78 protein-coding genes (1 of these 78 running past the window's edge) are annotated in these 115,343 nt (G+C 39.2%); 28 read left to right on the top strand and 50 right to left on the bottom strand.

The genetic code is table 11. The annotated features are described in order from the left end of the window. From BM179_RS20000 to BM179_RS19950, 11 genes are all read right to left on the bottom strand, one after another. Positions 1 to 1,778: the 5' portion of a TonB-dependent receptor gene (locus BM179_RS20000; protein ID WP_092018950.1), read on the bottom strand. It extends 1,495 nt beyond the left edge of the window; the window shows 1,778 of its 3,273 coding nt (coding positions 1–1,778); it begins with the start codon at positions 1,776 to 1,778; the stop codon falls past the left edge of the window. 154 nt (positions 1,779 to 1,932) lie between these two features. Further along, a complete protein-coding gene (locus BM179_RS19995; protein WP_092018949.1) occupies positions 1,933 to 4,227 on the bottom strand; it encodes a family 20 glycosylhydrolase in 2,295 nt (764 codons plus the stop codon). 85 nt (positions 4,228 to 4,312) lie between these two features. Beyond that, positions 4,313 to 5,383, bottom strand: coding sequence for a dipeptidase (locus BM179_RS19990; protein ID WP_092018948.1), 1,071 nt, complete (start codon positions 5,381 to 5,383; stop codon positions 4,313 to 4,315). A 69-nt stretch (positions 5,384 to 5,452) separates the two neighbouring features. Next, positions 5,453 to 6,568, bottom strand: coding sequence for a D-TA family PLP-dependent enzyme (locus BM179_RS19985; protein WP_092018947.1), 1,116 nt, complete (start codon positions 6,566 to 6,568; stop codon positions 5,453 to 5,455). Between the two features lie 138 nt (positions 6,569 to 6,706). Then, positions 6,707 to 7,369 (bottom strand): beta/alpha barrel domain-containing protein, encoded by a 663-nt coding sequence (locus BM179_RS19980; RefSeq protein ID WP_092018946.1) that lies wholly within the window; start codon positions 7,367 to 7,369, stop codon positions 6,707 to 6,709. A gap of 80 nt (positions 7,370 to 7,449) precedes the next feature. After that, positions 7,450 to 8,487 (bottom strand): sugar kinase, encoded by a 1,038-nt coding sequence (locus tag BM179_RS19975; RefSeq protein WP_092018945.1) that lies wholly within the window; start codon positions 8,485 to 8,487, stop codon positions 7,450 to 7,452. A gap of 100 nt (positions 8,488 to 8,587) precedes the next feature. After that, positions 8,588 to 9,058 (bottom strand): RidA family protein, encoded by a 471-nt coding sequence (locus BM179_RS19970; protein WP_092018944.1) that lies wholly within the window; start codon positions 9,056 to 9,058, stop codon positions 8,588 to 8,590. 215 nt (positions 9,059 to 9,273) lie between these two features. Next, positions 9,274 to 10,635 carry an alpha-L-fucosidase gene (locus BM179_RS19965; RefSeq protein ID WP_092018943.1) on the bottom strand — a complete coding sequence of 454 codons (1,362 nt, stop codon included), beginning with the start codon at positions 10,633 to 10,635 and terminating at the stop codon, positions 9,274 to 9,276. Positions 10,636 to 10,688: 53 nt separating this feature from the next. Continuing rightward, a complete protein-coding gene (locus BM179_RS19960) occupies positions 10,689 to 12,002 on the bottom strand; it encodes a gluconate:H+ symporter (protein WP_092018942.1) in 1,314 nt (437 codons plus the stop codon). 135 nt (positions 12,003 to 12,137) lie between these two features. Continuing rightward, positions 12,138 to 13,667 (bottom strand): SusD/RagB family nutrient-binding outer membrane lipoprotein, encoded by a 1,530-nt coding sequence (locus BM179_RS19955; protein ID WP_092018941.1) that lies wholly within the window; start codon positions 13,665 to 13,667, stop codon positions 12,138 to 12,140. A gap of 72 nt (positions 13,668 to 13,739) precedes the next feature. Continuing rightward, positions 13,740 to 16,928, bottom strand: coding sequence for a SusC/RagA family TonB-linked outer membrane protein (locus BM179_RS19950; protein WP_092018940.1), 3,189 nt, complete (start codon positions 16,926 to 16,928; stop codon positions 13,740 to 13,742). 253 nt (positions 16,929 to 17,181) lie between these two features. On the opposite strand from BM179_RS19950, the gene BM179_RS19945 reads away from it, so the two are divergent. Beyond that, positions 17,182 to 17,940 (top strand): DeoR/GlpR family DNA-binding transcription regulator, encoded by a 759-nt coding sequence (locus BM179_RS19945; RefSeq protein ID WP_092018988.1) that lies wholly within the window; start codon positions 17,182 to 17,184, stop codon positions 17,938 to 17,940. Between the two features lie 85 nt (positions 17,941 to 18,025). Here the strand turns inward: BM179_RS19945 and BM179_RS19940 are convergent, their stop codons facing one another. From BM179_RS19940 to BM179_RS19875, 14 genes are all read right to left on the bottom strand, one after another. After that, positions 18,026 to 18,703, bottom strand: a complete 678-nt coding sequence (locus BM179_RS19940) for an HAD family hydrolase (RefSeq protein WP_218159261.1) — start codon at positions 18,701 to 18,703, stop codon at positions 18,026 to 18,028. 158 nt (positions 18,704 to 18,861) lie between these two features. Continuing rightward, entirely contained in the window at positions 18,862 to 19,560 is a 699-nt protein-coding gene (locus BM179_RS19935) for an L-ribulose-5-phosphate 4-epimerase (RefSeq protein WP_092018939.1), read from the bottom strand. A 32-nt stretch (positions 19,561 to 19,592) separates the two neighbouring features. Next, complete coding sequence (locus BM179_RS19930; RefSeq protein WP_092018938.1) at positions 19,593 to 21,137, bottom strand: alpha-N-arabinofuranosidase; 1,545 nt, start codon at positions 21,135 to 21,137, stop codon at positions 19,593 to 19,595. A gap of 12 nt (positions 21,138 to 21,149) precedes the next feature. Continuing rightward, positions 21,150 to 22,640 carry an L-arabinose isomerase gene (gene araA, locus BM179_RS19925; RefSeq protein WP_092018937.1) on the bottom strand — a complete coding sequence of 497 codons (1,491 nt, stop codon included), beginning with the start codon at positions 22,638 to 22,640 and terminating at the stop codon, positions 21,150 to 21,152. Between the two features lie 1,073 nt (positions 22,641 to 23,713). Beyond that, the gene (locus tag BM179_RS19920; protein ID WP_092018936.1) at positions 23,714 to 24,127 is read right to left on the bottom strand and encodes a GxxExxY protein; all 414 of its coding nucleotides are present in this window, start codon (positions 24,125 to 24,127) and stop codon (positions 23,714 to 23,716) included. A 49-nt stretch (positions 24,128 to 24,176) separates the two neighbouring features. Continuing rightward, a complete protein-coding gene (locus tag BM179_RS19915) occupies positions 24,177 to 25,814 on the bottom strand; it encodes a ribulokinase (RefSeq protein ID WP_092018935.1) in 1,638 nt (545 codons plus the stop codon). Between the two features lie 105 nt (positions 25,815 to 25,919). Next, the gene (locus BM179_RS19910; RefSeq protein ID WP_092018934.1) at positions 25,920 to 26,624 is read right to left on the bottom strand and encodes an NUDIX hydrolase; all 705 of its coding nucleotides are present in this window, start codon (positions 26,622 to 26,624) and stop codon (positions 25,920 to 25,922) included. Positions 26,625 to 27,053: 429 nt separating this feature from the next. Further along, entirely contained in the window at positions 27,054 to 27,815 is a 762-nt protein-coding gene (gene tpiA / locus BM179_RS19905) for a triose-phosphate isomerase (RefSeq protein ID WP_092018933.1), read from the bottom strand. 166 nt (positions 27,816 to 27,981) lie between these two features. Then, the gene (locus tag BM179_RS19900) at positions 27,982 to 28,908 is read right to left on the bottom strand and encodes a glycosyltransferase family 2 protein (RefSeq protein ID WP_092018932.1); all 927 of its coding nucleotides are present in this window, start codon (positions 28,906 to 28,908) and stop codon (positions 27,982 to 27,984) included. Then, a complete protein-coding gene (locus BM179_RS19895; RefSeq protein ID WP_092018931.1) occupies positions 28,901 to 30,007 on the bottom strand; it encodes a DegT/DnrJ/EryC1/StrS family aminotransferase in 1,107 nt (368 codons plus the stop codon). The genes BM179_RS19900 and BM179_RS19895 overlap by 8 nt, the downstream gene beginning before the upstream one ends. Before the next feature lie 5 nt (positions 30,008 to 30,012). Next, positions 30,013 to 30,915: a GNAT family protein gene (locus tag BM179_RS19890; protein ID WP_092018930.1), complete on the bottom strand. Its 903-nt coding sequence runs from the start codon at positions 30,913 to 30,915 to the stop codon at positions 30,013 to 30,015. An 85-nt stretch (positions 30,916 to 31,000) separates the two neighbouring features. Continuing rightward, positions 31,001 to 31,936 carry a GNAT family protein gene (locus BM179_RS19885; protein WP_092018929.1) on the bottom strand — a complete coding sequence of 312 codons (936 nt, stop codon included), beginning with the start codon at positions 31,934 to 31,936 and terminating at the stop codon, positions 31,001 to 31,003. A gap of 11 nt (positions 31,937 to 31,947) precedes the next feature. Beyond that, positions 31,948 to 32,361: a sugar 3,4-ketoisomerase gene (locus BM179_RS19880; protein WP_092018928.1), complete on the bottom strand. Its 414-nt coding sequence runs from the start codon at positions 32,359 to 32,361 to the stop codon at positions 31,948 to 31,950. Positions 32,362 to 32,715: 354 nt separating this feature from the next. After that, the gene (locus BM179_RS19875) at positions 32,716 to 34,071 is read right to left on the bottom strand and encodes an aspartyl protease family protein (protein WP_092018927.1); all 1,356 of its coding nucleotides are present in this window, start codon (positions 34,069 to 34,071) and stop codon (positions 32,716 to 32,718) included. An 877-nt stretch (positions 34,072 to 34,948) separates the two neighbouring features. Here BM179_RS19875 and BM179_RS19870 point away from each other — a divergent pair. Both BM179_RS19870 and BM179_RS19865 read left to right on the top strand, forming a co-directional pair. Next, a complete protein-coding gene (locus BM179_RS19870) occupies positions 34,949 to 35,305 on the top strand; it encodes a DoxX family protein (protein ID WP_092018926.1) in 357 nt (118 codons plus the stop codon). A gap of 75 nt (positions 35,306 to 35,380) precedes the next feature. Continuing rightward, entirely contained in the window at positions 35,381 to 36,721 is a 1,341-nt protein-coding gene (locus tag BM179_RS19865) for an APC family permease (RefSeq protein ID WP_092018925.1), read from the top strand. Positions 36,722 to 36,750: 29 nt separating this feature from the next. Here the strand turns inward: BM179_RS19865 and BM179_RS19860 are convergent, their stop codons facing one another. Then, a complete protein-coding gene (locus BM179_RS19860) occupies positions 36,751 to 37,980 on the bottom strand; it encodes an MFS transporter (RefSeq protein ID WP_092018924.1) in 1,230 nt (409 codons plus the stop codon). Positions 37,981 to 38,214: 234 nt separating this feature from the next. Here BM179_RS19860 and BM179_RS19855 point away from each other — a divergent pair, with 234 nt between their 5' ends. After that, entirely contained in the window at positions 38,215 to 41,616 is a 3,402-nt protein-coding gene (locus BM179_RS19855; protein WP_092018923.1) for a VCBS repeat-containing protein, read from the top strand. Between the two features lie 25 nt (positions 41,617 to 41,641). On the opposite strand, the gene BM179_RS19850 is transcribed toward BM179_RS19855, so the two are convergent. Next, positions 41,642 to 42,883 (bottom strand): MDR family MFS transporter, encoded by a 1,242-nt coding sequence (locus BM179_RS19850; protein WP_229632991.1) that lies wholly within the window; start codon positions 42,881 to 42,883, stop codon positions 41,642 to 41,644. Between the two features lie 110 nt (positions 42,884 to 42,993). Here BM179_RS19850 and BM179_RS19845 point away from each other — a divergent pair, with 110 nt between their 5' ends. Beyond that, the gene (locus tag BM179_RS19845) at positions 42,994 to 43,230 is read left to right on the top strand and encodes a hypothetical protein (RefSeq protein WP_092018921.1); all 237 of its coding nucleotides are present in this window, start codon (positions 42,994 to 42,996) and stop codon (positions 43,228 to 43,230) included. A gap of 59 nt (positions 43,231 to 43,289) precedes the next feature. Here the strand turns inward: BM179_RS19845 and uvrA are convergent, their stop codons facing one another. Beyond that, entirely contained in the window at positions 43,290 to 46,190 is a 2,901-nt protein-coding gene (uvrA, locus tag BM179_RS19840) for an excinuclease ABC subunit UvrA (RefSeq protein ID WP_092018920.1), read from the bottom strand. A gap of 473 nt (positions 46,191 to 46,663) precedes the next feature. Here uvrA and BM179_RS19835 point away from each other — a divergent pair, with 473 nt between their 5' ends. Both BM179_RS19835 and BM179_RS19830 read left to right on the top strand, forming a co-directional pair. Next, positions 46,664 to 47,263 (top strand): hypothetical protein, encoded by a 600-nt coding sequence (locus tag BM179_RS19835; protein WP_092018919.1) that lies wholly within the window; start codon positions 46,664 to 46,666, stop codon positions 47,261 to 47,263. Between the two features lie 117 nt (positions 47,264 to 47,380). Continuing rightward, the gene (locus BM179_RS19830; RefSeq protein WP_092018918.1) at positions 47,381 to 47,614 is read left to right on the top strand and encodes a hypothetical protein; all 234 of its coding nucleotides are present in this window, start codon (positions 47,381 to 47,383) and stop codon (positions 47,612 to 47,614) included. A gap of 7 nt (positions 47,615 to 47,621) precedes the next feature. Here BM179_RS19830 and BM179_RS19825 read toward each other — a convergent pair whose 3' ends face one another. Beyond that, on the bottom strand, positions 47,622 to 48,383 hold the full coding sequence (locus BM179_RS19825) for a glucose 1-dehydrogenase (RefSeq protein WP_092018917.1): 762 nt from the start codon (positions 48,381 to 48,383) through the stop codon (positions 47,622 to 47,624). A gap of 397 nt (positions 48,384 to 48,780) precedes the next feature. Here BM179_RS19825 and BM179_RS19820 point away from each other — a divergent pair, with 397 nt between their 5' ends. The 13 genes from BM179_RS19820 (at position 48,781) to BM179_RS19755 (ending at position 66,495) form a co-directional block, all read left to right on the top strand. Next, positions 48,781 to 49,761 carry a ribonucleoside-diphosphate reductase small subunit gene (locus BM179_RS19820; RefSeq protein WP_092018916.1) on the top strand — a complete coding sequence of 327 codons (981 nt, stop codon included), beginning with the start codon at positions 48,781 to 48,783 and terminating at the stop codon, positions 49,759 to 49,761. A gap of 179 nt (positions 49,762 to 49,940) precedes the next feature. Next, positions 49,941 to 50,354 carry a nuclear transport factor 2 family protein gene (locus BM179_RS19815; RefSeq protein ID WP_092018915.1) on the top strand — a complete coding sequence of 138 codons (414 nt, stop codon included), beginning with the start codon at positions 49,941 to 49,943 and terminating at the stop codon, positions 50,352 to 50,354. Positions 50,355 to 50,465: 111 nt separating this feature from the next. After that, positions 50,466 to 51,344 carry a helix-turn-helix domain-containing protein gene (locus BM179_RS19810; protein WP_092018914.1) on the top strand — a complete coding sequence of 293 codons (879 nt, stop codon included), beginning with the start codon at positions 50,466 to 50,468 and terminating at the stop codon, positions 51,342 to 51,344. Positions 51,345 to 51,398: 54 nt separating this feature from the next. After that, positions 51,399 to 52,013, top strand: coding sequence for a pyridoxamine 5'-phosphate oxidase family protein (locus BM179_RS19805; RefSeq protein ID WP_092018913.1), 615 nt, complete (start codon positions 51,399 to 51,401; stop codon positions 52,011 to 52,013). A 726-nt stretch (positions 52,014 to 52,739) separates the two neighbouring features. Beyond that, a complete protein-coding gene (locus BM179_RS19795; protein ID WP_177219462.1) occupies positions 52,740 to 53,423 on the top strand; it encodes a TolC family protein in 684 nt (227 codons plus the stop codon). Further along, positions 53,420 to 56,089, top strand: coding sequence for an SPOR domain-containing protein (locus tag BM179_RS19790; RefSeq protein WP_092018910.1), 2,670 nt, complete (start codon positions 53,420 to 53,422; stop codon positions 56,087 to 56,089). Before BM179_RS19795 ends, BM179_RS19790 begins: the two co-directional genes overlap by 4 nt. A 91-nt stretch (positions 56,090 to 56,180) precedes the next feature. Then, positions 56,181 to 57,503, top strand: coding sequence for a lipopolysaccharide biosynthesis protein (locus BM179_RS19785; protein ID WP_092018909.1), 1,323 nt, complete (start codon positions 56,181 to 56,183; stop codon positions 57,501 to 57,503). A 15-nt stretch (positions 57,504 to 57,518) separates the two neighbouring features. After that, a complete protein-coding gene (locus tag BM179_RS19780; RefSeq protein ID WP_092018908.1) occupies positions 57,519 to 58,967 on the top strand; it encodes an O-antigen ligase family protein in 1,449 nt (482 codons plus the stop codon). After that, positions 58,964 to 59,902 carry a glycosyltransferase family 2 protein gene (locus BM179_RS19775; RefSeq protein ID WP_092018907.1) on the top strand — a complete coding sequence of 313 codons (939 nt, stop codon included), beginning with the start codon at positions 58,964 to 58,966 and terminating at the stop codon, positions 59,900 to 59,902. The genes BM179_RS19780 and BM179_RS19775 overlap by 4 nt, the downstream gene beginning before the upstream one ends. A gap of 12 nt (positions 59,903 to 59,914) precedes the next feature. Further along, the gene (locus tag BM179_RS19770; protein ID WP_092018906.1) at positions 59,915 to 61,090 is read left to right on the top strand and encodes a glycosyltransferase family 2 protein; all 1,176 of its coding nucleotides are present in this window, start codon (positions 59,915 to 59,917) and stop codon (positions 61,088 to 61,090) included. Between the two features lie 89 nt (positions 61,091 to 61,179). After that, positions 61,180 to 62,385 carry a glycosyltransferase gene (locus BM179_RS19765; RefSeq protein ID WP_092018905.1) on the top strand — a complete coding sequence of 402 codons (1,206 nt, stop codon included), beginning with the start codon at positions 61,180 to 61,182 and terminating at the stop codon, positions 62,383 to 62,385. Positions 62,386 to 62,398: 13 nt separating this feature from the next. Further along, positions 62,399 to 63,385 (top strand): acyltransferase family protein, encoded by a 987-nt coding sequence (locus BM179_RS19760; protein WP_092018904.1) that lies wholly within the window; start codon positions 62,399 to 62,401, stop codon positions 63,383 to 63,385. Between the two features lie 506 nt (positions 63,386 to 63,891). Further along, positions 63,892 to 66,495 (top strand): T9SS type A sorting domain-containing protein, encoded by a 2,604-nt coding sequence (locus BM179_RS19755; RefSeq protein ID WP_143095275.1) that lies wholly within the window; start codon positions 63,892 to 63,894, stop codon positions 66,493 to 66,495. A gap of 131 nt (positions 66,496 to 66,626) precedes the next feature. On the opposite strand, the gene BM179_RS19750 is transcribed toward BM179_RS19755, so the two are convergent. From BM179_RS19750 to BM179_RS19690, 13 genes are all read right to left on the bottom strand, one after another. Then, positions 66,627 to 67,292, bottom strand: a complete 666-nt coding sequence (locus tag BM179_RS19750; protein WP_092018902.1) for an ABC transporter ATP-binding protein — start codon at positions 67,290 to 67,292, stop codon at positions 66,627 to 66,629. 84 nt (positions 67,293 to 67,376) lie between these two features. Further along, complete coding sequence (locus BM179_RS19745; protein ID WP_092018901.1) at positions 67,377 to 69,758, bottom strand: ABC transporter permease; 2,382 nt, start codon at positions 69,756 to 69,758, stop codon at positions 67,377 to 67,379. A 7-nt stretch (positions 69,759 to 69,765) separates the two neighbouring features. Continuing rightward, entirely contained in the window at positions 69,766 to 70,359 is a 594-nt protein-coding gene (locus BM179_RS19740) for a hypothetical protein (RefSeq protein WP_092018900.1), read from the bottom strand. Between the two features lie 56 nt (positions 70,360 to 70,415). Beyond that, the gene (locus BM179_RS19735; protein ID WP_092018899.1) at positions 70,416 to 72,800 is read right to left on the bottom strand and encodes an ABC transporter permease; all 2,385 of its coding nucleotides are present in this window, start codon (positions 72,798 to 72,800) and stop codon (positions 70,416 to 70,418) included. Positions 72,801 to 73,033: 233 nt separating this feature from the next. Continuing rightward, complete coding sequence (locus BM179_RS19730; RefSeq protein ID WP_092018898.1) at positions 73,034 to 75,418, bottom strand: ABC transporter permease; 2,385 nt, start codon at positions 75,416 to 75,418, stop codon at positions 73,034 to 73,036. A gap of 43 nt (positions 75,419 to 75,461) precedes the next feature. Further along, a complete protein-coding gene (locus BM179_RS19725) occupies positions 75,462 to 77,885 on the bottom strand; it encodes an ABC transporter permease (RefSeq protein ID WP_092018897.1) in 2,424 nt (807 codons plus the stop codon). Between the two features lie 14 nt (positions 77,886 to 77,899). Next, positions 77,900 to 80,272 (bottom strand): ABC transporter permease, encoded by a 2,373-nt coding sequence (locus BM179_RS19720; RefSeq protein ID WP_092018896.1) that lies wholly within the window; start codon positions 80,270 to 80,272, stop codon positions 77,900 to 77,902. A 12-nt stretch (positions 80,273 to 80,284) separates the two neighbouring features. Further along, positions 80,285 to 82,705, bottom strand: a complete 2,421-nt coding sequence (locus BM179_RS19715) for an ABC transporter permease (protein ID WP_092018895.1) — start codon at positions 82,703 to 82,705, stop codon at positions 80,285 to 80,287. Between the two features lie 86 nt (positions 82,706 to 82,791). Then, positions 82,792 to 85,266, bottom strand: coding sequence for an ABC transporter permease (locus tag BM179_RS19710; RefSeq protein ID WP_092018894.1), 2,475 nt, complete (start codon positions 85,264 to 85,266; stop codon positions 82,792 to 82,794). 33 nt (positions 85,267 to 85,299) lie between these two features. After that, positions 85,300 to 87,711: an ABC transporter permease gene (locus tag BM179_RS19705; protein WP_092018893.1), complete on the bottom strand. Its 2,412-nt coding sequence runs from the start codon at positions 87,709 to 87,711 to the stop codon at positions 85,300 to 85,302. 128 nt (positions 87,712 to 87,839) lie between these two features. Further along, a complete protein-coding gene (locus BM179_RS19700) occupies positions 87,840 to 88,517 on the bottom strand; it encodes an ABC transporter ATP-binding protein (RefSeq protein ID WP_092018892.1) in 678 nt (225 codons plus the stop codon). A 183-nt stretch (positions 88,518 to 88,700) separates the two neighbouring features. Next, positions 88,701 to 89,954: an efflux RND transporter periplasmic adaptor subunit gene (locus BM179_RS19695; protein WP_092018891.1), complete on the bottom strand. Its 1,254-nt coding sequence runs from the start codon at positions 89,952 to 89,954 to the stop codon at positions 88,701 to 88,703. A gap of 214 nt (positions 89,955 to 90,168) precedes the next feature. Then, on the bottom strand, positions 90,169 to 90,786 hold the full coding sequence (locus BM179_RS19690) for a HupE/UreJ family protein (RefSeq protein WP_092018890.1): 618 nt from the start codon (positions 90,784 to 90,786) through the stop codon (positions 90,169 to 90,171). A 329-nt stretch (positions 90,787 to 91,115) separates the two neighbouring features. On the opposite strand from BM179_RS19690, the gene BM179_RS19680 reads away from it, so the two are divergent. Then, positions 91,116 to 92,294 carry an acetyl-CoA C-acyltransferase gene (locus tag BM179_RS19680; RefSeq protein WP_092018888.1) on the top strand — a complete coding sequence of 393 codons (1,179 nt, stop codon included), beginning with the start codon at positions 91,116 to 91,118 and terminating at the stop codon, positions 92,292 to 92,294. A 114-nt stretch (positions 92,295 to 92,408) separates the two neighbouring features. Here BM179_RS19680 and BM179_RS19675 read toward each other — a convergent pair whose 3' ends face one another. Together BM179_RS19675 and BM179_RS19670 are read right to left on the bottom strand one after the other, a co-directional pair. Continuing rightward, on the bottom strand, positions 92,409 to 93,110 hold the full coding sequence (locus BM179_RS19675) for a deiodinase-like protein (protein WP_092018887.1): 702 nt from the start codon (positions 93,108 to 93,110) through the stop codon (positions 92,409 to 92,411). 169 nt (positions 93,111 to 93,279) lie between these two features. Continuing rightward, positions 93,280 to 93,468 (bottom strand): C1orf53 family protein, encoded by a 189-nt coding sequence (locus tag BM179_RS19670; protein WP_092018886.1) that lies wholly within the window; start codon positions 93,466 to 93,468, stop codon positions 93,280 to 93,282. 409 nt (positions 93,469 to 93,877) lie between these two features. Between BM179_RS19670 and rocD the strand changes: the two genes are divergently transcribed. Then, positions 93,878 to 95,122 (top strand): ornithine--oxo-acid transaminase, encoded by a 1,245-nt coding sequence (gene rocD, locus BM179_RS19665; protein ID WP_092018885.1) that lies wholly within the window; start codon positions 93,878 to 93,880, stop codon positions 95,120 to 95,122. A gap of 86 nt (positions 95,123 to 95,208) precedes the next feature. On the opposite strand, the gene BM179_RS19660 is transcribed toward rocD, so the two are convergent. Beyond that, positions 95,209 to 95,802 carry a Crp/Fnr family transcriptional regulator gene (locus tag BM179_RS19660; RefSeq protein ID WP_177219461.1) on the bottom strand — a complete coding sequence of 198 codons (594 nt, stop codon included), beginning with the start codon at positions 95,800 to 95,802 and terminating at the stop codon, positions 95,209 to 95,211. 306 nt (positions 95,803 to 96,108) lie between these two features. Here BM179_RS19660 and BM179_RS19655 point away from each other — a divergent pair, with 306 nt between their 5' ends. Continuing rightward, complete coding sequence (locus BM179_RS19655) at positions 96,109 to 96,399, top strand: YciI family protein (protein ID WP_092018883.1); 291 nt, start codon at positions 96,109 to 96,111, stop codon at positions 96,397 to 96,399. A gap of 114 nt (positions 96,400 to 96,513) precedes the next feature. Here the strand turns inward: BM179_RS19655 and rho are convergent, their stop codons facing one another. Then, positions 96,514 to 98,259, bottom strand: a complete 1,746-nt coding sequence (gene rho / locus BM179_RS19650) for a transcription termination factor Rho (protein WP_092018882.1) — start codon at positions 98,257 to 98,259, stop codon at positions 96,514 to 96,516. A 440-nt stretch (positions 98,260 to 98,699) separates the two neighbouring features. On the opposite strand from rho, the gene BM179_RS19645 reads away from it, so the two are divergent. The 4 genes from BM179_RS19645 to bioA all read left to right on the top strand — a co-directional run bounded on the left by BM179_RS19645 (position 98,700) and on the right by bioA (position 102,430). Beyond that, on the top strand, positions 98,700 to 99,194 hold the full coding sequence (locus tag BM179_RS19645; protein WP_092018881.1) for a hypothetical protein: 495 nt from the start codon (positions 98,700 to 98,702) through the stop codon (positions 99,192 to 99,194). A gap of 86 nt (positions 99,195 to 99,280) precedes the next feature. Further along, a complete protein-coding gene (locus tag BM179_RS19640; protein WP_092018880.1) occupies positions 99,281 to 100,429 on the top strand; it encodes an aminotransferase class I/II-fold pyridoxal phosphate-dependent enzyme in 1,149 nt (382 codons plus the stop codon). 20 nt (positions 100,430 to 100,449) lie between these two features. After that, positions 100,450 to 101,067 (top strand): dethiobiotin synthase, encoded by a 618-nt coding sequence (bioD, locus tag BM179_RS19635; protein WP_092018879.1) that lies wholly within the window; start codon positions 100,450 to 100,452, stop codon positions 101,065 to 101,067. Beyond that, positions 101,039 to 102,430, top strand: coding sequence for an adenosylmethionine--8-amino-7-oxononanoate transaminase (gene bioA / locus BM179_RS19630; RefSeq protein ID WP_092018878.1), 1,392 nt, complete (start codon positions 101,039 to 101,041; stop codon positions 102,428 to 102,430). Before bioD ends, bioA begins: the two co-directional genes overlap by 29 nt. A gap of 1 nt (position 102,431) precedes the next feature. Here bioA and BM179_RS19625 read toward each other — a convergent pair whose 3' ends face one another. The 4 genes from BM179_RS19625 to BM179_RS19610 all read right to left on the bottom strand — a co-directional run bounded on the left by BM179_RS19625 (position 102,432) and on the right by BM179_RS19610 (position 108,127). Then, positions 102,432 to 103,643: a DUF2252 domain-containing protein gene (locus BM179_RS19625; protein WP_092018877.1), complete on the bottom strand. Its 1,212-nt coding sequence runs from the start codon at positions 103,641 to 103,643 to the stop codon at positions 102,432 to 102,434. 222 nt (positions 103,644 to 103,865) lie between these two features. After that, positions 103,866 to 106,268 (bottom strand): 3-hydroxyacyl-CoA dehydrogenase/enoyl-CoA hydratase family protein, encoded by a 2,403-nt coding sequence (locus BM179_RS19620; RefSeq protein WP_092018876.1) that lies wholly within the window; start codon positions 106,266 to 106,268, stop codon positions 103,866 to 103,868. A gap of 114 nt (positions 106,269 to 106,382) precedes the next feature. Then, positions 106,383 to 107,447, bottom strand: a complete 1,065-nt coding sequence (locus BM179_RS19615; RefSeq protein ID WP_092018875.1) for a phosphotransferase family protein — start codon at positions 107,445 to 107,447, stop codon at positions 106,383 to 106,385. Between the two features lie 62 nt (positions 107,448 to 107,509). After that, positions 107,510 to 108,127 carry an SGNH/GDSL hydrolase family protein gene (locus BM179_RS19610; protein ID WP_229632990.1) on the bottom strand — a complete coding sequence of 206 codons (618 nt, stop codon included), beginning with the start codon at positions 108,125 to 108,127 and terminating at the stop codon, positions 107,510 to 107,512. 1,048 nt (positions 108,128 to 109,175) lie between these two features. Between BM179_RS19610 and BM179_RS19605 the strand changes: the two genes are divergently transcribed. Continuing rightward, a partial coding sequence (locus tag BM179_RS19605) for an Ig-like domain-containing protein (RefSeq protein WP_143095274.1) occupies positions 109,176 to 115,343 on the top strand: 6,168 nt, incomplete at its 3' end.

The following is a 115,343-nucleotide window of genomic DNA, read 5'->3' as shown; positions in this document are numbered from 1 at the left end:
GGTTTTGAATTGAAAATGGTAGCATCCCAGCGTAATCCGGCCTGTAGATTCATTTTAGGATTAATACTGTATTCCATTTGTGCATAAGCTGAAACGTCGAACGCTGTCTGATCCAGATAAGGAGAATAACCGCTTTCCGGTTTCAAAGGTACCAGACGGGTATAAGAAACAGGTTTCAGATTATCCAGATCATCTAAGCTGGCAAATTGGAATAAACCACCTTGTTCATTTGAATTAAGTGTATGGGTAAAAGTAATAAGGTTATCCGTTCCAAAAGTGAAATTGAATTTTCCGGTTTGCAGGTATAAGTTTTCAACCAATTGTAATTGCTGTTCACCTTGTTTTTCAGGGGCAATACGGTTTCCGCCAAATTGAAAGGTTTTTGTCACATTTGTACCATCCGAAAGCGTGGAAGCGATGTTTACAAAACCTCTTGGTAAATTGCTGTAAGGAATGAAATCCCTCTGAGCTTTCAGGTACTGTAATTTTAACTCGTTATTCACTTTACTGCTCAACTGACTTCTTAAACTTAAAGTTGTTGAAAAAAGAGAGATTTCATGACTTCCGTAAGATTCTTTAACCGCTGCATTATCCGGAGAAGCATACGCAGAAAAATCGCTGTTCTGACTTGAATAATTAGTTCTTAATGTCAACTTATGAAATTTGTTGATTTGCCAGTCGAGACGGCCGAAATAAGTACGGCTTGCTGGTTTTACAGAGAAAAGACCTGTTTGAGAATCCTTATCTTTCAAGCCGTATTTTGCTGTAAGAATGTTTAAAAAGCGATCTAAATTAGCTCTTGAAATCCCTTCAGCTTTTTCAGTAGTCAGATCAGTAACACTTAAAACAGAGATTGGCTGGCTGCGGTCTTCAGAGTCAAATGCAACAAAATAATGAAGTTTATCCTTAATGATTGGCCCTCCTAATGAGAAACCGTACTGGTTGATGTTAAAATCTTTGATTTGACGACCCAGATAATCCTGACTTGAAGTAAGGCTTTGGCTCCTGTTGTAAAGGAAAGCCGAACCTGTTAAAGTGTTTGTTCCGTTTTTGGTGATAACGTTGATAGAACCACCACCCTGACGGCCCTGCAATACATCGTAGTTGTTTGTTGAAACTTCGTATTCTTTTACAGCTTCAATAGAAACGGTAAAGATCGGAAGCAAACCACCGTTCATCATAAAACGCTGATTCATTCCGTCAAGTGTTACACCCGTTGAGCTTTCTCTCGTTCCGCCCAGGCCAATATTGGGGTTATTGGAAGGAGAAACACCTGATTGTGGAGAAAGGTTAGCTAAATCCTGGAAACTACGGTTGTTTACAGGTAATACTTTTAATTCCTGTACTCCCAGTTTTTTAGCAGTTCCAAGTGGTGAAACTTTTGCAAAAATATCATCCTGAGGTCTGATGACAACTTCATTAAGCTCTGTGTTTTTATCAGATAATTTGAAGTCAACTTTCAGCGCTTCACCAATACTGATGGTATAACCTGAGCGCTTTTCTGTTCCAAAACCTACACTGCTTACTGTAATGGTGTAAGGGCCACCCAGAGCAACGTTTTTAAATTGATAATATCCTAAGTCATTTGCTACTGCACCATCAGTGAAACCTGTCGATTCATTCTTCAGAATAACAGAAGTTCCAGGAAGTGTTTCTCCGGTAGAGGCAGACTTGATAAATCCGCTGACAGAGGCATTCGTTTGCCCGAAAAGGTGAACCTGAAAGACCAGGAAAGAAAATAAAAAGAGAAGGAGTTTTAAAGAGTATATCTTTTTCATGTCTGGCGTTGTTGGTTAAATTGAGTTAAACGCTGACAAATGTAGATGAGTAAGAAAAAATGGAGATTAAGGCGGGATTACTTAACTGTTAAATGTTTTGGGAGTATTCTAAGATAAATTTGAAGAGACGCCTTTTGGGCGTCTCCTGCTTGTATTAATTAACATAAATTTCGTCGATCATTAACCAGGCTTTGTTCCCTGCACCGTATTCTCCTTTAGGAATGATGCCTTTGTTTTCAGCTTCAATTTTGATAAACCGGGCTTTGGTCAGAGGAACAGAAGCGCGTACTTTGTTAACCGCATTTTCCGGAAATGTCTTCTGGCGATACACTTCTTTATAATCCTTACCATTTTCAGAAAGATAAAATACCAGTACATTCGGTTCCCACATTCTTTGCCAATGGTATTTGAGAATGTTTAACCCAAGTTTCTGAATATTCTGAACAATTCCTAAATCAATTACCGCTTCGAAGTTCTCTCCGCTGAAACCGGACCATTGCCCGTCATTATAACGTAGACTTCCGGTAATGCCGTTTACTAAAGCCAAAGGGTCTTTGGGATTGAAATTGCCTTTTGGTTTATTTTTCAAAGTAAGACTCTTCCCGATTGCCTTGTGAAAATCGAAAGATTGCTCAAATACTTTTCCATAAGGCTTTGTACCACCAAACAGCTGTGCCTTAAAAATCGTAGATTTTTCTACAAAAAAATCATTTTTGAATACCTTATCATTCATTCCCGGATTTTTCCCGTTTGTTGTGTAACGGATGTTTGCCTGAGGAAGCGTTGAAGATAAATGAACAGAAACTTTTCCGTCATTATGAGTGGTGAAAGAAAAATTCAGTTCTTCAAAACGATCAAAGAAATTCACTTTTTTGTCACGAAGGATTATTTTATGAAGACGAAGTCTTTTTAGGAAATCTTCATAATTTTTATGCGTTTTAGCCGACCAGCCTGTTTCTGAAACAGCTATGGCTCTTGGGAAAACCATGTATTCAACCTGTGCCTGGTTGTACAGATACTCGCTCCATATATTAGCCTGAATGCCCTTTATATACTGATATTCTTCAGGTTTCAGTTCTCCGGGTACCGGGTCATAATCATAGACTTTTTTCAAAGGAGTAAAACCTCCGGCAGCTATGGGTTCATTTGGATTAAGTGATTGATAGTAGTCGAGATATAAGTGGCTTTCAGGAGACATAATCACGTCATGCTTTTGCTGTGCTGCGGCAATACCTCCTTCTTCTCCCCGCCAGCTCATTACTGTAGCTTTCGGACTCAGTCCTCCTTCCAGAATTTCATCCCAGCCGATTATCTCACGCTGTTTACTGTTCAGGTACTTTTCCATCCGGCGGATAAAATAGCTCTGCAATTCATGTTCATCCTTCAGGTGCTCATCTTTCATGCGCTTCTGGCATTTCGGACAGATTTTCCATTGTGTTTTAGGACATTCATCTCCACCTATATGGATATATTTTGAAGGGAAAAGTGCCAGAACTTCTGATAAAACATCTTCCAGAAAATGAAATGTACTGTCATTTCCGGCGCAGAAAACATCGTCAAAAACACCCCAGAATGTAGCCGTTTTATAAGGACCTCCCGTACAACCCAGATTCGGATAAGCAGCCAGTGCCGCCATTGCATGCCCCGGCATCTCGATTTCCGGAATAATTGTCACGTATTTACTGCGGGCATATTCTACTACTTCTTTAACTTCCTGCTGTGTATAAAAGCCTCCGTACTTTTTACCGTCAAAACGGTGCGGAGAATCTTTTTTATGCCCGATAATTGTTTCGTCCCTGAAAGCGGAAACGCTTTGAAGTTCAGGATATTTTTTAATTTCTATTCTCCAGCCCTGATCTTCTGTCAGATGCCAGTGGAAAGTATTAAACTTGTAAAATGAAAGCAGATCAATGTATTTTCTGATAAATGAAACCGGAAAGAAGTTTCTTCCGACGTCCAGATGCAGGCCTCTGTAGCTGAATCTTGGTGAATCTTTTACGGCACAACCTGGTAATTGCAGGCCTGCAGAAGAACTTTGATTAAGATACAAAAGCTGAATCAGTGACTGAATGCCATAAAAAACGCCGGCTTCATCATGTCCGGTTATCTCCACTTTGTTTTGGGAAATTCTGAGAAAATAACCTTCTTTTTCAGGTACTTCAGTGGCATCAGTTTCCAGAGAAATGACATTTTCCTTTTTATTTTCAGAAGAAAGAACAGCAAAATGCCCGAGGTGGCTGATGGCTTGTTTTAACAGATCAGCAGAAGGCTGAAGAGATTGCCGCGAAACAAAAATGGCAGTAGATTTATTAAGCTGAAAATGTTCATCCGATGGTACGAGAGAAGCTGGCCTGGGAATAATCGGAAAAACAGTGTTTTGGGAATGCTGGGCAAATGTTCCGTAAGCCAGCATAACAAAACATATTATTAAAAAGCGCTTTTTGTACATATTTTAATAAAATTGATGGTAAAAAACAGGCTTCCTGTTGAGAAGCCTGTAACATTGAAATACCCTTAAACTGTGGAAAACAAGATTATTTCCAGGCTTTTCTTAAGAATCGTAACCAGTTCCCGTGCATTACATTTTCAATATCTGTTTGGGAATATCCTCTTTTGCTGAGCATATCCGGAATTTTACCTAAATCAGCAATGGTTTCAAGGTCATAAGGGCTTTGCTCTTTTCCAAAAGCACCATCCAGGTCAGAACCGATCCCGATATGCAGGGCATTTCCGGCAAGCTGACAGATATGGTCGAGGTGATCAATCATCACTTCCAGGTTGCAATTCATAGATTCGGGAGTTGACTTTCCTCTTACCCAGCCAGGCACCATCATCCAGGCATCCAGTGCTCCGCCTATCACCGCACCACGACTGATCAGCTCTTTAATTTGTTCGTCGCTGAATTGTCTGTTATGATTTACCAGACTACGGCATAAATTATGACTTGCCCATACATTTCCATGAAAATGATCCATTGCTTCCCAGAAACTGTCATCACATAAATGCGTAGCATCCAGAATAATGTTCAGGCGTTCCATCTCTTTTAACAGGGCTTTGCCCGGGTCACCCATAAATCCGGTTGCATCTGTACCCTGGGCATAACGGCCGGGGCCATAATGTGCGGGCCCGATCGCTCTTAAACCATAAGAATATGCTCTTTCTACATGGTCGATTGTTACGATCGAATCGGCACCTTCCAGACTTAAAATATAACCGATTGGCTTATTTTCATTAGGTGTGCCGTCATTCCAAAGTTTCAGGTGATTTTCAAGAGAGTTCAGGTCATTGATTTGAACCATTTCCCCGCATTCTTCCATGGTTTTGTACCAGGAAACCTGTGCCTGGGTTTGCGACCATGCCTGTTCCGGTGAAGCCCAGCCGGGTAATAAACTATCTGGTTTTACATATCTGGCAATTTGCGTGGCAACTACCAATCCTATATTTCCTTTTCTCAATTCAGGAAAAGCGACGGTTCCTTTCTCACGATCAGGCTTATCTGTCAATCCTTTTTCTCTGTCTCTGATTTCCTGAACGGTCAATCGCAAATCGCGATTCCACTCCATAGCATTCATGCTAAGATCGAGGTGGGCGTCAATAGTGAACATATCTGATTATGAATTTTGATGGTATAAAAGAGAAGCACGATTTTTCGTGACTAACTTCTCTTTCTTTTGTTAGTAATTTATTTTTCTGTCTCTGGAAATGACTTTCCATTCGACGCCGTTCAGTTTTCCCTTTTCAACGATGTATCCTCTTTCGTGAAGCGCGCAGGTAGGGCAGATATGAATCGGCAAACCATAAAAAACATCACCGATTTTAAAAGTATGATTCTCCGGTGTTTCAAGTACAAGATGTTCTTCACTCTGACCGATAAACTTTAAGTCGGGTGCATTCAGAAAGAAAACTCTTCTGGAAAGATCATTTTCTGCCGCAATTGATTTATGTCCCAGGTCAAGACAAATCTTGTTTGAATCAGGAATAGAGATCACTCTTGAAATCACCAGTGCAGCGGTTAAAAATGCCTGTTCCGGAAAAGAGCTTTCATAACCTTTGTCCCAATACACAAATGTTCCCGGACTACATTCTACCTTTTCTCTTTGTGCATGAACCGGGAAAGTAGGAGTCCCTCCGGCCACAATTTTAGGTGCCGGAAATCCTTCCTGCTGAATTTTTTGAACCAACAATTCTACTGGTTCAAAAGCTTTATCACAGTTTTCCCTGCGTACTTCTAATTCAAAATCTCTGATATTTCCATCATAAATATGAAGCCCGGCGATTGTGACATTCGGTAGTTTTTGCAGGGCAAGAAATAAAGGAAATGCTTTCTCCGGAATAATACCTGTTCTGTTCATTCCAGTGTTCAGGTCAATGAATAAAGGAATGGTCAGCTGATGTTCTCCGGCAGTTTCTGAAATATTTTGCCCGATTTCAAGGTCATCTACCAGACAGGAAAATTGTGTTTGGGGAAAATGTTGAATTAAAGTTAAAAACCTGAGAAATTTTGCGCCGACCGGCTGATATGCCAGCAGAACATCTTTCGCACCGGAAAGGGCTAACATTTCTGCTTCTGCAATCGTGGCGCATTTAAACTTCTGAATACCAGCTTCCAGTAATAGTTTTGTTACTTCAACCGTTTTATGGGTTTTTACATGAGGACGAAGTCTTGTCCTGTCATCAATCATTCCGGTAAGTAATCGGATATTTTCTTTTACTCTTTCCGGAAAAATGACCAATGCCGGTGTATCCAGTTCCTCTATATTTTCAATGTTGTACCAGTTAATTTCGCTCATTTGAATATTAGTCTGAAAATAAAACGGAAATCAGTTTAACAGGAATGCTAAAATTTTAACCCATAGTCATAAAGAGAATGGGTTATAGGTCATATTGTTGATTGTGTATTGTTTGGGTCGTATTATTTACTTGAGGAATTACGCATTTCTGACCTTTTTAATAGTTTCCAACAACGTGACTACTCTTTCTTTTGTTTTTTCAGGGGATGCTAAAATGTCTTTTGAGAAAAGATTAGAGCCAATTCCCACGCAGCTGATACCAGTGGCAAACCAGCCTTTAAGATTTTCTTCTGCGGTAGTAACTCCTCCTGTCGGCATGACGTTGATCCAGGGGCAAGGGGCTTTTATTGCTTTTATGAAAGCAGGTCCTCCCAAAGTTTCTGCCGGGAATATTTTTACTAAATCTGCACCTAAATCATGTGCACGAACAATCTCTGAAAGGGTAGAGGCTCCCGGACACCAGAAAATGTCATTTTCCCGGCAAAATTTACCAACCTCTTCACTCAGCATTGGGGCAACAATAAATTCTGCTCCGAGAGCGAGGTATTTTTGAGCATCTTTAACGGTAATAATTGTACCTACCCCGATAATTAATTCAGGTAAATATTCATCGGCATATTTGCGGAGCGCCGTGAAAACCTCCGGAGCATTGTCTGTTCTGCTGGCAAATTCAAAGACTCTGATGCCTGCTTCATAGGAAACTTTCGCTACAAACTTGCAAAGTTCTGCATCGGGATTTGTGAATAAAGGCATAATGCCCTGTTCTTTCAATAAAGTGGATATTTGTATGCGCTTATTCATTTTTCTGTAAATTGATAGGAGGAAAACGAGGTGATTTTTTGTCAATTATCCCGGCTATTCAGGGTTTATCATATCGTCTCTTACCTGAGAATCCTTCCTGAAATTCCGCTTTTAACAAGGGATTCTACTTCTTCTTTTCTGATAAGAGCAAAATCACCTTTGATACTTTGCTTAATTACTCCGCAGGCCGTTGCAAAATTGATTGCTTCAGAAGGTTCATAATTGTTAATCCTTGAAAACAGCAGACCCGCTGTAAAAGCATCGCCGCTGCCAATCTGATCTGTAATGGCAGGAAGGGTATGGATTTTAGAAAAATGTAATCCTCCTTCGTGCATAATTGCGCCGGAGTATTGATGCAGGAAGTTCTCCCCGGATTTTCTGAAACTCATCCCGAGGGTTTTTAATGAGGGGATATGCTGTTTCAGGGCATTGGCACATTGCTCAAATCTTACCTCTGTTTCGGCATTTTTATCGGTTTCTACTCCTAAATAAACATTGGCTGAATCAAGGTCTGCGACTACCATATCGCTGTATTGAAGCAGTTCAGGCATAATCTCTGAAGGATGTTTGCCATAATCCCATAAAGTAGAGCGGTAATTAAAATCGGCAGAAATGATCAGTCCCATTTCTTTGGCAGCCTGAATACCTTCTTTACAAACTTCCATGGCACTTTCGGAAACAGCAGCTGCAATACCTGACCAATGAAAATATTTAGCGCCGTTCAATGCCTTTTTCCAATCAATCTCTCCCTTTTTTAAGGTAGTAAAAGCTGTATTCTTACGGTCATAAATTACCCGTGTGGTACGGATGGAGTTTCCGTTTTCAGTAAAATAAAGTCCCAGTTTCTGACCATTCCAAAGTATTGATGAGGTATCAATGCTGTTTCTTTGAAGGTGGTCTGCGGCAGTATAACCCAGATCATTTTCCGGTAAACGGGTTATGTAGCGTGTACTTACTCCCAATCTCGACAATAAGACGCAGACATTTGCTTCGGCTCCTGCGTAATAGGTGTCAAAGGAATCCGCTTGCGCAAATCTCAATCCGTTGGGGCAACTCAATCTCATCATCAATTCGCCAAAAGCTGCGACTTGCGGATTAGGATTGTGAATAAAAGACATAGCTTTTTAATTTTGGAAATTTGTTTTGAATAAAAATGAACAACAGGAAGGAGTTTATCCACATTAGAGAGATATCTCCTTCCGGGTTCCTTATTGCAATTTAATGTAATTCGAATAATGCTTCAATTTCCACGGGAATATTATCAGGTAATGTCCCCATACCAACTGCACTTCTTACACCGATTCCGTTTTCTTCTCCCCAGATCTGCGCAAAAAGTTCACTACAGCCATTAATAACATAAGGGTGTCTTTCAAATTCAGAGACACCGTTAACCATTCCTAAAATCTTGATAACTCTTTTTACTTTATCAAGGCTTCCCACATGGGTTTTAATAGTTGAAAGAATGGTAAGGCCTACCTGACGAGCGGCTAATTTCCCCGCCTCAATGTCCATGTCTCTTCCTATTCTTCCGATGATCAGGCTCTTATCATCCTGAACCGGACCATGCCCGGAAACATATAAATATTTACCGTCAATCAAAAACGGTTTGTAAACGCCAAGAGGTAGAGGTGCCGGAGGTAAGGATAATCCGAGTTTTGCAAAAGACTGCTCGGGTGTTAGTTGTTCCATTTTGTAATTAATTGGTTTTGTTTTAAAAATTAAAGTTGAGATTGGTTTTTAATATGCCGGTTAATTTGTTTTTTGTTCAAAAAGAGGATAATTACCTGTAGTTTCAAGTCAGAATCGACTGCTATTTAAAGAGGTTTCGTGAAACTATAAATGACAGATAACCGATAATTTATAGTTGCTCTGTGTTTCCTTTATTACTGTTGCAATGTGCTGACTTATTTTGCTCCGTCAATACTGCTTTGTATTGCATTGGGAGAATTTAATTTTCTAAACTTCGCATTTTCAATTTTCAGTACTACCGCATTGCCCCATTGATTATTTGTATAAAATCTCTGGCCATTTACGGCACTTATTACCAGCCCGATAGGAGTAGGAGAAAGGTACGTTTTGGCATCAAAACCCTTTTTATATTCAACGAGCTCACTTTTATAACCCAAAATACTAACTTTTGTATTCGTATTTCCTTCGATATGTGTTAAGACAAAATTCTTGCGGCTGCCATACTTCCAGTCTTCATAACCGTTTCTTGTCACAAAGGCATAAATGTACTTTTCGTCATTCGACTGTGCATACCAGATATTTTCTTCACGCACAACAGGCAAAGGTTTTATGGCATAAATGGCTTCAGAATTGGCGAAATTCCAAAGGGCTATTTCCTGTAGAAGCGCCTGCTGTTCAATCTGAATTTCCCCGTCTTGTTTAGGGCCGATATTCAGAAGAAAATTACCACCTTTTGCTCTCATTTCAATCAGCATGTTGATAATCTGAGTGCCTGATTTATGAGGATCATTGGTGGGCTTATACTGCCAGTCTGTTCCCATGGTATAGCAAGCTTCCCACGGTCTTGGCATGGGCTCATCCGGGGTGTTTTGTTCCGGAGTAGTCATCGCATCCCGGGTAATTACCAGGTCAGGATTGATGCTCCATGCATATTCACGAAGTCCGTCGCCGGGACCATCAATAAACAAAATGTCAATTTTGCCATAATTGGTAAGTAATTCCTGTAATTGTTTTTTATCATAATCCATCAAACCGGGGTTTTTTGCCGGAAAATGCTCGGGAAGCTGTAAGCGTCCGATCTGGATTCTGTTTTTGTGAAAATAATAAAAATCTTCCGGGGAAAAGTAAATACCAATGGCGATTCCCTGTTTTCTGAAAGCTTCAATGACTTCTTTGGTAATATCCCTTTTAAAAGGAGTATTCATGACATTGAAATCGGTGGTTTTTGTGTTAAAAAGACAAAAACCTGAATGATGTTTGGTGGTAAGAACTACATATTTCATCCCGGCAAGTTTTGCCATTTTGGCCCATTCATCCGGATTAAATTTTTCCGGATTGAAGAATTTCGGAAGCTCCGAAATATATTTTTCAACATATTCATCAGAGGCTCCTGCCAGAGAATGGCTGATTACCGCACCAAGAGAAACATCCACGTTCCAGTGAATGAACATACCAAATCCCAGGTCCTGAAACCAGTTTACTCTTTCGGGTTTGTTAATAACCTGCACTTTCTGGGCTTTGATACCAAGCCCGGTGAGCAGGAGAAATAAGGAGAATATGATTCGTTTAAATTGCATTTCGGTTGGTCAGATAAATAATACACTTTTACAGGAAAACCCCTGAAAACTGTCTAAATGAATGTATTTAAAATCATGACACCAATTAATCCGGTTACGGAAACAATGGTTTCCATCATAGACCAGGAACGGATGGTATCTTTAATACTGATATTGAAATATTCTTTGAAAAGCCAGAATCCCGGATCATTTACGTGAGAGAACATCAGGCTGCCCACTCCGACAGACAATACCATGAGGTTAGGATCGACATGTAAATCATTTAACATTGGTGCAATAATTCCGGCTGTTGTTAAACCGGCAACGGTAGCAGAACCCAGACAGACTCTGATAAAAGCAGAAATAAGCCAGCCTAGAACCAAAGGATGTATATTCCAGTTCTGAAGACTTCCGGCAATTTCCTTGCTTACTCCGGAATCAACCAAAACCTGTTTTAATGCTCCGGAACCACCGATAATGAGTAAACACATTGCAATATCTTTGATAGATTCGCCATAAGTCTCCATCACTGATTTAATGCTCTTTCCTAAGCCTGAACCCAAAGTGAAAGTAGCAACTGTAACTGCAATAAGCATTACAATGGCCGGATCTCCAATGAAATGACAAATGCCTTTAACGGTTTCATTCTGTGGAAAAAGAGAGGAAACAATGGTTGTAAAGGCCAGAAGAAACACAGGAAGCAGGGAAGTAAAAAAACTGTTTAGTCCACCCGGTAACTGATCTTCCGGTAAATTATCACTGAGGAATGCTTCCGGAGGATTTGCCTTGATTTTTTTCAGGGTTTGTGAAAAAAGAGGTCCGGCAATAATTATTGAGGGAATTGCGATAGAGATACCATAAAGTAAAGTTTTACCCATATCTGCATGAAATTGCCCAACCAAAGCAGCCGGAGAAGGATGCGGAGGCAGAAAGCCATGTGCCACAGACAGAGAGGCAAGCATCGGTAAGCCGATATAAATAGCAGGAAGTTTATATTGATAAACCACTGAGAAAATCAGTGGGATCATTAAAACAAAACCAACATTGTAAAATAAGGGAATACCTATGATAAAACCTGTACAGACTAATCCCCACTGAATATACTTTACACCGAAAATCTTCATCATTACGGATGCAATCTTTTGTGCCGCGCCGCTTTCTGCTACCAGCTTCCCAAGCATTGCTCCCAGTGAAATAATAATAATCAGAGACCCGAGCATATCTCCGATACCTTTCTGAACAGATTTTGTAATGTCAGACAAAGGAATTCCGAGGGATAAACCTGCAACGATGGAAACAACCAGAAATGCTAAAAAAGGATTGAGTTTTCCCAGTGTGATAAGTAACACAAGGAGTCCGATACTGGCTAGTACAATAAAGAGTGTCATTCGTTAGAGATAGGTTAATACGATTTTCAGGGGTTTTGTTATCTGCCTTGTGAAAATACAATTTTTTACTGAATGTTGTATATTTTCAATCTTATTGAGGTATCCGGATACCCCAATAAGATTGAAAATATGATCTTACTGTTTATCCCACCAAATACGCGTCGTAAGTGTATTTGCACCCTGACGGGCTACTGCCGCCTTGAAGTTCGGACCGTTTAGGTTTTCCTCTGCCAAAGGGTACAGCAATCTTCTTGGGATGGTTCCGTTGGTAAGGTTACCGGTGATATTAACAGGCGTTAATTTCGGATATCCGGTTCTGCGCCAATTAGAATATGCCTCTACTTCATCAGGGAAAAGAGAAACCCACATTTGTGTATGAATTTGCTCCAGTTGTGCATCAAATCCTGTGGTAAAAGCATGTTTGCTGAGGTAACCGTTAATTTTCGCACTGTTAATCGCCGAAGCATCCCCGTACAAAGCCATGCTTTTCATAGATGCGGTAATGCCGTTATTGAAAAAGGCAGAAGCATCTCCGCTGGCCCAGCCTCTGATAATAGCTTCAGCCATTAAAAGATTCATTTCGGCATTACTGAGGATAATCATCGGTGCATCTAATTTGAGAACTGTATTTATATTGGGTTCTGAATATGTTCCGAAATCTGATGGCTTTTGTAATAAACCATTTTGCATTCCTTTCTGAATTGTACTGGTGGTATCCTGTACTTTATTCACCCACACTACGGCAAGAGAACTTAGTCTCGGATCGTTGTTTGTTTTAAGATATGAAATAAATGTCGAAGCAAATTTCCCTCCTTCAGTGTTGTCATTTCCATTAGCGACTGCATAATTATTTGATCTTAAAGCCAATGATACGGGATTTTTATTGATATCCTGTCCGCCTGCCACAAAGGCAACTTTTGCAAGGTCTGCATCATTCAGGATAATTCCTCCGGCAATAGCTTTTTGTGCCCATGTTTTAGCAGTAGAAGGATCAACTTTTGTTATTCGCATCGACAGACGGAACATTAGTGAATAAGCAAACTTTTTCCACTTGTTCACATCACCGCCATAAACTAAATCTGCACTGGCATAAGATGTTTTTGAAGCATCCAGAGAGCTGGCTGCCTGATCAAGTTCATTGAGTAAATCAAGGTAAATACTTTGCTGGGTATCATATTTCGGAGTGAAATTAGAACTTGCATAACCCTCTCCGGCCTGAGAATACGGAATGTCTCCGTATAAATCTGTAATCCGGTGAAATGTATAAGCTTTCCAGATTCTTGCGATAGCATATAAATTAGACTGGCCCGCATCTGTTTTTACTGTTCTGATAACCGTTGAGATTTCGTTTACTGAAAGCGGATAAGCGTTTGTAAAAAAATCATACGGATAGGTTCCCTGAGAAAAAAAGTATTTATCACCAATTCCCGGAACATCCTTGTAAGTAGCAAAGTGCTGCACAGATCCTCCGCAGGCAAATTCGTATGTGCTTGCACAGCTGTTATTCAAAGCATCATACTGAGCCTTGGTAAACATGTAAGAAGGAACAATAATCGGAGAAGTATCCGGGTTTACATTTAATTCTTCAAATCCGCTGTCGCAGGCGCTTAACATAGCGATGCCTGAGATGAGGAGGAGATTTTTTATGTTAAAAATATTTTTCATGTTTTTAAAGGAATATTGTTGAAAGAATCATCCCTGACCAGTAATCCGGCCATCCTGAGTCTTTAAAGTCTATTAGAATTTGACAGATAGATTGAGACCAAAACTTCTCGTTCTTGGTAGTCCGAATGCTTCAAAACCTTGTGCATTGCTATTGGTATAACTTGATTCAGGATCGAAGTTTTCTGTCTTTTTGTAAAGCGTAAAAAGGTTTCTGGCGACAAATGAGATTGAAGCCGATTGAATTTTAGCAAACTTCAGGAAATTTGAAGGAATGCGATAGCTGAAAATAATCTGACGGAGTTTGATGAAACTGCCATCGTAAATGAACAAGTTCGAATAGTTCTTAAGGTTGTCGTAATACAAGCGGAGGTTAGCAACCGGGATATTATTTGAGTAAGAATCTCCGCTTGCAGTAACTCCTGAAAGTGCCAGACCAGTTTCTCTTCCTGCCAGTGTACTTTGCTGCAATCCGAAACGGGTTGCATAAACATTCATGACAGAGAATACCTCATTTCCGAATTTCCCGTCCAATAAGATATCAAGAGAGAAGTTTTTGTAATTGAATTTATTCGAAAGCCCCATCGTGTATGGCGCTACTCCCTGACCAATCTGAGTAAGTCCGCTTTTCATCGGATAACCGGTAGAAGTATCGTAAACGATGTTTCCTTTGGCATCTTTTACCATTGTATAACCTTTGATAATGCCATAAGGCTGTCCGATGTCTGTGTTTACATAAGCCCAGGAACCGACGCTGGTTGCCAATTGAATTGTATTAACACCGTCTGCCAGTTTTACCACCTTGTTTTGGTTGTATGCAAAGTTGTAACTGGCATCCCAGCTGAAATTTTTGGTTTTGAGTAAAGAACCGGTTAAAAGTAATTCAATTCCCTGATTATCAACTTGTCCGACGTTTACATAAGAATACTGATAACCGCTCGTTCCGGAGATGGCCGTTTTTACGATGTCGTCCGTTGTTCTTCTCAGATAATAAGTCAGATCGACGCCTAATTTGTTATTGAAGAGTTTTGCGTCAAGTCCGGCTTCATAGGTAGTAGAAGTAAAAGGTTTCAGATTCGGATTATTTAAAAGATATTCTCCATTGGTTGTTGTAATCTGTTGCAATGGCTGTCCACTGCTGGTTACCATGCTATAAGTCTGATTGAGAGTATATGGATCCGGAACACCACCGCCTACCTGTGCCCACGAAGCTCTTAGTTTAGCATAATTGATAACAGAAGGAAGTTCAACAGCCTGAGAAAGAATGAAACTGCTTCCTAATGCCGGATAAAGGATCGTATTATTTTTGATTCCCAGGGTCGAGAACCAGTCTTGCCTTGCAGAAGCATTCAGGAATAAAATGCCTTTATAGTCAAGGTCAAGGGAGCCAAACAAAGAGTTTGTAGCCAGACGCTGTGTGGCAGGTCTTGTTGTTGCAGTTGCCAGGTTAGTGAAACTATAGAAGAACGGGATGATGTACTGTGTTCCGTTTGTATAGATTTCTTCTCTGGTAAAATTTCGTTGGTTCCCGCCAAACATGGCGTTAACCTGAAGAGATCTGAGTTTGGTATTATAGTTCAATGTAAGGAGAGAGTTCGTCTCGCTTACAGCAGACTTTATACCCTGATATTCTCCGGCAGCATTGGTAGTATAAACCGTTCCTGTTGGGATAATACCTACATAATTGTAATTTGAGAAATCCCTGCTGACATTTCCTTTGATGAATAAATTCTGAAGAATGTCATATCTGATGCCAAACTGACCGATAAAACGGTTTTTGGTATCGTCGTTTGTGTAGCGGTTTACCACAAAGTAAGAGTTGGAAGCATAAGGTGTTTCATTCCATTGAATTTCCCGGCCATTTGCGTCATAACCCGGAGAGAGAGAACGAACGTCAACGGTATTGGCAATCATGTAGTTAGACCAGTTCGGGTTTCCGGGGGCATCACCTGCACTCGGGCGGTTATGGGCTTTTTCAAGATTGTATTGTGCCAAAGCGTCTATTGTAATTCTTTGCCCGATTTTTGAGCTCAGACTCAGGTTTGCAACCTTTCTGTTGAAAGTAGAATTTGGCAGAATACTTTTATTGTCGATATCAGCCAATGAAGCCCTGAAACTTGTAGTTTCATTTCCGCCGCTGAAAGCAACGGTATTTGAGAACGTTGTTCCTGTATTATAGAAATTGCTGATATTATTTTTTTGCGGAGAATAAGGATGTTGTAAACCATCAAAAGAAATGTATGGCTGGCCATCCATTTTTGCACCCCAGGAACGGCGTCCCCAGCTGATAGCCTGAGCCTGAGAAGTTGGTTTTACCCCACCATCTCCTTGTCCGTACTGATATTGCCAGTTGGTATAATCAACTACCTGATCTATCGTTGCTGTTGAATTATATTCGATGCCAATCCCTTTTTTTACAGCACCTTTCTTGGTAGTAATCAAAATAACACCGTTGGCAGCTCTTGAACCATAAAGTGCAGCTGCTGTACCTCCTTTCAGAACACTGATACTTTCAATGTCGTCAGGGTTAATTCCTCCGATACCATCTCCGCGGTCAACATTTTGACCGCCACCACCAGTGGTAGGGCTTCCACCCGGAGTACTGTTATCAATAGGCATCCCGTTGATAACATATAAAGGTTGGTTATCCCCGGAAAGTGACCCGTTACCACGGATTACTACGCGGCTTGAACCTCCTGCACCTGTGGCAAGGCTTGTTGCATTTACCCCTGCGATCTTACCGGATAAGGAGTTGGCCAGGTTGGTCTCACGTGCCTGTGTGAATTCCCCTCCGCTGATTTCAGTCACAGAATAAGCAAGGGCCTTTTTATCTCTTTTTACGCCTAAAGCTGTTACGACTACTTCGCTGAGTACCTGGAGACTTTCTTTTAAGGTTACATCAACCTGCGTTTGACCTGAAGAAAGTGCAATTTCCTGTTTCTCAAAACCGACGGTACTAATCACTAAGGTAAGTTTTCCCTTTTCAAGATTTTCAGGAACATTAAGTTTAAAATTTCCATCAACATCGGTGCTTGTTCCGATTCTTGGATTTTCTTTCAGAAAAACAGAAGCTCCTACTACAGGAGTTGCATCTTTTGCAGAAGTTACCTTTCCCTTTAACTCGGTTAAAAGTGTTTCAGCGGTAGTAGAAAAAGCCGAATTTGTGCTCTTTTCTACGTTAGAATAGCCATTCAGAGAGATACTACCCACCAGAGAGAGCAATAGCAATTGTCTGGAAGTTTTTAAGAGTCTAATTTTTTTCATATGGTAAAGTTTTTATGGTAAGGTTGATATATTGCAAAATATGCAATACAATACTGCATATTTTGCACAAACATATACACTTTTTCGAATAACCTTGCAATTTTTGTTAAATAATTATAATATTTGGAGATAAAATTGAGTATTTTAACTCATTTTTTGCAAATAGTGCGTGATGTCTTTCGTTTTTATTGCATTTTTTATTGCAGTTTTTTCATATATTTGTCAGCATAAACCTGAAATACGCGAAATAAGAATGTCGGTAAGCTTATTGAAAAAAGAGAGAAAGGATTTGATTCTGAAAGAAATCAATGTTCACACAAGAATTTCATTGACGGATTTAACTACTACATTGAATGTTTCTGAAGACACAATTCGGAGAGATTTAAATGAATTGGCTGATGACGGGGAAATAATCAAGATCAGAGGGGGGGCTATGTCTAAGGCTTATCATCATTCTTCGCATTTGAAAGAGACTTATGCACATAATGATAAGTTAGTTATTGCCCAGAAAGCTCTGTCTTTGCTGAAAGATGACATGCTTGTATTAGTAGGAGGAGGAACGACCATCAGGGAGCTGGTTAAATTAATTCCGGAAGAATTGCGGGCTACTTTCATGACAGTGAATCCATTGACTGCGGTTGAATTGCTGGACAAACCTAATATTGAGATTATTCTGATTGGCGGGCAGGTTTCCCGATACAGCCAGATGGCGATAGGAGGAGAGGTTCATCAGCGCTTATCAGAAATGAAAGCTGATTTATGTATTTTAGGAACAAATGCCATTGACGCCAAAGGAGGTTTGACAGACTCGGACTGGGAAACCGTTCAGGTAAAAAAAGCAATGATTAAAGCCTCTGAAAAAGTGGCAATTTTATCGATTACTGAAAAATTAAATTCCGTGATGAAAATGAAAGTGGCGGATTTAGATGAGATTAATTATCTGGTAACAGAATTATCGCCGGATGCTCCGGAGCTGGTTGCTTACCATAACAACACTTTGGAAGTTTTGTAGAAAACAGGTTTCCAAAATCAGGATGTATTTACCCAAAATGATAAACAGGCTTGTCAGATTTATCTGACAGGCCTTTACTGTTTTTCTAACTATTTACAACAAGCAATTGCTCAAGCTCTTCAGTCAGACTGATTTCTGTATAATTATCAATACATTTCAATACACTTTCAAACGAAGAAAACTCTTCTGCTTTATGAGTAGTGGTGAGAATAATAGCTTTCATACCAGCATTTAAGGCCGTTTTTGCTCCGGTCGGAGAATCTTCAAAAACCAGACAATTACTGTGAGAAATTTCTAATTGCTGTGCAACTTTGAAGAAAACTTCCGGATCAGGTTTCCCTTTTTGCACATCCACATCGCTGACAATAGCTTTGAAGTAATGACGGATATTTAGATTATCCAGTAAATAATCTACATTTTCTGAACGGGCTGCCGTACCGATTCCCATAGGAATACCAAGTTTAGCGGCTTCTTCGAGCATTGCCGGTAAACCTTCTATTAATTTTAAATCCGGTAAAAATACTGCTCTGTAAATAGCTTCTTTCTCAGCTGAAATTCTGTCTCTTTCTTCAAAAGTATATTTATCACCAAATAGTCTGACCAGAATATCGTCATTCAGTCCATGACATTTAGCGATTACCTCTTCGAGGCTTAACTCCAATCCAATCTCGCTGAGTTTCTTTTGCCAGGCTCGGTGATGTATCATCATGTTATCAATCATGGTGCCATCCATATCGAAAATCAATCCGAATTTTTCTGTCATAATATTATTTGTTTTAAAACTGCAATTGCAGAATATATAAAAAGGAAAAATGATTTAATGAGAAATTTACTCATTAAATCATTTTTCAATGTGTTATAAATCAGGACATTATTAAAGAGCATAAGGTTGTCTGTATGACGACTTGTATCTTCTTAAATTTAGCATCCCTGACCATAATAAGCATTTTTTCCATGTTTTCGTTCAAAATGCTTCATTCTGAGTGTGTCTTTAATCTTCGGTGTTGCCGGATTTATTTGCAAAGTCAGATAAGCCATTCTTGCAATTTCTTCCAGAACTGCCGCATTATAGACTGATTTTTCTGCATTTTTTCCCCAGGTAAAAGGTCCGTGATTTTGCAATAAAACCATTTCTACTTCTTTATGAGAAAGTCCCTTTTCCCTGAAACAGTCAAAAATCTGATTACCGGTTTCAAACTCATAATCTCCCTGAATCATTTCATCCGAAAGTACTGTTGCACAAGGAATATCCTGATGTGTATGATCGGCATGGGTGGTTCCAAAAATAGGAATATCAAGTCCGGCCTGGGCCCAGGATACGGCATATGTACTATGCGTATGTGTAATTCCTCCGATATCATTCCAGGTTTTGTAGAGTAAAGCATGAGTTTTGGTATCGGAAGAGGGTCTCATTTTCCCTTCTACTACTTTGGCATCAAAGTCCATTATGACGATATCTTCAGCTTTCAGAAATTCATAGGGGACACCGCTTGGTTTTATGGCAAATACTCCTTTTTCACGGTCAACCGCACTGACATTTCCAAAGGTGAAAATGACCAAACCCAACTTAGGAAGTTGCATATTGGCTTCGAAACATTCTTCTTTGAGTGATTTGTACATCTTTCAATTTGAATAAGTGATACCGGAATTATTTATTTCAGTTCTAATACTACTACAGAAGTAGCGGGTAAACTTACTTTTAGCACGTCTCCGTTAACTGTTGCTCCTTTGAAAGCAGCAGGAGTTACTTTTGCCGGATTTTCAAAAGTATTATGCGAACGAACATTATCCGAAGCAAGAATTTTTCCTGAAATTGAAGAAGATTTCAAACCTTTCAGATTCAAGGTAATATCCTGTTTGTTCTTCAGGTCAATATTTACCAGCGAAACATGTACTATCCCGTTTTTATCCTTTGATGCCGAGACAGAAACCGCAGGAAGTTTTTGTCCGTTGAGTTCGAAATCATTGGTTTTAAACTCAACCGGAAGCATAGTTGCATCCTGATGGACATTGAACATTTCCAATACATGATATGTCGGGGTAAGCAGCATTTTATCTCCCTTGGTCAGGATTACCGCCTGCAAAACATTGACAGATTGTGCCAGATTTGCCATTCTTACCCTTTCGCAATATTTGTGGAAAATGTTGAGGGTTGAACCTGCCAGTACGGCATCACGCATAGTATTTTGCTGATACAGAAATCCAGGATTTGTTCCAGGCTCAACATTGTACCAGCCTCCCCATTCATCAACGATCAATGCTACTTTTTTCTCAGGATCATATTTATCCATAATTGCCGAATGTTTCTGAATAAGTTCATCCATAAACAAAGCAGATTTCATGGTTTTGAAATATTCCTCATCAGTAAATTCTGTTGCTGAACTTTTCTTTCCCTCGCCCCAGTTTAACACAGCATAGTGATGTAAAGCTACTCCTCCCATCATGTGGTGAGGGATATCTCTCATCAATACTTCCGTCCAGTTATAGTCAGAAGAATTGGCTCCGGATGCGATTCTGAATAATTTTGAATCGTTAGTCCAGTCGGTCATGAAAGTGGCATATTGTCTGTAAATATTGGCATAATATTCAGGTCTCATATTACCACCGCAGCCCCAGGCTTCATTGCCTACACCCCAGATTTTTACATTCCATGGCTTTTGTCTTCCGTTTTCCGTTCTCAGTTTTGACATAGGACTAGTTCCGTCAAAATTGACATACTGTACCCAGTCAGATAATTCTTTTACTGTACCACTTCCGACATTTCCGGCAAGATAAGGTTCGGTTCCGATGAGTTCACACATATTCAGGAAGTCGTGTGTTCCGAAGCTGTTGTTTTCGGTAACGCCTCCCCACCAGGTATTAACCATTGTAGGGCGATTCACCTTCGGACCAATACCGTCTTTCCAGTGGTAGGTATCAGCGAAACAACCTCCCGGCCAGCGGAGGTTAGGGATTTTAAGTTTTTTCAGGGCATCTACCACATCCATTCTCACCCCATCTTTGTTAGGAATTTTTGTATTGTCTTCACCGACATAAAATCCTCCATAAATACAGGTTCCGAGGTGTTCTGCAAAGTGTCCGTAAATATGTTTACTGATAGTGAATTTTCCCTGATCGGCATTAAGTGTTCCCTGATTCTGAGCAAAAACTCCAAAACCGGAAACAGCAAGGAGTAGGGAAATAACAGTTTTTTTCATAGAAATATTAGATTATTTAAAGGCTATTTCATTAAATCTCAATTCATTTTTCAACTGGCGAATGCTGGTATTTTTATCAATCACAACCAGTTCAATACCAAACATATCAGCAAAATCCTCTATATATTCAGTTGTAAGATTCTGGCTGTAAACGGTATGGTGGGCACCACCTGCAAGAATCCATGCAGCACATCCTGTCAGCATATCAGGCTGTGGTTTCCATAATACCCGGGCTACCGGTAATTTCGGTAAACTCTCCGTTATTTCTACAGCTTCTACTTCATTAACCAATAATCTGAAACGATTCCCCATATCAATCAGAGACACATTTAGTGCTGGTCCTCCGGAGGCATTAAATACTAATCTGACCGGATCTTCTTTTCCGCCAATTCCCAATGGGTGTACTTCGCAGGAAGGTTTGGCTGAGGTTATTGACGGGCATATCTCAAGCATATGAGAACCTAAAACCATCTGATTACTTGGGTCAAAATGGTAAGTATAATCTTCCATAAAAGAGTTTCCACCCTGTAATCCGCTAGCCATAACTTTCAGGGCTCTTACCATAGCAGACGTTTTCCAGTCGCCTTCTCCTCCATAACCATAACCTGCGGCCATTAAACGTTGAGAGGCAATACCTGGCAATTGCCTCATTCCATGCAAATCTTCAAAGGTATTTGTGTAAGCACTAAAATTGCCATCCTCGAGGAATGCTTTAAGGCCTAATTCAATTCTTGCCGCTTCGATCAGAGATCCCCGGAATTGACCATCAGCTTTTAAAGAAGATGAGAGTTGATAAGAGTCTTCATATTCTTTGACCAGCGCTGTAATTTCGGCATCTGAAATCTGATTAATTACCTGCACCAGATCACCAACACCATGTGTATTGACTGAAAAACCAAATTTCATTTCAGCAGCAACTTTATCACCATCGGTTACTGCAACCTGGCGCATGTTATCTCCGAAACGAACTAGTTTCATCGTTTTCATTTCATGTTTGGCAGTAGAAACCCTTGCCCAGATACCGATTTTTTCCAATACATCAGTTTGTTGCCAGTGTCCAACCACCACTTTACGGTTTAACCGCATTCTTGACATGATGAATCCGAATTCACGGTCTCCATGAGCTGATTGATTCAGGTTCATGAAATCCATATCGATATTACTCCATGGAATATCACGATTGAATTGAGTATGTAAATGGAGAAGTGGCTTTTGAAGAATATTGAGACCGCTTATCCACATTTTAGCAGGTGAAAATGTGTGCATCCAGGTAATGACCCCAACGCAATCAGAAGCAAAGTTTGCTTCCTGACAAATTTTATAGATTTCATCTGTCGTTTTAACAACAGGCTTAAAAATTACTTTTACCGGAATTTGAGAAGCATTGTTGAAAGATTCAGCAATGATTTTTGAATGTTCATCAACCTGACGAAGCGTTTCTTCTCCATATAAATGTTGACTACCTGTGATAAACCAAATTTCGTAGTTTTTTAGATTAAGCATTTTTATTCTTTATTAACAGTTATGATTTTTTTCCTTTGTAACCCTGCAACCACATAGACATATAGTTCGCATAGTTTTTCGTTTTAATCTATGTTTTCTATGTTGCTATGTGGTCACCTCTTTGCTACCACATAGACATATAGTTCACATAGTTTTTCGTTTTAATCTATGTTCTCTATGCTTCTATGTGGTCACCTCTTTGCGACCACATAGGCACGGAGTTCACATAGCTTTTTACTTTTAATCTATGTTCTCTATGCTTCTATGTGGTTACCTCTTTGCAACCACACAGGCATATAGTTCACATAGTTTTTTGTTATAACCTATGTTTTCTATGTTACAATGTGGTTCCCTCTTTGCCACCATATAGGTATATAGTTCACATAGCTTTTTACTTTTAACCTATGTTCTCTATGCTTCTATGTGGTCACCTCTTTGCAACCACATAGTCATATAGTTCACATAGTTTTTCGTTTTAATCTATGTTCTCTATACTTCTATGTGGTTACCTCTTTGCAACCACACAGGCATATAGTTCACATAGTTTTTTCATTTTAACCTATGTTTTCTATGCTTCTATGTGGTTCCCTCTTTGCCACCACATAGGTATATAGTTCACATAGCTTTTTACTTTTAACCTATGTTCTCTATGCTTCTATGTGGTTACCTCTTTGCAACCACACAGGCATATAGTTCACATAGTTTTTTGGTTTTAATCTATGTTCTCTATGCTTCTATGTGGTTACCTCTTTGCGACCACATAGGCATATAGTTCACATAGTTTTTCGTTTTAATCTATGTTTTCTATGTTACAATGTGGTCACCTCTTTGCCACCACATAGGTATATAGTTCACATAGCTTTTTGGTTTTAATCTATGTTCTCTATGCTTCTATGTGGTCACCTCTTTGCGACCACACAGGCATATAGTTCACATAGTTTTTCGTTTTAACCTATGTTCTCTATGCTTCTATGTGGTCACCTCTTTGCAACCACACAGGCATATAGTTCATCATAGTGAAGTTTTCCCTTATTGAAAATCTATGTTTTCTATGTTCCTATGTGGTTGCAAGGTTATTCCCTTTTCAAAGCCGCAAAATGCTCATTTACAAAAGTTCTTTGTCCTTCTTTAAAAATATTGCTGACATTGAAATTTATTAGAATTCCCTTAGGCATTTTTAGTAGCTTCATATAGGTCATCAATTGGGCATCGAATAACGGAAGCATTTTTTCCACGGATTTTAGTTCAATGACAATCGAATTTTCAACCAGCAGATCATATCTCAAATCACAGTCTACGATTTCATTTTTATAAATAACCGGAACGGATTGCTGGTATTCAAATCTCAGCTTTTTAACATAAAGTTCTTGAATGAGACATTTCTCATAAACTTTTTCAAGCAAACCAGGACCCAACTCTCTGTGAACCTCAATGGCACAGCCAAGTATATTATAAGTTAATTCGTCTAAATATTTTTGAGTAATCATTTTTAAATTTTAATAATAGTGTAGAAATAAAAGTTGATATAAGACTGAACTAGAAGGTATTCTCAATAAAGCCTCCTAGTTTCAGATACTTTTCGTATAGTTTCTGATAAACCGCTGATTGCTCTGCTCTTGGTTGATATGTGGCGTCAAAGCCTGAAGACATTGCTGACTGTGCTACGCTTATATTTTCATGCGCTCCTGAAGCTACAGCGGCAAACATGGCTGCTCCTAAAGCACAGGCCTGGTCAGAACTTGCAACTTTAATAGGCATGTTTAGTACATCGGCCAGCGTCTGCATGACAAATGGTGATTTTTTGGCAACTCCGCCAATAGCAATAACCTGTTTAATCGGAACCCCTTCTTCAACAAACCTGTCAGCAATACTTTTTGAACCAAAAGCAGTAGCTTCTACAAGGGCTTTGAAAATTCTGACCGAATCACTTCCCAGGTTTAGTCCGGAAACAGCTCCTTTTAAAGTATGATTGGCATCAGGTGTACGACGGCCATTCAGCCAATCCAATGCAATAATATCATTTTCGGTAACTGGTAATGCTGAGGCTTTTTCTGCCAGAAAAGGAATCAGTTTCTCACTTAAGGCATTGGCGTCTTCCTCACCAAGCAGTTCTCTTATAGGACCAGTAATCAACTTTTGAAACCATGCATAAACATCTCCGAAAGCTGATTGTCCTGCTTCCATACCCAACATACCCGGTAAAATGGAACCATCCACCTGTCCGCAGATACCCTTGATTAGCAAATGTCCGATTTCTTCGATAGGAGCAACCAGCATATCACAGGTGGAAGTGCCGATTACTTTACAAAGTGAATACGTTTCAATTTCAGCACCCACAGCTCCCATATGGCAGTCAAAAGCTCCGACACCGATGACAGCCTCTTTAGAAATACCAAGTTTTTGTGCCCATTCTTCCGAAATAATCCCCATTTTTTCATCAGAAGTATATGTTTCTCTGAAAAGCCTTCGGCGAAGCCCTGAAAGTAAAGGGTCAAGTCTGGTCAGGAATTCTTCAGTTGGTAAACCTTCGAATTCTTCATGCCAAAGCGCTTTATGGCCTGCTGCGCATCTGCTTCGTTTAAGAGTAAGCGGATTGGTATTTCCTGTCAAAACTGCTGAAATCCAATCGCAATGTTCAACCCATGAAAATGCTTTTTCCCTGATTTTTTCATCGACACGAAGCGTTCTGAGAATTTTAGCCCAGAACCATTCTGAAGAATAAATACCGCCAACATATTTGGTGAAATCAGTATCCCAGTGATGAGCCAGATCATTAATTTCTTTTGCTTCAGCATTAGAAGTGTGATCTTTCCAAAGAATAAACATTCCGTTAGGATTCTCTGAAAACTCCGGGAGAAGAGCCAATGGTGTTCCGTTTTCATCCACTGCAACAGGAGTTGACCCTGTGGTATCAACAGAAATACCGGTAATATTTTGTCGTACATCTTCTGATACATTGGCTAAAGCTCCTTTGATCGCATTTTCAAGCCCTTCCAGATAATCAAGAGGGTGCTGTCTGAACTGCGAGGTTGTAGGGTTACAGTATTTCCCTTCTTTCCACCTTTGATAGTAATGAACATCATTGCCGAGGATATCACCATTATCTGTATTTACCAGTAGAGCTCTCACCGAGTCAGTACCATAATCGACTCCGATGACGTACTTGTTTTTCATAGTTTTTGATAATCGATTGTTATAAAAAAAACATTTGCGTTAATATGACACATTTTATTTTAAAAAGAAATACTTATACTAAATCTTTACTTAAAAATCATAATTTTAGCTTAAAGAAACGTCAGGCATGAAGTTGAGGAAAGCGTTAAAATGCTTTTGGTACTTTTCCTGATCAAGTCGATACAGAATAGCCTTTTTGGTAATAGAGTTTTCGTTTTTCTCTCCGGTATCAATTAATAATCCTGTTGAAAGAATTTTACGACTGAAATTCCTTCTGTCGAGAGGCATATCATAAATGGCCTCGTAAAGTTTTTGAAGTTGAGGTATGGTGAATTTTTCAGGCAATAATTCGAATCCGATAGGGTGTAAGGCTGCTTTATATCTTAATCTTTCTATTGCCAGATTAACCATTTCATTATGGTCAAAAATTAAATTCGGTCTGTTTTTCAGATTAATCCAATATGCATTTTGTGCTTTGGCAGCATCCGGATTATGTGCATGAATATTGATAAGTGAGAATAAACATACTGAAACGGTACGCTCCACCGGATCACGGTTTACTTTGCCAAAGGTCTGAAGTTCTTCAAAGTAGATCTCTTTCAGTCCGGTTCTTTCGTATAAAATCCTTTCGGCCGCCACTTCAAGGTCTTCTCCTTCATTTAAAAAACCACCCATCAGTGACCATTTACCTATTTCCGGTTCAATGTTCCTTTTTACGAGGAGTAACTTAAGTTCTTCTCCATCAAATCCAAAAATAATACAGTCAAGAGCCAGAAGTATTCGCGTCGGGTGATCGTACTTTATGAGCATCAATATTCTACGTTTTTTGCATGTGTTGATACAAAAGTAAGAATTTATTTAAATATACTCGTATAAAATCAAGGTATTGGGGAATCACTGATTCCCCATACAATCAATTATTTCCTATGAAAAACAACTACGTTTATTAAATATAAGCTAGTATCTTAACCTAAAAACGTGTTATTTTCACACAATTTTAATAATATTATTTTATCTTTCCAATACTTTTCGGTTAAAAAAGTATTATATTATTCTTTGTTCATCTGAAATAGTGAAATGTATTTCATCAGGAATCTTATAAATTCCCGGTCAAAAATATTTCATTTTTTTGAAAACAATTCCTGATTTCAATACTTTTTGATAATTCTTGATATATGTCAAATAAAAAAGCTCATAGTTCAAATACTATGAGCTTTGTATTAAAATAGCCGGATACGACTAGAATGATTTTGCGATGTTAACGAATTCTCTTGATTTAAGAGAAGCGCCACCAATTAACCCGCCGTCTACATCAGGACAAGCGAATAATTCAGGAGCATTCTTTTCATTACAGCTTCCGCCATAGAGAATAGAAGTATTATCAGCGGCCTCCTGTCCATATTTAGCAGCAAGATGCTTGCGTAAATGTGCGTGCATTTCCTGAGCCTGCTCAGACGATGCTGTCAGACCGGTACCGATTGCCCAGATTGGCTCGTATGCAATTACAACCTTTGCGAAATCTTCCGGGCTAAGGTGGAAAAGGCTTTCTGTAAGTTGAGAAGATACAAATTCAAGGAAATTGCCGCCGTTACGTTGTTCCAATGACTCTCCGCAACAGAAAATAGGAGTTAAACCGTTTTCTAAAGCGATGTTTACTTTTTCAGCCAATTGCTCATTGGTTTCTCCAAAATACTGACGACGCTCACTGTGTCCTAAAATTACGTACTCAACAGCAATTGATTTTAACATTGCAGCAGATACTTCTCCGGTATATGCACCAGATGCCTTTTGGTGGCAGTTTTGTGCAGATACGCCCAGATTCGGAACAGCTTCAGTATATTTTTGCAAAGTACTTAAATATAATGCCGGAGGAGCGACAACTACCTGAACGTCAGTTGATACTTCATCCTTAACCATGTTTGCAACTTCAGAAACCAATGCTAAAGCTTCTTCAATTGTTTTGTTCATTTTCCAGTTTCCGGCAACGATTTTTTTTCTCATTTTATATGTCAAAATTATATTGATTAGTTAATGTCTCTGGCCAATGCTTTATGAGTTGAATCAGGAAGTATTTCCTTGCAAAACAGTACAGAAACAAATGTTTGCAAAATTTTGCTACAGATGATCTTCTTAAAGACAAACTACTGAAAATGCAGAACAAAGGTAATTAAAAAACTTTTTCTACCACGTAATTAGGCCTTTTCCTTGAAGCATCCAGTGTTCTCCATACATATTCTCCGATAATTCCCAGGGCTATCATCTGGAATGAGGAAACAAAAAGGAATACTACCATAAGTGATGTCCAACCCTCAATCGGTACTGCTCCCGTCATTTTTGCCAGAATGACGAACAAACCGTATAGGAAGGCAATAGCTCCCAGAATCACTCCTGTAATAGAAATGGCTCTGATTGGTGCAAATGAAAAAGCTACAAATGAATCTACAAACAGTTTGATTTTTTTACTCAATGTCCACCTTGAAACCCCTATTTCCCGTTTTTTACGAACATAAGGAATACTGATGAAGTCGTAATTGAGCCAGGCCAGTAAATAAATAGTATTGGTATTTTTCTCATCAATTTTAACCACCTCATCTCTCAGTTGTCTGTCAAACAAAACGTAGTCAAAACCTCCGGGAGGAATAGTCTTAAGGGCAAATTTGCGGATGAGATTGTGATAAGTATTGGAAAATAATTTCTGAGACCATGATTCCTGGCGATCCTGGCGATTGGCCACTACGAATTTGATACCTTTCTGCCAATAATCATACATTGTAACCATCAGCTCCGGAGGGTCCTGCAGATCTGCTGAAATAATTACAGTACAATCTCCGGTAGCATATTTCATTCCGGCTAATATGGCATTATAGGAGCCGACATTTCCGGCTAATTTTATAATCTTGACTTTGTCAGGGTTATGCTCTCTGAATTTGACCAGTTCTTCCCAGGTATTGTCCTTAGAGCCGTCATCAACCATTACATATTCGAAACTAACATCCTTTGGAAATAGCTTTTCGTTTTCCAGAAGCTCCGCTGAGGTAACAGGGATGTTTTCTTCATTATAATAACAAGGAATGATTATGGATAATTTAGGCATTGAAATATGATTTAATTTCCTGACAAACTACTTCAACCTGTGACTGGGTCATTCCGATGAATAAAGGAAGACTCAATGTGGTCTGAGCGATTTTTTCGGCCAGAGGGAAATCGCCTTCCTCATAACCGAGGTTTTTGTAGGCTTCCTGCAAATGAGGAGGAACAGGATAATGAATTAGTGTTCCGATTCCTTTTTGATTCAGATATTGTTGTAAAAGATCTCTTTTCTCTGTTCGGATGGTGTAAAGATGATACACATGGCTTGCTTTCGGAGCCGTTGCAGGAAGGACAATCTCAGCCAGACCTTGCAATCCTTCATTATACCATGCAGCAATCTGTATCCTTTCGTTGGTCCATTCTGCCATGAAAGGAAGTTTTACTTTTAACACCGCTGCCTGCAATTCGTCCAGTCGTGAATTATAGCCGATAACCTCATTATAGTATTTTTTATGAGAACCGTAGTTACGAAGACTCAGGCATTTTGTGTAAAGCTGCTCATTATCAGTGGTAATTCCTCCTGCATCTCCTAAAGCACCAAGATTCTTACCAGGATAAAAGCTTGTTCCGTTAATATTTCCAAAACTTCCTGTAATCTTTCCATCAAATTCAGCACCATGAGCCTGGGCATTATCCTCAATGACAAATAAATTATGTTTTTGAGCAATATCCATGATTTTGCCCATTTCGCAAGCCTGACCGTACAGGTGAACAGGTAAAATAGCTTTGGTTTTTGCCGTTATTTTTTCCTCAATTTTATCGGGATCAATATTATAGGTATTGATATCCGGTTCTACAAAAACCGGTGTGGCACCTGTATAACTTACAGCTAAAACGGAAGCGATATAAGTATTGGAAGGAACAATTACTTCGTCACCTTCTTTTATTTCCAGGGCCAGCAGGGATAAATGTAAAGCATCCAATCCATTTGCAACCCCAATGGTAAACTTAACCTTGTTATAAGTTGAATACAGACTTTCAAACTCTTTTACTTCATTTCCAAGCACATACCATTTACTGTCTATGCATCTTTCAATAGCTTCCAGTGTCAGGGTTTTGATCTGATCGTTTGTTTTATCGAACGAAAGAAAAGGAATGTTCATAAATTTTAAGATAGATTTTTAGAAAGAACATGGACACAATTTCCGTATTTATAGCCTAGTGATTCCCATGTTTTTATCACTGCTTTATTGGTTGACTGGGTATTCATGAAAATACAGGATACTCCTTGCTCCCTGAGGTGGAATGTCATTTCTGAAACGAGTTTTACATACCATCCTTTGCAGGTTGTGTTAACAGCTGATAATACCATTTTAGAAACAGGAAAACCCAGATATTCCCAATCGTTTTTAAGATAATTCGCTGTCAGGAATGCTTCCGCAGGAACATTATTTTCATTTGGTACAAAAATAACATCTGTAAAGCCATTTACCGAATTTTCTATATAAGTTGCCAGATATTCGTCTGCCAGCCGTTGGTCAAAAAGCTGATCGGAATGAAATCTGTCGAAATCATTTCTCATGGTTCTGGCAACTTCTTTCAGTACAGGAATATCCTGTTTCTCAGCTTTTCTTACATTAAATCTGCGATAATCATGTTTGCTCAGATTATCATTAAAATAGGTTAATCTTGATTCTATTAATTTGAACCCGCTTGTACCTAAAGCCTGAATTAAAGAAATGTCTTCTGCAGGAATTTCAATTGAAATCACTGCATCCTGACCAAAATCAATTGATTTCAGGAATTTTTCAACAGATTTGCACAGTAAATCAAAATCGTTGTGCTCGAACAGCACATTGAATAATTTGTAAATCGGCCGGTCGAAATAAGCAGAATCCCAATCCAGTTTCTTGTAATAATATATAAATTCTTCTCCTTCCAGACTTATTTTTTCCTGAAAAGCGTTATTTAGTGATTTTAAAGCCAGCTCTATATGTTTTTCGTCTTTAATATTCCTGTAAAAAGAATACGGGGAATAGGATCTAAGGACGCTTTTTCTAAATTCCGACATTAAGTTTATAAAAAGAAGATAAATGTGAAAATACGTTTACGAGATTTATATTTGACGTATTTTCTGACAAGAAATATACTGTTTGTTAATCCGGAGAAGAACAGCTTAAAATATGGGTTGTTCCTCCGACCATGCCATTAACCTTATTCCAGCCTTTGAATACTGCCCGGTTTGTAGACTGGGTGGTAGTGAAGAAATAATCGGCTCCGATTTCTTTTACATGATACAGCATTTCCGACATTAATTTAAAATACCATCCTTTACAGGTTTCAGAAGAAACGGCTGTCAAAACCATCTTGGGAATTTTCAGCCCTAAAATCTCACTATCGGCATTGTTATAGGATAAAGTCATAAATGCATCCACTGGTATGCCAGGTTCATCGGGTACCAGAACGAGGTCCGCCATTGTTCCTTTGATAGATTCCTCTGTATATTTTGCCAGAAAATCATCTGCAATTTCCTGTGTGAAAAGAGGGTCTGCATGAAAGCGGTCGAAGTTATTCCGCATTTTCGATGCGGTATTTCTCAGAGGAATAATATCTTCATCAAAAGCTTTTCTGACGAGAAAACGCTCATTCTCAAAAGTATGAAGGTCATTTTTGAAGAAAGTCAAACGTGTTTCTGTCAGATGGAAGCCATTTGCAGAAAGTGCCTGAATTACCTGAATATCTTCTGAAGGAATTTCTATGAAACAATTGTCAGCTTTTAATTCTGCAAACAAAAATTTTCTGAAAGCGGAAACGGCTTTGCTTAAAGTTTTAAAGTCTGATTCCTCAAAAAGGACAAATTCCAGTTTAAATATATTTTTATGGAAGAAATGGGTGTCCCAGCTCAGATGTTTCAACAGAAAAACTACCGCATTACTTTCAAACTGAAAATAAGAATCTTTTTTTTCGAAATAAGGAACAAGCCTTTTAGAAACAATTTTCAATTGTTTTGAGGACTCGACCTCCCGGATGAAATTATAGGGAGAGTAGAAAAATAAACTTTTCTCTCTCGGGGCTATCAAATTATTAAACACCTGCTGTTTTTTTAGGAGATTGATTTAAATTCCTGATAATCACGAATATAGTCGCTTTCATCGTAATGCGCTGAGGCTAAAACGAGTTGTACCGCAATATGTGAGTATTGCATGGTATGCCAATAGTGTGCAGGAATATAAACACCAACATTAGGGCGGTCAAGTACAAAAGTTATGATTTCGGAACTATCCGGACCTTCCAGATTTACAATAATTCTACCCATTACAGAAACCAGGACCTGCTCGGTTCTGTGGTGAGCATGCCTTCCGCGGACAATACTTTCGGGGGTATAATAAGTCCAATATACCCGCTCAATATCAAATGGAATATTCTTTTGAGCTTCTGACACCGAAATATAGCCTATTTCTGAAGCACCGATTGATGGGAATTCAATTAAATATGGTTTGTTGGTCTGGGTTTGCATTCAGTATTATTTTTCAGGGTTTTAACAAAGATGATATTCAAAATGCCGAAAATCAGGAGTGATTTCCTAAATACCGACTTCAATCTGCCTTCGTTGTCACAATAAGCGTTGGTTTTGAAATTCCTAAACTCAAAGTTAGGATTCTTCGATATAATAAACCAGATTTTAAATGTATTTCGATTGAAAGGCGTACATCAGGTCTTAACGGAGAAATGAAATGAATTCATATAACTAAAGATCATGGAATCTTTTAAATACAGAAATACCTGCATAAGCTGACGGAAAAACGGCCAGTATTATACAGGTATCTGATGAGAAACGTTAAAAACAAGTAGAGATTTTACAAGTCATGAATTAAATTAAACGTCTTAATTTAAGGCTGGTAATGAGATATTCGTTGCCTCGTTTTATTACGAAATCAACAACCTTTCCTTCTTTTTTCTGAAACATCTTATAGATTTCACTGATCGACACATCTCTCGAAGGCCTACCATTAATCATAATAATATTGTCGCCTACTTTGAAACCGGCTTCCTCGGCCGGAGAGCTATTCAGAATTCTTTCAATAAAATATTCTCTGAAACTTTGACCTTTTGCGGTTAATTCCATTCCGGTCATATTGTGTTCAAATGGCTCCCGTAATCTTCTTGGAATCGGTTTTAAGACAATGTACTGATCTCTGTAGTTAAAAGTTACGGTAAAACGTCTCAGCAGTTCACAGCCGATATTTCCCTGTCGGGAAGAATTAGGGGAAACTTTTGCTTTTACAGAGGTACTGTCCGGAAATGAGGCAATAATGTTAGGAATTTCCAAAGAACCAAGACGTGTTTTCCGTATTCTGCCAAGACTTCCGTTGATTATGCCGCTGAGTCCACGACCTAACTGGGCTTTTACTACTTTGTCCGGCGTATGTAGCGTGGTACTTTTAGCCAGATCAATAGACAAAGCATGGCCTGCTCCCGTGTCTAAAACCACTTTTAGCGGAGTAACTTTGTCACTGTCAACGAGTTCAAGGGAACTGAAATAGGGTTTGTTTTCCTCAATGGATATAGGAAATTTCATGCCTTTTTTAGGCTTGTAAACATAATCTTCCGGATTTTGAAGGACAATTTCCCGGCTTACGAAATCAATGGTTACCACAAATCTGTTAAAAATATCATATCCGATTATTCCGTGAATCTGAGAGCCTACGAACTGGGAAAGTTGTAAAACATCATCATCCAGTACCACAAGATTCTGGCGGAAACCAATCATATCACCCATTTGCAGGGTATTGTTAAGCACTACGCTGGCCTGTATATCCTTTCCTTCACCTGCTCCGGCAATCCGTACCTTTCTCAGTGCTTTCATATGCTGCATGGTAGCTACTTTCGGGTCAGTAATAATAATAGAACTGACACCGGTATCCAAAATGAAATGAAGGGTATCAGAATTATTAATCTTAACTGGTACTACAATCAGATTGGATTGAAGTTCGAAGGGAATTCTTGTCTGTTTCTGCCTTTTATTAATGAGCTGAAAACCATATTTCTCTTCCGAGAGCAAAGACATTCTGAGCTTGTCCTTGTTCTTGGAAACACGTGCGGGAGAAGTAAGTGAATTGGCTAATAATTGAACAGTATCAGCTTCACCTTTTTGAGAATACCCGATGACAGGCAAGGCTGCAATGAGTATTATTTTTATCAATATTATTCTCAGATAGCGCTTCATGATAAAGAGGTTCTAATAACCTAATTTACGTAAAAAAAAACTTTATCTTAACCGTTTGATAATAAAAAGTTTAAAATACTTTTCGTAAAGATTTTTAAGAGGAAATACCTAGATTTATTTTTCGCATTTCAAGGAGATTTTAGGTCATTTCATTGATGAAATTCCTCATTTGGGCCTATTAATATTTTTTATCCGGAAATAATTATCAGGAGCCATAAAAGTTGTAACAGCCGGCAAAAACAAACCTGGAAATATCCTGCTTCCGACTCACGGTTGTCTGTGAATGATGATCCGTTTGTGAATAATTCTTTAACAAAAAGGATAGTTTTACTGGTTATTATTGATAATTCCTTAATTATTAAGAGACATATTCTTGCTATGAATGTAAAATTCATTACTTTAGATGTGCAAATCGGAAAAGAAGTGCTTCAATCATTGAAAATTTCGAAAAAGGACTCCGTATTGCTACTCATTTTATAAGGTTTGTGGATAGAAATAGAATTTATTTCAGCCCTCTTCTGTGATTTTAACCTGAAAATGAATCCCCGGAACGTACATTAAAATAAGTACAGTACCGTTTTTGAATGGTATTGAAAATATAAGTGATTGATTTAGAATATTTCCCGAAAACCTGTGAGGCATCCTTACAGGTTTTTGTTTTTTTATCTGTATATTTAATTTTAAAGGCTCATCAAATCTGACTTTAATTCGGAAGAAAGAAAAAATGGGCTTAAGAACATTGTACAATTAATGATATTTTCTCCTGAATTTTTAATATAAACCGGATTCAGCAATAGTCAGGTTGAAAATGTAAAGTAAAAATTACCACTTTAAGCGTTTTTGCTTACAGAAAAAACCTTCATACAAACTTTTAGCTATGCTTAAATACGGCCTTTATCTGATGGCATTATTATACATTCTTGCCGGACTATATCACTTCAGAAATCCCCGCGTATATAAAGCCATTATGCCTCCTTATCTGCCTTTTCATGACGCGCTTGTTTTCTGGAGCGGCGTTGCTGAAGTAGTACTCGGCCTTGCTTTATTTTTTCCGCAAACCCGAATCTGGGCTGCCTGGGGTGTGATTGCCTTATTGATTGCCGTTTTTCCGGCGAATGTCTATATGCTGACCAGTGGAAAATTTACCAAAATCCCGGAATGGCTGCTTTATCTCCGGTTACCCTTGCAAGGCCTGTTAATATGGTGGGCTTATCAATATACTTTTAAACATTAGAATGACCGGGAGATTTTCCATCAGAAATCTTCTTATTTAGTTTCTCAGATTTCATTTTCAAGAAAAGATTCAGGAATGACAAACACTTCGACTTCAACAAACAATAAGCTTTTTAAAATATTAGGAGTAGGTTTTGGGATTGCAGTAACAATTGGAGGAACCATCGGAACAGGGATTTTAAGGAAACCAGGACCAATCGCTGCGCAGTTAGGAGATCCTTATCTGATTATGATGACCTGGCTTCTTGTTAGTTTGTATGCCTTTTTAGGTGTTTTGTGTACCCTTGAATTAGGCATTTCCGTTCCGAAGGCCGGAGCCTGGTATGTATATGCCCAAAGAGCTTTTGGAGATTATATAGGATTTATCGTAGGAAGTACAAGCTGGCTCGGAACCGTTGCTGCCCTGGGTTTCGGAGCTTATACGATGAGTGAATACATTGCCTTGCTGTTACCTGATGCAGAGTCATTTATGAGATGGATGGCGATCGGGATTTTGATTTTACTGACGCTTTTTCATTGGATGGGAGTAGCCATTGCCGGAAAATCCCAGGAAGTTATGTCATTTCTGAAGGCCGTGGGTTTGTTTGCATTTGTGATCATATGTTTTGTTTACGGAAAAGATGTTCAGGGACAGCAGGTGGTTGAAACGACCCGGAAAATAGGTTCAGCAGGCCTTCTGGCCGGATTTATTACAGCTTTACAATCTATCTTCTACGCCTTTGACGGCTGGCATACTGCGGCTTATTTTGCGGAAGAAAATACTGATCCTGCCAAAAACTTACCTAAATCAATGATCAGCGGATTATTCCTTATCGTGGTAATATACTTGCTGGTTAACCTGGCAATACTCTACATCATGCCAATAGAAACACTTGCACAGTCAAAACTGGCGGCGGCAGATGCTATTAAACTGATTTTTGGAGAGAAATCCGGTAAAATCATTACTTTCTTCCTGATGCTTTCGATTTTAGGAATTGTAAATACCCAGATTATGTTTGCCCCGCGCGTAATTTTTTCGATGAGCAGAGATGGTCTTTTTATCAAATCAGGAACCAAGGTAAATAAGGGAGGAACACCTTCTGTAGCGATGCCACTGACAGCTTTTTGCTCTGTTTTATTGATTATCAGTGGAAAAGATACCTGTGAAAAGCTTTCAGATATTGCCACTTTCTTTTTCGTATTAAGCTATGCTTCGGGTTTTGCTTCCGTTCTGATGCTCAGAAAAAAAGAGCCGGATTTACCAAGACCATATAAAGTCTGGGCTTATCCTTTTGTCCCGATTCTGATGCTGGCAGTTTCTTTTCTGTTTCTGATCGGAGCCGTTTATCAGGATATTCAAAGCAGTAAATTCGCATTAATATTCCTTCTGTTAAGCTATCCGATTTACAGAGGGGTAAAGAAGTTAAACGGGATATGACCTAAATGCTTTCGGTTTCCGGGAAGTATTTAGGTGAGTTTTTTCTCTGCATCAATCCAAAACCATAAAATACTTCCGAAAAGGAGCATTCCTCCAATCAGCCAGACAGGTGTGTTATAGTTGAACGATGTTGCCAGATAACCGAAACTGACTGTTGTTATATAAGCGCCTGTAAGTCCGGCTGTATTCATGGCACCTGAAATGGTACCGCTGCTTTTTCCGCCAATATCCATGGCTACGGCCCAGGAAACAGGAGCAGTAAAATCCATAAAAGCTCCTCCTACAGAGAGAAAAATTAAGGCAATTTCTTTGTTGTCGGTTAATGCACAGGCAATCAGTAGAATACCTGATACGGATAATCCTACAACAGGAATAATTCTTCTCCCTGTTGTTCTTCCAAAACGATTTACACATTTATCACTGAGAAAACCTCCGGTAAGGCAGCCTGCCGCTGCAAACAGAAACGGGAGGGAAGTGACCATTTTCAGCTCTTCTTCCGAAAAGCCTTTTCCTCTTTGAAGGTATTTAGGCAGCCAACCCTGGAAGAAATAAGCCCCGGAAGCATAACAGAAATACATGATTAATAATAACCATAGATTCTTATGTTTGAGAAAACTAAAGAACGACCGGGAAGTATGATCATCCAGCTGGCGTTTGGAAAGGATTTCCTGTAATTCATTCTCAGAAATATCTTTTGCCTGAGCAGGCTCCTCATTATACCAGAATGCCCAGAAAATAACCCATAATGCTCCGGCCAGACCGAGTACATAGAATGAGACTTCCCACCCGAAATTCCGCTGAATGGGAATGACCAGTAACGGTGTCAGTGCTGCACCCAGGCGACTTGCTGCCCAGATTATGGCCTGAGCACGCCCTCGCTCTGTAGAAGGGAACCATTTTGCTAAAGCAATGGAGATGTTGGGATAAGCTCCGGCTTCTCCGATACCAAAGAGAAAACGTATAAGGAATAATGACCAGAAACCCGTGGCAAAACCTGTTAAAACAGTAAAAGCAGACCACCATAACACCACTCTGATGAGTACTTTCTTTGCGCCGATTTTGTCACCCAAAAGCCCTGAAGGTACTTCGAATGCTCCATAAGAAAGTGTGAAGATTCCTAAAATCCAGCCCCATTGCGCCGTTGAAAGTCCAAGATCTTTGGTAATGTGTTCTCCGGCTGAGGAAATAGCGATCCTGTCTAAAAAAGTGATGAGAGAAAGAATTGACAGCACTAATAATACCTCGTGGCGCTTTTTCATATTAGATGGTTAAGGATTTATTGGTAAAGTTATACTTTAGTTATAAAATATCATAGGTTAATGCCCTGCCATCTCATTTCTCCCGTTCCGGATTTTGGAAAAAAAGAAACAAAAATAGACGTTTCAAACCTTTTTAAGTCTTTAGCAATAAAGCTTTCCGGAGATAATTATTCCTGTTATTCTTTTAAAAATAGCTAACTTGTAACAGAATTGATACCCCATTGTACAGATAAAATGAAAAACGGATTTACAGCTCCAGATAAGTTTTTTTTGAGTGCCCTCTTTTTGCCTTTTCTTTTACTTTTCACAGAATGTCAGAAAAAAGATAAACTCTTTTCCAGGCTGGAGACTGACCGGACTCATATTGATTTCGAAAACACGCTTACCGAAACTCACCAGAACAATATTATGAAATATGAATATTTCTACAATGGTGGCGGAGTAGGAGTAGGGGATATTAATAATGACGGTTTGCCGGATTTGTATTTTACAGGAAATCAGGTAGAGAATAAACTATATCTGAATAAAGGGAATCTGGCGTTTGAGGATATTACCGGAAAGGCTGGAGTGGCTGGCCGGCCAAACTGGAAAACAGGGGTTTGTATGGCTGATGTGAATGGTGACGGCTGGCTTGATATTTATGTTTGTTATTCCGGAAAAATGGAAAAAGAGCAACGTGCCAATCAGTTGTTTATCAATAATGGCGTAAAAGAAAAAGGAGGAGTTCCGACTTTTACCGAAAGAGCCAAAGAATATGGTCTGGACGGAGAAGGTGCTTTTACTACACAGGTTTCATTTTTTGACTATGATCTGGACGGTGATCTGGACATGTTTATGGTAAACCATGCCGACATGTTTTTTAACCCTTTTTTCAATACCACCCGACTCCGCAGTAAGCGTCATCCTTTTTTCAGCAACCGTCTTTATCGTAACAATGAAGGACATTTTGAGGATGTCAGCGAAAAAGCCGGAATTTTCGGGGGAGCTAATAATTTCAGTCTGAATGTAAGCGTGGGAGATATCAACGGAGACGGATATCCGGATATGTATGTAACCAATGATTATGAAGAACAGGATTTTTTATACCTGAATAATAAAAACGGCACTTTTACAGAAGTTGCCAAGAAAGCTTTCGGACATATTTCCCGTAATACAATGGGTACAGATCTGGCGGATTATAACAATGACCTGATGCCGGATCTTATTTCTCTGGATATGCTTCCGGAAGGCAACCGCAGGCAGAAAATGCTAAAAGGGCCAGATGAGTTTGACCGTTATCAGATGATGGTAGATAGTGGTTACCATCACCAGAATATGCGGAATATGCTGCAATTGAACAGAGGTATCACAAAAGAAGGCATACCTGTTTTCAGTGAAATAGGGCAGCTTGCTGGTATTTCTGCTACCGACTGGAGCTGGTCGGCTTTACTGGCGGATTATGATAACGATGGTCTGAAAGATCTGTACATTACCAACGGGATTATGAAAGACTTTACTAATCAGGATTTCGTCAAATATGATGTTCCTGATGCGAGGGTAAAAGCCCAGGCTTCAGGATTAGATCTTTCAACCCCGGAGGCTTATGAGAAGAATTTTCCCGTAAGCGAATTAATTAAACAGCTCTCTTCAGAAAAGGTTCCTAATTATATTTTCAGAAATAAAGGAAATCTTACTTTTCAGAATACTACTGAAGACTGGGGGCTAAATGATGAGAATATAAGTACCGGAGCTGCTTATGCTGATTTGGATAATGACGGTGATCTTGATTTAATAACGAGCAACATCAATGAAAAGGCAACGATTTACCGCAATAATGCTGAGAAGCTGACAGGTAATAAATTCCTGAAAATAAAACTAAACGGAACGGGTAAAAACAGATTTGGTACCGGAGCTAAAGTATATCTTGATCTTGGAAATTCAAAACAGTATCAGGAAGCTATCCCCGTTCGTGGCTTTCAGTCTTCTGTAGAAAATGTACTTAATTTTGGTTTAGGTAAACAGAATCTGATCAGACAGGTAAAAGTTGTCTGGCCGGATGGGAAGGAGCAGGTACTTAATCAGATCAAAGCGAATACAACCCTGGTTTTTGACCAAAAAATGGCAAAAATGCCTGTTTTGAATACAAAACCTGTACAAAACCAGCTTTTTGAAGATATTTCTCAAAACACAGGACTGGATTTTGTGCATAAAGAAGACCTTTTTGTTGATTTTAAGGGCGAACCATTGATTCCATATCAGTTGTCGAGACAAGGTCCCAAACTTACCAAAGCTGATGTGAATGGAGATGGTCTGGAAGACATCTTCGTGGGAGGTGCAATTTATCAGTCTGGTAAATTATATCTTCAGCAGAATGACGGAAGGTTCAGTGCTTCAAAATCCCAGCCCTGGGAAGCTGATAAGGAGAGTGAAAATATCGGTACTTTATTCTTCGACGCAGATGGTGACGGTGACCAGGATTTGTATGTTGTAAGTGGCAGTAATGAATGGCAGCCGGGTTCTCCTCAATTGCAGGATCACCTTTATCTGAACGATAGCAAGGGCAATTTTACAAAAAGTTTGAATGGATTACCTGTGGAACATAACAACGGAAGTTGTGTAAAAGCCTGTGATTTTGATAAAGACGGTGACCTTGATTTGTTTGTAGGCGGAAGAGCGGTCGCCGGGAAATTCCCTGTTGCTTCAGAAAGCATGTTGCTGAGAAATGAAACCATCAAAGGAAAGGAAGCTAAATTTATCAATGCAACAAAATTAGTTTGTCCGGAGCTGACTAACGCAGGTATGGTTACAGATGCGGTTTGGAGTGATGCAGATGGTGACGGATGGATTGATTTAATCGTAGTCGGAGATTGGATGCCTGTCAGGATTTTTAAGAATAATCATGGTAAATTAACTGACATCTCAAATCAGGCAGGACTCGAAAAAACAGGAGGTATGTGGACCTCCGTGCTGGCAAATGATTTTGATAAAGATGGTGACACAGATTTTGTTTTGGGAAATGCGGGACAAAACTCCTATTTGCAGGCTTCTGAAAATGAGCCGTTAGTGATGTATGTTTCTGATTTTAATGATGACGGAAGAATTGATCCGATCATTTGCCATTATATTCAGGGAAAAAGCTATCCTATTGCCTCAAGAGATGAAATGCTTGACCAGTTAGTAGGCTTAAAGAAACGTTTCGTCAGGTATTCTGATTATGCAGATGCGACAATTGAAGATATTTTTACAGGCAGCGAACTTCGTAAGGCTAATCAGCTCAGCGTTCATACACTTCAAAGTATTTACCTCGAAAACCTCGGTAAAGGGAAATTCAAAACGCATGTTTTACCGCTGGAAGCACAATTCTCGATGAATCAGGGAATCCTGTCAGGGGATTTCAATAAAGACCAGAAGGAAGATATTTTGCTGGTAGGAAATTGTAATACCTTCAAAGTTCAGCTGGGGCGTTGCGATGCCAGTCTGGGTGTTCTGCTTTTAGGAGATGGCAAAGGGAATTTTAAACCGGCTTCAAGACAGGAAACCGGACTTTATGTTAACGGAGATGTCAGAGATGTGATCAAAATTAACAACAGAAACGGACAAACGATGATCGTTATTTCGAAAAATAATGCAGCCCTGCAAAGTTTAAGAATGAGGTAAAAAGGCAGTTTTTTACAAAAAACTGCTAAAATCTCCTTTTCAGAAACCTGAATCCGACATAGGAAGTCATACAGAAACCAGCCATTACATACCACAGTATGGTAAAACTGAAATGCTGAACAATCTGGGAGCCGATTGTTGGGGCAGAAATCTGTGCAATTGAATAACACATAGAATATAATGCCAGATATTGCCCTCTGTTTTGCTCATTTGATCGTTCTACGGCAACAGATTGCATAAATGGCATGGCGAACATTTCACCTAAAGTATTCAGAATAATAGAGAGCCAGACTACCCATACACCTTCCCAGATATTGAAAACCAGAAAAGAAGCTGTGGTAAGGATCATGCCGTAACCAATGATTGACAGCTTATGAAGGCGTTTCTCAAGCTGAGTTACCAGTATCATTTCCATACAGGCGATCATTAACCCGTTTATAGTCATCATTGCTCCGATTCCGGCTTCTGAGATATGGTGAACCTGTTTAAAATAAAGAGGTTCCATAGAAAAAAGCTGGAAAAAGGAAATGGCAAAAAGAGTTGTAAAAAAGGCAAATCTAAGATATTTCCTGTCCCTGTAAGGCGAAGCAAGAGGTTCATGGTGCAGATTTTCCTGATTTTTTGCAGGTTTTTGACTATGCGGATCTTTAATCAGAATACTTAATGCGATACCTGCTAAAATACAGGTAATTCCATCTGCCCAGAAAAGCCATTCATAATCTATTGCTGCAAGAAAACCTCCCAATCCGCCTCCGATAGACCAGCCCAGATTGATAGCCAGCCGATTGAGAGAATAAGCTCTTGTCCGGTTTTCGGCTGTACTGAAAAAAGCAATGGCAGCAGCATTGGCAGGTCTGAAGGAATCTCCTAAGGTAGTAAAGCAAAAAACACCTGCGCATATTGCCCAGAAAGAGGTAAGATGCATCAGAATCAGGAGAAATACCCCTGCCAAAAGTAAAGCCGCTACCTGAATTCTGTAAAAACCGATACGGTCAGAAAGCTTTCCTCCCAGAAAAGTCCCTAAAAGCGCCCCCGAACCATAAACACCCATAACGATTCCGGCATCGGCGACACTGAAATGCAGTTTCTGAGTTAGGTAAAGGGTTAGAAAAGGCAAAACCATCGTCCCGCAACGGTTGATGAACATCACCAGCGAGAGTAACCAGACCGACCTTGAAAGTCCGTTAAATGATTGACGATATAATGAAAATGCCTGAATCACAGAAAAAGGGTAAGAGAAATATTCCGATAATTGTAATGAAAACAATTATTTATTTGTTAATTTGTGGCATGTTAACGGTTTGACTACAAGTTGATTACTTGTGTCATTGCGTCACGAATTAAAATTGCAAGCATAACCACACACACTGAAATACAATGAAAAACCCCATCACTCTAACCGCTGAATCCGTTGATTGGGTGGCAGCAGAGATTGCTGAAGAATTATTGCGAGGGCATAACACCTACAAAACAGAGACTGATGCTTTGCGAAAGCGAATAAAAACAGGTCTTTTTAAAAGTATCTCTCACTTCGAAATTGTGCAACGCCAGCCTACGGGTAAAAAAAGCGCAAATAAGAAGGAAAATGCCCGCCATGGAGTACAAGTAGCTTAAAAACTTTATAACCTCACCGCCATGAGGTTTTTGTTTTGAAACTGCCGCTCCCGGTGTTATCAGCCTTTAATTTTTTCTTTCAGGAATTTTGCAGTGTGGTTATCTGAGATTTTTACCATTTCTTCAGGTGTGCCTTCGAATGTGATATATCCTCCTGTATTTCCTCCTTCCGGGCCTAAGTCAATGATGTGATCAGCAGATTTGATCACCTCCATGTTATGCTCAATAATGATGACAGAATCTCCCTGCTCAACCAAAGCATTGATTGCTTTTAAGAGCTTTTTGATATCATGAAAATGCAGACCTGTAGTCGGTTCATCAAAAATGAACAATGTTTTTCCTTTGTTTTGATTGCCTTTTCCCAGGAAACTTGCCAGTTTAACCCTTTGTGCTTCTCCTCCTGAAAGGGAATTGGATGACTGACCCAGTTTCACATAACCCAGACCTACCTCTTGCAAAGGCATCAGTTTTTCGGTAAGTTTCGGTTCGGTTTTACGGAAAAAATCAATGGCATCATCAATTGTCAGATCGAGGATATCAGCAATATCTTTGCCTTCATATTTTACGTCAAGGATTTCCTGTTTGAAACGCTTTCCTCCGCAAGACTCACATTTCAGTCTGACATCTGCCATAAATTGCATTTCAATGGTGGTTTCACCTTCACCCTGACAAACTTCACAGCGTCCGCCGTCAATGTTGAATGAGAAATGAGAAGGTTTATATCCACGGGCTTTGGCAATCGGCAATTCAGAATAAATCAGACGAATCTGGTCATAAGCCTTAATATAAGTAACAGGATTGGAGCGGGAAGATTTTCCGATTGGATTCTGGTCAATCATTTCTACAGCTTCCAGTTTATTGATGCTTCCGCCCAGTTCAGCGAATTTTCCTGATTCATCAGAAAAAGTGCCAAAAGTTCTGCCTAAAGCCGGATAGAGTATTTTCCGGATTAAAGTAGATTTTCCGGATCCGGAAACTCCGGTTACAGCCGTAAGTACGCCCAAAGGAAACCTTACTGAAATATCCTTCAGATTATTCTCATAAGCGCCTTTTATTTCAATGAAAGCGGTAGATTTTCTCCTGAATTTCGGAACGGAAATTTCATCCTCTCCGGTAAGAAAGTTCAGGGTATGTGAATGGAGAAGATTGGCCGTTTCTTTATTGATATTACCAAAATTCCCCTGAAAAACCAGTTCACCACCATGAGAGCCTGCATCCGGGCCAATGTCAATAATCTGGTCCGCCGCACGCATTACTTCTTCTTCATGTTCTACTACAATAACGGTATTACCCAGATCCCGTAATGACTCTAATACAGAAACCAGCCGCTGTGTATCTCTAGGGTGCAAACCGATAGAAGGCTCATCAAGAATATACATCGAACCAACCAGGGCACTTCCCAGGGAGGTTGCCAGTTTAATCCGCTGATATTCACCACCGGATAAAGTTGAGGTGAGGCGGTTTAGCGTCAGATATCCCAATCCTACCCGTTCAAGGTATTCCAGACGGTTTTCAATTTCAAGTAAAATCCTTCTGGCAACACCAAATTCATGTTCGGGAAGCTGAATATTTCTGAAGAATTTTGAAACCTCAGAGATAGGCATTAAAACCAAATCAATAATTGATTTTCCTTCAGATGAATCATTCGCAGCTATTTTTACATATCCTGCATCTTTACGCAAACGGGAACCCTGGCATTCAGGACAGGTTGTACGTCCGCGATAGCGGGAAAGCATAACCCGGTATTGTATTTTATGTGTTTCTTTTTCTAAAATGCTGAAAAACTCATCAAGCCCGTGGAAATGTTGATTTCCGGTCCAAAGCACTTTCTTTTGTTCATCAGAAAGGTCTTTATAGGCACGATGAATCGGGAAATCAAACTTTATTCCTGTTTTCAGCAAAGGAGATAGCCATTCTGACATTTTTTCAGTTCTCCAGGGGGCAATAGCGCCCTCATAAACTGAAATATTTTTATCAGGAATCACCAAATCTGCATCAATACCCAGTATTTTTCCGAAACCCTCGCATCTGCGGCAAGCGCCGTATGGGTTGTTAAATGAGAAAAGATTGAGTGTAGGTTCTTCAAAAATGAGACCATCCTGCTCAAAGCGGTCAGAAAAATGCCTGGTTTCAGCGCCGATAATTTCAACAATACAGGTTCCGTCACCTTCAAAGAAAGCCGTTTGTACTGAATCTGAAAGTCTGAATTGAGTTTCTTCATCCGGAAGACCTTCTTCGTCCTTTTTCACGACAGCCCTGTCTATCAGAATGCGCACATTTTCATGAACGCGTTTGATTTTCCCCAGTGTTTTTAATTCTTCTGTATTGTCAAATATTTCTTCCAGAAACCGGGTCTCTCCGTCTACCAGAATCCTGGTATAACCTTTTTGAAGCAGTATCTTTAATTCTTCAGCTATATTCCTTCCTTCTTTGAGAAACAGGGGAGAAAGAATCATTACTCTTTGCCCTTCATCATGTTTCAGAATATAATCCACTACGTCAGTGACGGTATCCTTGCTTACTTTTTTCCCGGAAACCGGAGAAAATGTAGTTCCGATTCTGGCAAAAAGCAATTTGAGATAATCATAGATTTCAGTTGTGGTTCCTACCGTAGAACGGGGGTTTTTACTGGAAACCTTTTGTTCAATTGCAATGGCCGGAGAAACGCCCTTGATATATTCCACATCCGGTTTCTCCATACGCCCGAGAAATTGGCGGGCATATGAGCTCAAACTCTCAACATACATGCGTTGTCCCTCTGCAAAAAGCGTATCAAATGCCAGAGATGATTTTCCCGAACCTGACAGACCGGTGACAACCACCAGTTTATTTCGGGGAATAGCGACATCGATGTTTTTCAGGTTATTCACCTTAGCCCCTTTGATAACAATGAAATTTCTCGGGTCAAGGTCTTCTACAGATGGTAAAATATTTTGAGCGGCAATTGTGGTAGTATTCATTTAGCGAAGTTATAATGAAACTTTGTTTTCTTAAACCAATTGGTCCTTAAAAGTTGACGGATATAATTATTTTAATAAACAGATCAGAACCTTTTGTGGCAATTTTACCGGAAATCCTATTCCCGGAGTACAGGGTAAAACAAATACAGGCTGATTATCTGATAAAGCTGATCCGGGCAATTCTTTTTAAAACGAAAAAAATCATTCTGTAATTTTACAGCTTTCCGGAAGCCCCATCTTAACATATACAATATTTTTCCTTAGATTGTTTCCTGATTTTAAAAGAATTGAAAGAACGGCTTTCCCGGAAAGTATGATCAGAAGCATTCTAAAAATAACTGGATATAAGCAGACGAAAGTAAAGAATGTTTACGTTAACTTTGTTATCATGCCTGCGTGCAGGTAAATCTTACTTTCCAGGTTTTTCTAACATACTTATTACAGCACTTGATAACAGATAATTGTTACTAACCATGAAGAAATTATTGTTTTTTATTTTTTTAGCTACAGCTTCATTTACTAAAATTTACGCGCAGGATCCTGTAGTAATCAAGCAGGAAGGTGCGACAGGAGATTTAGATGAGGAACCGGATGTAAGAGATCTTCCTTTTCGCCAGAGAATCAGAATAGGAGGGGGCGTTTCAGGGCTTAGTTTCGGAAATCCAACCAGTATCGGTATTTCCCCGATGGTAGGTTATCAGGCAACAAATGAAACAATTGTAGGACTAGGCTTAACGTATCAGTATTATTCGATTAAAGATATTTATGGAAACCGCTACTCCAATAACCTTTTGGGTGAGCGGATTTTTGCAAGACGTTATCTGCCTTTTCTTCAGCAGTTGGTAGGTCAGGGATATTTAGTAGGGCAGGTGGAAAACTATTCCAGCCTCTCAGATTCCGGACCATATACATTCAGTTACAGTAATCCGATTTTAATTGGTGTGGGAATTGGCTCAAAAATAGGATTAAACATTCAGGTAATGTATGATTTAAATTATCCGTCGGCCAACAGCTTTAAGACTTCACCTTATGGAAGTGCTCTTGTGATTCAGATCGGAGGATTTTTCTTCTAAGAAAGACATTGTTTTTAAAAGCCATGCAAAGCGTTTCTTTGCATGGCTTTTGTATGATTTTCAGGTAGAATGGGCCGATTTGAACCTCAATCTGAAATGTCTTAGCCGGAAAAAAGTATGAAAAAAGAACCTTTTCCATATCTCAGGAAGCTGATTATCTCAGTTGTGCTGTCAATTTTACAATTATTCTTTTGGATAGAAATGCTCATTGGCCTGATACTGGCCTTTAAATGGTATGAAAATCCTCAGCTTTTTCGTAAAAACCACCAATTGGAAAGCCTGCTTTTTCTCCTGATTTTAGCTCTGATTACGTTTTTGCTGAAAAGAAATATCCGTCGCCGGATTTTCTGACTCAGCGCTATCCCGCCATAAATCCGCCGTCAATCGGCATAGCATGTGCCGTAACAAATGATGCCGCATCTGAACAAAGCCAGACAATCGTTTCTGCTATTTCCTCAGGTTGCCCGAAGCGTTTCATCGGAATGGAAGCCTGCAATTTATCTTTCTGATCTCCGATTATCTCAAACATTTCAGTGACCATTGGTGTAATGGTGAAGACCGGGCAAACGGCATTTACCCTGATTCCTTTTCTGGCATATTCCAGTCCGGCAGTCTTAGTCATGCCTATTACCGCATGTTTACTGGCTGAATAAGCGAGGTTATTTGGAAATCCGGCCAGGCCAGCCACAGAGGAAACATTCACAATAGATCCGAACCCCTGTTCCAGCATTACCTGCAATTCTTCACGCATGCACAGAAAAACCCCGTTGGTATTAATTGACATGACCTTCTCAAATTCGGCGGAGGGATATAAATGAGTGGGAGTCATCAATCCGCCGATTCCGGCATTGTTTACCCCAAAGTCGAGCTGTCCATAAGTTTCAAGTGTATGAGAAATGAGTTGAATTACCTCATGTTCATTCGAAACATCGCATGAAATAAAAGAAGCATGTCCGCCGGAAGAGGTGATGAGCCTGACTGTTTCCAGCCCTCCTTCCTCTGCAACATCAGAAACGACCACTTTTGCTCCTTTCTCTGCAAAAAGCAGAGCTGTAGCTCTTCCAAGTCCGGAGGCTGAACCAGTAACCAGTGCTACTTTTCCTTCAAAATCATTTTTCATAATTATTCGGTTTTTGTCTTGAGTATTGTTTCTTGTAATATTTTGTGAATCAGTGAATTATTAAAAGGTACATTCTTTGCTCATGTAATTTTTACAAAATTTAAACCAAAATTTAGAACAAAAGTTTAGAACATCTTGTATCTTTAAAAATACATTTTTTGTTTCAAAACATCATCAAGACTTAATATCCCCAACGAGTTTCTGATAATTAGATAGTTACAAAAAATCTGATTAATTCGGTATATTTTTCGATTAAAATTCCTTTGGAATGCCTTAATTTTGTTAAACATTTTTAATGAAAAAATTGAGTTTAACGCTATTTTGTCCCTTAAATAACTAACCGCTGGTACCTTAATCTGACAAACTTTTAGTTAAACAAAAAAAATAACTCCCAAATATGTCACAGACTGTATTGAATGAACCATTGTTGCTCGAAGACCCAAATCGTTTCGTGTTATTTCCTATCAAGCACAATGATATCTGGCAATTTTATAAGAAAGCTGAGGCTTCTTTCTGGACTGCCGAAGAAATAGATTTATCACAGGATTTGGCAGATTGGGCAAAATTGAACGAGGGGGAAAAGCATTTCATTTCCCATGTATTAGCCTTTTTTGCGGCATCAGATGGCATCGTAAATGAAAATTTAGCACAAAACTTCTTATCGGAAGTGCAATATGCGGAAGCAAAATGTTTCTACGGATTTCAGGTAATGATGGAAAATATCCACTCAGAAACCTATTCTTTGCTGATTGATACTTATATCAAAAATCCGGTAGAAAAAGATAAAATGCTTCGTGCTATTGACACGATTCCATGTGTTCAGAAAAAAGCAGAATGGGCGTTGAGATGGATTGAAAGTGACAGCTTTGCTGAGCGTCTGATTGCCTTTGCGGCAGTAGAGGGAATTTTCTTTTCAGGTAGTTTCTGTTCAATTTTCTGGTTGAAAAAGCGTGGATTGATGCCGGGTCTTTCTTTCTCAAATGAACTGATCTCGAGAGATGAGGGATTACATTGTGATTTTGCCTGCCTGCTTTATACAGATCATATAAAAAATCAGCTTTCAAAGGAAAGAGTTTATGAAATTATCCTGGATGCGGTAAAAATTGAAAAAGAATTTGTTACAGATGCTTTGCCGGTTTCTTTGATCGGAATGAATGCTGAACTGATGTGTCAATACATTGAATTTGTAGCGGATCGTTTATTGGTTTCTTTAGGTTGTGAGAAACAATTTAATGCTATCAATCCATTTGATTTTATGGAAATGATCTCACTTCAGGGAAAAACAAACTTCTTTGAAAAACGTGTCGCTGAATACCAGAAGTCAGGCGTAATGTCTGAGAAAGAATCAATGTCATTCTCATTGGATGAAGATTTTTAGAAAACGCTCTTTTGAAATACTTTGTTTGGCCCGGAATTTCCGGGCTTTTTTATGCCCTTGCTTTCTGAAACAGAAAAGAGAAAATTATCTATTCTATTGCTCCAATACTCCATTTTAAGAGAAAAGAAGTCCTGCCAAATTTGTCCTGTCAATATTTCTTAACATAACATAAAAACAAAATGGAGCAAAGAATGCCTTTACCACCTTTCACACGTGAAACCGCTTTACAGAAAGTCCAGGCTGCGGAAGATGCCTGGAATACCAGAAACCCGGAAAAAGTAAGTCTGGCTTATACTGTTGATACCGAGTGGAGAAACAGAACGGATTTTGTAAATGGAAGGGAGGCCGTTGTTGCTTTTCTGACGCGCAAATGGGAAAAAGAGCTGGATTATAAACTGAAGAAAGAACTCTGGAGTTATAGCGAAAATCACATAGCTGTAAGATTTGAATATGAATGGAGAGATCATGCCAATCGGTGGTATCGCAGTTATGGGAATGAAATGTGGGAATTTGATGAAAATGGTTACATGAGAAGAAGATTTGCCAGTATCAATGATGCTGAAATTTCTGAAAGCGAGAGAAGAGTAAAATGATGAAAAATCAGACAGAATGCGGGCGTTTTTTACTAAATTTCAGATGAAAGAAAAAGATGAGTTTCTTTTCATGAAAACCAGGTTTTAATGTGATTTACAGGGGATTTTAGAATGACCGATCAAAAAGCATTTACATTACAAAGTGCCCAGAACGGAGACATGGCACTTAAGTTATTTTTGTTTGATGAAGGCACAGCGTTCGGGGAACTTCAGCGGCTGAGTCATTATTCTGTCATAGTTGTTACAGAAGGAAGCGGAAAACTTAAAGCGGATTTTTCAACTTACGAATTTAAGGAAAATGTAATGATGTGTTTTGCGCCTTATCAGCCGTTTCTCATTGAAAGTAATGAACGTATCAAAGGTTTTGCAGTGAATTTTCAACCTGATTTTTTCTGCCTTTACAGACATCACAAGGAAATAGAATTTAATGGAATCCTGTTCAATAACATTTACAAAACTCCGATTATTGAAATGGCATCCGGGGATGCAGGTAATCTGTGGAGCGTTTTTGAAAAGATGCAGACAGAAATTGAAAAGTCAGAACCTGCTCAATATGAAATCCTGATTTGTTACCTGAAAATATACCTGATAATTGCTTCGCGTTTAAGAATGGAACAGAAACCTAAAGAAATAAAAGGAACGGCAGTCAAAGAGCCCGTTGTTCTCAAAAATCTTCAGGAAGCAATAGAACAACATTTCAAGGTTTGGCATACTGCCAGTGATTATGCCAATTTACTGAACATTTCTCTTAAAACCCTGGCAAAAATCAGCAAAACGCACTTTAATAAAACTTTAACGACACTGATTGCAGAGCGGATTGTGATTGAAGCAAAAAGAGAATTGTACATGACATCCAAGACAGTCAAGACAATTGGTTATGAATTAGGGTTTAATGACGAATATTATTTTAGCCGTTTTTTTAAAATAAATGCAGAAGTTTCCCCGCAGCATTACCGGGAAACGGTAGGATTTGCAAGAGGTGAAGAATGATGAAGAGAGGATGAATATGATCAGATAGGCCGATAATTGTAAAATTTCAAGAAAATGAATTATGCCGGATTTGCCTTTACAGATGCCATAAAAGTGCTCCAGGAAAAGAAAGGAAGCCGGGAGGGGTATGCACATATGGAGAAAAATCAATATACGGAAGGATTGGGAGATTTTGAAAAAGATTTTATTGAAAACCGTGATAGTTTTTACCTGGCGACGATCGGAGAAAATGGATATCCTTATATACAGCATCGGGGAGGGCCAAAGGGATTTATCAGAGTATTAAATGATAAAACAATCGGAATTGTGGATTTCCGTGGGAATAAACAATATATCTCAGTTGGTAATGTCTCTGAAAACCCACATGTTTCTCTGATCCTGATGGATTATCCGCGAAGGGCCAGAATGAAAATTTATGCAGATTTGCGAATTGTTGAAATAAATGAAGATCCCGGGTTATTTCTGAACCTGGATCCCTCAGATTATAAACACCAGTCTGAGAGAATGATGATTTTCGAAGTCAGGGCTTTTGATTGGAATTGTCCTCAGCACATCACACCGAGATATACCGCAGATGAGATAAATGAGGCTTTTGCACAAAGAAATGAATACGTTGCCCAATTGGAGCGTGAAGTGCAGGAGTTAAGAGCAAAACTTAAAACAGGCTGAGGGAAATTTCAGAAATAACGTTTTTTTTATATTAGCAACTGTTTGATAATTAAGTCTTATCAGTTTAACAGAAGCCCCGGGGATGCAATGGTCTTGTATTTTTCCGGGGCTTTGTGTATTTTAAACTTCTTAAAATGCAGCACACTGATGAAATACATACCTTTTTGGCCCAACCCTTCCTCGAATACTTTAAAACAAAACACCTTGATTTCAAGTTATATTAACTGACCAGGCTGAGTTGAACGGTTTTGGACGATCTTTAAATAGTACTAACCGAAAGATAGTCAGGGTTTAAAATAACTAATATCCTCAATATTGCTGAACCTGTTTGCTGACAGATAATAACCATTAATTGTTGTCTGACAATTAATGATATAATTTGAAACAGGTGACAAGCTCTGTTCCGGGCTGCTGAAATGGTTTGTATTTACCTGAAACAGGGAATAGACTGATATTTTATTCTCTCTTTTAAGCATTGTTTTTTGCTTTTGGCATAGTTTATGTGTGATTGAATAATTAAGAAATTTTAAGTACATTTGATTGAAAGAAAAACTGATAAGCGTAGTAAAATAAGTTATTATCGTTTGATTTTTGGGATGTATAAAAACGTTCAGGTTTTAGAAAGTTATAAAGTATTGAATCATGTTTTGGAAAAAAAAATATATAATCGGGTTATTTTTTTTCTTATGCTTAAATTATATTAATACGGAAATAAAGGCTCAGTCAGTGGCTGTGGATTCGACCTTATTGGCCAGGGCTCTTGCTACGGACGAACTTCTGCCTGCTCTGATTAATGCTGCGGTTAAAAATGCTCCGGAAATGAAGCGTCTTAACGGCGGTGTGGAACTGGCCTCTTCCAATATGGCGATTTCAAAAAATATTATTTTTAACAGTCTTTCACTTATTTCAGGGTATCAGTACGGAACAAATTATTCAGCCATCAATAACCCGGCAAGTACAGGTGGACCGGTAAATAGCTTTACCTCTGCTCAGACGGGATTTTACAACCTTGGGGTGGGCTTACAACTTCCGTTGACTCAGATTATTAATAGAAAGCACCTGATAAGAGCCGGAGCTGCTCAGGTAAAAATGGCTCAGGCAGAACAGGAGAGCGGTGTACTTTTTGTAAAACAGGAAGTTATCAGACTCTATCAGGAATTGAAGCTGGCTCATAGCTTATTAATGCTGAGTACAGGAGCAAAACAGGCTGCGCAGTTAAATTATATTATGTCAGAGAAAGAGTTTTTAAGAGGGCAGGGTTCTGTGGAACAACTCTCAAAAGTACTGGATGTTTATACGAAAGCCAAGATCGACCACGAGACTTATTTCAACAGACTACAAACCAGTTTCATGCAGCTGGAGCTTTATATTGGAACTAATTTGTCAACATTCTTAAAGAAGGGTAAATGAGTTTTGTATATTTTATAAGATTAATGATTAAAAACCTGAAGTGGTTGATAGGAATCCCTTTGGTTTTGGCGTGCAGTATATTTTATTTTACCCGACACGAGCAGAAAGTATTTGCTTCCGAGTCAATTATTTACACTGGTATAGCTTCAGGATATGACTTGAACGGTAGTACAAAGGCTGATTATTTTGCTACGAGTAATGCTTTTGATAACTTATTATCAATTATCGATTCCCGGGAAACGAAACAGGATGTATTGATCGCATTGCTTGCTGAGCACCTTTCTCTGAAAAAACATGACCCTGAAATACTAACCTGGTCTGCTTACGATGAACTAAGTAAATTAATCCCCGATGAAGCCAGAAAAAACCTTGTAAAACCAACTATCGCTGAGACTCGTTTAGCGATAAATAATCTTCTGAAAAAGGATGATGAAAATGTAATTTATCAGTTAATAAATTCTGATAATCATTACTATTCATTGGATGCCCTTAAAAAAATACAGTCTTCACGTCTGAGCAATAGTGATTTAATAAAAATTACTTACGAAGCCAACGATCCGTATATCTGTAAACGAACACTTGAATTACTGGAAGAGTCTTTCATGCTGAAGCATAAAATGCTGAAGGAGGGGCAGACTGGTTCTGTAGTAAATTATTTCGCAGCAGAAACAAAAAGAGCTTTTTCAAGACTGGATTCATCAGAAAAGATATTCCTCGATTTCAACAGAAATAATGAAATCATTAACTACTACGAACAAACAAAGGCTGTAGCGGGAGAACGGGAAGATTTGTATGCCATGAATCATAACCTTGAAATGGATAAAATGGCTTCCAGTAAGTCTTTAGCCAAAGTAAATGAGAATATAAAAAACAGGGCATATCAATCTGTTATCGGGAATGAAATACTGGCTGAAAGAGAGAAACTTACAGATGTTTATAACAAAATTGCCCTGGGAGAAATTGTTAATAAAGGAAGTACAAATAAAAGTCAGATTGACAGCCTTAAAAGTTCTGCCACAAAACTGGAGAAAAAACTGCAAAGTTCTCTTGATAACCTGTACGTAGAATCGAATACGCCAAATGGAATCCCTACCAAAAACGTATTGGATGAGTGGCTTAAAACAACGCTTGCTTTTGAACAGAGTAAAGCACGTCTGGCAGTAATGGATCAGCGGAAAAAGGAATTTGAGGAGGAATACAGGCGTTTTGCACCATTGGGAGCAATGCTCAAAAAGATTGAGCGCCAGATCAGCGTTTCTGAGCAGGAATATCTCGAATTATTGCATGGCCTGAATTTAGCGAAACTGACTCAGCAGAATACGGAATTAACATCAAAACTGAATGTTGTGGATCCGCCTTTTCTTCCGGTAAAAGCGATTCCTTCCAAAAGAAAATTATTGATAGCCCTCGGTTTTATTGGTGGGTTTATCCTGGTCCTGGCTCTTATTTTAACCAAAGCCCTGATTAATAAAACCTTGCTGGAACCTTCCAGAGCCAAAAAGATTATCGGTATTCCTATGCTGGGTTTATATCCTTTACTGGAAGGTAATGAAGAGTTTCTCGAAAAAGCAAACAGAAGGCTGATACAGCAGTTTTTATCCAGAATAACCAGTCATGGGAAACCTGTGACCATTGGTCTCATCAGTATTCAGAAAAGAGAAGGTAAATCTACAATCGGATATCTTTTAACCAAGGAACTGACAGATCTGAACTATCGTGTTAATACACAAATGTACGATAGCAGAAGGGGAATCAGACCTGTAACTGACGATGTTGATTTTACGTTGGTAGAATTTCCTTCCTTAGATGATATCGTGATTAAACCAGACTTTTTTCCGGCGGTTAATTATACCTTTTTGCTATGTCGGGCGAATAGAATCTGGAATAAAATAGATAAGGAAATTCTTGAGATTTTCTCAAAGACAACAGGACAGGAGCCGATGTTTATTCTAAATGGGGTAGATCCGCATTTTGCAGAAGAATATATCGGAGAAGTTCCTAAGAAAAGAGATAAAATCAGAGCATTTCTCAAAAAGCTGTTCAATTTTGAGTTTGGAAACAGAAAGGCCATAAAAGTACGTACCCAGCCTCCTAAAAAGAATTTGATCGATAACAAAATAAGAGTTAACCTGGGTGTTTCAAAAAGATCAAGAACTTTCAGCTTAATTCTGGGAGGTCTGGCATTATCTGCCATTGGTTTCTTTGCCTATACTAAAGTGAATTGGGCAAATGTTATTAAAAGTCTGGATAAACAGGATTCTGTAGCCGTTATTAGTCCTGTAAAATCAGTGCAGCCGAAATTTACAGATAACGAGTTTACAACATCTGAAAAGAATACTGAAAATACTATACAGAAACAGCCTCCTTCAGAAGAGAAACCTTTTGATGTAGCTTCAGCGTCAGAAACACTTCCTGAAAAAGTGTTTTTTGTCATTGTCGGAAGTTTCGGGAAACAGGAAAATGCGCAGGTACTTTTAGATGAACTTAATACACAGGGTTTTTCAGAGGCGAAGATTATTTCCCCGAAATCAGGAGAAAAGTTAATAAAAGTAGCGGCGGCTGTTTTTGAATCAGATGCCAAAGCTACGCAGGAAGCATTGGCTATTTCAGCTAAGCTGAATAAAAGTGCCTGGATATATCATGAGAAGCAGCCGTCCAGACTTTAGCAGAACATTTGGAATATACTGTTATTTCGTAAACGGATATTCAGACGCAATATTTTCTCTTAACCAACATTCAGCTATTATCTTTTGAGTTGTGACACAAACTAGAAATCAAATTACGATTCAGGCTTTGGCATTTGCCAGTCAGCTGCTCCCGGCTATTATTGGTGTAGGTTCTTTCATGTTACTGGTAAGAGCAACTACTCCGGTCGTGTTAGGAGAATATATTGTTTACTTAACGGCGGTAGTACTTTTTGAGATGGTTAAATCAGGAGGTCTCCAGTCGGCTCTGGTGATGCGGGTGTCAACTGATAACAAAGAGCATCAGCTGAGAATTATCGGCAGTGCTTACTGGCTGGGAGGTTTGTTTGCCATTGCAGTGTCTTTGATATTAATAACCTTGTTTTTTACAGGGGTTTTTGCAAAACAACCCGGCATTCAGGTTTTTTGTGGCTGGTATGCTGTGCTGGGTCTGGTTACCTTACCCTTGCATATTGCGGAAGCGGAGGGCGTTGCGAAGCAGGATCTTGTTTTTTTGTTATTGCTCAGGGTTTCACAAAGTGCAAATGCCCTGATTATCGCCATATATTCTTATTTCAGAGGAGGAGACTTAAAAGACTTTGCTACAGTGCATCTGTTGTTTACCTTATGCCTGATGCTGATTATTCTCGTGCTGAGAAAAACCAATCCTTTATCTGTCCGCTATAAAACGATTGAAGAAATCAAGGCCTTATTTAAGCTGATCAAATATACATTGGCAACATTGGCGACTACGAATATTCTGAAAAGTGCAGATACCTTTCTGATCAGTAGTTTTATGGGGCCGGCGGCCGTAGCAAAATATGCGATTCCATTAAAACTGACTGAATTTTTCGAAATACCTTTACGAAGCCTTAGTACGACGGCCTTTCCGCAACTGGCCGCTAAGAATAATGAAGGAGACCTGCTTGGTTTTAAAAATACCTTTGTCCAATACATTTCCTGGGCCTATATGCTTTATATTCCGGGATTAATCCTCACTCTTTTCGTAGCGCCCTATCTCGTCCTGATTATCGGAGGAAAACAATATGCAGATACTACGCCGATATTTATGGTATTTATATTGTATGGTCTGTTATTGCCTTCTGATAGAATGACCGGAATCAGTCTGGATGCACTACAGAAACCAGCACTGAATTTCAGGAAAGTATTTATTATGGCGATTGTCAATATTCTTGCGGATCTTGCTGCGATTTATTTTACACACCGGCTGGAATGGGTGGCATTTGCTTCGGTCCTAAATGTTCTTACAGGAGCAATACTTGGTTTTACCATGCTTGAAAGGACAAATTGCTTACCACGATTCAGTGTTTGGAAAGAAGTATCAGAATATTCTTTTTCATTTGCCAGAAAAGTTATTGCTCAGAAAAACAAATAACAACAGAATGAGTTCATGAATAATGATCCGCTATATACGACTAACAGAGACAGGTTAAAAGATATATGGTTGATACCCGGGATATTAATCAGCATCTTTCTGGGATGGCTGGTTTCCGGAAAAGGAATGTCTGTTGGAGTGCTTTTATCAGTTTTTCCCTTTTTAGCAGGCTTTTTTGTATTAATCTTTTTAAAGCCGCGTATCGGGCTGATTTTTTTCCTGATTTATTGCTTTATCATGCCAACCCTGGGTAAACACATAGACGGTTTGCAGGCAGGTTTGGGACAGGATGCCCTGCTTATACTGACCTGGTTAGGGATTATTTTTCAAAGAACCAGAGTGTATAAGTTCAGGCATCTGAATAACGACCTGATGTGGCTGACTTTTGTCTGGTTTGTCATAACGGTGTTAGAAATTGCCAATCCTGAAAGGCCCAGTATTCTGGGTTGGGTTTATGAAATGAGATCGGCTACCTTGTACTGGATTTTGTCAGTTCCTTTGGTATTTCTGGTCTTCAATAAAAAGTCTGATATTGATCTGTTTTTCAATATTATCATTATTTTGTCGCTGATTGGTGCAATATATGGGGCAAAGCAGCTAATGATTGGGCCTGATGCTGCTGAAAACCGATGGCTCGAAGCAGGAGCGAAGAAGACTCACGTTTTATTCGGGAAACTAAGGGTATTTTCTTATTATTCTGATGCTGCCCAGTTCGGATCATCTCAGGCACATGTTTCTATTATGTGTTTGATTCTGGCCTCAGGAGCGCATTCTTTTTCAAAAAAATTGTGGTATGCTTTTGCAGGAGTAATCATTTTTTATGGTATGCTGATTTCCGGTACAAGAGGAGCATTATTTGCATTTGTAGGAGGCGGGGCGACTTTTCTGGTACTGAGTAAACAAGTGAAAATTCTGATTTTAGGAGGGGTATTGGGTCTGGCTTTTCTGGGCATGCTGAAATATACCAATATTGGCAGCGGGAACCAGCAGATTAACCGTATGAGAACCTCCCTTGATCCGGAAGATGCCTCTTTCCAGGTAAGGCTGATTAACCAGAAAATACTGAAAGATTACCTGGCATCCCGTCCTTTTGGAACCGGAGTAGGAACAATCGGGATGTGGGGAGTTACTTATAATGCTGACAAATATATTTCCCGGATTCCTCCTGATAGTTTGTATGTTAAAATCTGGGCGATGTACGGAATCGTTGGTTTTATCCTGTGGTTAGGGATTATGCTTTACATTACCGGAAAATCCGCAGGGATTATATGGAATACAAGAGATCCTGTTCTCCGGAATCAGCTGGCGGCTTTATGTGGAGGAGCAACAGGAGTATTATTATGTAGTTATGGAAATGAGGTATTGAATGCAATGCCTACTTCAGCCATTGTATATATTAGCTGGGGGTTAATCTGGTTAAGTCCGAGATGGGACAAGCCACAACCCAAAACCATTGAGATATGAATGAACCTTTAGTATCTATTATAACAGTTAATTTCGATACTCCGGAAGTTACTGCCGACATGCTGCGTTCTCTTTCAGTGATTACCTATCCAAACTGGGAAGTAATTGTGGTGGATAATGCTTCACCAAAACATTCATCTGCAGTTTTAAAAAAAGACTTTCCGTTTATTACGCATGTCAGTAGTCCTGAGAACCTTGGTTTTGCAGGAGGAAATAACATAGGACTTCATTATGCGAAGGGAGAATACGTTTTTTTTGTTAATAATGATACAGAGGTTACTCCTGATCTGATTACGATTCTGGTAGATTATCTTGTTGCTCATCCCGAATGTGGAATAGCATGTCCTAAGATTAAGTATTTTTATCAGCCGGATACTATTCAGTATGCTGGCGCAATCGGTTTGCATCCGCTGACAAGCAGGAGTTATGATATCGGATACCTGATGAAAGATGACGGAAAGTTTGACGATACCCGTGTGACTGACCTGCCTAATGGTGCGGCCATGATGATTCCCATGAAACTTATTAAAGAAGTGGGAGAAATGAGTGAAATGTTCTTTTTATATTATGAAGAATTAGATTGGACGGCCCGTTTTAAGAAAGCGGGATACGAGATACATTATGTTGGTACAGCAGAAATCTATCACAAAGAATCTATTTCAACCGGGAAAAATTCTCCTTTTAAAACGTATTATTTGTTCAGAAACAGACTCTTATATATACGAAGAAACTATAATGGTTTTAAATGGATAATTGCAGGCATGTTTTTTGTATTCGTTTCAACTCCGGTTCATAGTTTAAAGCATGCTTTAAAAAAAGAATGGGGACATGTAAAATCAATTTGGAGAGCCTTATTCTGGAATTTCAGTCAGGCACATCACAAAGAGCCTGATAGCCACTCTTCAGGACTGATTAACGAAGTTAAAGTAGATTAAAACTTAACCGCCATGATACATAAAACCATCGTTATTATTGAGTATTTACTACTTGCCTATCTTACTATTCAGATATTGTATTTACTTTTTTTTTCAACAGCAGGTAAGATTGGTAAGAAAAATAATTTTCCGGGTGCCACGCACTTAAGGAAAATACGTGTTTTTATCCCGGGATATAAAGAAGATTCTGTAATTATTGATACAGCAAAAGATGCCATCAGGCAAAATTATCCCCGTGATCTTTTTGAAATAGTAATTATTGCTGACTCGTTTAGCGAAACAACTCTGAATGAACTAAAAACTTTACCCATTAAAGTAGTAGAAGTAAGCTTTGAAAAAAGTACCAAAGGAAAAGCACTTCAGAAAGCCATTGAAGCAACAGCCGGTGAACCTGTAGATATCGTATTGATTTTAGATGCAGATAACCATATGTCCCAGGGTTTTCTGAATGCCGTAAATGATGCTTTTGAACAAGGATTTGACGTAGTGCAGGGACATAGAACGGCCAAAAACAGTGAAACCCATTTCGCTTTGCTGGATGCCTGCACGGAAGAAATTAACAACCATATCTTCAGACGTGGCCATGTGGCAGTCAATCTTCCTTCTGCTTTAATCGGAAGCGGAATGGCTTTTAAATGGGATTTGTTTACCTCACTGTTACAGGATATCGGAGATACTTCAGGCGAAGATAAAGAATTGGAATTCAGGATTGTAAGATTGAGAAAGTCTATTGCTTTTCTGGACGGGAAATACGTTTTTGATGAAAAAGTTGCAAAACAGGACGTTTTCAGTAAGCAGAGAAGCCGATGGCTTGCAACTCAGGTAGAATTTTTTGAAAAATATTTTATCGAAGGCTGGATTCAGCTTTTTAAGGGGAATGTAGCCTTTTTTAACAAGGTATTCCAGACTTATCTTCTCCCCAGAGTAATGCTTGTTGCAGTATTTGGGGTATGGTTTGTTTTTACCTTGATTTTTGCCAGAGAGTTTTTGTTTTTTAGTTCATGTTTGTTGGCAGCGCTGATGCTATCTCTTTTAATGGGAATTCCTTCAAAGTGGTATAATAAGCAGTTGTTGTTTGCATTTCTCCAGATTCCCGGAGCTTTATTTGCCATGCTTAAGGCCATGCTGAATATTGGGAAAGCCCGTAAACAATTCATTCATACGCCTCACGGCGAAATTAAACCTTAAAATTATGCCTTGGGATATTATTGCTATACCCGCTATAATTTGTCTGATCTGGGGTTTCAAACAAGGGGTGAAAACTAAACAAAGAAAGCATGTCAAAAGAAGTTGAAGCATATATTGTAATTGCACAGCAGGAGTGGGAACTCAACTTAGGCAGTAATGCCCGGAACCTGGCTTTTGAATTTAGCAAAACCAAACCTGTAATATATGTGAATCCCGCTATTGACTTAAGATCTATTGTCAGTCAGCGAAAATCCCCGCATTACAAGAGAAGACTTAAATTAGCATTAGGTTTTGGTGAAAACACAGAAAAGATAGCTGATAATTTGTGGGTACATACACCTGCTACCGTGAATTATTCCATTAACTGGCTTAGAAATACCGGGATTTATGACTTTTTGAACAGACAAAATGCCAAAGGCTTTTTCAAAAGCCTGAGAAAAGGAATGAAAAGTCTGAATCTTCATCCCGAAAAATGTGTAATATTGAATGATAGTCAGATGTTTACAGGACTTTTTACCAAAAAATACCTGAAACCTCTGCTGAGTTTTTACTATATCAGGGATAACCTTATCGGGCATCCTTATTTCAGATTTCATGGTACCAGACTGGAACCTCAGACGATTCAGTTAGCTGATGCAGTTTTTGCTAATTCTGCTTATCTAGCAGAATATGCAAGTCATTACAATCAGAAAAGCTATGATATTGGTCAGGGTTGTGATCTGGAAATATTTGAAGCAGAAAACCAATATACAGAACCTGAAGATTTATCAGCTATTCCGCATCCCAGGATTGGCTATGTAGGTTTCCTGACGGGAGAAAGACTCGATATTTCTTTATTGGAGCAATTGGCTGAAGCAAAGCCTGAATGGCAGATTGTGTTGATCGGACCTGAAGAAATAATGTTTCAGGAAAGCAGTCTGCACGGGATGAAGAACGTACATTTTTTAGGTTCTAAAAAACCGCAGCAGTTACCCGTTTATATTTATCACCTGGATGTCTGTATGAATCCTCAGTTAATCAATGAACTAACGATCGGGAATTATCCGAGAAAGATTGATGAATATCTGGTAATGGGTAAGCCGACTGTTGCCACCGCAACTCCGGCAATGCAGATGTTTCTGCCGCATGTACACCTGGCAGTAGGGGTGCAGGAATATATTAAAGTTATAGAACTGGCTTTATTGCCTCAGGAGACATCAGCCAGAAATGAGGCAATTGCCTGTGCCCGCAGCCACACATGGAAAGCATGCACAGATAAAATTTATGATACACAAACACACTTATTGGAGGCTTGATTAAAATAAAACTATGTCGGAACTACAGCATAAAACAGGAACAGGTTTTTATCCCGGACTAAATACTATTAAGGGGATTTTGATAATTACTGTTATTATTTCTCATACTGTTCCGGATGGTATGATTGCCTTTATTCTTTATTTCTTTCATATGCCTGTTTTTCTGGCAATAAGTGGTTTTTTATTGAAGGCTTCCACATTTAAAGACGGGCTTGGGAGTTATCTGAAAAAAATGTTTCACCGGATTGTTATACCCTGGTTGATTGCCTTTGTGTTTTACCTGATTTTCAGTCTGAGAGATACGGGGTTTACCGGATTTTCTTTAACCAATTTTATTTATCCCTATTATCATTTATGGTATATTCCGGCTTACCTTCTGGGAGCTGTCCTTTGTTTTTTAGTATCGAAATACAGAATTCCTGCTTTCCCGGTTTTGATGTTAACTACCTTAATTACTGTTTACTGGTTTGTTGTTTTTCGTGAAAGCAGACTGCCTGTAACAGAGCAGACTTTGTATTTCCTCGGTGATAAAAGATTTTACGCATACTTATCTTTCTTCTTTTTCGGATATAGTTTAAGAAATGGACTGATCCGAATCAAGCTCCCTCTTCTTCTTCTTGCTCCGGTTCTTGTATTCAGTCTGATTGCTGCAGTAGCTATGATTTACAAACATTCTCCTGACATTTCTTTGGTGCTTCCGTTTATTTTATTTAATTGCAGTATGATTCTTATCTCGGTGGATTACATCGGGCCAAAAGAATGGCTGCAAAATAAGTTTTTATTGTATATTAATAAACAATCTTTAGGTTTTTACCTGTATCATCCGATTATTATCTTTTTGATTTACAGATTATTAGGTGATGAAAAAAAACAGCATGTAAACAATCTTACAGGTTTGGTAGCCGGATTGATTACTATCATTATTGTTTATGGTTTTGTACGTTTGTTGGAGAAATGGAAAATAACCAACAAATATTTATTCGGAATTGTTAAAGAATAGCCTGACTTTTTCGGGTAGTTTCTCTTTTATCTTTCGCATGTTTGCTATTTCCGGTAACTAACTTCTAATCCGCCTTATTGCCATTTCGTCAGGTATTTCTTTGGGAATAGCTTACATTTGGGCTTTTATTATTACCCAGAATACTTCTGAACTTTGTAAATCATTTATATAGGTTTTTCCTTTATATTTTTTTATGAATGAAGAATATTGCCCGCCAAATAATAATTTTTATTAAAATTTTCGTAAATGCCGCCGCTAAATGTTGAATTGGCAGCTTATATAGTTTAAATTTAACGGTGAAACTCTAGCACCGTACAAGGTTGACCGGGTCGTACCTGACTCAACCATATAAATTAAGATAGAAGCCTGCCTCTACGCTTACTGTTCTTACAAAAATCAAAATGAATATTTTTTAGTTAACCCATAGCGGCATCATGATTGATGCTTAAGCAGAAGTATTGATGCCCAAACCCAAATTTTTTCTTAATACTTTAAAATCCACCGCCATGGAGAACTTATCTACTTTACGCCTGATTCTTGTGGTCGTCACAATGAATCTTGCTTATTGCTGCAATGCATTAAGCCTAATCACTGAAAATACCAGCCTGATTTTAAAAACGGAACTCAGGAAACCCTTAGAAAAAAAGCAGGACAAACAAACCCGGAAATTAAAATCACAAAGTACAGATGGCTCGCTTACCGGCGTAAAAATCCCGATAGATGCTAAAAGATGGTATCAGCTGAATAATGTAAGTAACGGATTAGACGGATTATTTGATGGAGATTTATATACGTCCGTTAATACAGGTTATGGGAAAGTATTAGCTAATTATGATGCTTACTATCCATTGAAAAATGATGAAGATATTACCATTCAGTCTATCAGATTTTTTGATGGAAACGGAACATTTGAAAATACCCCTCTAACGTTGTCAGTTATTAATGATCAATGGCAGCGCATCCCGATTGCTACTTTTACGGGAATTTCCTATAATGAATGGGTAGGCCCGGATCCCTCAAACCGCTATAATTATAATTTAACCAATCTCCCCGCCGGCAGAATCAGATATCTTGTTATCAACAGTTACGGAGATTACCCGAATGAAATTGAAATTTACGGTTCTTATTCAGGCGGAAGAGCCAGCCAGAGCAGAAAAATGGCGAATGTTTCCGCAAATTCTACGGCAACCACTACTCAGAGAACAGTCAAAATGAAAGATGGTTTTGGAGTAAACGGTTTTGAATGGGATTTCTTTGATCCTTATAATGCCATAGATATTGATCCGAATAAACTAAAAGCATTTAAACCATTCTCAGGTTTCAGACATTACATGGACTGGGAAAAACTGGAAAATGTGGAAGGAAGCTATTCCTACAATCCATGTTTTAACGGAGGATGGAATTACGATGCCATTTATGAACAATGTAAAAATGACGGGATTGAAGTTGTAGCTTGTTTACAGACTGTTCCCAAATGGATGACTGATACGTATCCGGCAGACCTGCAAAATCCTAATGTTGTTCCCGTGAAATACGGTAAAGATATCAAAGATCCTCATTCTTATATTGAGCAGGCCCGTGTCGGATTCCAATATGTTGCCAGATATGGCAGTAACCCCAATGTAGATCCGGGTTTACTCAGTGTTTATGATAAACCAAGATGGTACATGGACCGGGTCAATACACTTAAAATAGGTCTGGGAACCATCAAATATATTGAATGTGGCAATGAGCGAGATAAGTGGTGGGTCGGAAGAATCGGATACCAGACTGCCCGTGAATACGCAGCGAATTTATCTGCCTTTTATGACGGTCATAAAAATACCATGGGACCTGGCGCGGGAGTGAAGAATGCTGACCCGAATATCAAGGTGGTAATGTCTGGCCTGGCACTGGCAAGTCCTGACTATGTAAGAGGAATGATAGACTGGTGTAAGGAGTTCAGGGGATATAATCCGGACGGGACCGTAAATCTTTGCTGGGATGTGATAAATTACCATCATTATTCAAATAATGCAAGATCAAGCCAATGGGGAAACCCAACCCGTGGCAATGCCCCGGAATTGTCTGAAGCTGCTGATGTAGCAAAGGCTTTTGTACAAATGGCTCATAATGATGCTTATGATATGCCGGTATGGATTACAGAATTTGGTTATGATATCAACCAGGGAAGTAATCAGAAAGCTATTGCAATCGGAAATAAATCTGAAGCTATTACAATGGCTGACTGGGGTTTAAGATCTTCTTTAATGTATAACCGATATGGAATAGCCCGTTCATTCTTTTACGAGATGTATGATGATAATGTGGCAAATCCCTGGAGATTTGCTTCTTCCGGATTAATAAATGCAGATAAAACCCGCAAACCGATTGCAGATTACCTGTATCAGACAAATAACCTCGTCGGAGATTATGTGTACAAAGAAACACTTTCACAGGATCCGATTGTAGATCGTTACGAAAAAAACGGACAATCAGCGTATGTGTTATATATTCCTGATGAGGTAGGAAGAACCGGGAACTATACTTTGACAATTCCCGGTGCAACAGGAGCAAAAATGTATACTCCTATGGCAGGAAGAGATACAATGGATGTAGCCACACTTAGCGGAGGTACAGGGACCTTCAATGTGGTAGTGACGGAGACACCTGTTTTTGTCATACCCAGTGGCAGCGTCTCATCAAGCTCCGCAACAGAACCCGAAAGTGGACTGGGGGTTTTTAGTACACATTCTAATCCGGTTATTGTTACTGCAAGTGTCGGAACCCCTGATTTAACTGTAAAAGCTGTATCAAATGCTTTTGCTCCGGAAAAGCAAATCGCCTCTGTTTTATCTGAATCTCCTGTCGGACTGGATTTTCTGAAAACATATCCTAATCCTGCTTCAGACTTTTTAGTCGTTACTTTTGAAAACAATAATAACCAGGATATCGATGTAAAATTGATGGATACTGCTCTTGGTAAAGTAATGCTGAAAAACACTTACGGCAAGAGAGAGAATGTGTTTATGGAAAAAATTGATATCAGGAATATCAATACCGGATCTTACTTACTGGAAGTATTACAGGGAGAGGAAAGAGTGGTTAAAAAAGTTGTAAAAATAAACTGATCGGAGTGGAGATAATTATACCTGAAAATACAAAAGTCACGGCAAAGTAAATCTTCGCCGTGACTATCAATCCTTAAACCAAAACTACACAACTTCATCCAAAGCTGCGTAGCCTTCTTTTTTCTCACATACTAAACTTTTTCGATTCTACCATCCAGCAGGTTAATAATTCTGCTTCCGTATTCTGCGTTTTTTTCCGAGTGGGTTACCTGAATAATTGTAACACCTTCAGCATTTAGGGTTTTGAATAACTCCATAATCTCTTCTCCCTGTTTTGAATTGAGATTTCCGGTCGGTTCATCAGCCAGAATAAGCTTTGGATTGGTGATAATGGCACGGGCAATTCCTACAAGCTGCTGCTGGCCTCCTGAAAGCTGATTGGGAAACAGGTCTTTTTTCCCGACAATATTAAAACGGTCGAGAATATCTGCTACCATAGATTTTCTTTCCGAAGAACTGATGCCATGATAAAGTAACGGGGTTTCGATATTTTCATAAACAGTTAGTTCATCAATCAGGTGATAAGCCTGAAAAACGAAACCAATATGTTTTTTATATAGTTCAGATCTTTGTTTTTCTTTGATTTTTAAGACACTTTGATCAAGGAAAAGGTATTCGCCCTCATTTGGTTCGTCCATCATGCCTAAGAGGTGAAGGAGCGTGGATTTTCCGGAACCGGAAGGACCCATAATTGAAACAAATTCTCCTTCTTTTATGTCAAGGCTGATATCTCTCAACACGAAATTGCGGTTTGCCCCCGAATTGTACCAGCGAAATATATTCTTTAATTGAATCATGTTTTAAATAGTATTAGTTCTTAGTCTTTTTTCTTTTGTAAGAGTACTCCTTTGTAAAAAGATGATACCATTAGTTTTCTGCATTTACTCAGTTCGCAATGATTTTACAGGGTTTGCCATCGCCGCCGAAATCGCCTGATAACTTACTGTGACCAATGTGATGAAAACCGCAGAAAAACTTGCTAAAATGAAAATCCACCAGCCCATTTCAATGTGGTAGCTGTATTTCTGAAGCCAGGAATCCATAAACCAATAGGCAAGAGGTGTGGCAATCAGGCAGGAAAGCAGTACCAGTTTGATGAAATCTTTAGAAAGTAAGGTCCATAGACTTAAAATCGATGCACCCAATACTTTTCTGATTCCAATCTCTTTTGTTCTTTGTTCGGCCATATAAGCTGCCAGTCCAAACAAACCCAGGCAGGAAATGAAAATGGCCAATCCTGAGAAAATACCTGCCAAAGCGCCTATCTGATCTTCTGCTTTGAATTTTTTTCCAAACTCTTCATCTACAAAATTGTACTCGAAATTATAAGCAGGATTATATTTGTTCGTTATCGTTTTAATGGATTTCAAAGCCTTTCTCACATCAACATTTTCTTTTAATCTCAAACTGATATCACCGGAAGCATCAGCACTGAAAAAGGTTATGGAAGGCTCTACCACACTAAAAGGATTCTGACTTACTACATTTTCAGAAACCCCGATTATCCTAAGCTTTTTGTCTTGATCTCCATCAGAAAGAACAATCGTTTCTCCTATCGGGTTTTTAAAACCAATAATTTTCAGGGTTGCTTCATTGATAATTGCCGCAGAAGAATCTGTGGCAAACTCTCTTGAAAAACCACGGCCTGCTTTCATTTTCATCCCTAATGTTTTTTGATAGTCAAAATCTGTCTGTATCACTGAAAAAATCTGAACAACATTAGGGTCTTTCCCGGGCCAGGAGAAAGAGTCCCATTGGTTCCATATAGCAGTTGGCGGGCTGGATGACTTGCAAACAGCCTCTACCATATTTGTATTAAGCAAATCCTGCCTTAAGGTCTGGTAATTTTTCAACAGGTCAGAAGTCATCCCCAGTGATATGATATTGTTCGGATCATAACCTAAAGGCCTGTTTTTGGCATATTGAATTTGTTTGAAAATAATAATGGTACCAATAATGAGCGCAATCGAAAAGGTAAACTGAGTAACTACCAGAATTTTTCTTGGACTGCTACCCTTATTTCCCTGTGTTAAGGCACCTTTCAGGACATTTACTACAGAATAGGAGGACAGATAAAAAGCAGGGTAGCTTCCTGCTAAAAATCCTGTTATGATACAAACGCCTAATGCAGCCAGAATCAGCGGGAAATTGTCAAAATCGAAAGAAATATGCTGAAATCCGAAATCCTTTAGTAGCGGAAGAACCAATTGAATCAGTACTAATGACATGATAAATGCAATGAATGTAACCAGTAATGATTCACAAAGAAATTGCCAGATTAATTGTTTTCTCTGTGAACCGATAGCCTTACGAACACCCACTTCTCTGGCTCTTTTTTCAGAACGTGCCGTTGAAAGATTCATGAAATTGATACAGGCAATAAACAGCACAAAAAGTCCGATCAAACCAAACAAACGAACATCATCAATTCTGCCGCCTACATTTATCCAGTCCTTAAAGTCATTGTGAAGATGCCATTTGTTTAGAGGAAAGGCAAAGAGGGTACCCAGTTTTTTGTTTTGGGTTTTGATCTTGATAAGGTTAGTGATTTTAGCAGAAAAAGCCTCCATTGATGCACCTTCACGAACTTCAACCATCACCATGAGAAAGTTGTTTCTCCAGTTGGTTCGTTGGCTTTTGTAGAATTCATTAGACTGAATACTAAATTCAAAAGGCATTAAAAATTCAAAATCCAATGAGGAGTTTTTAGGAATATCTTTCAGAATACCTGTCACTAACATATCATGCTGGTTATCTACCCGAACGATTTTTCCGATAGGATCAGCGTTTTTAAACATAGCTTTGGCAGCAGATTCAGTCAGAACAATAGATCGTGGATTTTTCAGAACAGTTTCAATACTTCCCTGAATTAACGGATAGTCAAACATTTTCAGGAAATCCGGATCTACAAAATGCCCTTGTTTACTGAATTTTGATTCCCCAACCTTTAATCCGTGGAAATTGCCCCAATCTGCACGAGTGACATGTTTTATTTCAGGGTAATTTGTCTTAATTTCATCATAGACAGGTAAGCTTACGGCAATCTTGGTAGTTTTTTCGTGGTTGAATAAATTGTGTTTCCTGATCATAGCGATTCTGTCACCATTTTTATGGAAACTATCATAACTAAGTTCATACCTTACCCATAAACCAATAAGGATTGCAAAGGCCATTCCAACGGCGAGACCTGCAATATTGATAAAAGAATACACTTTGTTTCTCAAAAGTGTTCTTAATGCAATTTTCAGATAATTACTTAGCATAGAGGTTCTATTTTTTCAACGCTGAAATACCTATTTCTTTTTCAAATTCGTTCACAACCGCCTGTCTTTCCGCTTCCGACTTTTCTCCGGCATTTACTGTTTTTTCCGTGATATACTCCACTCCGTTTCTGGTATAGCGGTAACGCATGAAAAGTCTTCCGTTTTCAGGGTTGAATTTTACTTCTTTGGTAAAGGCATTGGCACCTCCTACGGCATAAGCTTCCTCATTTTTAGTTCTGGAAGAAATTACGGGTGCTTTTTTGTCTGAATGATGCATCGAAATTGACGCTGAAGGTGTTGCAGCGACTGGCTCAACCGGTTCTGCCGGAGCAACAGGCTCAACGGGTAGAGGGACATTCATTTCAACGTCTAACGAATCCATGATTTTTTCCTGGAGTTCTTCTTTCTCAGTTCTGCTGAGACTTTCTACATCAAATGTGCGCTGATAATTTACCTCTTTCCCGTTGATATTTCCTCTCACTCTGATCGAAAGAGTTTTTCCATTATCTTTTATACTTTTGCTGATCGAAGAATTAGTTTTCTGAGCCAGTACCAGCGTACTGATTCCGCAGATAATTATGAAAGTTAAGATAGTTTTCATGGTTTTTGATATTATTTGTTAACAGCCCGAAAATTTGAAGGCCCTGATTATTTCATTTATTCGGTTCTTAATGACTTCACCGGATTGGCCAGAGCAGCAGAAATCGCCTGATAACTTACGGTTGCCAGTGTAATAAAAATTGCACCTGCACCTGAAACGAGGAATACCCACCAGGAAATTTCAGAACGGTATTCATAATTCTGAAGCCAGTTACTCAAAAGGAAGTAAGCAGAAGGGGCGGCAATCAGGATAGAAATAACTACCAGTTTGATAAAATCCTTCGATAAAAGACTCCATAAGTTGAAAACCGAAGCACCCAGAACTTTTCTTACCCCGATTTCCTTGGTACGCTGTTCTGCCATAAAAGAAGCTAATCCGAAGAGGCCTAAGCAACTTATCAGAATGGCTAAAACGGCGAAAACACTCGCTAATTTTCCAACTCTTTCTTCCGACTGGAATTTCTTGGCATATTCCTCATCCACAAAATTATAGTCAAAAGGGCTGCCAGGATTAAATCTTTTGAAAACAGGTTCAATTTTAGCAAGAGATTCCCTTACCGGCAAGCCTGGTTTAAGGCGAACGGTAATGATATTCACCCATTCCATATTCATCAGAAAGACCGTTGGCTTGATAGGTCTGAACGGAGATTCCATAACAAGGTCTTTCACAATACCGATAATCTTCCATTTCTTATCATTCCATTTGATTGTTTCTCCGATCGGATTTTTTAATCCGGTGAGTTTGATAGCGGCCTCATTAAGAATTAAGGAGAGTGTATCTGTACCGTAATCACGGGAGAAATCACGACCTTCTTTAATTTTCCAGTGTACCGTTTTACCAAAGTCCCAGCTTACTGAAACTATGCCAAAAAGCGGAATAGCATTAGGGTCTTTTCCTTTCCAGTCGAAGCCGATCTGATTTGAATAAACTCCGGTTGTAGGGCTTGAAGATTCCGCCATGTTTTCCACCGCTCCCGTTTTAATCAGGTCATTTCTCAAAGCATCATAATGGCCATAAAGCTCAGGCGTGTTCATGTTAATCGAAATCATGCCTTCACGGTTATAGCCTACGGGTCTGCTTTTTGCGTATTGAATTTGTTTGAAAACGATAATCGTTCCGATAATAAGCGTCACAGAAACAGTGAATTGAACCACTACCAGGATTTTTCTGGGTAATGAGGCATATTTCCCAACCCTGAAAGTGCCTTTCAATACTTTTACAGGCTCAAATGATGAAAGGTAAAAGGCCGGATAACTTCCTGAAACCAATCCTGTAAATAAAGTAAAACTGATACAAATCAGCCAGAAAACCGGGTTTCCGAAAGGAATAGATATTTTCTTATCGGCCAGTTCATTGAAAAACGTCGGTAGAGATAGCTGAACAAGGATTACAGCCAGTACAAAAGCCATAAAAACAACCAGTAAAGATTCGCTCAGAAACTGATTTATCAGTTGTCTTCTTTCAGAACCGATAGCTTTTCTTACACCTACTTCTTTCGCTCTTTTCTCAGATCTGGCAGTACTCAGATTCATGAAATTGATGCAGGCCAATAAGAGTACAAAAGTCCCGATTATGCCGAAAAGCCATACAAACTGAATTCTTCCACCTGAGATATGTCCGTTTTTAAACTCAGAACGAAGATGCCATTCACACATCGGATGTAATAGAATTTCCTCTTTTCCGTCTGTGGCGGCATTAAGATGTTTCATTGGCACATCCTTAATTTTGGCAGTAATTCTTTCAAAATCATCGCTTCTGTTCAGCTGTACAAATAATTGAAAAGAGTGATTATTCCACTCGGTTTGAGAATTTTTTACCCATTGCTGCTCAGCCAGGTATTTGTCCCAGGGGATAAAAAAGTTTGAATTATGAAATTCAGAATTATAAGGTAAATCTTTGTAAACTCCGGCTACTTTGAAAAAGGTTTTATTATCCAGTTTCACCAGTTTATTCATCGGGTCCAGTTCCCCGAATAAAATTTTGGATAAAGACTCCGTCAAAAGAATTGAGGATGGATCAGAAAGGGCTTTGATGTTTCCCTTTAACATTTTCAGCGTAAGCATTTCCGGCAATTCTGGTTGAACCCACATGCCATCTTTGGAAAATTTGTTCTCTCCGTAAGCGATAATATGGCCAAAATTCCATGAAGCCATAGCAACTTTCCTGAAATCTTTCGGATACTTAATCTTAAGTTCCTCAGATAATGGAATAGCGACTGCCTGTCCTGTTCCGGTTTCACCATTAAAGGTTTGGGTTGTCATTACCTGACCCAGCGTTTCATAGTTTTCATGACAAGTATCAAAAGATAATTCGTCATAAATCCAAAGCCCTATCAGCATAGCTACAGCCATTCCTACAGATAATCCAAAGATATTAATGAAGGAGAAACCTTTATTCTGGCGAAGATTTCTTAATGCGATTTTGATATAGTTTTGAAACATAGTGCAAAGAGTCGAGAATGGGAAGAGTCTGTACTAAATTTCAAGAAAAGAATATGCCACTTTTTTAGTGGTTTGATTTTCAGTGGATTATGTTTTATTTAAAAAAATAAGGTGTTCGTTTTTGATACACTTTATGTTCGGAAATGGTCAATCAGAAGAAAGGAGGGGAGGTGTCAGAAAGTCAGAGAATCTGTACTTTTAATCCATACAGATTCTCCGGATGAGCCATATATTTATTCGGTTCTTATACTTTTTACAGGATTAGCAACGGCCGCTTTAATGGCCTGGAAACTGACAGTCAGCAAGGTAATTGCCATAGCACCCATACCTGAAACCAGGAAGATCCACCATGAAATTTCAGTACGGTATTCATATTTCTGTAACCAGTTGTTCATAAACAGATAAGCAGCAGGTGCGGAAATCAGCAGAGAAATGATAATAAGTGAAACAAAATCTTTTGATAACAAACGCCATACGTTAAAAATGGACGCACCCAGAATTTTCCGGATTCCGATTTCTTTAGTTCTTTGTTCTGCTACAAATGAGGCAAGTCCGAAAAGCCCTAAACAGCTGATAAAGATGGCTAAAACAGTGAAAACTCCGGCTAATTTTCCAATCCGTTCCTCGTCTCCGAACTTGCGGGCGTACTCATCATCTACAAACCAGTAGTCGAAAGGAGCAGAAGGGTTGTATTTTTTAAAAACAGATTCAATTTTTGCCAAAGCCTGAGACGAACTCATTTTAGGATTTATTTTGAGGTTGATGAAATTTGCCCATTCATAATCCAGCATATAAACGGTACGGAAGACAGGCTGATAAGGTGACTCCATGACCATGTCTTTTATCACGCCAATTACTTTGTAAGGTTTTCCATCGGCTTTAACTGTTTTCCCGATCGGATCTTTAAACCCCATAAATTTTGCAGCAGCCTCATTCAGTATGATTCCTGATGAATCTGTGGAAAAATTCCTGGAAAAATCCCTTCCGGCTGCAAATGTCCATCCGATAGATTTTCCGAAGTCATGTGTTATGGCCACCGTCCCCAGATTTCCCTGAATGCTTGGATCTTTGCCATCCCATTCATATCCGTTGTTAATGGCCGATATACCGGTAGTCGGGCCGGAAGACTGCGACATTTCTGCAACCGCTCCTGTTTTCAGCAGGTCGTTACGGAGTGCATTGTAATGTCCTTTAAAGTCGGGGGTATTCATGAGAATGTTAATCAGACCGCTGCGATCATATCCGCTGGGGCGATTTTTAGCAAATTGAATCTGTTGGAAAACGATGATAGTTCCGATAATTAATGTGATAGAGACGGTGAATTGCAGGACAACCAGTACCTTGCGGGGAGCAGAAGCGAAACGACCTGCCTGAAAAGTACCTTTCAGCACTTTTACAGGCTGAAATGAGGATAAGTAAAGTGCCGGATAGCTTCCGGCAATCAGGCCGGTAAATAAGCTGAAACTTATTCCTGAAGTCCAGAACAGGGGGCTTGTCCATAAAATACTTATTTGTTTGTTCGAAAGCTGATTGAAATAGGGCAAGGTAAGCTGTACCAGAACCAGCGACAGAAGCAATGCAAAAACAGATACCAAAACAGATTCACTGAAAAACTGACCAATCAGCTGGCTTCTCATAGAGCCAATGGCTTTTCTGATACCTACTTCCTTGGCCCGTTTTTCGGAACGGGCAGTAGCCAGGTTCATAAAATTGATACAGGCTAATAGCAAAACAAAACTTCCGATAATCCCGAAAAGCCATACAAACTGAATTCTTCCTCCAACGTTTTTACCATCTTTAAATTCAGAATATAAATGCCATTTTTTCATAGGATGAAGAAAAACTTCCGGCTTAAATGCAGCGTTAACTTTACTTACTCTTTTGAGTTTAACATCCTTGATTTTCACTGAAACTTTATCCATGTCAGCATGGTCTGCAATTTGGGCAAAAGCCTGAAAAGCATTGCTGCGCCATGGGTCGGTGGTTTTTTCAGGCCAGTTATTATCATTGATATACAAATCCCAGGGCGCAATAAAGTTCAGATCCTGAAAGTCAGAATTGAAAGGTAAGTCCTCATACACCCCGCTGACTTTAACCGTGAAGTTATTGTCAATTTTCAGGAGTTTATCCATCGGGTCAGCTTTATCAAACAATGCTTTTGCTACAGATTCCGAAAGAATGATAGAATGGGTTTCTTTCAGCGCTTTGCGTGTTCCCTTAAGCATTTTCAGAGATAACATTTCGGTGATCTGAGGTTCAAAATAATTACCGGACTGAGCGATTTTCTTTTCCCCGAAGGATAAAACATGTTTACCGTTCCATGATGACATGCTCACATATTTGAAATCACTTCCGTATGTTTTTCTGATTTCATCAGCCATCAGATAGGGAACGGCGGTCTGAGAACCGACTTTTCCGTTGAAAGTCTGGTTTTGCATGACAATAGCAAGACGATCATAGTTTTGGAAAGACTTATTGAAAGAAAGTTCATCATAAATCCATAAGCCGATGAGCATAGCTACGGCCATTCCTACGGCGAGTCCGATGATATTGATGAATGAATAAACCTTGTTTCTTTTAAGATTTCTCAGGGCTATTTTTAGGAAATTATTAAACATAGTTCTTTTCCGGTTATTAAATGAGGGTCTTGAAATCTGTTAATTATTCTGTCCTTAAGGACTTTACCGGATTCATCAGTGCTGCTCTAATGGCCTGATAACTGATTGTAATTAAAGCAATCAGAACCGCAATGGTTCCTGCCAGCACAAATATCAGCCAGGAGATTTCTACCCGGTAAGCAAAATCAGTGAGCCATTTGTTCATAAAATAATAAGCGAGCGGACTGGAAATCAGAAGAGCAATACCGACTAAAATCAGGAAGTCTTTCGATAAAAGTCCGGTAATATTCATAACGCTGGCTCCAAGTACTTTACGAATTCCGATTTCTTTAGTCCGTGATTCGACCGTGAAAGTGGCTAATCCGAATAATCCGAGACAGGCAATGACAATTGCCCAGACGGAGGCAGTGGTGAATAAAGAACTATATTGTTTTTCGTTCAGATACTGTTTGTTGAAATTGTCATCCACGAAAAAATATTCAAAAGGATTTCCCGGGAAAAATGTTTTATACAATTTTTCAAGAGACGCTATTTTCTCCTGCATCTTCTCTGAGTTCAGCCGGATGGTAATGTATTTTCCATTATTCTGAGGATAGAAAATAATCGGATCAATGGTTTTTTGAAGACCGGTATGGTGATAATCTTTTACCACACCAATGATTTCCAGATAGCGTTCATCCCATTTGATTTTACTTCGTACAGCCTCTTCTGCCGAATTAAATCCCAATTCTTTGACCGCTCTTTCATTCAGCATTACTTTGCTGTTATTATTCCAGTCAACATCACATTCCTGTGGGGTAAAATTCCTTCCCGTTTTGATTTTTATGCCATAGGTTTTCAGATATCTGTCTCCCACAATAGCAAAAGCATAGGATTTCTGTTCATCACCTGCTTTTGATTTTGCAGAAGTAAAACCGCCGGTATTGAAATTGTACCATTTCCCCGGAATACTTCCGCTGGTTGAATAGTCGCTGATATAACTCTCTTTGGCAACTTCGTTCCAAAATCCATTTCGCCGGTCTTTAAAACTGCTGTCTTTGCCAAGTTCCGGTCCCTGAATCACCAGTAACTGGTTGATATCCATGCCTAAATCCTGTTTTTGCATGTATTGCAGCTGAGCGTAAATGAGAATTGTAAAAAGAATCAGTGCAATTGAAATGCTGAATTGAGATACGACTAAAGATTTCCGAAGCAAAACGCCCTTAATTGTTTTAGTGATTTTACCTTTTAAGGTATCAACAGGTTTGAAGTTTGATAAAGCGGAGGCTGTATAAATACCAGACAGAAAAGAACCAGTTGTCAGTAAACAAAGTCCGTATATCCAGACGGAAGAGCCGCTTAATGTTAAGATAGAAAGGTTTTTGCCGATCAGATCATTAAAAAAAGGCTGAAGAAGCATTACCAGAAAGGTTGCCAGTCCAAATGCCAGGAGATTTACTAAAAGAGATTCACTGAGAAATTGCCCGATCAGATTGGCCTGAGTGGCTCCGATTACTTTTCTTACCCCTACTTCATTAGCCTTTTTCAGAGCATTAGCTGTACTGAGATTGATGTAATTAAACCAGGCAATTATCAGAATCAGAAAGGCGATTCCTGCCAGCATATAAATGTATTTTACATTACCTGTATGCTGTAAGGGATCACTGAAAGAGGTCGCTAAATGTGTACTGGAAAAAGGTTGAATTTTAAAAACAATGGCATCTTTCTCAACTTGCAGAGATCTTCTCAGTTTTGTCAGTTTCTTTTCCAGGGCCTGAAAATCAGCATTTTTGTCGAGAAGAAGAAATGCATTAATATATTGTGAATCCAGGTTATCAAGATTTGCCCAATCATTTCCGTTCAGATTGGCCGGATTTCTCAAAGTTTCCAGCGAAAACAGCATATCAAAATTAATGTCTGAATTTTCGCCCATATCGGCATAAACACCTTCTACCGTATAAAGTTTATGGCCAAACTGATTGTGCAGACCAAGTGTTTTACCTATTGGGTTTTCATTGCCAAAGTATTTTTTGGCATAAGATTCTGACAGGAATACTACAGAAGGATTGGCCAATGATTCTGGATTCCCGGATTTCAGCGGAAAGCTGAAAAAGTCGAAGAAATTGCCTTCTGCGTAACCTATCTGCTGTTCCCGGAAAGAAATGTTTTTCTCATCGTTTTTTACAATTCCCTGCGCAATTCCTTCCGCAAACCTTGAATATCCTTTGATTTCAGGCAGATCTTTTGTTTGATTCATCCAGCCCGGTTCAATCTGAGGCCAGTTTTCACCCTGTGGATTCTGGCAGAGTACCCGATACATTTCCGGCAGATTGGTATGAAACTGGTTAACACTTTTCTCCAGACTGACATATTCCAGAATCAACAGAAATGCTGCAATGCCCATTGCCAGGCCGACAATATTGATGAAACCATAGACCTTGTTGCGAAGAAGGTTCCGTAAAGCGATTTTGAAATAGTTTCTGATCATGGCATTGCTGTTGATTATTCTGTTCTCAATGTTTTTACCGGATTGGATTTTGCTACTTTGATTGCCTGAAAGCTAATGGTAACAATTGTTATAATTATTGCCATTAATCCTGATAATATAAAAACACCAGCTCCGATGTTGATACGGTAATTATATTTTAATAGCCAGTTATTCAAAAAATAAAATGCTACAGGAGATGCAATTACGCAGCTTATCAATACCAGTACAATAAAGTCTTTCGATAACAAAGTCCAGATTTGCAGCACTGATGCGCCAAGTATTTTCCGTATGCCAATTTCTTTAGTGCGTTGTTCTGCTACATAAGCGGCAAGCCCGAACAAACCAAGACAAGAAATGAAAATAGCAAGCATGGCAAATATGCCGGACAGTTTTCCGATCAGCACTTCCAATTTGAATTTTGCAGCATAGTTTTCGTCCACAAATGAATATTTATAAGGATATGCAGGACTGTACTTGTTGAAAACAGAGGTCAATTGTACGATTGCATCCTGCGTTTTTATATTCGGTGACAAACGATAGAGCATAATGTTTTGTCTGGTGGGATAACAATAAAACATCATAGGATCGGCAGATGAAAATGGAGATATCATTAATGCATCTTTCACTATACCGGCAATTTTGTATTGCTTTTTGCCATAAGTAATTGATTGACTTACAGGGTTTTTAATTTGAAGGCGACTGATGGCCGCTTCATTAAATATCACGCTTGTTGTATCGTAGATATTTGTAAAATTTCTTCCTTCCTTCATTGCCATGCCCATCGTTTTAAAATAATCTTCCGACACGAAAACCGTTCCCATTTCTACTGTTTCTCCTGCATTTTTGCCCGGCCACTGATCTATATCTGAATGCCAGCTGACATCTGTGGCAGGAGTGGTAGAAGTTGTTATACTTTCAACAATTCCTTTTTGTATCAATTCATTTTTGAGTGCTGTAAAGTTTTTGTCAAGATCATTATTCATTGCGGATTGTATCAGCCTGTTCATATCATAGCCACTTGGTCTGTTTTTGGCATATTGTATTTGCTGATAAATAATAACAGTGCTAATGATTAATGCGATGGAACAACTGAATTGTAGTACTACCAGGATTTTTCTGGAAACAGACCGTGTTTTTCCCGGATGCATTGTACCTTTTAAAACTTGTACCGGTTGAAATGATGAAAGATAAAAGGCTGGTTTACTTCCGGCAATAATGGAAGTAAGCAAGACGCAGCCAAACATAAGAAGCCAGAAAAATGCATTTGAAAAAGGTATCCCGATTTTACCACCTGTGAGTGCATTGAATGCGGGTAATGTCATTTGTACAAAGACCATTGAAAAAACAAATGCAATAAGTGTGAGCAAAAATGATTCAGAAAGAAACTGAATAATCAGATCCTTTTGCAGTGATCCTATGGCTTTCCTGACACCCACTTCTTTGGCTCTTTTTTCAGAACGGGCAGTTGTGAGGTTTACAAAATTGATGCAAGCTATTAACAGTACTAAAGTCCCGATAATTGTGAACATGTTCACATATTCTAAGAAGCCCGCAGTATCTTTACCGTTTACATAATTGGAGTATAAATGCCACCGTTGTAAAGGCTGGAATGTAACATAAGAGTTTTTAGCGTTAAGACTGCCAGTTTCAACATGGGTAATCAGTCTTATTTTTGGTGCTACCTGCGCATAGGAAATACCAGGTTTTAGTTTTACAAAAGTTTGATAGCCGTTCATGCCAAAACTTCCTGTGTACTGGGCTTTTATGGCCGGGTCTTTTTGAGCTACATAACTAAAAGGAACAATAAAGTTGAAATTGAAAGATGAATTAGAAGGGAGGTCTTTCAATATACCTGTTACTTTTAAATCATTCTCGTTATCAAAACGCACCATTTTATTAATGGGGTTTTCCTTTCCGAAAAGGGCAGTAGCTGTTGATTGTGTAAGTACAATTGAATAAGCATCCTGGAAAACAGTATTGGCATTTCCGGATAACAACGGAAATTGAAACATTTTTAAAAAATCGCCGCCTATTTGTCCACCTTGAATAAACAGTTTTTTATCACCTACCATCAGCCCGTGTGAACCCATCCAATCGCTTTCTGCCACATATTCAATTTCAGGAACCTGGTTACGTAAAGCATCTGCAAGCCGTAAAGAGGTGGATTGAAATGTGAGAGTATCTCCATTGCTGTTAAAGTTTCTTTGAACACGATACAATTGCGCATAGTCCGGAAGAAATTTATCGTAAGAATATTGATTATATACCCAAAGCCCAATCAATAATGCAACAGCCATACCCGTAGCAAGCCCTAAAATATTCAGCATGCTGTATCCGATTGTTCCGGTAATATTCCTAAAGGCGATTTTGAAATAGTTTCTGATCATGATATTGCTGTTTTATTCAGTTCTCAATGTTTTTACCGGATTCGCCAATGCGGCTTTGATTGCCTGATAACTGATTGTCAAAGAGGCGATTATTGCGGATGAAACACCTGCCACAATAAATACAAGCCAACTGATATCAATCCGGTAAGCAAAATCCTGTAACCATTTGCTCATCGTCCAGTAACTTAACGGAAATGCCATAACACAGGCAATCAGAATCAGTTTTAAGAAATCTTTAGACAATAATCCTATGATCTGAGGAATATCAGCACCTAAAACTTTCCGGATACCAATTTCTTTAGTTCTTTGTTCAGCAGTAAATGTGGCCAGACCGAATAAACCAAGACAAGCGACAAAGATGGTTAATGCTGCAAAAATGCCCAGAATAGTACCGGTTTTCTGCTCCACCTTATACATATTGTTGAAATCTTCATCCATAAAAGCATAAGAAAACGGCTGGTCAACATTAAAGGCGGCCCATTGCTTTTTTATATTATTCAGTAATCCTGAAACATCTTTGGTTTTTACTTTTACAATCAGTCCCGGACTGCTTTCCATCACCATTAAAAGCGGAGTAATGCTTTCATGAAGTGATTTGAAATGGAAGTTTTTCACGACTCCGATTACGTGATATCTGATCTTTAAACCATCGTTATTTTTAAGTCGTGTAATGTTATGGCCGACTGCATTGACTCCCCAGCCAAAAGCTTTTGCAGCTGATTCATTGATAATAATTCCGGTTGAATCTGTCGGAAACTCTTTTGAGAAGTTCCTTCCGGAAACCATTTGCATTCCCATGGTCGGAATGTATTGATCGTCAATGTGATATTCCAATGTTCTCATCATCTGAGTGTCATCGTTTTCGGCATAAGCCATCGAGTTGTTTGAGTCAGTATCCCCGGCAGGTTTGTAACCGGAGGTAGTAACATTGGCAACTCTTGGATCTTTCAGTAATTCTTTACGCAGAACGTCTTCATTTTTGCCAAGAGCCCATGTTCCTTTCAAGACCAGTAACTGGTCTTTTTCATAGCCTAACTTTTTATGCTGGATATAGGAAAGCTGTTGATAGACCACTATTGTACCGACAATCAGACTGACCGAAATAAAGAACTGGAAAACAACCAGTCCGCTGCGTAAACTGATACTTCCTCTTCCGGTAGAAAATTTCCCTTTAAGTACTTCAACCGGTTTAAAAGACGACAGGAAAAAAGCAGGATAACTTCCGGCCAATATCCCGACCAGTAATCCGAAAGGTATTAAACTCAGAAGTAGTAAATAATGCTCTTTGATATCTATGCTTAAATGCTTGCCTGAAAGCTCGTTGAAAGTTGGCAGCGCAATCTGGACAAGGGCAATTGCCAAAACCAAAGCGATGGACGTCAGGACAATGGATTCCAGCAGAAATTGTCTGATTAATTCATATTTAACGGAGCCAAGTACTTTACGAACGCCTACTTCTCTTGCTCTTTTTGAAGCTTCCGCAGTAGAGAGGTTGGTGAAGTTGATACAGGCGATAATTAACATAAAAATAGCAATGGCACCAAAAATATAAACGTATCTGATATCTCCGTTCGCTTCCAGTTCCCCCGTCATATCAGATTTTAAGTGAATATCGGTTAGTGGTTGCAGGAAAAGGCCAAGTTTGTTTCCTTTTTTCTGAAACTGAGAAATGCTGACACCCATCGCCTGTTTGATCTGAGGTCCCATATATTTTTCCACAGTCTGAGGCAGTTTTGCTTCCAGCTTTTTATAATCATATCCATCCTGAAGTACAAGGTAGGTAAAGTAACCGGAGCTCATCCAGGAAGAACTTTTGGCATCAGGATTACTGACCAGCGAACCCAGCATATCGAAATGAAAATGGGAATTTGAAGGCATTTTTTCAATTACTCCGGTTACTTTATAAAGGGTTTTCCAGCTTTTAATGTTGAGAACTTTCCCGATCGGATTTTCATCCCCGAAATATTTGTGAGCAAACTCTTCCGTAATGACCATACTATTGGGTTGAGACAGGGCTGTTTTAGCATTACCTTGCAGCATAGGTATTGAGAAAACTTCAAAGAAATTGGCATCTGCAAAGCCGAGAGCCCCTTCTCTGAAGGATTTTTCTCTGTATTCAATGGTTGGTGTACCACTTGTCTGAATACGGGTAGCTTCCTTTACTTCCGGGAAATCCTGAAGCAGTACCTGTGCTGTTGGCGGCATTACAGTTGCTTCAGCAATTTTCCCTCCATTGATTGAGGCTTTAAAGACTACTCTCACTATTTTGTCAGCTTTCTCGTTAAAGCGATCGTAGCTCAATTCATCTTTTACAAAAAGCATGATTATCAGGCAGGTAGCTATGCCGATAGAAAGTCCGATAACATTGATGGCCGAAAAGACTTTATTTCTCTTTAAATTACGGATTGCGATTTTAAGATAATTTTTTATCATGATATTTAGCAGATAAGACTGTTAATAAATTGACCCGGATAACCTGAAAAAAACGGGATAAAATGTGTATAAGTTTTGCCCTTAAACTACTCCGTTCGCAGGCTTTTTACCGGATTGGCCAATGCAGCTTTTACAGCCTGATAACTTACCGTCAGAAGAGCAATGGAAACTGACAAAACTCCTGCCGATACAAATGCCCACCACGGAATCGGGATCTGATAAGCAAAGTCCTGTAACCATTTGTGCATAACAAACCATGCAACCGGAGAGGCAATAACGATTGAAATGGAAACTAATTTCAGAAAATCCTTCGACAATAGAGCCACGATCTGATTTGCAGAAGAACCAAGTACTTTCCGGATTCCGATTTCCTTGTTTCTCTGTTCGGTAGTGTAAGTCGCCAACCCGAACAGGCCCAGGCAGGAGATAAAAATCGCTAATCCGGTAAATATGCTGAAGATGGTCTGCATTTGCTGTTCGGAACGATATAACGATTCAAATGCATTGTCCAGAAAAGTATAATCAAAAGGTACATCGTCTGAAAAATCCTGCCATTTGCTTTTTAGCTTTTGCAGAGAATTTTCAAGGTTTCCGACCTTTAAACGGATTGTGATATACGATGTTTCTGTCTGGTATGTATGAGAAGACTGATGAAATATCGCAAATGGAAAAGCACTGGTACGAACAGATTCAATATCAAAGTCTTTTGCGATACCGATTACTTTAAATTTCTGGTCAGCATTTCCCGGGTAAGTCATATATTTTCCGATCGGCTCTTTCCAGCCGATCTGTTTTGCAGCTGTCTCATTCAGAATAACTGCCGCCGAGTCGGAGGGAAAATCCTTAGAAAAGTTTCTGCCCTGTAAAAGTTTTATTTTTAAAGTCGGTACAAAATCATAATCCACCGTGTAGGAAGATAATGTGATATCTTTTTGCGTTTGTTTGTCTTTAGGGCTTTCTTCCAGGTTATAAAAATCTGCGAAATAATTTCGGGTTGGAATACTTGTTGAGGTACTGGCATTCAACACTTCAGGAAGACGGAGTAATTCCTGTCTGAATGCTTCCTGGTTTTTTCCTAATTTTTGAGCATTGGTTAAAACAGCCACATTCTCTTTGTCGAGGCCAAGGTCTTTGGTTTGGGTAAAACGGAGTTGCTGATAAATTATAATGGTGCTGATAATCAGTATAGTAGCAACTGAAAACTGAAAAACTACTAATCCGTTCCGGATCATTGAACTACTGATGCTGTTTTTCAGGATGCCGCCTTTGAGGACATTAACAGGTTTAAAAGAGGTAAGATAGAACGCCGGATAACTTCCCGACAGTAGTCCGATGATGAAGGTAACTGATATAATGAAAAGTATAATTTTACCTGAGAGTAAGGTTTCTAAATGTAGTGTTTTTCCGGAAATTTCGCCAAAAACCGGAAGCGTAAGACTGACCAATACCAATGCAATGCCACTTGCCAGAATACTGTAAAGCATTGATTCTGTAAGAAATTGCTGAATAAGGCCGCTTTTGAAAGAACCCAGCACTTTTCTGACACCTACTTCACGGGCTCTTTTGAGTGAGCGGGCAGTAGAGAGATTCATGAAGTTTACACAAGCCAGAATAACAATAAAGAGCGCAATACAGGAAAAGATGTAAACATATTTTATATCTCCCTGATTTGATATCATTCCGGACTGAATTCCGGCGGAATACAAATGAACCTCAGAAAGTGGCTGTAAGGAAAAATCCCATTTTCCGCCTTTTTTCATGAAATCATCGAAAGATTGTCCTATTCTTCTGAAAGCATCTGCCGCATGGTTTTTAACCATAACCGGGAATTTTTTTTCTAATTTCCCGGCAATGGTACGGTAATCATTCGGGCTTTCTTTTAAGAGCAGGTAAGTACTTGTTTGTAACCAGACCCAGCTCCAGTCGAAATGCGCAACAATAGGATAGGTTTTTATAGAGGTAAGAAAATCGAATTGCAGGGAAGACTGAGCCGGAATATTCTCCAATACTCCGGTTATCTTCATAGGAGTATTATCTAAAGTAATAATCTGGCCAAGCGCTGAGGTTTTTCCAAAATACTTTAGTGACATTTTCTCCGTAATAACGATGGAATTGGGGCTTTGCAGACATTTCTGAGCATTTCCCTCAAGCATTTTATAGTCGAAAATCTTAAAGAAATTAGAATCCGCAGCCATCACTCTGCTTTCAGTGAAAAACAGGTCAGTTTTTCCGTTTTTTAAATACTTTACCGTTACATCCCCCGGTTTGTATATTCTGGTGAATGTTTCTATTTCAGGAAATTCACTTGCCATCGTCTTGCCGGCCGGGGGAGGAGTAGCGCCTGCTGAAAACTCATTTCCTCCGAAATTTCCTGAAATATTGACCTGAAAAATTCTGTCTTTATTTTTGAAAAATCTATCATAACTTAACTCGTCTTTCACAAACAGCATGATTAAAAGACATGTTGCCATACCAATTGCCAGTCCAACAATATTGATGAATGAGTAAATCTTATTCCGCTGAAGATTTCTCAGAGCAATTTTTATATGGTTTCTGAACATAGCTGTAACAGTTAGCTTGGATAGAAATTAAATTTACTCAGTTCTCAATGATTTTACCGGATTTGCCAATGCTGCTTTGGTAGATTGATAACCAACGGTAACTATGGCAATGAAAGAAGTTGTAATAACTGCTACAAAGAAGATTTCTGCCCCGATACTGATTCTGAAAGTAAAATCTTCCAGCCAGCTCTTCATCACCCACCAGGCAGCCGGAGCAGCAATCAGGAATGCGATGATGATTAGTTTTGAAAATTCTTTCATGAAAAGCCATAAAATCTGTGGCACAGAGGCTCCTAATACTTTTCTTACCCCGATTTCCTTGGTTTTTTGAGTTACCATAAAAGAAACCAGACCATATAATCCCAGGCATCCGATGAATATTGCCAGTAATGAAAAGGCTTTGATAAGTCTGAGCATTAAATTTTCCAAAGAATAAAATTCCTTGATATTCTGGTCCAGAAAATGGTAATCAAAGACATATTCAGGAAAAGTTTCATTCCAGATTTTCTCAATAGCGCTTAAAGTATTTGGCATATCTGTCATGGAAACATTAATGCCACATTCAGAATACCGGTTTAACTGACTGTATATGGCCAGAGGAGGTATCTCCGAATGAAGTGAGTAAACATGGAATGATTTGATTACTCCCACAATTGTTCCATCACTTCTGCCGCTCACCCTTACCTTTTTACCGATCGCATCCAGGGGAGACTTTAGCCCCAGTTTTTTTACCAGAACCTCATTGATGATAACATCTCTTAAGGTATCAGAATGAGTAATATTTCTTCCGCAGACCAATGGTATTTTGTATGTTTTAATAAAATCCTCATCAACAGCTTTTACATTTACCTGATAAGGTTCGGCTTTCTCACGGTTATCGAAAGTAAAACTTGTCTGGTTATTACTTCCTGATGCAGGAGCTCCTGATTCATAACAGAAATTTTTAACGGCAGATAATTCTGAAATTCTGCTCTTCATTGTGGCCAGTTTAATATTATCCTGAGTAGGGACAGAAAGAACAACCACTGCATCATGTTTAAAACCCAGATTGGTATTCTGAAAGAAATCCATTTGGGTACTTATGACAATTGTGCTGATAATCAGAATCTGAGAAATAACAAATTGAGCAACCACCAGACTTTTTCTGATAGAAACACCTCCGACGTTTTGTGTGCTAACCTTTCCTTTTAAAGCAGTAACAGGATTAAAACCTGCCAGAACCAGTGCCGGATAGAAACCGGAGAAGACAACAACGACCAGAATTGTCAGTATTAATGCGATATAAACTTTGAAATCAGTAATTTCACTGAATACCATCTGGTAGCCTGTCAGGTCATCCAGCCAGCCATTCAGGTAAGGGAATGCCACATAAGCGAGGGCATAAGCCAGAAAGAGAGCACAAATTGAAATGAGTGAGGTCTCTGTTATAAATTGCCAGAATAATTGCGTTTTTGTACTTCCCAAAACCTTTCGGACACCCACTTCTTTAGAGCGTTTCAGCGCCTGAGCGGTTGCCAGGTTAATAAAGTTGATGCAGGCTGTAACAATAAGGAACAAGCCTATTAAAGCAAAGCTGATAAGTGCGGCTTTAGGGGCTTTGCCGTCATAATCGCTGGCAAAGTGAATATCTCTTAGTCCCAGAAGCTTGAATTCATAGATTTTTACATCAGCTTTGTTATAAACCTTTTTGGGAAGCTCTATCATAGCTTTTGCCAGTAATGGAGTCTGGCTGGCATCTTTCAGTAAAACAAAGCAATGCGTGTCACTGTTAATACCGTTCCAGTTTTTGAATTTATCCTTATAGCGTGGATCGAAAGCCGGCAGGGATTTATAGGAAACAAAAATATTGAAAATCCTGTCTGAATTATTAGGAATGTCTTGCAGAACACCCACTACTTTCAAAGGCAGAATGTTATTGATTTTTATTGTTTTACCGATTACATCCAAAGTTCCGAAATATTTCATGGCGTATTTTTTTGTCAAAAACACAACATTGGGGTCTTTAAGATCTTTTGACGGATTGCCGGAGATGGCAGGAAAATCAAGAATGCTGAAATATTCCGGTTCTACAAATACAACACTTTCTTCTTCCTTGAATTTCTTAACAGTGCTGCCGTTTGTGTTGAGTAATGAAATGGTTGTTCCATATTCCTGAATACAAGTGGCGACTTTTTCAATGAAGCTGTAATTGTTTCTGATTTCCTCTGACATAGGTAAGGGAATACCAGCGGTATAAGCAACATCATCGAAATGAAGTTTGGTAACAATTCTTTGAATTCTGTCTGTTTTCGTATGAAAATTATCAAAACTCATATGGAATTTTACCAATAAAAAAATGATGATCGCACCTGCGAGTCCTAATGTCAGACCCAGGATATTTATAACTGCATAAGCTTTATATCTCAACAGTGTGCGATAAGCTATTTTAAGATAATTACCGATCATAGACAAAAGTGAAAACAGGTTTCAATTAAAAGTTGAGGTTTCAGTTTTTATAAAATAGGTTAAGTTTCGGGTACGTTCTACCGGATATCAGCGGAAGCTGATACCGTAACTCATTGAAATGGAATTATTTAGGAGAGTACGTTTTCCATCACAACCTGACCGTCCAATAGTCTAATAATCCTGTGTGCATAACGTGCATCATGCTCAGAGTGCGTTACCATTACTACGGTTGTGCCACCATCGTTCAATTCAGTAAGCAATTGCATAACTTCATTTCCGTTAGATGAATCAAGGTTACCGGTAGGCTCATCGGCCAGAATCAGTTTGGGTTTATTGACCACGGCTCTGGCTACGGCGCAGCGTTGTTGCTGACCGCCCGATAATTGTTGAGGGAAGTGGTTTTTTCTGTGCATAATCTGTACTTTTTCCAGTACTTCTTCTACACGTTGTTTACGCTCAGTAGCAGGAATGCCAAGATAAAGCAACGGCAATTCAACATTTTCATAAACAGTCAGCTCATCAATCAGATTGAAGCTTTGAAATACGAAACCAATATTGCGTTTTCGTAAATCGGCTCTCTTGCGCTCATTAAAATGCGCAACTTCTATACTATTGAATTGGAAGCTCCCGGCATCAGGATCGTCCAATAAACCAATAATGTTTAAAAGTGTTGATTTACCACAACCTGAAGGACCCATGATTGCCACAAATTCTCCTTCTTTAACTTCCATGGAAAGTCTGTTGAGGGCCATGGTTTCAATATCTTCTGTGCGGTAAATTTTTTCTAAACCCGTTATTTTTAACATAGTATTTGTTTGTTTATCAATGAGTTGTCTGAGTTATTTTCAAAATAGGAATGCGAAAACCAGTTGTACAAAACAGTTTATCATGAGTAAAAAGAGTAATGTTTGCATGATTTCTAAGGTTCAAAATGTTAAAGGATAGCATCTGACCGTAAATCAGGCTTCTTTTCAGATGCTTTTGATAAATCATTTTTTAATCACCAACTCCTGCATGTCACCGTAATTGTCATATCCTGAGGTAACTACTTTATCTCCCGGTTTTAAGCCTTCAAGTACTTCATAATAGTCCGGATTCTGACGGCCCAGCTGTATGTCCACTCTGAATGCTTTCTGACCTGATTCTGCTACTTTGAAAATCCAGTTACCACCTGTTTGCTGGTAGAAACCACCTTTTGGTAAAAGAACAGCCTGCGTTTCATCTCCCAAAGCAAGTCGGATCTGTAACGTTTGTCCTCTGCGGATACCATCCGGAACTTTTCCGATAAATTCCATATCAACCTGAAAGCGACCATTTTGAACCTGAGAGAAAACTTTCCTGATTTTTAGCTTATATGTTTTCTCAGAAATTACAAACTCTCCTGTCAATCCGGTGAAAACCCTTGAAATATAATGTTCGTCTATGTCTGCTCTTACCTTAAATCCGCTCAGAACATCAATCTGTCCTAAACGCTGGCCTCTTACTTTCGATTCTCCGATTTCAGCACTTCTGGAAGTAAGCTGACCTGAAACCGGGGCCTTTACTAACAAATCCCCGGCTTTTTTGCGCATAAGTGCCAGAGTCTGTTGTGTTCTGGAAACCGTTTCCTTCATTTGCTGAAGTTGCTGATTAGTTGTAATAGAGTCCTGTTTTAAGGTTTGTTCGATTAATTTTTTCCGACGAACCTGATAATTATACAGGTTTAGAGATGAGCGGTAATCTTGTTCTGAGATGACTTTTTCTTTATATAATCTGGTGTTCAGATCGTAAACACGTTTTGCTTCGGCCAGCGCATTATCGATATCTGCAAGGTTTGCTTCCTGACGGATTGTATTTTCTCTGGCCAGGTTACGGGTATATTGCATTTGAGTAATTAGCTGAAATACAGATGTTTCTCTGTTGGAAAGGTCAAGCTCAAGGTCGGTATTGGAAAGTTTAATGATTGGTTGTCCTTTTTGTACCACGCTTCCGTCTTCCACAAGAAGTTCTTCCACACGGCCTCCTTCAAGAGCATCAAGATAAATAGTCTGTATCGGTAAAATCACGCCGTTGATCGGAGTAACATCCTGAAATTTTCCTTTCGAAACCTCTGAAATAATGATCTTGTCCTGCTCAACATTCAACTTTGCTTTGCCGGTGGTGCCGTAATAACTTGCTGCAATTAATCCTAAAATGCCCAGACCACCCGCAATCGGAAGAATACGTTTAACTGACCATTTTTTCTTTTCTATAACTCTGTCCATTGGGTACTAAGTTTTATCGTGTAAAGGTTGTTGCCTGAATATTGATTAGGAGAAGATTGTGCCAAATATTTAATTTACTGATAATCAGTGTATTGTTATGTGGTGTAATGAAAAAGTGTCCGATTTCGATACACTTTTTGTGCGAAATCGGACACTTTGAGTAATCCTGTGTTTACTGATATTTTAAGAAACGGGTTTTAAGGATTGTTTAGTCTTATTTTCCGGGAAATAATTCTGCAAAATATGCAGCACCCGTTATCAGAGTAATAGCAATGCCAGCCACCATTCCGGAAAGAATCAGATTCCAGTCATGTTTTTTTACACTGAAAATTTCAGTCATGATAAAGCTCAGAACCAGCGCAATTAATACAATAATGAGCTGTCCGATTTCCAAACCCAGATTAAAAGCAAAAAGTGGCTTAATGATTGATTGCTCTTGCCCTAAGAGACTTTTCAGGTAATTTGAAAAACCCATACCATGAATGAGTCCGAAAGACATTGCCAGCACATAACGGGAGCGGGAAGAGGGCGCTTTTACAGGTTTTCTCTTTTGATCTGATTTAAAGAAAAAATTAACCAGACAGGTAATGAATATGGTAATGGGGATCAGAAACTCAATGATCTCGCTTCTGTAAGAAATTATATCAAGCGTTGATAAGGCCAGTGTAACAGAATGCCCTATGGTAAATGCTGTAACAAGAATTGCTACTTTTTTCCAGTCACTCAATTTGTAAATGGCACAAAGTGCAACTACAAATAGAATATGATCGTAACCTTTGATGTCAGTAATGTGTTGAAAACCAAGTTGAAGATAGGTTTGAAATTCAGACATGATTATTTATGGTTAGGCATTTTTGATGAATTTTTGCAAAAATATCATTTTAATCTTGAAATTTTTTGATTGGAAATATAAAATTTGAACGTTTATATGTTGTAATGAATTGATTTCCAGATTTATACTCATAAGATAAGCCTGATATACCATACAGTAACCTGTAACATCCAAGATAAATCCTGCTTTTTCGATCGGAAAAAAATAAAAAAATAAAGGTATGCTTGCATAACATATTTTATATTTGTTAACTTTGAGCAACGATGATACTGGATAGTGTGTTGATAGAATTGTAATATTCAAAGATTTGAAAACCAAATAAGTAAGACATGAACGCATACATTGTAGCGGGTTATCGGACCGCAGTTGGAAAAGCACCAAGAGGCGTTTTTCGTTTCACCAGACCGGATGATTTAGCCGCAGAAGTTATTAAATATATGCTTGGAAAGGTTCCTCAGCTGGATCCGGCAAGAGTTGATGATCTGATTGTAGGAAATGCAGTACCTGAAGCTGAACAGGGAATGCAGATTGCAAGGTATATTGCTTTGTTATCTTTGCCTAAAAGTGTACCGGGTTTTACGATTAACCGTTACTGTGGTTCCGGACTGGAGGCTATTGCCATTGCTTCAGCTAAAATTCATGCAGGACTCGCAGATTGTATTATCGCAGGAGGAACAGAATCTATGTCTATGGTTCCGGTGATGGGTTATAAAACGGCATTGAATTTTGAAATTGCCAAATCTCATCCTGATTATTACATAGGAATGGGATTAACGGCTGAGCAGGTTCGTGAACAATTCAAAATCAGCCGTGAGGAGCAGGATCAGTTTTCTGTAAATTCTCATACAAAAGCGCTTGCTGCACAACAGGCCGGGCTTTTCAAAGATGAAATTGTTCCGGTTACTGTGAAAGAGACATATTTCGATGAAAAATCAGGAAAGAAGAAAACCAAAGAATATATTGTAGATACAGATGAAGGTCCGAGAGCCGGAACAAGTATGGATGCTTTATCTAAATTGAAACCGGTTTTTGCAGCAGGAGGTACTGTTACTGCGGGAAATTCTTCTCAGACGTCCGATGGTGCTTCTTTTGTGATGGTGATGTCTGAGGCAATGGTAAAAGAATTGAATCTTGAACCAATTGCCAGAATGGTGACTTACGCAACAGCAGGTGTTGAACCTAAAATTATGGGAATAGGCCCGGTAGAAGCCATTCCGCTTGCTTTGAAAAAAGCCGGATTGAAAGCGAATGATATTGACCAGATTGAGTTGAACGAAGCCTTCGCCGCTCAGTCGCTGGCTGTTATAAAAACACTGGATTTGGATCAGAGCAAAATTAATGTAAACGGTGGTGCCATTGCTTTGGGCCATCCGCTTGGATGTTCGGGTGCAAAGTTATCAGTTCAGCTTTTTAATGAAATGAGGAGAAGAAATCAGAAATATGGAATGGTTTCTGCTTGTGTTGGTGGAGGACAGGGAGTAGCAGGAATCTACGAATTTCTGAAATAGCAGAATTTATTAGAAGTTAAGATAGGTAAACTGGAGACCTCAGGATGATTTAATTCGCCTGAGGTCTTTTTTACGTACTTTCTTTTGTGAGCATTTAACAGAACGGTAATATTTTTATTTCACCAGTTCTGTGGCCACTCCTTCAACTTCCTCCATTTGAGCCCATACCTGTTTGTAATACACATTGCCGTCAGGTTCTATCAGATACATCATATTTGGGGCCTGCCCCAGCGTTTTCCAGGAGTCATTACCGGGGTTATCAATCAGAACTGTCGGCTGAACTTTGTAAGTTTTCTGCCATTTCGAAGCAAGCGCTTTTCTTTCTCCGTAGGTCCTTGGCTGAGAGGCTTTGACATGATCTCTGATATTAGCCTTCGATTCCCAGATTTCATGATTTAATGAGTATGGACTGATGGCGTCGCATGGATGCGCCTCCTGGGTGTAAATTATGTAAATGCTGAGCTTGTTGCTGTATTTATTGGTAAAGGCATTTATTGAATTAAGATTTTTTCTTGTGTGATCGCAGGTGGTGCTTCCAGTAATTAACATTACGGGTTTCCCAAGTTTTAGTGTTTCATACAGATTGAATCTTTCTCCGTTGATATTTCGTAAGGTAAAATCAGGGAGTTTTTCGCCTTTCTGATAGCCCAGAAGATCCCAATAGGCATATCCGTTCCCGGTAACATCAGAAATAGCGGTAGAAATTTTATCGGAATCTTCAGGTAAGCGGTTAGTGGAATTCTGATGGGTTTCGCATGAGCAGGTCACAACAAAAAACATAAGGCACAGCATGATGTGCCTGAATAATAAGTTCATAGTTAAGTAAGGATTATAATATAAACAGGAAATAATTTTTCACTTCTCAAAGTTATTTGTAAAGATTACATTTGAGTTATAATGCTTGAAAATCAAAGTATTATTTACCAATTGTGAATGTTGAGAGCCAGGATATGAGGGGTTTTTATCTTTGGGAGACTCCGGATAATCAGCCTTTGGAAACAGGTTTTCCGGCGTTGCCGTAAGGACAATGACGGCAGCCGTTTTTACAGCAGAATCCTCTTTTTAAATGATACTTTTCTGTAAATACCATATACCCCTGTTCATTTAAGTAGAAATCTTCTTCAGTAAGTGCTGAAGCCGGATTGCCGGGGGAAGAGGGATTATTCTTTTTCAAGAAACTTGTAAAATTAAGTGAGATAACTGGTCAATTCCTGTCAGGATTTTCGGGTTTTGGCAGGAAAAGTTGAATTTTTTTGATATTTTTGTAAAAAAACCAATAATGAGGAATTTTTTCGCAAAATACAGATTTATCCCCGTATTTCCGGAAGGAAAGCAGGTAAATTGTGTAGTAACGACTAGTTCTTTATACGGGCATTTCTGTAAAATTCATCGCATTTTATCTGTTCAGGTACTGATACTTTATATTATCGGACTTTTTGGGAGTAATTAAATATTCCCTGCTTTCCTTTCTGTTTTTGTCTTTTATTTATTTCAAATCGTAGATTCTGACAAGTGAATTTCATGAGCCTGTATTAATTCAGAGGCTTTGCTGTTTCGCTCAGATCGAAAAATTTTAATACATCATGTTTACTCAGGAATATGCAATGCAATCGGCTTCAGAGAGAGCTATGCAACTGGAAGACCGCTTTGGCGCTCACAATTATCATCCGATGCCTGTTGTGCTTCAACGGGGGCAGGGTGTTTTTGTCTGGGATGTGGAAAATAAACCATATTTTGATTTTTTGTCTGCATATAGTGCTGTAAATCAAGGGCATTGTCATCCGAAAATTGTACAGGCAATGATTGATCAGGCTCAGAAACTAACACTTACTTCAAGAGCTTTTTACAGCAATCAATTAGGTGTCTGTGAAAAATTTCTCTGTGAATACTTCGGATATGACAAAGTTCTGATGATGAATTCGGGGGCTGAAGGTGGGGAAACAGCCTTGAAACTGACCAGAAAATGGGCTTACAAAGTAAAAGGAATTCCGCAAAATCAGGCTAAGACCGTTTATGCAGCAGGTAATTTTTGGGGAAGAACCATTGCTGCGATTTCATCTTCTACTGATCCTTCAAGTTATAGTGATTACGGCCCTTTATTGCAGGGGTATGAAATTATTCCTTACAATGACCTTGCTGCGCTTGAAGAAGTGCTAAAAGACCCTAATGTTGCCGGTTTTATGGTAGAACCAATTCAGGGCGAAGCGGGAGTTGTTGTTCCGGATGAAGGATATCTGAAGAAAGCTTATGAAATGTGCAAGGCGAAGAATGTGCTGTTCATTGCTGATGAGGTTCAGACAGGAATAGCTCGTACCGGTAAACGTCTTGCCTGTGATCATGAAGGTTTTCAGCCGGATATTCTGATTCTTGGGAAAGCCCTTTCCGGAGGAACTTACCCGGTTTCTGCCGTACTTTGCCGTGACGAAATTATGCTGACTATCAAACCCGGAGAGCATGGTTCTACCTATGGAGGAAATCCTTTGGCCTGTGCTGTAACAATTGCAGCTCTTACCGTCGTGAAGGAAGAGAAATTAGCAGAGAATGCCACAGAAATGGGCGAGCTTTTCCGGAAGCGTATGCGTGATTTACAGTCGAAAACTACATTAATCACTCAGGTGAGAGGAAAAGGACTCCTTAATGCTATTGAAATCAATGATACAGAAGATAGTGAAACCGCCTGGAACTTATGCGTAGCATTTAAAGAAAGCGGTTTACTTGCTAAACCTACGCATGGTAATAAAATCCGTTTTGCCCCCCCATTGATTATCAGCGAGTCTCAAATGAATGAGGCTTGTGATATCATTGAGAAGGTATTCCTGTCATATTAAACCTTTATACAGGGAGCTGTTTCATGACTCCGGTGAAAGAGAAAATGAAACGGCTCCCTGATAAGTTCTGATATATTTTGCCGGATTTAAATCTTTACAACAGTTTCCTTTTTACTCATTCTGCTTCTTACACGACTTAGAGACTGAGGCGTAATGCCCAGATAATTAGACAGATACAATTGAGGGATCCGGTTGGTTCTGTCAGGGTAATCCCGGATGAAACGCTCGTATCTTTGTTGTGCTGTTTCAGAAATAAAGGCACGGATTCTTTCATCAAATTCCATAAAGTAACTGCCATAGTTAATACGGCCGAACCTTTCCCAGTTATGGAATTTATTTCTCAGATATTCAAGATTTTGAATCGAAATCGTGCAGAGTTCACAATCTTCAAGTGCCTGAATATAATCTCTGCTGGGTTTTTGAGAAAAGAAATTATCAAAACTGGAAACAAATTCTCCTTCAGCACGGAATTGAAAGGTATTTTCAGATTTTCCTTTCATAAAAAATATCCTCATTAAACCTTTATTGATAAAGGCTACTTCCAATTTAAGATCACCCTCTCTAACCCAAATTTCACCTTTTTTAATGTGCTTGATTTCAAAAAGCTCTTCAGTTATTTCGATTTCCTCATCCGTGAAATCAACTAAGGATTTGAGTAAATCCACCAAATTTTGTTTCATAATAATAATGTTTAACATAGAGCTTTCGACTCTAATAATAAAGAATGGATTTTCTTTAATAATTATTCAATGAAAGGCATCAAAAAATTTAGAAGAATCATTCAGTAACATAAAATACAATTCTCCTGTTAAAAAGATTTGAATTTCAGGATACTTATAATCACTATTTTAAAAGGAATTGACGGGAAGTTTTCAGAATTTCAAATTATTCACATTTGTTAAATGAATAATTTTGCTGCAAGTTAAATTATAATGGGGAATAAATTACACTATTTTTATAGGATTATACATTCAACATTAAAAAATATGAACCAATACCTGATTTATGCCTTCGATTCTACAGATGAGGGGGCTTTGGAAAGAAGGATGAAGGTAAGACCTTTGCATTTTGAAATGGCAGGAAAACTGAAAGCCGAAGGACATTTTATTTTAGGCGGATCAATTCTGAATGAAGCCGGAACTATGATTGGTTCGACGATGATAGTTCAGTTTGAAAATGAACAGCAGCTTCAAAGCTGGCTGGAGGTTGAGCCGTATATTATTCATAAAATCTGGGAAAGATTTGAGGTCAGACCCTTCAAGGTGGCGAATGTCTAGCTTTTCAGAAAAGTACTGTAATTGGGTTCCAGCAAAAAACCTCGTCCATCAGCCGGACGAGGTTTTTTGTTGAAAAGAGTATGGGAAATCTTTATTTTCTAAAGAAAATTTCATTTATCGGTTCATAGAAACGAGGAATTCTTCGTTGTTTCTTGTTCCTTTCATTTGCTGTTGCAGGAATTCCATGGCTTCTACAGAATTCATATCTGACATATGTTTTCTTAAAATCCAGACTCTTTGTAGCGTTTCTTTGTCCATTAGCAAATCCTCACGACGGGTACCTGATGCCGGAACGTCGATAGCAGGATAAACCCGACGGTTAGAAAGTTTACGGTCAAGCTGAAGTTCCATGTTACCGGTACCTTTAAACTCTTCGAAAATAACCTCATCCATTTTAGAACCTGTCTCAATGAGGGCTGTGGCAATAATGGTTAGAGAACCGCCGTTTTCAACATTACGGGCGGCACCGAAGAAGCGCTTAGGTTTATGTAAAGCATTGGCATCCACACCACCTGAAAGGATTTTTCCTGAGGACGGAACGACTGTATTATACGCACGGGCAAGTCGGGTGATCGAGTCAAGGAGGATTACCACATCATGACCACATTCTACCATTCTCTTTGCTTTTTCCAATACAATACTGGCCACTTTCACATGGCGTTCAGCCTGTTCGTCGAATGTTGAAGATATCACTTCAGCTCTTACGCTGCGCTGCATATCGGTTACCTCTTCCGGACGTTCGTCAATCAGCAGGATAATCAGATAAACTTCAGGGTGATTTCTTGAAATAGCATTGGCAATATCTTTCAAAAGAACCGTTTTACCTGTTTTAGGCTGTGCAACAATCATCCCGCGCTGTCCTTTCCCGATAGGGGCAAATAAGTCCAGAATACGGGTAGAATATTGATCCGGACGAGTACTTAAATTAAGTTTTTCTTCCGGAAAAAGCGGGGTCAGGTATTCAAACGGAATACGGTCACGGATTTCTTCTGTAGTTTTTCCATTTACAGATTCTACACGAAGTAATGCGAAATATTTCTCACCTTCCTTTGGCGGGCGGATAGCACCACGTACGGTATCTCCGGTTTTTAACCCGAATAATTTGATTTGGGAAGGTGAAACGTAAATATCATCCGGAGAAGCGAGGTAGTTATAATCCGCAGATCTAAGGAAGCCATAGCCTCCGTCCTGCATGATTTCTAATACTCCTTCATTTTCAATCAGTCCGTCAAATTCACGGATTGCCTGATTGTAGATTGGTTTTTTGTTATTCTGGAAAGGCTGAGAAGGCGGTGTGCTGAATTCTTTAGGCAGCTTTTCTACTTCTACTTTAGGTTCAGGAGCAGGTGCAATATCTAAATTAGCAACAGTTTCGTCAGGGGTAATGAAAGAAGTATCGATGGTGAAATCGTCTTCAACCTCCAGCGTGGTATAATCAGTAATCGGCTCTTCGTCAATCTCAAAAGAAATTTCTTCCTTAGCGGTTTTTTCTTCTTTTTTCGGGGTAACTGTACGTTCACGGCGTTCACGTTTTTCTTCCTGAACAACCGGAGCTGCTTTACTTACCGCAGGAATAGCTACCGGAGTTTCTTTCTCTTCTTCGCCACCGTCCTTTTTAATACGCTGTCTTTTAGGTCTTTCTCCTTCTGTAGCAGCAGGGGCATTGTCCTTTCTCACTTTCCTTGCAGATTTGTCTTCCATAAGGTCATTAGCATGTGTCAGTGCACTTTTCTGATGCTCAAGTATTGCACCGACGAGTTCTTTTTTTGATAAATTTTTGGTGTCCAGACTATCGAATTGCTGAGCCAGCGTTCGTAATTCGGAGATGAGTTTCAGTTCTAATTCTTCAGTTGTAAACATATATTATGGTAAGGCGAGGGGCGAGTATGGAAGTTAGCCCATAAAAATGATTGTGGTTAAGATCAATATCGGTAAATTCAAAGCAAATTCAAAGATTTTAGGAAATTATTAGAAAAAGAGGTGGAAACGAAATGTTAAGCAAATAAATGTCAGGGGCTTAACAGAGGAAATCACAGAAATGTGAATTGTTTTGCAATGTTAACGCCAAAGAATGGTTTTGTCAAGTGTTTTAATTATTTTTTGTTATATTTTTTATAGGATTGTTGGAAAAGATAGGATTTTGCTGTCAATTTCGACTTTTCGCCTGCTTCGAAACAAAAAAATATCAGGCAATGTTATACCATTGTTAAAAGAATTATCAGGAAATAACTGTTTGAATTTATACATTCGAAGGTAAATATTCACTTTGGGTTCATACGTTTTATCAAAGCAGCGAGAAAATGGCACATGCAAACACAGTGCTGATTAATGCACTCCGCCGTACGGCTAATAAATTATCTTCAGGAACTTCTTATCAATGGGGGCATATGGGAAGCTGTAATTGCGGTAACCTGGCTCAGGAACTGACCCTTCTCAGTAAAGCCGAAATCCATGAGTTTGCTATGGCAGGGCGGGGCGACTGGCGTGAGCAGGTGGAAGAATTTTGCCCGGCAAGTGGTTTGCCAATGGATCTTTTAATTGCTGAAATGCTGAAAAACGGACTAACCACTACCGACCTGCAGCACCTTGAAAAACTTTCAGACAGAAAAATACTAGCCGGAATTCCTTCGGAAATACGAAGCAAAATGAAATATAATTCCAGAGAAGATGTAATACTTTATCTGAGCACCTGGGCAAATTTACTTGAAGATGAATTGCTTGAAGCAGCTCCTTCTCTTGAAAGTTTATTAAAGTGGGAAGAGCCCATTCCTATTCCTGAGGATATTTTGCTTTAACATTATTTTTGACCCGATTACAGGAAACATCATTTCCGAAAAGAGATATGTTTTAACTTTGCGGGCATCAATAATATTGTATTAATGTGAGTAAGATCGAAAAATTCCTTTCCGAAACCCTTCAGCACAGAAAAGAACTTGCTCTTTTCCGTTCACTCCGTACGTCTGATAACCTGGTTGACTTTTGTTCAAATGATTACCTGGGGTTAGCCCATTCGGCTGAATTAAGAGAAGCTGTAATGAATGAATTGAAAGGAGATAATTATCTGAACGGAGCAACAGGGTCAAGACTATTGGCCGGAAATACTGTTTATGTTGAGGAATTGGAGCAGGAAATAGCTGATTTCCATCACGCAGAATCAGGCTTGATTTTCAATTCCGGTTATGATGCCAATATTGGTTTGCTGGCCAGTCTTCCGCAAAAAAAGGATATTTTATTAACGGATGAACTTATTCATGCCAGTATGATTGATGGCGCAAGGCTTAGTTATGCAAACCGCTATAAATTCAGGCATAATGATGTAGCTGATTTGGTTAAGAAACTGGAGCATCTGCAACAGAATCTTGCTCCGGAGGGCCATATTTTTGTTGGAATTGAGTCAGTATATTCAATGGATGGAGATATGGCAAAACTTGTTGAAATAGTGGAAATTTGTGAGCAGTTCGGTGCGAATCTGATTGTTGATGAAGCCCATGCTACCGGAGTTTTCGGGAAAGACGGAAAAGGTTTGGTTTGTCAGCTCGGACTGCAAGACCGTGTTTTTGCAAGGATTATTACATTTGGAAAGGCATTAGGCAGTCATGGGGCAATTGTCCTCGGAAGTCGTACCCTCAGAGATTACCTGATTAACTTTGCACGTTCTTTTATTTATTCAACAGCCGCTCCGCTTCATACCCATGCCGGGATAAAGTGTGCTTATCAATATCTGAAAAGTCCTGAATTCGGGAATGAACCTTTACATGAATTGATTGCTTTTTTTCGGGAAAATGCAGAAAGTCAAAAGACCTGGGAATGGATTCCCAGTGTTTCGGCAATTCAGTGCATCATTATTCCGGGGAATGAAAATGTCCGGAAAATTGCCGGAAAACTTCAGGCTCAGGGATTAGACATCAGGCCCATTGTTTCACCAACTGTTCCAAAAGGCAGAGAAAGGCTGAGAATTTGTCTGCATACGTTTAATACAAAAGAGGAAATTACAGCAATATTTAAAACACTTAGCCATACTGAATTTTAATAAACAAAGGATTTATTTTCATGAAAAAGCAATTTATCATTGCAGGAATCAGTACTGAAATAGGCAAGACGCTTATTTCCAGTATTTTAGTGGAAGCATTGAAGGCGGATTACTGGAAACCTGTCCAGTCCGGAGGACTCGACTTTACAGACACAGATGCGGTTAAAAGTAATATTTCCAATTCTGAATCTTTCTTTTATCCGGAAACTTACCGGCTGAATGAACCTTTATCTCCGCACGCAGCTGCTGAGATTGACGGCATAAGAATTGATTTGGATCAATTTCAACTTCCTGTTTTAGACAAGAATCTGATTGTGGAACTGGCCGGAGGAGTTATGGTGCCACTTAATGAAAAAGAAACAAACTTAGATTTAATGAGGAAGCTGAACCTGCCTGTAATTGTGGTTTCCAAAAATTATCTGGGAAGTATCAACCATACGCTGCTGACAGTCGAAATACTTAAAAATGCAGGGATACCAATCAAGGGATTGATATTTAATGGACAAAGGAATGAGGCTTCAGAAACTTTTATTCTTAATTATACAAAAGCAGCACTTTTGGGAAGAGTAGAGTTTGAAGAAAATATTAACAAAGAATTAGTCAGAAAATATGCCGAACAATTCAGAAAAGCATTTTGAAATAGACAGCCATCTTGAATATCCGGTTGAGAATATCAGGGAGTCGGTTTTTAATCCGCAATCAAAAATTCAAAATAGAGATGCAGAGGTAATCTGGCATCCTTTCACTCAGCAGCATACTGCTCCTTTTGCCATTCCGGTGGTAAGGGGGGAAGGGGCTTATTTTTATGATGATTCCGGGAAAAGGTATATTGATGCAATTGCTTCATGGTGGGTGAATTTACACGGGCATTCGCATCCATATATTGCTCAGAAAGTGATGGAGCAGTTCGGTCAGCTGGAGCATGTTATTTTTGCCGGATTTACGCATGAACCCGCTGTAAGGCTTGCTGAAAGATTATTAGGGATTTTACCGGAAAACCATAAGAAGATATTCTATTCTGATAATGGCTCAACTTCGGTAGAGGTTGCTCTGAAAATGGCTTTTCAATTCTGGCATAACCAGGGTTTTACCAGGAAAATAAAAGTAATTGCTCTGGAAAACGGGTATCACGGGGATACATTCGGAACGATGGCTGTCGGGGCAAAAAGTGGTTTTACTGCGCCGTTTGACCCTTTTTTATTTGATGTCATTTATCTGCCTGTACCTGTAAAAGGGCAGGAAGAGGCAGCATTAAAAAAGATGGAAGAACTGATGGCTGATTCCGAAGAGATCGCCGCATTTATCTTTGAACCTTTGATTCAGGGAGCAGGAGGAATGGTCATGTACGAACCCGAAATCCTTGAAAAACTCCTCAGATTAGCCAAAAACCATCATATTCTTACAATTGCAGATGAAGTAATGACAGGTTTCGGACGAACCGGGAAAATGTTTGCAACAGACTATCTTACAGAAAAGCCGGATATTATTTGTCTTTCCAAAGGACTGACCGGAGGAACGATGGCTTTGGGTGTTACCTCCTGCACGCAGCTGATTTATGAGGCTTTTCTCTCCGATGACCGACGCAAAACCTTGTTCCACAGCCATTCATTTACGGCAAACCCCCTTGCCTGTGCAGCGGCTTTAGCAAGTCTTGATCTGACCGAAAAACCTGAGACCCGGGAAAAAATAAGCAGAATTAATGCCTGGCATCAGGAATTTGAAAGTTCTTTAACCGATACTGAAAACGAAGCTATTGCTGAAATAAGGATTAAAGGAACTATTTTAGTCATTGAACTTCGTACAGAAGAAGGTACTTCCTACTTCAGTAACATCAGAGATATAGCTTACCACTTCTTTCTGGAAAGAGGAATCCTGATGCGTCCGCTCGGAAATGTGATTTATCTGCTCACTCCTTATTGTATTTCAGAGGAGGATATGCGTTTTATTTACGGAAAAATTAAAGAGTTTTTAGCACTTTTTACTTCAGGGAAAGACGTTTGATTTAAGAGATATTAAAAAATCCCTGATCATAGTCTTTTGAAAATATCTCGTAATCTTTCAAAACCTGCTGTGAATATTCCCTGGCAAAAGCAATTACCTGATTTTGCCAGGTTTCAGTTTTTACCAGATCGACGAGATCATCAATTGTTGAACAATTTCTTCTTCCGCATCCTCTGATATGTCCCGAAGCTGTGATTTGAGCGAGCGTTTCTATAATGACTGAAAGCTTTTTCAAATCAAGTGATTCCATTACAATCTTATCTTCGGTTGGTTGAAGTTCCCTTAAAATAAAGGAATTTTGATTGTTTTGAACAACCGGATAAAGAATTGCCGGAGAAACCTGCTGAATGTTACGCTGTGCTTCAATGACTCGTTCTGCTTCTGAAGGGAAAGCAGGGTTATTATTTTTGACTAAAGCATTAAAACAGGAGATTTTGGCTTTTTTGAGATCCAGCAGACGAATCTTTTTATCGGCACTGATTTCTTTTACCAATAATACATATCTTTCCAAACCAAGACTTCCGGTTCCTGCAATTCTTCTCGCAATATCCAGTATTTTGAAAGAGTACCCTTTTAATTCTTTCTCAGGGTTTTTAAGTAATTCTGTGATTTCAGCCTTTTTGTTTTCATCAATTTCAAGGGTATGCTGTCCATCAATGATAATTCTGAAACTTCCGTCTTTTTTAAGTTTAATCCGGTCTTTTAAAAAGTCCTTTTCTTTTCTGTTTTCTACTTTGGTTAAAAACTTTTTGAATAATCCTGTTGCCGTATGCCGCTCAATAGTGGCGGGTTTTTCCTTCGTAATAGTACTGATATATGTTTCAAGAAACTGTAAAAAGACCTTGTTTATTGATTTTGTCTGGATTTTGAGGCTTTTTGCTGAGACCAAAATACTCGTCAGTACCCTGGAAATATCAAAACTTAACGGAGCAATCATGGCTTCATCGAAATCATTTATATCAAAATAAACCTCTTTGTTATCGCCGCGATAACTTCCGAAATTGGCTAAATGCAAATCACCGCAAATCCAGACCAGAGAAGAATCATGAATGGATTTTAACTGAGCATAGTCCTCGAAAAAGATATGAGCAGTACCTCTGAAAAAGCTGAAACTATTTTGTCTCATCAATTTATATTTCAGAGAGAGCGTATCAGTATCTCTGCCTTCATTGAATTGTCTGATTCTGAGAGAAATTGAAAGATCCTTTTTCATGCGAAATGTTAGTTTTACCGTTAGTATTTCGTTTGATTGCGGGTCAGGGGAAAAGTTAAAGCAATATAGAGAATAATTGAAAAAATGTATTGAAAATAGCTGATTTAGAGAATGTTAAAAGTTACAGAAACAGGTATAAAATACAAAAATCCGACCTGTTATTCACAAATCGGATTTTGTTTTTGCCTCATTTGTGTCTTTACAAATAAGTCTGTAAAGCACTTAGTTTCTTAATGGTTTGCCGCCATTCAGAAGACTCTGGATTCTTTCGAGTGTTTTTTTCTCACCGGAAAGTGATAAAAATGCTTCTCTTTCCAGATCGAGTAAATATTGTTCAGAAACCAATTGCGGATAACTCAAATCCCCTCCACAAATCACGTAGGCAAGTTTATCTGCGATTTTAGCATCATGTTCGGAAATATATCTTCCCATCAGCATTCCCTGAACACCGGCTTTGAAAAGTGCAATTCCGGTTTTTCCCTGAACTTTAACATCTGTTCTTTGTTTTGGCTGGGTATATCCGGCATTGGCAAGATCAAGCACTTCCTGTTTAGCTTCTGCAATTACACTGCTTCTGTTGAGGATAATCCGGTCTCCTCTTCGTAAATAATTCATTTCGAATGCTTCCTGCGCAGAAGTACTGACTTTCGCTGTAGCAATATTCATGAAAGCATTTTGAAGGGTATTTAATTCAGGATCACCGTTTTTGTAAAGATCAGAACATCTTAAAGCCATTTCTTTGGTACCACCTCCCGCAGGAATCAAACCTACACCGACTTCTACCAATCCCATATAAGTTTCAGCATGTGCCACCAATCGGTCTGCATGTAATGAAATTTCGCAGCCTCCACCCAGGGCAAGTGTATGAGGGGCTACCACAACCGGAATACCTGAATAACGCACCCTCATCATTGTTTGCTGAAACTGGGCAATCATCAGATTGACTTCATCAAATTCCTGTTCTATTGCATACATGAAAAGCATAGCAAGATTAGCACCTGCAGAGAAAGCCTCATTCGATTCATTTCCAATCACCAGACCACGGAAGTCCTTTTCTGCCAGTGAGATAGCTTTATGAACGCCTTCAATTACTCCGGCTCCGAATGTGTTCATTTTAGAATGGAATTCTAAACCTAATACACCATCTCCCAGATCATATACAGAGCTCTCTGCATTTTTCCAGACGATATTATCAGAAAGGTTTTCCAGGATAATGAATGATTCTGTTCCGGGAATTACCTTATAGGATTTGGTTGGAATATCGTAATACAAACGTCTGCCGCTTTCTTTTTTGTAGAAAGTTTTTGCACCGCTTGCCAGCATATCGTTAACCCATTCCGCAGGTTTCATACCTTCGGCTTGCATTAACTCAATTCCCTTTTCCACACCAATAGCATCCCAGGTTTCGAAAATCCCCATTTGCCAGCCAAAGCCCGCACAAATCGCAGCATCAATTCTGTATAATTCGTCAGAAATTTCCGGAATACGGTTTGAAGCATATCTGAAACCATCGAGAAATGTTTTACGGTAAAACTCCGCTGCCTTGTCTTTTCCTGCCAGTAAAACAGCAAAGCGATCTTTCAAAACCGCAATATTTTTCGTTTTTTCGAGGGTTTCAAACTTTACCTTTTCCGAAGGGCGGTATTCAAAGGTCTTCAGATCTAAAGCAAGAATTTCTGATTTTCCGCCTTCTCCTTTTATCTTTTTGTAAAAACCCTGGCCGGTTTTATCTCCGAGCCACTTGTTCTCCTGTAGTTTTCGGATCATGGCGGGTAAAACAAAAGTATCCTTAGACTCATCGTTTACCAAACCGGCATATAAATTATTTGAAACATTGATCGTCGTATCAAGTCCAACCACATCAGATAAGCGGAAAGTTCCTGATTTTGGTCTTCCTACTACAGTTGAAGTAAGTTTGTCAACCTCTTCAACAGTCAGCCCCATCTCTTCAACCACCTGCATGGTTTTCATCATAGAATAAACCCCGATTCTGTTAGCGATAAATGCAGGAGTATCCTTACATAAAACTGTAGTTTTACCCAGGAAGCGATCACCATAGTGCATCAGAAAATCAATGACAGCTGAATCTGTTTCAGGTGTAGGAATAATTTCCAGCAACCTTAAATACCGCGGAGGATTGAAAAAGTGAGTTCCGCAGAAATGCTTTCTGAAATCATCTGAACGACCTTCTGCCATCAAATGGATCGGAATACCTGAAGTATTAGAAGTAACCAGAGTTCCGGCTTTTCTTAGTTGATCTACCTTTTCATAAAGTGATTGTTTGATGGCAAGGTTTTCCACTATCACCTCAATAACCCAGTCATATTGTTTAATATCAGCCAGATTATCATCAAAATTTCCCAACTTAATTCTGTTGGCAAAAGAGGCCGAATACAAGGAAGCAGGATTGGCTTTTAATGTATTTTGAAAAGCATCATTTACAATTCTGTTTCTTACCGCAGGATGTTCGGTGGTTAAACCTTTGGCTTTTTCTGCATCATTCGGCTCTTTTGGAACGATGTCTAACAGTAGAACTTCAACTCCGATATTGGCAAAATGACAAGCAATCCGAGAGCCCATTATTCCCGAACCTAATACAGCTACTTTTTTGATCGTGCGGTTCATTGTGAAATTGTTTTGTAATTATATCAATTTTTAGTTTGTCTTTCCCGTCAACTTTCTCCAACATCATAAAGATAAATAAAAATCTATTTGTTATGCAAGCATACTATTTTATTTTTATATTTTTCCGGTATTAATTGTGTTTTTTGCCATTTTTGATAACTCTTTTACACCAAATATTAAAGCACCGAAACGAGGGTCTTTGGTAAGGCCTGTTTTCCATCTTGCATAAATCTGCTGCATAATCACAATGTTTTTATACAAACCGAATACATAGTAAAAGACGATATCACTCAAATCTCTGCCGGAAACGTCACGGTATCTTTCTATTACTTCATGGCGGCTGAGATTCCCTTTTAACCAGGTAATATTGAAGGATTTCAGAAAATCACCGTCATTTTCCTGACACCAGTAAGCTAATGCTGCCCCCAGATCCATTAGCGGATCTCCTACAGTTGACATTTCCCAATCCAGTACCGAAACAATTTCTGAAAGGTCTTCGGGGTTTAATAAAACATTATCGAACTTATAGTCATTGTGAAGAAAAGCTGCCTGCTGGGTTTTTGGCAGATGACTTCGTAACCAATCAGCAATATCAGACAGCTCCTGTATAGAATCCGTTTGGGCTTTTTCGTATCGTCCGATCCAGCCTTCAACCTGTCTCTGGACATAGCCATCAGGTTTTCCCAGTGAAATAAGCCTGGTACTTTCCAGGTCCAGAGCATGTAAAGCAGCAAGATTATCTATTAGTGCGATGGATACCTCTCTCATTTTTTCTTCCGTAATTTTAAAGGAAGGAGCTTCTTTTCCTCTCAGGATAATACCTTTGACTCTTTCCATTAAATAAAACGGACTTCCGATAACTGATTCATCCTCGCAAAAAATAACAGGTTCAGGCACTTTCGGATATGAAGGACGGAGCAGAGAAAGTACTTTAAATTCCCGGCTCATATCATGTGCTGATTTAATGGCAGCACCAACAGGAGGTCTTCTTAGCACAAAATCCCGACCAGAGGTTTTAATCAGATAGGTGAGATTTGAAAATCCTCCGGGAAATTGGCTGATTTGGGTTATTCCTTCAAAATCAGGGAGTTGACTTTTAAGATAAGTGCTTAACAGGATTTGGTTTAGTTCTTCTCCGTTTCTGACAGATGTTGCATCATCAAGTGTTCTTTCATTCATTTTTTCTGTAGTTGTATTTGGTACAATTTATAGAAAAAACTGAATATTATGAATGAAGGCAGCTATTTGAGAATTTGTTTGGCTGTTTCAAGAGCCTTTTGTGCCCAGAGTCCGTACATTAACCCTGAAAAATGAAGATTATCGCTGGCAATCATTTCGGGTCCGGTTTGCTGTCTGGAGATGCTGGTAATATCAATAAATGTTATTCCGAAATTTCCACATTCCTCACGGGCAACATTATTAAATTCATCGATTTCCCGAGAAAGTTGATTTTTATCCCGGTTTCTGGCAAAAGGAGTAACACCCCAATCGGGAATGGATAGAACCATGACTTTAGATTCCTTATTTCCGGTAAATTTTGAACATATTTTGAGTAATTTTCTGAATTCCCATCGATAAGTTTCTACACTTTGACTTCTGTATTGGTTATTTACTCCGATCAGAAGAGCAACCATGTCATAGGTTTCGGTAATTTTTCTTTGTTTAATTCCCTCAATTAATTCGGCGGTTGTCCAACCTGACCGGGCAATGATATCATGCTTTTGAATGAAAACAGAATCTTTTCTTAGTAACTGGGTTAACTGAACGCTCCATCGGTCTTTGTTTTCCACACTTTCACCAATAGTATAAGAATCGCCAAGGGCCAGAAAGCTTTTTCCGGAAGGTGCTTGAGAAATCATGACAGATTTTTGAGATTGAGGCATTAATGTTTTTAGGAAAATCAATCCGGCAAAAAGCAGAGCGAGAGAAAAACAGGGAAATCTTGTCATTTTATTACGCTTGAGAATTGAGTATAAAGTAATTGGATACAGATAAAAATAAATAAACGATTCTCATGAAGAACCATTTTGACAAAAACATACGAAAAATTAACTATTTGGATGTCTTAACTCCGGTTATTTGAGTATTTTGAATGCTTTTACTTTAACTCTTGCAGAAGATAAATGATAAGTAGTGGAAGAATAATGTTTCTCCCGGATAAAAGTTGGTATAAAATGAAATAAAATTAACAATGGATAAAAAAAATAAAAAAAACGAAAAAAAATGAAATAAGAAATAATATACGATTGGCATGATTTTAGCTTACTGTAACGTGTAGTCAGATGGTAGCCGCAAAAAGCCTTATGAATACGTCAGACGTTTCATATGATATCTTTATTTAAAAAAGGGTATTTTATAAAGCGTTTATTATGATTTAAGTTTTAATAACACTAACACGCCATTTATTGTTATTTACACCATCCCGTCGCTGGGATATTTTTGAAATTGTTTCCCGCCAGGACAAGAAACTCTTAGATTAACATTTCCGTTATGCCTATCCGCACATGGCAAAAAGGAGTTTCGAATTTTCTAACAGTTTTATTGCTTTGATATTTAGTAGAAAGAATGCTATTAATCGCATTTTAGCGCTTTTTACTCTACTATCAGTGATTAATCGAAAATTTAAAATGTAGCATCAATCGGTCTATTCCGCACAGGATCGATAAAATTACAAGCAAAAACAGAACATTAGGATTATTGCACCAGCTTCAGGGTTGACTTGCTGTGGATATACGCCATTTCCATGCTTTTTCAATCTTCAGAAAGGAAGCAGGGCTGAAGAATATTGCCTGAATTTTCTGAATTGCTTCGTAAATAAACTAAAGCATTTGTTCGTTTGAGTCCCGCCCTCCTCAGACATCGTTTGACATTCTCAAACCCGCCGCTAAAATCAATAAAGTTTAAAAAATGAAAAACTTTACTGCATCAATGCTGTCCACTTATGGCAGTCGGAAATTCAGTGCCTTAAATTTCTCTTTCTGGCAAAATTTTAAACAAGGCCCAGTTATCAAAAAGCATGCCATTAATCAAAATAGATTTTTGGTAAATCTTTTTTTGGGAACAATTTTGTTTATTTTTCAAACCTTTTCTGGCAACTTGCTCGCTCAGAACCCTTTGGCTCCTGTACAAAGCTTTAACGTTTTTACCCAAAACGGTATAAGCCTTAATAACGGGAACATCGACGGGGGGATTGCGGCCGGAGGAAAAGTCACCCTAAGAGGGGCATTTACAATCTCCACTGCTACAGATGGAGCATTTTCGGTTTCCGGAGATGCTAATAAAACCACATTGATTGCGGAGACGGGTATAACATATCAATCTGGTACCGGACTTTCAGTAGGAAGCAACGGTTTTATGAAAATACCGGATGCTGCTTTTACTTCCACTTCAAAATATTGGAGTTCGAACCCAACCAGAATCACGATTTCATCGGCATCCTCTCAGGATGCTATTCCGCGTATTAATCTGTCAGCTACACAGACCCTGGCTTCTATTAAGCAGGATGTACTTGATTTTAACTCAATTTTTACGCAACTGAAAGCTACTTCGGATGCCCATAAAAACTGTAGTTCAAATACGGCTATATCTCCTACAGGAACTTCATATACATTTACATTAACTGCCGGCAGATCGAATTTCTTTAAAATTAACGCTTCCAAATTAACATCATTGACTGAAATCAAATTCAGTAATGTTCCTTCTGCTACTAACCCGGCCATTATTACTGTTGACTTGCAAAGTGCAAGCAGTCTGAGTTGGACGGTTCCTACATTTACAAGTGTTCCGGATGCGGCGGGTAAATATATTTTGTTCAACTTCGTAAATGGTGCTTCAGGAGCAACCATTACATTGAATGGTACCAATACTGAAATCGGGACTTTATTTGCACCTTATTTTAATATTGTTAAGTCTGGTGCGGGAGATATCGAAGGACAGGTTGTCGCTAATACATATACACATGAAGCCGGAGAAGTACACTATCAGATTTTCAGTACTTCAGTTACCTGTGGAGCCAGCTCAGTTACCTGTGACTGTGCCGGAGGGTTGTTATTAAACCCGAGTTTTGAAATACAGGAAGACAGACCGGGTTATAATTCATCTTACAAAACAAAATATTGGGAGTGGTCCGGAGGAACAGTTTATACCTGGACAGGATATCCTGTATGTGATAATTATAATGCTTATTTAAATGCGACTTCAACCCCGTCATGGATCTGGCAGAAGGTAAATAATATTGCTCCCGGTTCTTCTTATACACTTTCTGCTTATGGTGGAACGCATGAACCTAAATACGATCACCAGTTCAGACTGGCATTTTATAACAGTGCCGGAACATTGTTGTCTTTTACCAATGTACAGGTTGACTGGGATGTAGATATTGTGCCTTCAGGACAGACTCCGTTGAAAGAATATGTTCTTTCCGGAACTGCCCCCGCAAATACTTCTTATTTAAGAGTTGAAGGGTATGCAAGTGCCGATTATCTGAAATTGGATAACCTTTGTCTTACTGTAGACAATACCTGTAATAACCTGACAAGTGGAGGAACAATTGGTTCTCCGCAAACTTTGTGTAAAAATACGGGATCAACAGATCCGGCATTACTTACAGAAGTAACTGCCCCGGATGGAGGAGATACCGGAAAAGGAATTGAATATCAGTGGTATAAAACCACCACTCTGATCAATGGTGCCTGCCAGACAAATATGTCCGGAAATATTTATCAGTTGATTTCCGGAGCAAACTCTGCTACCTACGATCCTCCTGTAATTACTCAGACTACCTGTTTTATAAGAACAGCTCGCAGAAATAAATGTACTGAATATGTGGGTGTTTCAAATGCAGTAATGGTTGTCGTGAAGAAAAATTGTACTCCGCAGGCTTGTACGAATAATCTTGTTAATAATGCAAGTTTTGAAACAGATAATGGTGCTACAAATGGTGGAAAAAAATTCCCTGTAACCTTCATGTCTTCACCGGCTTCATATATTACCAAAACTGCCGTGAATACCGATGCTTACAGAGGTGCTGAACCTCAAAGCTGGTCAATCGGCACTACGGTAAACGATTATGATAATAAAAATGGTGCTTACTATATAGATGCCAGTGCAACAGGTAATGCCAACTCAGGAGATCGCTTTGTCTATGCAAGAAAAAGCCAGTGTGTTTATTATTCTGCTTCCGGACAAACTTTAATTCCTGTCACCCCTGGCAATAAATACAGCATTTGTGCTTATCTGGCAGCATTCAACCCAACTGCGAATCAGGGAGACGCAAAAGTGCTCTTTGAATTTAAATTTAGAAACGGATCAACTACTTCAGCAACCCTGATTTCACAACAGGATATTGAAAAAACAGTTACCGCCGATTCAGATGGTAAATGGGAAACGTTGGACTGGACGCAGGTCTGTGCAGAAATGATAGCCCCTGAAGGAGCAACTTATCTTGAGTTCTATATCACTCCGAACGATGATGAAGGAGATGGTGTAGGTATTGATGATGTTTGTATCACAGAGGTAACTTGCCCGGCCGCACCGGCAGTAGCCAATGTCTCACTTTGCGGATCCGGAAGTACTACATTAGTAGCTACAGGTTGTACCGGAACTGTAAAATGGTATAATTCTCAGAATTCTACAACTCCAGTATTTACAGGTGCATCTTATACCACTCCAACCCTTACCACTTCAACCGGTTATTTCGTGACTTGTACCTTAAACGGTTGTGAAAGTACAGAAAGACAGGTTACGGTTGCTGTAAATGGTGGATTTAGCGGTGTTTCTGCTTCTGCATCCAATAGCGGTGTAAGTTGTGGTTCTGCGGTTCAGCTAAGTGTTGCCGGAACAGTAACGAATCCTAACCTGATAGCTAACGGAGATTTTTCCGGAGGAGATACTGGTTTTGGATCTGAATATTATCTTGGAACAAGTGGAAATGGATATTATGGTGTAACAACTAATGCAAACAGCTATTTTAGCTTTGCAGGCTCTTGTACTGACCATACCTCCGGTTCCGGAAATTTTATGGTAGCGGATGGATCAGTTATCGCTACTACGAAAATCTGGTATCAGAAAATTACAGTAAAGCCGAATACAGATTATAAACTTTCGGCCTGGGCGGAATCAATTAATACAACAAATCCGGCGAAACTTTATTTTACGGCAAATGGTGTAAAAGTTGGGTCAACAACGACTTTATCTGCAACTAATTGTCAATGGCAGCAATTTACAGGTGTCTGGAATTCAGGAGCTAATACTTCTGTAACCATTGCCATTATGAATGAAAATGTTAACTCTGATGGAAATGATTTTGCATTGGATGACATCTCTGTAACTTTAAATAACCCGGCGATCAGTTATTCATGGTCAGGACCAGGTAGTTTTACTTCGACAACTCAAAGTCCTTCAACTTCAGCACCGGGTACCTATACTGTTACGCTAACTTCAGCAGGTGGATGTACTGCAACGGCAACAACTACAGTTAAAGGTTGTCCTTGCCCGACTTTGTCGAATCCTACTCCTAGTTCAACAATTACAATTTGTTCAGGACAGCCGATACCATCGTTGTCACTGACAAGTAATCAGACTATTGCCGGAACTTATATAGAATGGTGTGCTTTTACGACCTCTCAGACGAATCCATATGCAATGGCCGGAACGATGTATTGCTTACAGCCGGAAGCATCATTAATAAATGGAACCGTTACGGCTACAAATTTGACAGGCTTACCAGCGAATACAGGAACGACAGATATGACGTATTATGTTTACGGTTGTTTGAAACCTGTTCCTGATGATGCTTCCTGCCGACCATTTGTGTCGTATATAGTGATCGTTAAGCCGATTCCTGCTGCGCCGACTGTTACACCAGGGGCAGCATGTAAGAGTGGATCAAGTTCTGTTACAGTGAATTTGAGTGCTTCATGTGCCTCAGGTCAGACGCCGGTTTGGTATGCAGATAAGGTTACAACTACCGCATTGACAACGGGAAATACATATGCTCCAAGCATCGGAACGACAACGACTTATTATGTTGCGTGTAAAAATACTACGACAAATTGTGAAACGGCCGGAGCAGATAGAAAGGCAGTCACTGCAACAGTGAATACAACTCCAGGTACTCCTGTCGTAACAGGAGGAACAACAATTTGTTCCGGTAATTCGGCAACTTTGACAACAAGTGGCTGCACCGGAGGAACTTATACCTGGTCGAATGGCGGCACAACAAGTTCAATTACAGTTAGTCCGACCGTAACGACAGATTATACAGTGACTTGTACCGTAAGTGGTTGTACCAGTGCAAGTTCGGCGAAAGCGACAGTAACAGTCAATCCGATTCCATCTGTACCAACAGCAACGGGAGGTAAAACAATTTGTTCAGGTGAGTCAGCTACCTTGACAGCGAGTGGTTGCACCGGAGGAACTTATGCCTGGTCGAATGGAGGAACTACGAGTTCAATTACAGTAAGTCCGACCGTAACGACAGATTATACAGTAACCTGTACAGTAAGTGGTTGTACCAGTGCAAGTTCGGCGAAAGCGACAGTGACAGTGAATCCAATACCACCAGTACCAACAGTAACAGGAGGTAAGACAATTTGCTCAGGAGAGTCAGCTACTTTAACAGCGAGTGGTTGTACCGGAACTTATGCCTGGTCAAATGGCGGCACAACGAGTTCGATTACCGTTAGTCCGACCGTAACAACAGATTATACAGTGACTTGTACAGTAAGTGGTTGTACCAGTGCAAGTTCGACCAAAGCGACTGTAACAGTAAACCCAATACCACCAGTACCGACTGTAACAGGAGGTAAGACAATTTGTTCAGGTGAATCAGCTACTTTAACAGCGAGTGGTTGTACAGGAACTTATACCTGGTCGAATGGAGGTGCAACGAGTTCGATTACCGTAAGTCCAACAGTAACGACAGATTATACAGTGACTTGTACAGTAAGTGGTTGTACGAGTGCGAGTTCGACCAAAGCGACAGTGACAGTAAACCCAATACCACCAGTACCAACGGTAACAGGTGGAACAGCGATTTGTTCAGGCGGTTCAGCTACTTTAACAGCGAGTGGTTGCACCGGAACTTATACCTGGTCAAATGGCGGAACTACGAGTTCAATTACAGTAAGTCCGACCGTAACGACAGATTATACAGTGACTTGTACAGTAAGTGGTTGTACCAGTGCGAGTTCAACGAAAGCTACTGTGACAGTTAATTCAATACCACCGACACCAACAGTAACAGGAGGTAAGACAATTTGTTCAGGTGAATCAGCTACTTTAACAGCGAGTGGTTGTACAGGAACCTATGCCTGGTCAAATGGCGGAACTACAAGCTCAATTACCGTAAGTCCGACGACTACAACAACTTATACAGTAACCTGTAAGATCAGTGGTTGTACAAGTGCAAGTTCAGGAAGCGGAACAATTACAGTGAATCCAATACCACCGGTACCAACAGTAACAGGAGGTAAGACAATTTGTTCAGGGGAATCAGCTACTTTAACAGCGAGTGGTTGCACCGGAACTTATGCCTGGTCAAATGGCGGCACAACGAGTTCGATTACCGTTAGTCCGACCGTAACGACAGATTATACAGTAACTTGTACAGTAAGTGGTTGTACGAGTGCGAGTTCGACAAAAGCTACTGTAACAGTGAATTCAATACCACCAGTACCAACAGTGACAGGAGGAACAGCGATTTGTTCAGGCGGTTCAGCAACTTTAACAGCAAGTGGTTGCACCGGAGGAACTTATACCTGGTCGAATGGAGGTACAACGAGTTCGATTACCGTTAGTCCGACCGTAACAACAGATTATACAGTGACTTGTACCATAAGTGGTTGTACAAGTGCGAGTTCGACAAAAGCTACTGTAACAGTGAATTCAATACCACCGACACCAACAGTAACAGGAGGTAAGACAATTTGCTCAGGTGAGTCAGCTACTTTAACAGCGAGTGGTTGTACAGGAACTTATACCTGGTCAAATGGCGGCACAACGAGTTCGATTACCGTTAGTCCGACCGTAACAACAGATTATACAGTGACTTGTACAGTAAGTGGTTGTACGAGT

It is taken from the genome of Pseudarcicella hirudinis, from assembly GCF_900115665.1.
GTDB classification, from domain to species: Bacteria; Bacteroidota; Bacteroidia; order Cytophagales; family Spirosomataceae; genus Pseudarcicella; species Pseudarcicella hirudinis.
Note: the sequence above shows the minus strand (reverse complement) of the source record. Positions and strands in the feature narration are given on the sequence as shown.

Bases quoted from the DNA above. Each gene is read 5' to 3' on its own strand.
- BM179_RS19995 (WP_092018949.1), bottom strand. From the start codon at position 4,227: ATGTACAAAAAGCGCTTTTTAATAATATGTTTTGTTATGCTGGCTTAC.
- BM179_RS19990 (WP_092018948.1), bottom strand. From the start codon at position 5,383: ATGTTCACTATTGACGCCCACCTCGATCTTAGCATGAATGCTATGGAG.
- BM179_RS19985 (WP_092018947.1), bottom strand. From the start codon at position 6,568: ATGAGCGAAATTAACTGGTACAACATTGAAAATATAGAGGAACTGGAT.
- BM179_RS19980 (WP_092018946.1), bottom strand. From the start codon at position 7,369: ATGAATAAGCGCATACAAATATCCACTTTATTGAAAGAACAGGGCATT.
- BM179_RS19975 (WP_092018945.1), bottom strand. From the start codon at position 8,487: ATGTCTTTTATTCACAATCCTAATCCGCAAGTCGCAGCTTTTGGCGAA.
- BM179_RS19970 (WP_092018944.1), bottom strand. From the start codon at position 9,058: ATGGAACAACTAACACCCGAGCAGTCTTTTGCAAAACTCGGATTATCC.
- BM179_RS19965 (WP_092018943.1), bottom strand. From the start codon at position 10,635: ATGCAATTTAAACGAATCATATTCTCCTTATTTCTCCTGCTCACCGGG.
- BM179_RS19960 (WP_092018942.1), bottom strand. From the start codon at position 12,002: ATGACACTCTTTATTGTACTAGCCAGTATCGGACTCCTTGTGTTACTT.
- BM179_RS19955 (WP_092018941.1), bottom strand. From the start codon at position 13,667: ATGAAAAATATTTTTAACATAAAAAATCTCCTCCTCATCTCAGGCATC.
- BM179_RS19950 (WP_092018940.1), bottom strand. From the start codon at position 16,928: ATGAAAAAAATTAGACTCTTAAAAACTTCCAGACAATTGCTATTGCTC.
- BM179_RS19945 (WP_092018988.1), top strand. From the start codon at position 17,182: ATGTCGGTAAGCTTATTGAAAAAAGAGAGAAAGGATTTGATTCTGAAA.
- BM179_RS19940 (WP_218159261.1), bottom strand. From the start codon at position 18,703: ATGACAGAAAAATTCGGATTGATTTTCGATATGGATGGCACCATGATT.
- BM179_RS19935 (WP_092018939.1), bottom strand. From the start codon at position 19,560: ATGTACAAATCACTCAAAGAAGAATGTTTCGAAGCCAATATGCAACTT.
- BM179_RS19930 (WP_092018938.1), bottom strand. From the start codon at position 21,137: ATGAAAAAAACTGTTATTTCCCTACTCCTTGCTGTTTCCGGTTTTGGA.
- araA (WP_092018937.1), bottom strand. From the start codon at position 22,640: ATGCTTAATCTAAAAAACTACGAAATTTGGTTTATCACAGGTAGTCAA.
- BM179_RS19920 (WP_092018936.1), bottom strand. From the start codon at position 24,127: ATGATTACTCAAAAATATTTAGACGAATTAACTTATAATATACTTGGC.
- BM179_RS19915 (WP_092018935.1), bottom strand. From the start codon at position 25,814: ATGAAAAACAAGTACGTCATCGGAGTCGATTATGGTACTGACTCGGTG.
- BM179_RS19910 (WP_092018934.1), bottom strand. From the start codon at position 26,624: ATGCTCATAAAGTACGATCACCCGACGCGAATACTTCTGGCTCTTGAC.
- tpiA (WP_092018933.1), bottom strand. From the start codon at position 27,815: ATGAGAAAAAAAATCGTTGCCGGAAACTGGAAAATGAACAAAACAATT.
- BM179_RS19900 (WP_092018932.1), bottom strand. From the start codon at position 28,908: ATGCCTAAATTATCCATAATCATTCCTTGTTATTATAATGAAGAAAAC.
- BM179_RS19895 (WP_092018931.1), bottom strand. From the start codon at position 30,007: ATGAACATTCCTTTTCTTTCGTTCGATAAAACAAACGATCAGATCAAA.
- BM179_RS19890 (WP_092018930.1), bottom strand. From the start codon at position 30,915: ATGTCGGAATTTAGAAAAAGCGTCCTTAGATCCTATTCCCCGTATTCT.
- BM179_RS19880 (WP_092018928.1), bottom strand. From the start codon at position 32,361: ATGCAAACCCAGACCAACAAACCATATTTAATTGAATTCCCATCAATC.
- BM179_RS19875 (WP_092018927.1), bottom strand. From the start codon at position 34,071: ATGAAGCGCTATCTGAGAATAATATTGATAAAAATAATACTCATTGCA.
- BM179_RS19870 (WP_092018926.1), top strand. From the start codon at position 34,949: ATGCTTAAATACGGCCTTTATCTGATGGCATTATTATACATTCTTGCC.
- BM179_RS19865 (WP_092018925.1), top strand. From the start codon at position 35,381: ATGACAAACACTTCGACTTCAACAAACAATAAGCTTTTTAAAATATTA.
- BM179_RS19860 (WP_092018924.1), bottom strand. From the start codon at position 37,980: ATGAAAAAGCGCCACGAGGTATTATTAGTGCTGTCAATTCTTTCTCTC.
- BM179_RS19855 (WP_092018923.1), top strand. From the start codon at position 38,215: ATGAAAAACGGATTTACAGCTCCAGATAAGTTTTTTTTGAGTGCCCTC.
- BM179_RS19845 (WP_092018921.1), top strand. From the start codon at position 42,994: ATGAAAAACCCCATCACTCTAACCGCTGAATCCGTTGATTGGGTGGCA.
- uvrA (WP_092018920.1), bottom strand. From the start codon at position 46,190: ATGAATACTACCACAATTGCCGCTCAAAATATTTTACCATCTGTAGAA.
- BM179_RS19835 (WP_092018919.1), top strand. From the start codon at position 46,664: ATGAAGAAATTATTGTTTTTTATTTTTTTAGCTACAGCTTCATTTACT.
- BM179_RS19830 (WP_092018918.1), top strand. From the start codon at position 47,381: ATGAAAAAAGAACCTTTTCCATATCTCAGGAAGCTGATTATCTCAGTT.
- BM179_RS19825 (WP_092018917.1), bottom strand. From the start codon at position 48,383: ATGAAAAATGATTTTGAAGGAAAAGTAGCACTGGTTACTGGTTCAGCC.
- BM179_RS19820 (WP_092018916.1), top strand. From the start codon at position 48,781: ATGTCACAGACTGTATTGAATGAACCATTGTTGCTCGAAGACCCAAAT.
- BM179_RS19815 (WP_092018915.1), top strand. From the start codon at position 49,941: ATGGAGCAAAGAATGCCTTTACCACCTTTCACACGTGAAACCGCTTTA.
- BM179_RS19810 (WP_092018914.1), top strand. From the start codon at position 50,466: ATGACCGATCAAAAAGCATTTACATTACAAAGTGCCCAGAACGGAGAC.
- BM179_RS19805 (WP_092018913.1), top strand. From the start codon at position 51,399: ATGAATTATGCCGGATTTGCCTTTACAGATGCCATAAAAGTGCTCCAG.
- BM179_RS19790 (WP_092018910.1), top strand. From the start codon at position 53,420: ATGAGTTTTGTATATTTTATAAGATTAATGATTAAAAACCTGAAGTGG.
- BM179_RS19780 (WP_092018908.1), top strand. From the start codon at position 57,519: ATGAATAATGATCCGCTATATACGACTAACAGAGACAGGTTAAAAGAT.
- BM179_RS19775 (WP_092018907.1), top strand. From the start codon at position 58,964: ATGAATGAACCTTTAGTATCTATTATAACAGTTAATTTCGATACTCCG.
- BM179_RS19770 (WP_092018906.1), top strand. From the start codon at position 59,915: ATGATACATAAAACCATCGTTATTATTGAGTATTTACTACTTGCCTAT.
- BM179_RS19765 (WP_092018905.1), top strand. From the start codon at position 61,180: ATGTCAAAAGAAGTTGAAGCATATATTGTAATTGCACAGCAGGAGTGG.
- BM179_RS19760 (WP_092018904.1), top strand. From the start codon at position 62,399: ATGTCGGAACTACAGCATAAAACAGGAACAGGTTTTTATCCCGGACTA.
- BM179_RS19755 (WP_143095275.1), top strand. From the start codon at position 63,892: ATGGAGAACTTATCTACTTTACGCCTGATTCTTGTGGTCGTCACAATG.
- BM179_RS19750 (WP_092018902.1), bottom strand. From the start codon at position 67,292: ATGATTCAATTAAAGAATATATTTCGCTGGTACAATTCGGGGGCAAAC.
- BM179_RS19745 (WP_092018901.1), bottom strand. From the start codon at position 69,758: ATGCTAAGTAATTATCTGAAAATTGCATTAAGAACACTTTTGAGAAAC.
- BM179_RS19740 (WP_092018900.1), bottom strand. From the start codon at position 70,359: ATGAAAACTATCTTAACTTTCATAATTATCTGCGGAATCAGTACGCTG.
- BM179_RS19735 (WP_092018899.1), bottom strand. From the start codon at position 72,800: ATGTTTCAAAACTATATCAAAATCGCATTAAGAAATCTTCGCCAGAAT.
- BM179_RS19730 (WP_092018898.1), bottom strand. From the start codon at position 75,418: ATGTTTAATAATTTCCTAAAAATAGCCCTGAGAAATCTTAAAAGAAAC.
- BM179_RS19725 (WP_092018897.1), bottom strand. From the start codon at position 77,885: ATGATCAGAAACTATTTCAAAATCGCTTTACGGAACCTTCTTCGCAAC.
- BM179_RS19720 (WP_092018896.1), bottom strand. From the start codon at position 80,272: ATGATCAGAAACTATTTCAAAATCGCCTTTAGGAATATTACCGGAACA.
- BM179_RS19715 (WP_092018895.1), bottom strand. From the start codon at position 82,705: ATGATAAAAAATTATCTTAAAATCGCAATCCGTAATTTAAAGAGAAAT.
- BM179_RS19710 (WP_092018894.1), bottom strand. From the start codon at position 85,266: ATGTTCAGAAACCATATAAAAATTGCTCTGAGAAATCTTCAGCGGAAT.
- BM179_RS19705 (WP_092018893.1), bottom strand. From the start codon at position 87,711: ATGATCGGTAATTATCTTAAAATAGCTTATCGCACACTGTTGAGATAT.
- BM179_RS19700 (WP_092018892.1), bottom strand. From the start codon at position 88,517: ATGTTAAAAATAACGGGTTTAGAAAAAATTTACCGCACAGAAGATATT.
- BM179_RS19695 (WP_092018891.1), bottom strand. From the start codon at position 89,954: ATGGACAGAGTTATAGAAAAGAAAAAATGGTCAGTTAAACGTATTCTT.
- BM179_RS19690 (WP_092018890.1), bottom strand. From the start codon at position 90,786: ATGTCTGAATTTCAAACCTATCTTCAACTTGGTTTTCAACACATTACT.
- BM179_RS19680 (WP_092018888.1), top strand. From the start codon at position 91,116: ATGAACGCATACATTGTAGCGGGTTATCGGACCGCAGTTGGAAAAGCA.
- BM179_RS19675 (WP_092018887.1), bottom strand. From the start codon at position 93,110: ATGAACTTATTATTCAGGCACATCATGCTGTGCCTTATGTTTTTTGTT.
- rocD (WP_092018885.1), top strand. From the start codon at position 93,878: ATGTTTACTCAGGAATATGCAATGCAATCGGCTTCAGAGAGAGCTATG.
- BM179_RS19660 (WP_177219461.1), bottom strand. From the start codon at position 95,802: ATGAAACAAAATTTGGTGGATTTACTCAAATCCTTAGTTGATTTCACG.
- BM179_RS19655 (WP_092018883.1), top strand. From the start codon at position 96,109: ATGAACCAATACCTGATTTATGCCTTCGATTCTACAGATGAGGGGGCT.
- rho (WP_092018882.1), bottom strand. From the start codon at position 98,259: ATGTTTACAACTGAAGAATTAGAACTGAAACTCATCTCCGAATTACGA.
- BM179_RS19645 (WP_092018881.1), top strand. From the start codon at position 98,700: ATGGCACATGCAAACACAGTGCTGATTAATGCACTCCGCCGTACGGCT.
- bioD (WP_092018879.1), top strand. From the start codon at position 100,450: ATGAAAAAGCAATTTATCATTGCAGGAATCAGTACTGAAATAGGCAAG.
- bioA (WP_092018878.1), top strand. From the start codon at position 101,039: ATGCCGAACAATTCAGAAAAGCATTTTGAAATAGACAGCCATCTTGAA.
- BM179_RS19625 (WP_092018877.1), bottom strand. From the start codon at position 103,643: ATGAAAAAGGATCTTTCAATTTCTCTCAGAATCAGACAATTCAATGAA.
- BM179_RS19620 (WP_092018876.1), bottom strand. From the start codon at position 106,268: ATGAACCGCACGATCAAAAAAGTAGCTGTATTAGGTTCGGGAATAATG.
- BM179_RS19615 (WP_092018875.1), bottom strand. From the start codon at position 107,447: ATGAATGAAAGAACACTTGATGATGCAACATCTGTCAGAAACGGAGAA.
- BM179_RS19610 (WP_229632990.1), bottom strand. From the start codon at position 108,127: ATGATTTCTCAAGCACCTTCCGGAAAAAGCTTTCTGGCCCTTGGCGAT.